Source organism: Filomicrobium sp. (assembly GCF_025698805.1).
In the GTDB taxonomy this organism is placed as follows: domain Bacteria; phylum Pseudomonadota; class Alphaproteobacteria; order Rhizobiales; family Hyphomicrobiaceae; genus Filomicrobium; species Filomicrobium insigne.
On sequence record NZ_JAILWT010000007.1, the window covers coordinates 55441 to 167459 of the forward strand.

General features: G+C 58.6%; 123 protein-coding genes, 2 tRNA genes, 1 other RNA gene and 1 pseudogene (1 of these 127 running past the window's edge). 41 read left to right on the top strand and 86 right to left on the bottom strand.

What is annotated here, in order from left to right; genetic code table 11:
* Positions 1 to 1389 carry the 5' portion of an HWE histidine kinase domain-containing protein gene (locus K5845_RS16625; protein ID WP_287959514.1) on the bottom strand. 489 nt of this gene lie to the left of the window's left edge, so 1389 of the gene's 1878 nt are visible here — the first part of the coding sequence; it begins with the start codon at positions 1387 to 1389; its stop codon lies beyond the left edge, outside the window.
* Positions 1390 to 1655: 266 nt separating this feature from the next.
* Here K5845_RS16625 and K5845_RS16630 point away from each other — a divergent pair, with 266 nt between their 5' ends.
* Together K5845_RS16630 and K5845_RS16635 are read left to right on the top strand one after the other, a co-directional pair.
* A complete protein-coding gene (locus K5845_RS16630) occupies positions 1656 to 2249 on the top strand; it encodes a hypothetical protein (protein ID WP_287959515.1) in 594 nt (197 codons plus the stop codon).
* A 654-nt stretch (positions 2250 to 2903) separates the two neighbouring features.
* Positions 2904 to 5555: a beta strand repeat-containing protein gene (locus tag K5845_RS16635; protein ID WP_287959516.1), complete on the top strand. Its 2652-nt coding sequence runs from the start codon at positions 2904 to 2906 to the stop codon at positions 5553 to 5555.
* A gap of 84 nt (positions 5556 to 5639) precedes the next feature.
* Here the strand turns inward: K5845_RS16635 and K5845_RS16640 are convergent, their stop codons facing one another.
* A complete protein-coding gene (locus tag K5845_RS16640) occupies positions 5640 to 5948 on the bottom strand; it encodes a DUF3175 domain-containing protein (protein ID WP_046476376.1) in 309 nt (102 codons plus the stop codon).
* 125 nt (positions 5949 to 6073) lie between these two features.
* On the opposite strand from K5845_RS16640, the gene K5845_RS16645 reads away from it, so the two are divergent.
* Positions 6074 to 6988, top strand: a complete 915-nt coding sequence (locus K5845_RS16645) for a hypothetical protein (RefSeq protein ID WP_287959517.1) — start codon at positions 6074 to 6076, stop codon at positions 6986 to 6988.
* A gap of 45 nt (positions 6989 to 7033) precedes the next feature.
* Here K5845_RS16645 and K5845_RS16650 read toward each other — a convergent pair whose 3' ends face one another.
* The 7 genes from K5845_RS16650 to K5845_RS16675 form a co-directional block, all read right to left on the bottom strand.
* On the bottom strand, positions 7034 to 7603 hold the full coding sequence (locus K5845_RS16650; protein ID WP_052743629.1) for a DUF421 domain-containing protein: 570 nt from the start codon (positions 7601 to 7603) through the stop codon (positions 7034 to 7036).
* A gap of 112 nt (positions 7604 to 7715) precedes the next feature.
* On the bottom strand, positions 7716 to 8156 hold the full coding sequence (locus K5845_RS16655) for a cyclic nucleotide-binding domain-containing protein (RefSeq protein ID WP_046476373.1): 441 nt from the start codon (positions 8154 to 8156) through the stop codon (positions 7716 to 7718).
* A 296-nt stretch (positions 8157 to 8452) separates the two neighbouring features.
* Positions 8453 to 10354 (bottom strand): potassium transporter Kup, encoded by a 1902-nt coding sequence (locus K5845_RS16660; protein WP_287959518.1) that lies wholly within the window; start codon positions 10352 to 10354, stop codon positions 8453 to 8455.
* Positions 10355 to 10423: 69 nt separating this feature from the next.
* Entirely contained in the window at positions 10424 to 10615 is a 192-nt protein-coding gene (locus K5845_RS16665; protein WP_287959519.1) for a DUF1345 domain-containing protein, read from the bottom strand.
* Positions 10542 to 10910, bottom strand: coding sequence for a DUF1345 domain-containing protein (locus K5845_RS21235; protein ID WP_353736556.1), 369 nt, complete (start codon positions 10908 to 10910; stop codon positions 10542 to 10544). The genes K5845_RS16665 and K5845_RS21235 overlap by 74 nt, the downstream gene beginning before the upstream one ends.
* Before the next feature lie 407 nt (positions 10911 to 11317).
* Positions 11318 to 11866, bottom strand: a complete 549-nt coding sequence (locus K5845_RS16670) for a hypothetical protein (protein ID WP_046476367.1) — start codon at positions 11864 to 11866, stop codon at positions 11318 to 11320.
* An 84-nt stretch (positions 11867 to 11950) separates the two neighbouring features.
* Complete coding sequence (locus K5845_RS16675; protein WP_287959520.1) at positions 11951 to 13711, bottom strand: DEAD/DEAH box helicase; 1761 nt, start codon at positions 13709 to 13711, stop codon at positions 11951 to 11953.
* A gap of 417 nt (positions 13712 to 14128) precedes the next feature.
* Between K5845_RS16675 and K5845_RS16680 the strand changes: the two genes are divergently transcribed.
* Positions 14129 to 15481, top strand: a complete 1353-nt coding sequence (locus tag K5845_RS16680; RefSeq protein WP_046476363.1) for an MFS transporter — start codon at positions 14129 to 14131, stop codon at positions 15479 to 15481.
* Between the two features lie 233 nt (positions 15482 to 15714).
* On the opposite strand, the gene K5845_RS16685 is transcribed toward K5845_RS16680, so the two are convergent.
* From K5845_RS16685 to K5845_RS16695, 3 genes are all read right to left on the bottom strand, one after another.
* Complete coding sequence (locus K5845_RS16685; RefSeq protein ID WP_046476360.1) at positions 15715 to 16572, bottom strand: universal stress protein; 858 nt, start codon at positions 16570 to 16572, stop codon at positions 15715 to 15717.
* Between the two features lie 11 nt (positions 16573 to 16583).
* Entirely contained in the window at positions 16584 to 18074 is a 1491-nt protein-coding gene (locus tag K5845_RS16690) for a SulP family inorganic anion transporter (RefSeq protein WP_287959521.1), read from the bottom strand.
* Between the two features lie 459 nt (positions 18075 to 18533).
* Positions 18534 to 19229, bottom strand: a complete 696-nt coding sequence (locus K5845_RS16695; protein WP_046476354.1) for a TetR/AcrR family transcriptional regulator — start codon at positions 19227 to 19229, stop codon at positions 18534 to 18536.
* 695 nt (positions 19230 to 19924) lie between these two features.
* On the opposite strand from K5845_RS16695, the gene ftcD reads away from it, so the two are divergent.
* The 3 genes from ftcD to K5845_RS16710 all read left to right on the top strand — a co-directional run bounded on the left by ftcD (position 19925) and on the right by K5845_RS16710 (position 23412).
* Entirely contained in the window at positions 19925 to 20866 is a 942-nt protein-coding gene (gene ftcD / locus K5845_RS16700; RefSeq protein ID WP_046479837.1) for a glutamate formimidoyltransferase, read from the top strand.
* A 189-nt stretch (positions 20867 to 21055) separates the two neighbouring features.
* Entirely contained in the window at positions 21056 to 22606 is a 1551-nt protein-coding gene (locus tag K5845_RS16705; protein WP_287959522.1) for a trimethylamine N-oxide permease, read from the top strand.
* Between the two features lie 182 nt (positions 22607 to 22788).
* Positions 22789 to 23412: a cyclodeaminase/cyclohydrolase family protein gene (locus K5845_RS16710; RefSeq protein WP_046476349.1), complete on the top strand. Its 624-nt coding sequence runs from the start codon at positions 22789 to 22791 to the stop codon at positions 23410 to 23412.
* A gap of 161 nt (positions 23413 to 23573) precedes the next feature.
* On the opposite strand, the gene K5845_RS16715 is transcribed toward K5845_RS16710, so the two are convergent.
* From K5845_RS16715 to K5845_RS16725, 3 genes are all read right to left on the bottom strand, one after another.
* A complete protein-coding gene (locus tag K5845_RS16715; RefSeq protein WP_287959523.1) occupies positions 23574 to 23846 on the bottom strand; it encodes a hypothetical protein in 273 nt (90 codons plus the stop codon).
* Positions 23847 to 24145: 299 nt separating this feature from the next.
* The gene (locus K5845_RS16720; protein ID WP_287959524.1) at positions 24146 to 24532 is read right to left on the bottom strand and encodes a response regulator; all 387 of its coding nucleotides are present in this window, start codon (positions 24530 to 24532) and stop codon (positions 24146 to 24148) included.
* On the bottom strand, positions 24525 to 25565 hold the full coding sequence (locus tag K5845_RS16725; RefSeq protein ID WP_244512442.1) for an HWE histidine kinase domain-containing protein: 1041 nt from the start codon (positions 25563 to 25565) through the stop codon (positions 24525 to 24527). The genes K5845_RS16720 and K5845_RS16725 overlap by 8 nt, the downstream gene beginning before the upstream one ends.
* A 361-nt stretch (positions 25566 to 25926) precedes the next feature.
* On the opposite strand from K5845_RS16725, the gene K5845_RS16730 reads away from it, so the two are divergent.
* The gene (locus tag K5845_RS16730; RefSeq protein WP_090229735.1) at positions 25927 to 26370 is read left to right on the top strand and encodes a hypothetical protein; all 444 of its coding nucleotides are present in this window, start codon (positions 25927 to 25929) and stop codon (positions 26368 to 26370) included.
* 179 nt (positions 26371 to 26549) lie between these two features.
* On the opposite strand, the gene K5845_RS16735 is transcribed toward K5845_RS16730, so the two are convergent.
* From K5845_RS16735 to K5845_RS16745, 3 genes are all read right to left on the bottom strand, one after another.
* Complete coding sequence (locus K5845_RS16735) at positions 26550 to 26852, bottom strand: hypothetical protein (RefSeq protein WP_287959525.1); 303 nt, start codon at positions 26850 to 26852, stop codon at positions 26550 to 26552.
* Positions 26853 to 26893: 41 nt separating this feature from the next.
* On the bottom strand, positions 26894 to 27469 hold the full coding sequence (locus K5845_RS16740) for a lysozyme (protein WP_287959526.1): 576 nt from the start codon (positions 27467 to 27469) through the stop codon (positions 26894 to 26896).
* A gap of 131 nt (positions 27470 to 27600) precedes the next feature.
* A complete protein-coding gene (locus tag K5845_RS16745) occupies positions 27601 to 28071 on the bottom strand; it encodes a hypothetical protein (protein ID WP_287959527.1) in 471 nt (156 codons plus the stop codon).
* A gap of 121 nt (positions 28072 to 28192) precedes the next feature.
* Here K5845_RS16745 and K5845_RS16750 point away from each other — a divergent pair, with 121 nt between their 5' ends.
* Positions 28193 to 28423 carry a hypothetical protein gene (locus K5845_RS16750; RefSeq protein ID WP_287959528.1) on the top strand — a complete coding sequence of 77 codons (231 nt, stop codon included), beginning with the start codon at positions 28193 to 28195 and terminating at the stop codon, positions 28421 to 28423.
* A gap of 135 nt (positions 28424 to 28558) precedes the next feature.
* Here K5845_RS16750 and K5845_RS16755 read toward each other — a convergent pair whose 3' ends face one another.
* The 23 genes from K5845_RS16755 to K5845_RS16865 form a co-directional block, all read right to left on the bottom strand.
* Positions 28559 to 29290 carry a sulfotransferase family protein gene (locus K5845_RS16755; protein ID WP_287959529.1) on the bottom strand — a complete coding sequence of 244 codons (732 nt, stop codon included), beginning with the start codon at positions 29288 to 29290 and terminating at the stop codon, positions 28559 to 28561.
* Positions 29291 to 29327: 37 nt separating this feature from the next.
* Complete coding sequence (locus tag K5845_RS16760; protein ID WP_287959530.1) at positions 29328 to 29741, bottom strand: hypothetical protein; 414 nt, start codon at positions 29739 to 29741, stop codon at positions 29328 to 29330.
* A 224-nt stretch (positions 29742 to 29965) separates the two neighbouring features.
* Positions 29966 to 30676, bottom strand: coding sequence for a hypothetical protein (locus K5845_RS16765; protein WP_287959531.1), 711 nt, complete (start codon positions 30674 to 30676; stop codon positions 29966 to 29968).
* Between the two features lie 11 nt (positions 30677 to 30687).
* Positions 30688 to 33492 carry a hypothetical protein gene (locus K5845_RS16770; protein ID WP_287959532.1) on the bottom strand — a complete coding sequence of 935 codons (2805 nt, stop codon included), beginning with the start codon at positions 33490 to 33492 and terminating at the stop codon, positions 30688 to 30690.
* Complete coding sequence (locus K5845_RS16775; protein WP_287959533.1) at positions 33489 to 34328, bottom strand: hypothetical protein; 840 nt, start codon at positions 34326 to 34328, stop codon at positions 33489 to 33491. Before K5845_RS16775 ends, K5845_RS16770 begins: the two co-directional genes overlap by 4 nt.
* The gene (locus tag K5845_RS16780; RefSeq protein WP_287959534.1) at positions 34325 to 36073 is read right to left on the bottom strand and encodes a hypothetical protein; all 1749 of its coding nucleotides are present in this window, start codon (positions 36071 to 36073) and stop codon (positions 34325 to 34327) included. The genes K5845_RS16775 and K5845_RS16780 overlap by 4 nt, the downstream gene beginning before the upstream one ends.
* A gap of 138 nt (positions 36074 to 36211) precedes the next feature.
* Positions 36212 to 36637, bottom strand: a complete 426-nt coding sequence (locus tag K5845_RS16785) for a hypothetical protein (protein WP_287959535.1) — start codon at positions 36635 to 36637, stop codon at positions 36212 to 36214.
* 2 nt (positions 36638 to 36639) lie between these two features.
* Positions 36640 to 37038 (bottom strand): phage tail tube protein, encoded by a 399-nt coding sequence (locus K5845_RS16790; RefSeq protein ID WP_287959536.1) that lies wholly within the window; start codon positions 37036 to 37038, stop codon positions 36640 to 36642.
* A 21-nt stretch (positions 37039 to 37059) separates the two neighbouring features.
* A complete protein-coding gene (locus tag K5845_RS16795) occupies positions 37060 to 37455 on the bottom strand; it encodes a DUF3168 domain-containing protein (protein WP_287959537.1) in 396 nt (131 codons plus the stop codon).
* A 3-nt stretch (positions 37456 to 37458) separates the two neighbouring features.
* Positions 37459 to 37917 carry an HK97-gp10 family putative phage morphogenesis protein gene (locus K5845_RS16800; protein WP_287959538.1) on the bottom strand — a complete coding sequence of 153 codons (459 nt, stop codon included), beginning with the start codon at positions 37915 to 37917 and terminating at the stop codon, positions 37459 to 37461.
* On the bottom strand, positions 37914 to 38252 hold the full coding sequence (locus K5845_RS16805) for a phage head closure protein (protein WP_287959539.1): 339 nt from the start codon (positions 38250 to 38252) through the stop codon (positions 37914 to 37916). The genes K5845_RS16800 and K5845_RS16805 overlap by 4 nt, the downstream gene beginning before the upstream one ends.
* A gap of 31 nt (positions 38253 to 38283) precedes the next feature.
* The gene (locus K5845_RS16810; protein WP_287959540.1) at positions 38284 to 38787 is read right to left on the bottom strand and encodes a hypothetical protein; all 504 of its coding nucleotides are present in this window, start codon (positions 38785 to 38787) and stop codon (positions 38284 to 38286) included.
* A gap of 20 nt (positions 38788 to 38807) precedes the next feature.
* Positions 38808 to 39395, bottom strand: a complete 588-nt coding sequence (locus K5845_RS16815; protein ID WP_287959541.1) for a head-tail connector protein — start codon at positions 39393 to 39395, stop codon at positions 38808 to 38810.
* Positions 39396 to 39400: 5 nt separating this feature from the next.
* Positions 39401 to 39658: a hypothetical protein gene (locus K5845_RS16820; RefSeq protein WP_287959542.1), complete on the bottom strand. Its 258-nt coding sequence runs from the start codon at positions 39656 to 39658 to the stop codon at positions 39401 to 39403.
* Positions 39659 to 39716: 58 nt separating this feature from the next.
* On the bottom strand, positions 39717 to 40106 hold the full coding sequence (locus tag K5845_RS16825; RefSeq protein WP_287959543.1) for a hypothetical protein: 390 nt from the start codon (positions 40104 to 40106) through the stop codon (positions 39717 to 39719).
* A 79-nt stretch (positions 40107 to 40185) separates the two neighbouring features.
* On the bottom strand, positions 40186 to 41454 hold the full coding sequence (locus K5845_RS16830) for a phage major capsid protein (RefSeq protein WP_287959544.1): 1269 nt from the start codon (positions 41452 to 41454) through the stop codon (positions 40186 to 40188).
* An 11-nt stretch (positions 41455 to 41465) separates the two neighbouring features.
* Positions 41466 to 42308, bottom strand: a complete 843-nt coding sequence (locus K5845_RS16835; protein ID WP_287959545.1) for a head maturation protease, ClpP-related — start codon at positions 42306 to 42308, stop codon at positions 41466 to 41468.
* Positions 42286 to 43557, bottom strand: coding sequence for a phage portal protein (locus K5845_RS16840; protein WP_287959546.1), 1272 nt, complete (start codon positions 43555 to 43557; stop codon positions 42286 to 42288). The genes K5845_RS16835 and K5845_RS16840 overlap by 23 nt, the downstream gene beginning before the upstream one ends.
* Before the next feature lie 13 nt (positions 43558 to 43570).
* Positions 43571 to 45439 carry a terminase large subunit gene (locus K5845_RS16845; RefSeq protein ID WP_287959547.1) on the bottom strand — a complete coding sequence of 623 codons (1869 nt, stop codon included), beginning with the start codon at positions 45437 to 45439 and terminating at the stop codon, positions 43571 to 43573.
* Positions 45393 to 45791, bottom strand: a complete 399-nt coding sequence (locus K5845_RS16850; RefSeq protein ID WP_287959548.1) for a hypothetical protein — start codon at positions 45789 to 45791, stop codon at positions 45393 to 45395. The genes K5845_RS16845 and K5845_RS16850 overlap by 47 nt, the downstream gene beginning before the upstream one ends.
* A 24-nt stretch (positions 45792 to 45815) precedes the next feature.
* On the bottom strand, positions 45816 to 46244 hold the full coding sequence (locus tag K5845_RS16855) for an HNH endonuclease signature motif containing protein (protein ID WP_287959549.1): 429 nt from the start codon (positions 46242 to 46244) through the stop codon (positions 45816 to 45818).
* A gap of 449 nt (positions 46245 to 46693) precedes the next feature.
* Entirely contained in the window at positions 46694 to 46984 is a 291-nt protein-coding gene (locus tag K5845_RS16860; RefSeq protein WP_139165358.1) for a hypothetical protein, read from the bottom strand.
* 145 nt (positions 46985 to 47129) lie between these two features.
* Entirely contained in the window at positions 47130 to 47330 is a 201-nt protein-coding gene (locus K5845_RS16865; protein ID WP_139165357.1) for a helix-turn-helix domain-containing protein, read from the bottom strand.
* A gap of 288 nt (positions 47331 to 47618) precedes the next feature.
* Here K5845_RS16865 and K5845_RS16870 point away from each other — a divergent pair.
* The 3 genes from K5845_RS16870 (at position 47619) to K5845_RS16880 (ending at position 49014) form a co-directional block, all read left to right on the top strand.
* Positions 47619 to 47678: hammerhead ribozyme type II (locus tag K5845_RS16870), an RNA gene on the top strand.
* 29 nt (positions 47679 to 47707) lie between these two features.
* Positions 47708 to 47977, top strand: coding sequence for a hypothetical protein (locus K5845_RS16875; protein ID WP_287959550.1), 270 nt, complete (start codon positions 47708 to 47710; stop codon positions 47975 to 47977).
* 77 nt (positions 47978 to 48054) lie between these two features.
* Complete coding sequence (locus K5845_RS16880) at positions 48055 to 49014, top strand: helix-turn-helix domain-containing protein (RefSeq protein ID WP_287959551.1); 960 nt, start codon at positions 48055 to 48057, stop codon at positions 49012 to 49014.
* 365 nt (positions 49015 to 49379) lie between these two features.
* On the opposite strand, the gene K5845_RS16885 is transcribed toward K5845_RS16880, so the two are convergent.
* Positions 49380 to 49598, bottom strand: a complete 219-nt coding sequence (locus tag K5845_RS16885) for a hypothetical protein (protein ID WP_287959552.1) — start codon at positions 49596 to 49598, stop codon at positions 49380 to 49382.
* Positions 49599 to 49766: 168 nt separating this feature from the next.
* Between K5845_RS16885 and K5845_RS16890 the strand changes: the two genes are divergently transcribed.
* Both K5845_RS16890 and K5845_RS16895 read left to right on the top strand, forming a co-directional pair.
* Positions 49767 to 50258 carry a YciE/YciF ferroxidase family protein gene (locus K5845_RS16890; protein WP_287959553.1) on the top strand — a complete coding sequence of 164 codons (492 nt, stop codon included), beginning with the start codon at positions 49767 to 49769 and terminating at the stop codon, positions 50256 to 50258.
* Positions 50255 to 50779 (top strand): CinA family protein, encoded by a 525-nt coding sequence (locus K5845_RS16895; protein ID WP_287959554.1) that lies wholly within the window; start codon positions 50255 to 50257, stop codon positions 50777 to 50779. The genes K5845_RS16890 and K5845_RS16895 overlap by 4 nt, the downstream gene beginning before the upstream one ends.
* A gap of 240 nt (positions 50780 to 51019) precedes the next feature.
* Here the strand turns inward: K5845_RS16895 and K5845_RS16900 are convergent, their stop codons facing one another.
* Positions 51020 to 51331 carry a hypothetical protein gene (locus tag K5845_RS16900; protein WP_090229649.1) on the bottom strand — a complete coding sequence of 104 codons (312 nt, stop codon included), beginning with the start codon at positions 51329 to 51331 and terminating at the stop codon, positions 51020 to 51022.
* 89 nt (positions 51332 to 51420) lie between these two features.
* On the opposite strand from K5845_RS16900, the gene K5845_RS16905 reads away from it, so the two are divergent.
* Complete coding sequence (locus K5845_RS16905; protein ID WP_287959555.1) at positions 51421 to 52080, top strand: SOS response-associated peptidase; 660 nt, start codon at positions 51421 to 51423, stop codon at positions 52078 to 52080.
* 40 nt (positions 52081 to 52120) lie between these two features.
* Positions 52121 to 52864, top strand: a complete 744-nt coding sequence (locus K5845_RS16910) for a hypothetical protein (protein ID WP_287959556.1) — start codon at positions 52121 to 52123, stop codon at positions 52862 to 52864.
* Between the two features lies 1 nt (position 52865).
* On the opposite strand, the gene K5845_RS16915 is transcribed toward K5845_RS16910, so the two are convergent.
* The 15 genes and pseudogenes from K5845_RS16915 to K5845_RS16985 all read right to left on the bottom strand — a co-directional run bounded on the left by K5845_RS16915 (position 52866) and on the right by K5845_RS16985 (position 62477).
* Positions 52866 to 53357, bottom strand: a complete 492-nt coding sequence (locus K5845_RS16915) for a hypothetical protein (protein ID WP_287959557.1) — start codon at positions 53355 to 53357, stop codon at positions 52866 to 52868.
* A complete protein-coding gene (locus K5845_RS16920; protein WP_287959558.1) occupies positions 53354 to 53683 on the bottom strand; it encodes a hypothetical protein in 330 nt (109 codons plus the stop codon). Before K5845_RS16920 ends, K5845_RS16915 begins: the two co-directional genes overlap by 4 nt.
* The gene (locus tag K5845_RS16925) at positions 53680 to 54297 is read right to left on the bottom strand and encodes a hypothetical protein (RefSeq protein ID WP_287959559.1); all 618 of its coding nucleotides are present in this window, start codon (positions 54295 to 54297) and stop codon (positions 53680 to 53682) included. Before K5845_RS16925 ends, K5845_RS16920 begins: the two co-directional genes overlap by 4 nt.
* Positions 54294 to 55334 carry a hypothetical protein gene (locus K5845_RS16930; protein WP_287959560.1) on the bottom strand — a complete coding sequence of 347 codons (1041 nt, stop codon included), beginning with the start codon at positions 55332 to 55334 and terminating at the stop codon, positions 54294 to 54296. The genes K5845_RS16925 and K5845_RS16930 overlap by 4 nt, the downstream gene beginning before the upstream one ends.
* The gene (locus tag K5845_RS16935; RefSeq protein WP_287959561.1) at positions 55331 to 56062 is read right to left on the bottom strand and encodes a hypothetical protein; all 732 of its coding nucleotides are present in this window, start codon (positions 56060 to 56062) and stop codon (positions 55331 to 55333) included. Before K5845_RS16935 ends, K5845_RS16930 begins: the two co-directional genes overlap by 4 nt.
* Before the next feature lie 188 nt (positions 56063 to 56250).
* Positions 56251 to 56502: pseudogene (locus K5845_RS16940) on the bottom strand (DUF2312 domain-containing protein); the annotation flags it as partial.
* Positions 56499 to 57104: an MT-A70 family methyltransferase gene (locus K5845_RS16945; RefSeq protein WP_287959562.1), complete on the bottom strand. Its 606-nt coding sequence runs from the start codon at positions 57102 to 57104 to the stop codon at positions 56499 to 56501. The gene K5845_RS16945 and the pseudogene K5845_RS16940, both read right to left, overlap by 4 nt.
* 161 nt (positions 57105 to 57265) lie before the next feature.
* Positions 57266 to 57556, bottom strand: a complete 291-nt coding sequence (locus K5845_RS16950; protein ID WP_287959563.1) for a hypothetical protein — start codon at positions 57554 to 57556, stop codon at positions 57266 to 57268.
* Complete coding sequence (locus tag K5845_RS16955) at positions 57553 to 57954, bottom strand: hypothetical protein (RefSeq protein WP_287959564.1); 402 nt, start codon at positions 57952 to 57954, stop codon at positions 57553 to 57555. The genes K5845_RS16950 and K5845_RS16955 overlap by 4 nt, the downstream gene beginning before the upstream one ends.
* Before the next feature lie 14 nt (positions 57955 to 57968).
* Positions 57969 to 58154 (bottom strand): hypothetical protein, encoded by a 186-nt coding sequence (locus tag K5845_RS16960; RefSeq protein ID WP_287959565.1) that lies wholly within the window; start codon positions 58152 to 58154, stop codon positions 57969 to 57971.
* Between the two features lie 128 nt (positions 58155 to 58282).
* Positions 58283 to 59425 (bottom strand): helix-turn-helix domain-containing protein, encoded by a 1143-nt coding sequence (locus tag K5845_RS16965; protein WP_287959566.1) that lies wholly within the window; start codon positions 59423 to 59425, stop codon positions 58283 to 58285.
* A 230-nt stretch (positions 59426 to 59655) separates the two neighbouring features.
* The gene (locus tag K5845_RS16970; RefSeq protein WP_287959567.1) at positions 59656 to 60549 is read right to left on the bottom strand and encodes a hypothetical protein; all 894 of its coding nucleotides are present in this window, start codon (positions 60547 to 60549) and stop codon (positions 59656 to 59658) included.
* Complete coding sequence (locus K5845_RS16975; protein WP_287959568.1) at positions 60546 to 60977, bottom strand: hypothetical protein; 432 nt, start codon at positions 60975 to 60977, stop codon at positions 60546 to 60548. The genes K5845_RS16970 and K5845_RS16975 overlap by 4 nt, the downstream gene beginning before the upstream one ends.
* Positions 60974 to 61531 (bottom strand): hypothetical protein, encoded by a 558-nt coding sequence (locus K5845_RS16980; RefSeq protein WP_287959569.1) that lies wholly within the window; start codon positions 61529 to 61531, stop codon positions 60974 to 60976. The genes K5845_RS16975 and K5845_RS16980 overlap by 4 nt, the downstream gene beginning before the upstream one ends.
* Positions 61532 to 62255: 724 nt before the next feature.
* Positions 62256 to 62477, bottom strand: a complete 222-nt coding sequence (locus K5845_RS16985) for a carph-isopro domain-containing protein (RefSeq protein WP_287959570.1) — start codon at positions 62475 to 62477, stop codon at positions 62256 to 62258.
* 107 nt (positions 62478 to 62584) lie between these two features.
* On the opposite strand from K5845_RS16985, the gene K5845_RS16990 reads away from it, so the two are divergent.
* A complete protein-coding gene (locus tag K5845_RS16990; RefSeq protein WP_287959571.1) occupies positions 62585 to 63304 on the top strand; it encodes a LexA family protein in 720 nt (239 codons plus the stop codon).
* A gap of 3 nt (positions 63305 to 63307) precedes the next feature.
* Here K5845_RS16990 and K5845_RS16995 read toward each other — a convergent pair whose 3' ends face one another.
* Positions 63308 to 63625, bottom strand: a complete 318-nt coding sequence (locus K5845_RS16995; RefSeq protein WP_287959572.1) for a hypothetical protein — start codon at positions 63623 to 63625, stop codon at positions 63308 to 63310.
* Positions 63626 to 63792: 167 nt separating this feature from the next.
* On the opposite strand from K5845_RS16995, the gene K5845_RS17000 reads away from it, so the two are divergent.
* From K5845_RS17000 to K5845_RS17035, 8 genes are all read left to right on the top strand, one after another.
* Positions 63793 to 64029 (top strand): hypothetical protein, encoded by a 237-nt coding sequence (locus K5845_RS17000; protein WP_287959573.1) that lies wholly within the window; start codon positions 63793 to 63795, stop codon positions 64027 to 64029.
* A 96-nt stretch (positions 64030 to 64125) separates the two neighbouring features.
* Complete coding sequence (locus K5845_RS17005) at positions 64126 to 64524, top strand: hypothetical protein (protein ID WP_287959574.1); 399 nt, start codon at positions 64126 to 64128, stop codon at positions 64522 to 64524.
* Positions 64525 to 64557: 33 nt separating this feature from the next.
* Positions 64558 to 65229, top strand: coding sequence for an outer membrane protein (locus K5845_RS17010; protein WP_287959575.1), 672 nt, complete (start codon positions 64558 to 64560; stop codon positions 65227 to 65229).
* A gap of 89 nt (positions 65230 to 65318) precedes the next feature.
* Positions 65319 to 65885, top strand: coding sequence for a phiTE_072 family protein (locus tag K5845_RS17015; protein WP_287959576.1), 567 nt, complete (start codon positions 65319 to 65321; stop codon positions 65883 to 65885).
* Complete coding sequence (locus tag K5845_RS17020; RefSeq protein WP_287959577.1) at positions 65882 to 66031, top strand: hypothetical protein; 150 nt, start codon at positions 65882 to 65884, stop codon at positions 66029 to 66031. Before K5845_RS17015 ends, K5845_RS17020 begins: the two co-directional genes overlap by 4 nt.
* The gene (locus tag K5845_RS17025) at positions 66028 to 66441 is read left to right on the top strand and encodes a hypothetical protein (protein ID WP_287959578.1); all 414 of its coding nucleotides are present in this window, start codon (positions 66028 to 66030) and stop codon (positions 66439 to 66441) included. Before K5845_RS17020 ends, K5845_RS17025 begins: the two co-directional genes overlap by 4 nt.
* Entirely contained in the window at positions 66434 to 66697 is a 264-nt protein-coding gene (locus K5845_RS17030; RefSeq protein WP_287959579.1) for a helix-turn-helix transcriptional regulator, read from the top strand. The genes K5845_RS17025 and K5845_RS17030 overlap by 8 nt, the downstream gene beginning before the upstream one ends.
* Before the next feature lie 11 nt (positions 66698 to 66708).
* Positions 66709 to 67788 carry a tyrosine-type recombinase/integrase gene (locus tag K5845_RS17035; protein WP_287959580.1) on the top strand — a complete coding sequence of 360 codons (1080 nt, stop codon included), beginning with the start codon at positions 66709 to 66711 and terminating at the stop codon, positions 67786 to 67788.
* Between the two features lie 81 nt (positions 67789 to 67869).
* Here the strand turns inward: K5845_RS17035 and K5845_RS17040 are convergent.
* From K5845_RS17040 to K5845_RS17065, 6 genes are all read right to left on the bottom strand, one after another.
* Positions 67870 to 67944: transfer RNA gene (locus K5845_RS17040), tRNA-Glu, on the bottom strand.
* A gap of 69 nt (positions 67945 to 68013) precedes the next feature.
* Positions 68014 to 69870: a single-stranded-DNA-specific exonuclease RecJ gene (gene recJ, locus K5845_RS17045; protein WP_287959581.1), complete on the bottom strand. Its 1857-nt coding sequence runs from the start codon at positions 69868 to 69870 to the stop codon at positions 68014 to 68016.
* Between the two features lie 104 nt (positions 69871 to 69974).
* A complete protein-coding gene (gene glpX, locus K5845_RS17050) occupies positions 69975 to 70946 on the bottom strand; it encodes a class II fructose-bisphosphatase (protein WP_046476341.1) in 972 nt (323 codons plus the stop codon).
* A 48-nt stretch (positions 70947 to 70994) separates the two neighbouring features.
* Positions 70995 to 72320, bottom strand: a complete 1326-nt coding sequence (locus tag K5845_RS17055; protein ID WP_046476339.1) for a homoserine dehydrogenase — start codon at positions 72318 to 72320, stop codon at positions 70995 to 70997.
* A 16-nt stretch (positions 72321 to 72336) separates the two neighbouring features.
* Positions 72337 to 73563 carry an LL-diaminopimelate aminotransferase gene (locus K5845_RS17060; protein ID WP_170832480.1) on the bottom strand — a complete coding sequence of 409 codons (1227 nt, stop codon included), beginning with the start codon at positions 73561 to 73563 and terminating at the stop codon, positions 72337 to 72339.
* Between the two features lie 172 nt (positions 73564 to 73735).
* Positions 73736 to 74029 (bottom strand): hypothetical protein, encoded by a 294-nt coding sequence (locus K5845_RS17065; RefSeq protein ID WP_046500612.1) that lies wholly within the window; start codon positions 74027 to 74029, stop codon positions 73736 to 73738.
* A gap of 128 nt (positions 74030 to 74157) precedes the next feature.
* Here K5845_RS17065 and K5845_RS17070 point away from each other — a divergent pair, with 128 nt between their 5' ends.
* A complete protein-coding gene (locus tag K5845_RS17070) occupies positions 74158 to 75975 on the top strand; it encodes a PHA/PHB synthase family protein (RefSeq protein ID WP_046476335.1) in 1818 nt (605 codons plus the stop codon).
* Between the two features lie 39 nt (positions 75976 to 76014).
* Positions 76015 to 76695: a glutathione S-transferase family protein gene (locus tag K5845_RS17075; protein WP_287959582.1), complete on the top strand. Its 681-nt coding sequence runs from the start codon at positions 76015 to 76017 to the stop codon at positions 76693 to 76695.
* A gap of 102 nt (positions 76696 to 76797) precedes the next feature.
* Here K5845_RS17075 and K5845_RS17080 read toward each other — a convergent pair whose 3' ends face one another.
* The 3 genes from K5845_RS17080 to coaD all read right to left on the bottom strand — a co-directional run bounded on the left by K5845_RS17080 (position 76798) and on the right by coaD (position 78589).
* Positions 76798 to 77274 (bottom strand): peptidylprolyl isomerase, encoded by a 477-nt coding sequence (locus K5845_RS17080; RefSeq protein ID WP_170832479.1) that lies wholly within the window; start codon positions 77272 to 77274, stop codon positions 76798 to 76800.
* 140 nt (positions 77275 to 77414) lie between these two features.
* Complete coding sequence (locus K5845_RS17085) at positions 77415 to 77951, bottom strand: peptidylprolyl isomerase (protein ID WP_425284173.1); 537 nt, start codon at positions 77949 to 77951, stop codon at positions 77415 to 77417.
* A 137-nt stretch (positions 77952 to 78088) separates the two neighbouring features.
* Positions 78089 to 78589, bottom strand: a complete 501-nt coding sequence (gene coaD / locus K5845_RS17090) for a pantetheine-phosphate adenylyltransferase (RefSeq protein WP_090229572.1) — start codon at positions 78587 to 78589, stop codon at positions 78089 to 78091.
* Positions 78590 to 78748: 159 nt separating this feature from the next.
* Between coaD and K5845_RS17095 the strand changes: the two genes are divergently transcribed.
* Positions 78749 to 79375, top strand: a complete 627-nt coding sequence (locus tag K5845_RS17095) for a thioredoxin family protein (protein WP_090229569.1) — start codon at positions 78749 to 78751, stop codon at positions 79373 to 79375.
* 26 nt (positions 79376 to 79401) lie between these two features.
* Here the strand turns inward: K5845_RS17095 and gyrA are convergent, their stop codons facing one another.
* Positions 79402 to 82269 (bottom strand): DNA gyrase subunit A, encoded by a 2868-nt coding sequence (gene gyrA, locus K5845_RS17100; RefSeq protein ID WP_502814145.1) that lies wholly within the window; start codon positions 82267 to 82269, stop codon positions 79402 to 79404.
* 520 nt (positions 82270 to 82789) lie between these two features.
* On the opposite strand from gyrA, the gene K5845_RS17105 reads away from it, so the two are divergent.
* Positions 82790 to 83491 (top strand): PRC-barrel domain-containing protein, encoded by a 702-nt coding sequence (locus K5845_RS17105; RefSeq protein ID WP_052743625.1) that lies wholly within the window; start codon positions 82790 to 82792, stop codon positions 83489 to 83491.
* A gap of 107 nt (positions 83492 to 83598) precedes the next feature.
* On the opposite strand, the gene K5845_RS17110 is transcribed toward K5845_RS17105, so the two are convergent.
* Together K5845_RS17110 and K5845_RS17115 are read right to left on the bottom strand one after the other, a co-directional pair.
* Positions 83599 to 84105, bottom strand: a complete 507-nt coding sequence (locus tag K5845_RS17110) for a single-stranded DNA-binding protein (RefSeq protein ID WP_046476322.1) — start codon at positions 84103 to 84105, stop codon at positions 83599 to 83601.
* A 333-nt stretch (positions 84106 to 84438) separates the two neighbouring features.
* Positions 84439 to 86550, bottom strand: coding sequence for a pentapeptide repeat-containing protein (locus K5845_RS17115; protein ID WP_287959583.1), 2112 nt, complete (start codon positions 86548 to 86550; stop codon positions 84439 to 84441).
* A gap of 410 nt (positions 86551 to 86960) precedes the next feature.
* On the opposite strand from K5845_RS17115, the gene K5845_RS17120 reads away from it, so the two are divergent.
* The gene (locus K5845_RS17120; protein WP_046476317.1) at positions 86961 to 87329 is read left to right on the top strand and encodes a YkgJ family cysteine cluster protein; all 369 of its coding nucleotides are present in this window, start codon (positions 86961 to 86963) and stop codon (positions 87327 to 87329) included.
* On the opposite strand, the gene K5845_RS17125 is transcribed toward K5845_RS17120, so the two are convergent.
* Positions 87326 to 88984: a bifunctional GNAT family N-acetyltransferase/carbon-nitrogen hydrolase family protein gene (locus tag K5845_RS17125; protein ID WP_244466788.1), complete on the bottom strand. Its 1659-nt coding sequence runs from the start codon at positions 88982 to 88984 to the stop codon at positions 87326 to 87328. The two genes, K5845_RS17120 and K5845_RS17125, sit on opposite strands and share 4 nt — an antisense overlap.
* A gap of 115 nt (positions 88985 to 89099) precedes the next feature.
* On the opposite strand from K5845_RS17125, the gene K5845_RS17130 reads away from it, so the two are divergent.
* Positions 89100 to 89945, top strand: coding sequence for a DUF4846 domain-containing protein (locus K5845_RS17130; RefSeq protein ID WP_090230237.1), 846 nt, complete (start codon positions 89100 to 89102; stop codon positions 89943 to 89945).
* 6 nt (positions 89946 to 89951) lie between these two features.
* Here K5845_RS17130 and K5845_RS17135 read toward each other — a convergent pair whose 3' ends face one another.
* From K5845_RS17135 to K5845_RS17145, 3 genes are read right to left on the bottom strand one after another with little or no spacing between them, the layout of a single operon-like run.
* A complete protein-coding gene (locus tag K5845_RS17135) occupies positions 89952 to 91061 on the bottom strand; it encodes a pyridoxal phosphate-dependent aminotransferase (protein ID WP_287959584.1) in 1110 nt (369 codons plus the stop codon).
* A 51-nt stretch (positions 91062 to 91112) separates the two neighbouring features.
* The gene (locus K5845_RS17140; RefSeq protein WP_090229567.1) at positions 91113 to 91553 is read right to left on the bottom strand and encodes a DUF1489 family protein; all 441 of its coding nucleotides are present in this window, start codon (positions 91551 to 91553) and stop codon (positions 91113 to 91115) included.
* A gap of 39 nt (positions 91554 to 91592) precedes the next feature.
* On the bottom strand, positions 91593 to 92039 hold the full coding sequence (locus K5845_RS17145; protein ID WP_244512440.1) for a hypothetical protein: 447 nt from the start codon (positions 92037 to 92039) through the stop codon (positions 91593 to 91595).
* Positions 92040 to 92187: 148 nt separating this feature from the next.
* Between K5845_RS17145 and K5845_RS17150 the strand changes: the two genes are divergently transcribed.
* Positions 92188 to 92616, top strand: a complete 429-nt coding sequence (locus K5845_RS17150; protein ID WP_287959585.1) for a hypothetical protein — start codon at positions 92188 to 92190, stop codon at positions 92614 to 92616.
* A gap of 29 nt (positions 92617 to 92645) precedes the next feature.
* Here K5845_RS17150 and K5845_RS17155 read toward each other — a convergent pair whose 3' ends face one another.
* Positions 92646 to 93449 carry a YdcF family protein gene (locus K5845_RS17155; RefSeq protein WP_046476303.1) on the bottom strand — a complete coding sequence of 268 codons (804 nt, stop codon included), beginning with the start codon at positions 93447 to 93449 and terminating at the stop codon, positions 92646 to 92648.
* A 46-nt stretch (positions 93450 to 93495) separates the two neighbouring features.
* A complete protein-coding gene (locus K5845_RS17160; protein ID WP_287959586.1) occupies positions 93496 to 93813 on the bottom strand; it encodes an SH3 domain-containing protein in 318 nt (105 codons plus the stop codon).
* Between the two features lie 141 nt (positions 93814 to 93954).
* Here K5845_RS17160 and K5845_RS17165 point away from each other — a divergent pair, with 141 nt between their 5' ends.
* From K5845_RS17165 to K5845_RS17175, 3 genes are all read left to right on the top strand, one after another.
* Entirely contained in the window at positions 93955 to 94440 is a 486-nt protein-coding gene (locus K5845_RS17165; RefSeq protein ID WP_046476297.1) for a methyltransferase family protein, read from the top strand.
* Positions 94441 to 94458: 18 nt separating this feature from the next.
* Positions 94459 to 95313, top strand: a complete 855-nt coding sequence (locus tag K5845_RS17170; protein ID WP_287959587.1) for a DUF5655 domain-containing protein — start codon at positions 94459 to 94461, stop codon at positions 95311 to 95313.
* A 146-nt stretch (positions 95314 to 95459) separates the two neighbouring features.
* Positions 95460 to 96794 carry a hypothetical protein gene (locus K5845_RS17175; protein WP_287959588.1) on the top strand — a complete coding sequence of 445 codons (1335 nt, stop codon included), beginning with the start codon at positions 95460 to 95462 and terminating at the stop codon, positions 96792 to 96794.
* A gap of 18 nt (positions 96795 to 96812) precedes the next feature.
* Here the strand turns inward: K5845_RS17175 and mgtE are convergent, their stop codons facing one another.
* The gene (gene mgtE, locus K5845_RS17180; RefSeq protein WP_046476293.1) at positions 96813 to 98186 is read right to left on the bottom strand and encodes a magnesium transporter; all 1374 of its coding nucleotides are present in this window, start codon (positions 98184 to 98186) and stop codon (positions 96813 to 96815) included.
* A 334-nt stretch (positions 98187 to 98520) separates the two neighbouring features.
* Between mgtE and K5845_RS17185 the strand changes: the two genes are divergently transcribed.
* From K5845_RS17185 to K5845_RS17195, 3 genes are all read left to right on the top strand, one after another.
* Positions 98521 to 99645 carry a polysaccharide deacetylase family protein gene (locus K5845_RS17185; protein WP_052743623.1) on the top strand — a complete coding sequence of 375 codons (1125 nt, stop codon included), beginning with the start codon at positions 98521 to 98523 and terminating at the stop codon, positions 99643 to 99645.
* A gap of 219 nt (positions 99646 to 99864) precedes the next feature.
* On the top strand, positions 99865 to 100965 hold the full coding sequence (locus K5845_RS17190) for a polysaccharide deacetylase family protein (RefSeq protein WP_287959589.1): 1101 nt from the start codon (positions 99865 to 99867) through the stop codon (positions 100963 to 100965).
* 57 nt (positions 100966 to 101022) lie between these two features.
* The gene (locus tag K5845_RS17195; protein WP_046476290.1) at positions 101023 to 101751 is read left to right on the top strand and encodes a 4'-phosphopantetheinyl transferase family protein; all 729 of its coding nucleotides are present in this window, start codon (positions 101023 to 101025) and stop codon (positions 101749 to 101751) included.
* Between the two features lie 283 nt (positions 101752 to 102034).
* On the opposite strand, the gene ycaC is transcribed toward K5845_RS17195, so the two are convergent.
* Positions 102035 to 102661 carry an isochorismate family cysteine hydrolase YcaC gene (gene ycaC, locus K5845_RS17200; protein ID WP_046476288.1) on the bottom strand — a complete coding sequence of 209 codons (627 nt, stop codon included), beginning with the start codon at positions 102659 to 102661 and terminating at the stop codon, positions 102035 to 102037.
* A 101-nt stretch (positions 102662 to 102762) separates the two neighbouring features.
* A complete protein-coding gene (locus K5845_RS17205) occupies positions 102763 to 103641 on the bottom strand; it encodes a pirin family protein (protein ID WP_287959590.1) in 879 nt (292 codons plus the stop codon).
* 122 nt (positions 103642 to 103763) lie between these two features.
* On the opposite strand from K5845_RS17205, the gene K5845_RS17210 reads away from it, so the two are divergent.
* The gene (locus K5845_RS17210) at positions 103764 to 104684 is read left to right on the top strand and encodes a LysR substrate-binding domain-containing protein (protein ID WP_090229552.1); all 921 of its coding nucleotides are present in this window, start codon (positions 103764 to 103766) and stop codon (positions 104682 to 104684) included.
* 249 nt (positions 104685 to 104933) lie between these two features.
* Here the strand turns inward: K5845_RS17210 and K5845_RS17215 are convergent.
* Positions 104934 to 105018: transfer RNA gene (locus tag K5845_RS17215), tRNA-Leu, on the bottom strand.
* Positions 105019 to 105274: 256 nt separating this feature from the next.
* Between K5845_RS17215 and lipB the strand changes: the two genes are divergently transcribed.
* Positions 105275 to 106018 (top strand): lipoyl(octanoyl) transferase LipB, encoded by a 744-nt coding sequence (gene lipB, locus K5845_RS17220; protein ID WP_287959591.1) that lies wholly within the window; start codon positions 105275 to 105277, stop codon positions 106016 to 106018.
* Positions 106019 to 106238: 220 nt separating this feature from the next.
* On the opposite strand, the gene K5845_RS17225 is transcribed toward lipB, so the two are convergent.
* A complete protein-coding gene (locus tag K5845_RS17225; RefSeq protein ID WP_287959592.1) occupies positions 106239 to 106580 on the bottom strand; it encodes a hypothetical protein in 342 nt (113 codons plus the stop codon).
* A 15-nt stretch (positions 106581 to 106595) separates the two neighbouring features.
* A complete protein-coding gene (locus tag K5845_RS17230; protein ID WP_046479828.1) occupies positions 106596 to 106883 on the bottom strand; it encodes a hypothetical protein in 288 nt (95 codons plus the stop codon).
* Positions 106884 to 107066: 183 nt separating this feature from the next.
* Between K5845_RS17230 and K5845_RS17235 the strand changes: the two genes are divergently transcribed.
* The gene (locus K5845_RS17235; RefSeq protein ID WP_046476276.1) at positions 107067 to 107915 is read left to right on the top strand and encodes a LysR family transcriptional regulator; all 849 of its coding nucleotides are present in this window, start codon (positions 107067 to 107069) and stop codon (positions 107913 to 107915) included.
* Positions 107916 to 107938: 23 nt separating this feature from the next.
* Here the strand turns inward: K5845_RS17235 and K5845_RS17240 are convergent, their stop codons facing one another.
* From K5845_RS17240 to K5845_RS17250, 3 genes are all read right to left on the bottom strand, one after another.
* The gene (locus tag K5845_RS17240) at positions 107939 to 108448 is read right to left on the bottom strand and encodes a gamma-glutamylcyclotransferase family protein (RefSeq protein WP_052744686.1); all 510 of its coding nucleotides are present in this window, start codon (positions 108446 to 108448) and stop codon (positions 107939 to 107941) included.
* A gap of 67 nt (positions 108449 to 108515) precedes the next feature.
* The gene (locus K5845_RS17245; protein ID WP_090230786.1) at positions 108516 to 110531 is read right to left on the bottom strand and encodes an acetyl-CoA carboxylase biotin carboxylase subunit; all 2016 of its coding nucleotides are present in this window, start codon (positions 110529 to 110531) and stop codon (positions 108516 to 108518) included.
* A gap of 120 nt (positions 110532 to 110651) precedes the next feature.
* On the bottom strand, positions 110652 to 112007 hold the full coding sequence (locus K5845_RS17250) for a TAXI family TRAP transporter solute-binding subunit (protein WP_046476272.1): 1356 nt from the start codon (positions 112005 to 112007) through the stop codon (positions 110652 to 110654).
* Between the last annotated feature and the right edge of the window lie 12 nt (positions 112008 to 112019).

Sequence of the window (112019 nt, forward strand, 5' to 3'; positions counted from 1 at the left end):
GCTTATCCTGCAACCGAAGCCTTCGGCTTCGAACCGCAATTCGGCCATGCCGCCATAAGCAGCCAGACCACTTTCAATAAGTGTGGATCCAAATCCCCGAGTAGCCGGCGTAACGACTGGCGGGCCACCGGACTCCTGCCAATCTAGAATGAGTATCGGACTAGCGTCGCCGTCAACACGCCATGTCAGATCCAGACGGCCTTCTGACACCGATAATGCACCGTATCTGCGCGCATTAGCAGCTAATTCATGGAGAAGAAGAGCCAGATGCAAAGCCGGCTGCGCCGCCAGCGTCACGCTTGGACCGGAGGTGTCCACGCGCGCTCTGTCGGCTTCATGCAGGATCACCTGACCACCTATCAGCCGACCCAACTCCGCTCCCCGCCACGTTTCCTGCGTTAGAATCGTATGCGTGTTCGCGAGCGACTGAACTCTACCGCTGAATTTTTCCACGAAATCCGCAGGAGACGTCGCGCTTTTAAATGATTGCCCCGCAATCGATTGCACCGTGGCCAAAGTGTTCTTCACGCGGTGATTGAGCTCATCGATTAGAAAACTCTGAGCTTCTTGAGCCTTTTTTCTCTCAGTAATATCGACGAGCACGTTCACGCCACCCGTCAAACGTCCGACAGCATCAAAAATCGGCGTCGTATACGCGAGAATAGGCACCTGCTCGCCATCAGGCCTCTCGATAATCACCTCAGCCTCCGTCAATGGCCGCTTCTCATGAAGCGCCACAGCCATTGGGTATTCGTCATGCGACATGGCGGAGCCGTCGGGACTAAAAAGCTTCGATGAGCAGCACCATTGATCTTCGCCCAATCGCGGCTCACGTCCGACCATCTCAACGGAAGCCTTATTATAAAATGTCAGCTTGCCATCTGTGTCGGTCGTATAAACTGCCGCCGGAAGCGCATCGAACACAGCGTGTAATTTCTTCTCGCTAAGCTCAACTCGCTCCAAGGCACGCTTAAGTTCGCTAATATCCTGAAAGCTGTTGATCGCGCCTTCGAGATTGCCGTCATCGTCAAACACGGGCTCGATATTGGCGAGAACCGTAATCCTCGTACCGTCCGGCCGCTCTATCTCGACGGTCTTATCTCTGACGCCGACCCCCGTACGCAGAACCTCCGCCATCGGCGTATCCTCAGGCGTCATACGGCTACCATCCTCGGTACGGAAGAGCCGGTAGGAGCCGGAGAACCGTTCAGAAGGATCTTTTAATGCGGGCTTGCGCCCCCACAACCGAGCCGCGTGAGCGTTAAACTGCAGAACGCAGCCATCTTTGTCACAGACATAAATACCGATAGGTAGCAGATCCAGCCAAGAACCTGCCGCGAACATTTCCAACACGGAAGTTCGCCATCTCGTCCGGTCCGCCGTCTTCATCGATTTTGCAGATCCCGAGCCCATTACCTAGCGCACACCCCCAATTCGACATGGCATAATGCACACGATGCACCAATGGTTCCACCAGGGGCAAAAATAACTGGTCAGGTTGTCTCGGAAATTGAACAAACCCTTTAACTACGCCCCAAAAAAGTCAAACCGCCTCCGTTTGACACACGATTAGGCCGCGTATCAATTTCGAAAGGTCAGAGACGAGGCTTGGAGCACATGCATCAGCATGGGCAGCAGAAACGAGAAGGTAATTCATGAGGTGTGAACGAGCAGCAGCACGGGTCCTCGCACCTCTTATCCTTATTGTGTGCGCTGTGTCCGGCGGTGGTTTCGCAAACGCTGAAAGGAAATCGGTTCCGCCGGAGGCGACGGCCACCGGCCAAGACTCGATGCCGAATGCCTATTTGCTCAATCTGCTGATCCGAACAACGCTCATTGCGCTCAATCAAGCGAATCAAACCGGCAATTACTCGGTCCTACGGGACCTCGCGGCACCCTCATTCCAGCGCGCAAATACCTCAGCCCAGCTTGCCGAAATTTTTGCGGCATTGCGCAAACGCAATCTCGACCTGTCACCAATCCTATTCTTGGAACCCAAGCTAATCCGGCAGCCCAAAATCGACGAAGCTGGAATGCTGCGGCTCTCGGGATTTATGCCCTCCGAACCAGAACGTGTGCTCTTTGATATGCTTTTTCAGCGGCTCGACAACCGTTGGCAGCTCTTCGGGATATCCGTAGACGTTCGGCCACCGGACGCACCCAAGGCTGCAGATGCCGTAGCCGCACCGCCGCAAGGCAAGACATCGCCGCCCCCCCAAAACATCAAGAATCCCAAAGAGAAAAAATAGCTCGCAGTTGATTGGCAATCCCCTGAACCACCGCTGGACTGGCTCCAACAACGCGTTCATTCTCGCATCAAAACTTTACATCATTGCGTTGCCCGCAAAACACACATCAACATCAGACATGACAACACTCCCACTTTCCTCTTGCTGGAAATAGGGGTTTTGGCTGTAGTGCGCACATGTCTGCGGAGGGTAATCGCGTGTTTAAAATCGACAGACGTTATTTATTTTCGACGCTGAAGAATAATTCGGAAAAACGGGCTTTAAAGACTTCCCGAAAGAAGGCGTCAGACAAGTGAAGCAACATTGCTTCCTTCTTCTTATTTTCAGATGTAACGAGCAAATGCTCGGTATTGTCTAGGTACGTTCCCATTTTGAACGGCCGCGACAAATAAATTCAATGCGGGGGCACTTGAGGGAAATTCGGTACGTGGCTGATGCTGCGTCCGATTACTCTCGATTGCGGTAAATTTTAACGTGCTTTGTGCGCGCGGTTAGTGCTGGCGTTTTACCGGGTGTCGAACCATGACAATTGACAAAAATCAGACATTTAATTCTGCGCTTTTTAACGGCGCACATTTTCAAAGCAAATCCAAACACAAGCCCTGGCGGGGGCGCCTACTTTCCTCGGCAAGCATCTTGGTCCTGGGATTGACCATGATCGCAGCCTCAAGCACGGCCAAGGCTGCGGACTGTTCAGGCGTGACTAATACGATTAATAGCGTTCTATCAGGCGTAGGTAACGGCTCTAACGCCGCCTCCCTGAACTGCCAAGGCAACACCATAACTGGCGACGGATCTGGCGCTGGCAACGGATTCGGCGTGCTTGGTGGCCAAGCAACAATCCTCAATAACTTCTTTCTCGGTGACGGCTCCGGCAGCCTCAATGGCAGCGTCTTCCTTGGCTCCGGCTTCGCCGACATTCAGAATAACTTCGTTGTCGGCAATGGCTCGCTGAGCGGAAACGGGACGGGCAACGCCACGCTACACAACAACGTAATCTTTGGCGACGGCTCCGGCAGCCTTAACGGTGTCGGGGGGACCGTCGTTGTCAGCGATAACTTTATCGTTGGCACTGGATCCGGAAGCGGCAACGCCGGCGATGTCACCAACAATACGATATTTGGTGATCTGTCGGGTTCTGCCAACGGCAACAACTTCGCCAACAACACCATTATCGGGAACGCGTCGGGGAGCGGAAACGGAGCCGACTTCGACAACAATACAATCATCGGCAACGGATCCGGCAACCTTGGCGGGGACGGCGTCAACAACAACACCGTCATCGGCGATTTGTCGGGCAACGGCTACGGCGATGGCGCAAGCTACAACAACGTTGTCGGCAACCTGTCGGGGAATGGCGTCAGCGGTTCGAGCAACAACGCTTTCGGCAATGCTTCCGGCAACCTCGTCGAAGGAAACTTCAATTCCGCGCTTGGAACGCTCTCCGGGAATGACGTTTCCGGCGATGGGAATACCGCGATCGGCTTCGGCTCAGGAAATTTCGTCGGAAGCAGCAACAACATCGCAATGGGCGTGCTGTCCGGCAACGTAATTAGTGGGGACAACAATATAGCCTTCGGCACTCTTTCCGGAAACTTTGTGACCGGAAACAACAATCAGGCGGCGGGCCTGATTGTCGGGAATTTTGTCGAGGGCGAAAATAACCAGGCGAGCGGAACCGCCTCGGGCAACGGCGTGACGGGCAATAACAACCAAGCCAACGGAACCTTGTCGGGCAACGACGTAGCCGGCAATAGCAATCTGGCTTCGGGCACAGGAACGGGGAACGTCGTCGAAGGCCTTGGCAACCAAGCTGCCGGCATAGCGTCTGGCAACTTTGTTGCCGGCGTAGGCAACCAAGCCGCAGGAATCCTGTCAGGAAATGGTGTCGAGGGTGTTGGCAATCAGGCCAGCGGCATTGCCGCTGGAAACATTGTCCAGGGCGATAACAACCAGACGAGCGGTACGCTGACAGGCAACGGCGTCTTTGGTAACGACAATCAGTCGAGCGGCTTTGCGTCAGGCAACGTCGTGATCGGCAGCAACAACCAGGCCAGCGGCCAGGGCGTTGGAAATCTTGTCTTCGGCGAAGGCAACCAAGCAAGCGGAACCGGATCCGGCAACCTTGTCGTCGGCGATGATAACCAGGCTAGTGGCGCACTGTCCGGCAATGCGGTCTTCGGAGACGCCAACCAAGCAAGCGGTTTCGGATCTGGAAACCTCATCGCCGGAATCGGCAACCAAGCGCGAGGAATTCTCTCTGGAAACGCCGTTTTCGGTGACGGCAACCAAGCCAGTGGAACCGACACAGGCAATCTGGTCATCGGCAATGACAACCAAGCCAGCGGCGCCTTTTCAGGTAATGGCGTACTTGGCATCGCCAATCAGGCCGACGGCCTCGCTGTCGGCAATCTCGTTGCCGGTGTAGGTCACCAAGCAAGCGGCGTGCTCTCAGGCAACGGCGTCGTTGGCGTCAATCATCAAGCCAGTGGACTTGCAGTCGGCAACGGAGTGAGCGGCTTCAACAATCAGTCGAGCGGGTTTGCATCCGGCAATTTCGTCTCCGGAGCAAACAATCAGGCCAGTGGTGCTCTGTCCGGCAACAACGTCACGGGTGACAACAACATCGCCTTTGGCACGAATTCCGGAAACAACATTGCCGCCTCCAATACAATTGCCATGGGGACCAACGCTCAGGCCGAAGGAAACTCCTCGATTGCTATTGGTAATGGTGCGTTCGCGGCCGGACCGGGCGACACAGCCGTCGGCCAAAACGCCAATGTCCAAGCGAATAACTCCAACGCGTTTGGCAATGGAGCAACGGTCAACGCCGGCCACGTCAACTCTACGGCTGTCGGCACGGGTGCGAGCACGACGAATAACAACCAGATGATGTTTGGTACGTCGAGCCAAACCTACACGACGCCAGGCATCACCTCGAACCTGAGCAAAAACCGGCAGTCCGGCCCGCTCGAAGTCGTGACGTCTGACGCGGCCGGTAATCTCGCGACCGATGGTGGCAGCATCTTCAAACGCCTCGATGAGACGGAAGCCGGTATCGCGATGGCAATTGCGATGGAAAATCCTGATCTCGTGTCCGGCGAAAACATTGGCGTCGCGATGAGCGCGGGCTTCTATGAGGGTGCAGAAGCGTTGGCTTTAAGCGCAATGGGCGTGGTTGGGTACGGTGTGTTCACCCCTGATGATCGCGTTGCTATCTTCGGTGGCGTCGGTGTCGGCTTTGAAAACGGACGCGGCGACCACGTCGTCGGTGGTCGCGTCGGCGCGCAGGTCACATGGAAGTAACAGCACGGATCAACGAACAATTAGCGCCCTGATACAATAAGCGTGGCTCGCCTCGGCGAGCCACTTTTCTCATAAAACGGCAACTCAAGCGCGGCCGAAAACCTTGCGCAATTCGCCTTTAGCGGCTTCAAGGGTCTGCCTACGCTCAGCACTCAGCGATTTCCCTGCGCGATTAATCTCAAACGTGAGCATCGACATAGCCGACTGATATGCAGTGCCCTTGCGGCGCGTGCTATTTTCAGCCGAACGCATGAGTGATAGCGCGATCTCGTGCGGATCACGTTTGGTAAACACGCCTTCTTCCAGATCGAGCGCATTGCTTGAGTGTGTGACCTCGGCAGACCATCGCTTCGCCGAACCAGCTGAACTGCCGCTCTTGTGGGTTCGCGGCATGGCTTCTCTCTCCTTGCCTCGCCCGTCTCAGCCACTTTGGATTGACTAATCCACCTAGGAGCAAAGCGTTCCTCACAAAACGCCCGCCGCATTCTGCCCTTTAGTCGCGTGATAAGCTTGGTCAGATGCGCAATACCCTACGAGCCATGGGCTACCACGGCCGCTTCCTAGGCCAGAAGGCGCTCGGGCAAACCAATTGCGCTGAAGAACTTGCGCAAGGGGTGTTTGAGACCAAGTCGTTGATCTTTTGCCTCACGAACGGGCGCACCGGAACGCGGTCACTTACGTCACTGTTTGACTGCGTCCCCCACGTGCATGCCGCTCACGAAGAAAAGCCCTCATTTCACCTGCTGATGCGATGGGTTCAAAGGAACCCCGCACTTGCGCGCGATTTCTGGTTATTTGCCAAAATACCGGCGATTAGCGACCACCCGCAGCCCGTCCACGTGGACACAAGTCACGTTTTCGGAAAAGGCTTCCTGGAACCGTTGCTCGACCTCGGGGCGAGGCCCAAGCTGATCATCCTAACGCGCAACACGCGCCTCATCGCCAAATCCATGCTGGCGCTCAACGATATTCCCGGCCGCACCAAGCGCGCGCTCAAGTGGTACCTTTCACCAAGCGACCCTGTCTTTCACAGGCTGCCCGAACCCGACAGCTTTTCCGACTACCAGCTTTGCTATTGGCACGCCCTAGAGACCGAAGCGCGGCAAGCTCATTATCGGCGTCTCTGCCAATCTCACGGCCTTACATGTGTGGATGCCGACACAGCGACACTTAACAATCTAGATTGCTTCGAACGTCTGTGCGCGAACCTCGGTATCGAACTCGATGAGCAAGCACGCGAGAACCTCAAAAGCCACGTCGGCCGCACTCTCAATTCCCGAACCAATGAGAAGAAACAACGCCCCATCCTGCTCCCCTCTAACTTCGACGAAGCCGAAGAGGAAGTCCGGCAGAACATCCTGACCGAGCAACCGCTAATGATGCGGAAATCGACATCAGGCAGCTATCTCGCAACCGCCTTGAAAAACCTATGAGGTCTGGACCCAAACGCCCTGCCAGCAACCATACACGGCCACCGACTACGCCTGCTTCGGAATAGGAACAATATACTCGCCTTCGTATCCTGCTCCTTCGGAGTACAGAAAGACACTAAGCTTGCCGGACGGCTCAAAGTAGGCGCATTCGACGGCACCAATGTTTCGCACGCCCTTCGTGCGAAGCATGGAGGTTAGCTCGCGCCTCGTTAGGCTCCCTGAACCCAGCGCTTCCTCGACGACGCGACCGCCGGAAACAACGAGAAGGGGCGTCCCCTCAAGATAAGCTTCGGCGCACGCATGACGCGCCAAAATCCACTGGGTAGCGCGGTGCAATACGATCACGACAGAGATGACCAAAAGCCCGTGAAGAAGCGGAACGTTTGGATAAAACATCGGGTCGCCCGCCGCCGACCCTACGGCAATCACCAAGACGAATTCGAAAGGACCGATCTGTCCGACACTTCCTTGCCCGACGAGCCGTGTCAAAACGATCGTATAGGCATACATCACCATGGTCCTGAGAATGATTTCGATCAGGAAGAGTGCGCTGCCGAGATCACCCTCTCCCAAAAACATCCGAAAAAAATCTAGCGGCGTAAATGGCTCAGACATGCGGATCTCCGAGTTTCACAGCAACCGGCAACGATCATAGTGAGCAATGAACGTCGATGACCAAGTTCTGGATGCACGAAGACTGTCTGAGCCACTCCCGTTTGCGACTATCTCAACGCGTCTCGATAAAACTGTTCGCGATCATCGAGCACAACCGGGTCATGATCATGAACCCGGATTTTGGATCTTCATCGCGCAAGAGTTCCATCACTTGGTCACCGTTGATAGACAGAAGCGTCGAAGGTTCGAGACACTTGGCAGTCCCAAGCCGCTTGGGGTGCTCTGGGATCAATGCAGCCCACCCGAAAATCATGTGCCGCTTCATGACGCTTTCGACGTTGGCATGGCCCACGTTCGCGCCCATCGCAAAGCTCACAAGCCCACGAACTAAAACAAACATATCAAGAGCCTGTCCGCCGGAATCATAGACGACGTCCCCCGCCTTACATTCCTTTAGGATCGCAATCTCGCCAATACGCGCGAGCGTCGCCGGAGCCGTTCCGGCAAACAGGTTAGTCTCATTGAGAATTCGGCTGATTTCTTCTGTCTTCATTGCTTATCTCCTCCAGCGTGATCTCCGTCACGCTAGAGCAAGCCTCGCAGCATTAGGTCGCGCCTTCCAATAAAGTGTATCTATGCAAACGCCGCACTCTCAGGTTGACCTTAAAGGTGAGGCGCTGCCGAAGCTTTACGCGAACGTCTCGTCCAGCCGATCATAGACCACGCCGTTTGAGAGCGGCAGATCGCTGAGCTGACAATACATGTCTCCCCACTCCCCCGACCCGGGAGAGCCGTGCCGTAACCAACCGGAAAACGGAATGCGGAAGGGCGTCGAACTAGCGCAATCATTCAGATCTCAAGTTGTATGCCGAGCTCGATAACCTGATCGGGAGGCAGATTATAAAAATCCGCGGCCGTCTGCGCATTGTGGCTCATCAGTGAGAACAACTTCTTCATCCACATCGGCATGCCCGCCACCTTCTCCGCTGGCACAAGAGTGACCCGGCCAAGGAAAAAGACGGCATCTTCAACATCGATATTGTAGCCAGCCTCTTGAGCCAGACGGAGCGCGACGGGCACATGCGGCGTTTGCATGAATCCGTAGTGCACGAGGACGCGATAAAAACCGGGCGCTATTTCTCGCATCGTGAGCCGCTGAGCTGCGGGGACACGCGGCAAATCCGTGGTCAACACCGTAACGATCAATACGTTTTCCCGAAGCACTCCGGTTCGGTCAGCAAGCCGCCGCAAGAGATAGGGTGTATCGACCTGCAACGGGCTCAAGAAAACAGCGGTGCCGGGTATCCGGTGCAGCCTCTGCTTATCCGCTCGCGCAACAAAATCCTTGATGGGCTCTTCATCTACACCGAGGCGCGTGAAGAGATGTTGTCGCCCCCTGCGCCAGGACACCATCACAACAAACAATGCTGCCGCGATCGCCAAAGGCAACCAGCCGCCCTGCTCAACTTTCAAAAGGTTCGCACCAAAGAAGACGAGATCGACCACCATAAAAAATGCTGTCACGGCAAACGCAACCGGTGCCTGAATCCGCCAGCAGTCGCGCATGACGAAGAACAGCAGGATGGTCGTAATGACCATGGTGGTCGACACCGCGATCCCGTAAGCAGCAGCGAGGTGCGAAGAGGAGCCGAAACCTATGGCGAGCAGCACCGTAGCAACTCCCAACACTCCGTTGACCAACGGAACATAGATCTGCCCGGACTCGCTGGATGAGGTGTGCACGATGCGGATGCGCGGCATGAATCCCAATTGCACGGCCTGACTGGTGAGAGAAAACACTCCCGAAATCATTGCTTGCGAGGCGACGATCGTGGCCAATGTGGCCAGTCCGATAAGTGGATAGAGCCCCCAAGTAGGGGCTAGAGCATAGAATGGATCGGGGGCACGCCCCGGGTCGGCAAGAACGGCAGCACCCTGCCCGAAGTAGTTCAGCAGCAAGCAAGGCCCTGCAATCGCAAACCATGCCAAGCGGATGGGACGGGCCCCGAAATGCCCCATATCTGCGTAAAGAGCTTCGGCCCCAGTCACGACCAGAAAAACCGCTCCTAAGACGATAAAACCAATGACGCCGTTGGTGAAGAGAAACGCAAGTGCGTAGCGTGGATCAAGCGCTGCAAGAACATGCGGGGTCTGCACGATACTGGTCACGCCCAGGATCGCGATCATGACAAACCACACGAACATGATCGGGGCGAACCAGGACGCGAGCCGATATGTTCCGCGCTTTTGAAGGGCAAACAGCAAAACGAGAATGACCACCGAGGTGGGCAGCACCATGAACTCAAGACCATGGCCAGTCGTCGCCAATCCTTCCACGGCACTTAAGACAGAGATGGCCGGTGTGATCGCGCCGTCGCCGTATAAGAGTGCGGCGCCAAGAATGCCCAGCGCGACAATAAGCAATCCGATACGATCTTTCTCCGGCCTGGAATGCATTAGCAGCGCGACCAATGCGAGGATCCCACCTTCGCCATGGTTATCGGCCCTGAGAATAATGATCAGGTATTTAAGAGAAACGATAAGGGTCAACGCCCAGAAAATCAGTGAAAGCAATCCAAGAATGGTCGCTTCTCCGGGTGGCGATTCCTTCAATGCCTCGCGAAAAGCGTAGAGTGGGCTCGTGCCGATATCACCGTAAACGATACCAATCGCCCCAAAGCCCAACTGCCACGACCGAAGGTCTCGATCCGTACGCTGCGAGGCAGAAATCCGTGCCGATAAACTCGTCACCTAATCACCTTCGTATCCGCCTCCCGGACCAGAGGGATATAGGAACTCTCGTTGACCCTGCGAGCCCCCTTACAAAAAACTCCCAGCGATGTTCACGCCAAGAGCGATAAGAATGGCATTGAAGAAGAAAGAAATAACCCCATGGATAAAAACCACGCGGCGTATTTCACGGTTTGTCGTGGCGACATCAGCGACTTGGCACGTCATTCCAATAACAAAGGAAAAAATAAGCAAAATCAGCATAGAGTGGGGGATCGTCATGGGGAAATCCCAATCCAGCTTTGCCACCTTTCCCGTGTGCGCTGTAATACATATGGGCATAGTGCACCGCATATACGGTCTGCACCAACAGCCACGAGAGACAAATCGTTAAGGCCGCTAGTCCCAAGTAGAGCCTGCGCATTAGGGGCTCCAACGATGCCGCAGTACCAATTACAATCACAATGGCGAGGAGGCTGGCGCACGCCGCTGCGACGAGTAACATCGTTACTCCCCAGAAACTCTCATCTTCCATCCCCGCCCGGGCACGAATATCCTGCTCGGTGGCGGTTGCCATCTTCCCCCAGACGAGTCCCAATTAAACAACAAAACCCGCATCCCAGCCGATAACGACTCGAGCCGCGAAATTCGTTTGTGCCGAAACAAGAGAACCTGTTGCGACTGCGACCAGAACCAAAATCAGGAGCGCGCCCAATGTCGGGAGGGGCGCGTCAAACCGAGCCGCATGTCCTTAACCTTCACGCGAACGCCGCAACAAGGTTCAGAATGACATACCAAACGACCGGCAGCCCATGAAAATCACCGTCACCGATAACCTGGCGGCAATACGAGCTCAGCGTTGCCGGAGATACTGACTGTAAGGCACCCTCATCATTAGAAAATACCCGGCAGGTACCGTACAGGCTTGTCGAGGGCGACGAGCCAAGCGGCAGCGCCTTAGCGCAACCCTGCATAAGCTACTCTTCAAGCGTCAAAAGCCTTTACCTCTACACACGCCTGCCCCAGGCGACGATAGAGATCCCTACGGCGCCCCAAAGGCCACCATTCATAAAGAAAAATTTCCATTGGCTTCCAGTTTGCCACCCACCCCAGAATGACAAGCCCTTCGCCAAAAAAACGGCTGATACTTCCCGGCCCAACAATTTCCGGAATTGCTTGCGCGGCCACAGTACATGTGGCCAACACAGCCATTCCGATAAGGAGAGACTTACGGCCGACTTTAAAAAGTTCTTTAAGTTCGCCCTCAACGACATCCGCGCGATAATTGAAGTAGCTGCGCAATGCCGCCTCTAGTTGTTGGGCGTATTTATTCCCGAGCTCATGCTTCGGTGCATGCACGATGATCGTAAAAGCTCGCCGCCGGGGAAATTCTCGTGCCCAGCCAACAATGTACTCTTCCGCGTGTGGATCAAGGTCACGGTCGCGGAAGGGTAGAGGGTCAAGCGTGTCAAAAAGCTGCGAAATCTCGTTGACCCGCACCTCGATCACACCCACTGGATGTACATGGGCCATTTACAGACCTCACCGAAATAACGCATCACGCCAATAGGCGTTCTGAGGTCCTAACGCCTAAGAAGATCGGTAAGCACAACACACTTAAGCCTTCGCGCCAGAAGCAGCGCCACGGTGTTTTTTCTTCGCGCCGCGATCTGCCGGTTTAGATGAGCGAGGACGTGCTCCAAAACCTTCCCGCTCGACACGAGTAATAGCGCCTTTCTTCGACTTATTGACACGCACCGTATCGGCGAACTTGTCTGCAATCCGAGCAGTAATCTCAAAACGCGTATCACGATCAAAAATTTTGATCGATCCAATCTCGGACTTACTGATGCCGCCAGCTTCACAAATCAATGGAATAAGCCATTTCGGATCGGCATTCCGCTCGCGTCCGATGTTTAGCCGGAACCAAATCATATCGCGCGATCCTGAATTGGGGCCACGTGATGGTCGCTTGCCATTATCAGGCGCGGCCGTGGCATCACCATTTGACCAACCCGCTCTCCGTCCATCCCCATTGCTCCGGCGATCCGATCGGGGAGGTGGACCTGCATCTGGCAGCAAATCTTCCGGCGCAGGCAAGCGGGCTTGATGGAGCCGTATAAGAGCAAGAGCAATCTCGTCCGCGGAACGCGACGCCTGTAGATTGCGTACGATCGCGACTTCATCCTCACGCACTACGTCCGCAAAAATTGGATCCGCGAGGAACCTCTCCTGGTCACGTGCTCTGATCTCGTCAGGTGTAGGCGCGGGCAACCACGCAACGTCCAGCTTCGCCCCGCTAAGCAACACCTGCGCTTTGCGTCGTCGATTAAATGGCACGAGCAAAATGCAGAGCCCCTTCCGCCCGGCACGCCCCGTACGTCCTGAACGGTGTAGCAAGGTCTCTGCGTCATGCGGAAGCTCAGCATGAATCACGAGGGAAAGGTCCGGGAGATCGAGCCCGCGAGCGGCAACATCGGTCGCAACGAGAACCCGCGCCCGGCCATCGCGTAACGCTTGCAGCGCTTGGCTGCGCTCGCCCTGGCTCAGCTCACCCGACAAGGCAACAGCAGAAAAGCCGCGCTCCAAAAGTCGCGCATGCAGCCGCTTCACAGCTTCACGAGTTGCACAAAAGACAATTGCGGCGCGCACTTCATGCAAGCGCAAGACATTGACCACGGCATTTTCAACATCCGTCGGCGCCACGCGGATAGCCTGGTAGGCGATATCGGCATGCTGTACGTCGCGCCGCTGCGTTTCGATCCTGACGGCATCCTTCTGATAACGCCGCGCCAACGCTGCGATCTCGCGCGGCATCGTTGCAGAGAAGAGCAGTGTGCGACGGCTCTCAGGCGTTGCGTCCAGAATGAACTCCAGATCTTCACGGAAGCCAAGATCGAGCATCTCATCAGCTTCATCGAGCACAGCCACCTTGAGCTGTCCGAGATCAAGGCGGCCGCGCTCCAAATGATCGCGCAAGCGCCCAGGCGTACCGACGACGATATGAGAACCCCCAGCAAGCTGACGCGCTTCAGAACGTGCGTCCATACCTCCGACGCACGCTAGCACGCGTGCACCCGTCTCAGCGTACAGCCAGCTCAGCTCTCTCTGCACTTGCAAAGCCAGTTCCCGCGTCGGGGCAATGATCAATGCCGAGGGCTGGCTTGCACGTCCGAACCGCTCCTGTGATCCCAGCAACGTCGAAGCCATCGCCAGCCCGAAGGCGACGGTCTTGCCCGATCCGGTCTGCGCGGACACCAGCAAGTCTCGCTCCGACGCATTTGCGTCCAAAACCGCGAGTTGCACATCAGTTGGAACAGAATAGCCACGGGTGGCGAGCGCTCCTGAGAGCGCCGTATGGGTCGACGGAAATGTCATGATCTAAGTTGTATCTCGTGAGGCGCAGCACTTCGATCCTCTGTAGGAACAGGAGGGTATATAAGCTGCGGAGGGTTTAGCCTGGATGCATAGCCACTTTTCTTCGGATCCGCTAGCATCAACTGGCCATGTTGCCCATCACAGGCAGGCGTCAGTAAACTTTTCTCTACCCCCGTGGAATATAAGCAACCATCTTGGCGGTCCGCCGCAATGTCGCATCAGCATCGGTTTCAGTGACAATACAGCACATTGAGCCGCTCATATGCCCAATATGGCGATCGAATAACGAACCCTCGGCCACCCCACCGTCAACGATGTTCGAATTCCGCGAATTCGTTGTGGCGCGAGAATCTAGCTTGGTGTAGCTACGCCTAATTCTTGCCGCGCCCCGTCATTCGCTTCGGAGCTCTTTCCTTAATGACCGTAACAACTCCCGCCGCCCTTTCTGGCGTCGCTCCAGCAAACCCGCGCTCTCGCGTCATCGTCGCCAGCCTGGTCGGCACGACCATTGAATTTTACGATTTCTACGTCTATGCGACGGCGGCCGTTCTAGTTTTCCCGCACCTGTTCTTCCCGCCAGGGAATGAAACAACCGCTCTGTTGGCATCCTTCGCCATCTTCGGAGCAGCGATGATCGCCCGGCCGCTCGGCGCCATTTTCTTCGGCCATCTCGGCGATAAGCGCGGACGCAAGAACACGCTCGTTGGTGCACTCCTTACGATGGGCATCGCAACGTTTCTGATCGGGCTGCTGCCAACATATGAAACGGCCGGTTGGCTCGCCCCAGCTCTGCTGGTCGTAATGCGTCTTGCTCAAGGTTTTGCCCTTGGCGGTGAATGGAGCGGCGCGGCGCTCGTCGCAACGGAAAACGCACCACCAAAGAAACGCGCAATATACGGAACGTTCCCGCAACTCGGAGCCCCGATCGGTTTCATTATCGCCAACGGGCTGTTCCTCCTCATTGCTGCGGCGCTGCCATCCGACGACCCATCGAAGCCTTCCGCCGCGTTTCTCGAATGGGGCTGGCGCATTCCCTTCCTCTTCTCTGCGGTAATGGTCATAGTTGGCCTTTGGGTTCGTCTAAGCCTCGTTGAGAGCACCGCTTTCGAGAAAACTGTACGCACCGGCAACGTTCAAAAAATCCCTCTCGCTACGGTCTTCCGCACCCACTGGAAGGAACTCGTCCTCGGCACATTCTACATGCTCGCGACCTACGTCCTCTTCTATCTTATGACGACGTTTTCGCTGAGCTACGGGCGCGCTGCGACGAACGCCCCACTTCCGGGTCTCGGCTACGACTACACAACCTTTGTTCTGATGATGATCATTGGCGTGGTGTTCTTCGGCATCTTCACGCTCATCTCTGGTCCGTTCGCCGATAAATTGGGTCGCCGCAAAACGCTTATATGGGTCACACTCGCCATCATCGTGTTTGGTCTCGTCTGGACGCCGATGCTCGCTGCCGGCACTGTCGGCGTCATGGCCTGGCTCATCCTCGGCTTCACGTTGATGGGTATGACATTCGGACCGATGGGCGCTCTTTTACCAGAGCTCTTTCCTGCAAACATTCGCTACACAGGCTCTGGCATTTCCTACAATGTCTCATCGATTTTAGGAGCGGCCGTGGCCCCGTTCATCGCGGTTGCCCTTTGGAGCACAGGAGGCGGGAGCCCGTTCTGGGTCGGCATCTATCTGTCCGCGATGGCAGGGCTGACCTTGATCTCTTTGCTGCTCGGGAAAGAGACAAAAGATATCGACATCGAAAAATAAGCGACGTTTTTGGGGGAGTGGCAAAGGTAGCCCTCCCGACCATGCCGAAGCGCAGCCTTTAGCCAACCGGTTAAAGCTTCCGGTGTGGTAGACAAGTGGATCGCGATCCGCCGTGTCGGCCGCCACGACGCGGGCGAAAAACAAGGTATGCGTCCCCACGACGGTCCATTGCCGAGATTCAACGAGATCCCTCGCCGGCGCGGCTCCAGCAAATGGGTTCGGCCATTCGGACCCTATCGAAACAGCACCACGGGAATGGCACAGGAACGGATCATTTCTGTCGTCGTACTGCCAATGATGAAGCTCCGTATGCGCGAATGACCGTAAGCGCCCATCACGAGTAGATCGATCTGACGGTTCTGAACCGACGCAGCGATTGTCGTTTCAGGCTGTCCAGGTTCGATACTTGCTTCCACTGAGTACCCGGAGTTGCCCAACAGGGTCGCAGCCTGATCCAGCCGCTTTGCACCTTCATCCGTAGGAAGCCCCGCGAATAATAAGTGCATCTCCAGGCCTTGGAACTGCGAGCGAGCACGCGCGAGATAATCGATAGCCTTACTCACGCTTGGGCCACCGTCGAACGCGATGAGGATGCGCTGGATCGGCCTGAATTCCCGCGAAGCAACGAGCACCGGACGGTGGCTCGTGCGAACGACGCGCTCAAGATTTGAGCCCAGGTGCAGCTTGGCAAAGTCCGCTGCTTCCCCCCGCTTTCCGATCACAACCAGATCGGCACTTTCCTCGAACTCTTGTACCGTCTCGACCAGATCACCAATACGAAGCTTCGTTGAAACATCAGAAAGACCGTCCGCTTCCAAACGCCGTTTGGCTTGTTCGAGGATCAGTCGCCCTTTCTTTTGCGCGAGTTTAGCTCTCTGTTCGTCGAGGCTCGAAAGCTCTGCAAGAAGTAGGTCCCGTGCGTCTGGATCGAGCGCGCCCGTAAGATCTCCGTTGTGACTGGAAACTTCGCGGCGTCCTAGGACGTGGATAACATCGACAGATGCCGACATGCGTTCCGCCAACCATACCGCATGGTCGCAGACACTCTGCGCATAGATCGATGCGTCGACAAAGGCGACAATCTTGGCCATCGAGCGTTCTCCTAATGCCCCATGAGGCGCTCGAAGGCGCCGGGCTTATCGTGGATTGCAAGCTTATCGACAATCGTCTCGCTAGCTTCGTTAAGCCCGACAATGTCAACCGTCGCCCCCTCTCGGCGAAGCTTCAAGACCACCATGTCGAGCGCCATGACGCTGGAAATATCCCAGATGTGCGCGCGGCTGACATCGATCGTAACTCTCTCCAAGGCTTCCTTGAAATCGAAGGCGGCCATGAAATCCTCGCCGGACGCAAAAAACAGCTGTCCTTCGACAAAGTAGGTTCTGTGTGTCTCATCCGTCGAGAGCTTGGAGGTAACCCGAAAAATCTGCGCAACCTTCCAGGCAAAGAAAAGCCCTGAAAGCAACACGCCAGCAAGCACCCCAATCGCAAGATTATGAGTGAGCACGACACCCACCACAGTCGCGAGCATGACAATGCTGGAACTGCGTGGATGATCTTTGAGATTTTTGATCGACGTCCAGCTGAAAGTCCCGATGGAAACCATGATCATAATCGCCACGAGCGCGGCCATCGGGATTTGCTTCACCCAATCTCCAAGCACGACAATTAGGAACAATAAAAAGACTCCAGCCAGAAACGACGATAGGCGCCCCCGGCCACCCGACTTCACGTTGATGACGGACTGCCCAATCATCGCGCACCCCGCCATGCCCCCGATGAAGCCCGTCGCCATATTTGCCAGGCCCTGTCCCACGCACTCACGGTTCTTGTCGCTGGGCGTGTCGGTTAGCTCATCGACAATCTGTGCCGTCATCAAGGATTCCAAAAGGCCGACGATTGCGACAGCCAGGGAATATGGGAAAATTATTGAAAGCGTCGTGAAGTTCAGCGGAACGTCAGGAAGCAGGAAGACGGGAAGGGTTGATGGCAGCTCGCCCATATCGCCGACCGTTCTGACGTCTAGCCCCATTGCAATGGCGAGTGTCGTCAACACGATGATGCAGATTAGCGGGGACGGCACCGCCTTGGTGAGCCGCGGGACAAGATAGATGATGGCAAGCCCGCCAGCGACCAGAACATAGGTCAGCCAAGGCACGCCGATCAGTTCGGGCAGCTGGGCCATGAAAATGAGAATCGCCAAGGCGTTCACAAAGCCCGTCATTACGGAACGCGAGACGAACCGCATGACGTAACCCAGTTTGAGGAAACCGGCCGCAATCTGCAGAAGCCCGGCGAGAACAGTCGCCGCCAGCAGATATTGGAGCCCATGCTCCTTAACGAGCGTCACCATCAGCACGGCCGTGGCAGCCGTGGCAGCTGAAATCATGCCGGGGCGTCCACCCGCAATTGCGGTGATCACGGCAATCGAGAACGATGCATACAGACCGATCTTGGGATCGACGCCCGCGATTATCGAGAACGCAATGGCTTCCGGTATCAACGCAAGGGCTACAACGAGCCCTGCGAGCGTATCCCCGCGGATGTTTCCAAACCAGTCGAGCTTCAAATTGGATAGTAGATTGGCCTTCAAGACGCGCTCCTGTGTCCGCTCACCTTGCGAAAGGGGCAGCATCAGATCGAATTGTTGAGGAGGGGCGTGAAAAAATGCGGGCCCAGACAATCTTAAATCCCGCGCCACCGTCAGGGCGGATTGATCCGTGGGGAGTGCGCTGAGTTTCCGATCAGTAACACGTCACTTCCAAGCTTTGCTGCGCCGCAGCATTATCGCTTACACAGTCCATCCGGGTGAGGCAAGAGTTTGCACGCTGAGTGCGACATCCCTGCAGCTACCCTGTCGCGCCGGTGAACTCACCCAGCCCCAGCCAAGCAGAGGTGCCACCCACCCAGCGCTCGCCAAATAACTGTTAGTTCCAGAGACCCTTTCCGAAGCCGTACGAGATACTTTCAGGGCATCTCGCGTAAGGCACAGTCCCTGACGCGATACCCACCTCCAACAACCGCAGGGCGCTCACCTCTAGAAAGCCCCTCCTCAGTTCGTCCCACTGTTCGCAGTATGAGCGATGCTAGCCTTTCGCTTGGCCGGAGGCTTCGCAGTCCGGCAACCCAAATGCAGCCAGAGGGCGCGCTTAAACTCTTCCACCGTTTTCAACATATCGAAATCCCGGAGAATCAAAGAACGCGCCAACACACCATCGAGAAAGGCTGAAATCATCGTTGCGATAACGAAGGGCTCAACATCGCGGAAAACACCAGACTCGATTCCGTCGCGAATGATTTCCTGAAGTATCTCGTTTTCGTGGCGGTAGAAGCGCTTTATGGAGCGTCGCGCTTCAGCAAACTCAGGACCGCTGCAGTCCAAGCTGATCTTCACCATATTGCGGAGACGGCGATTGAGCGTGACATGCACGTCGAACCAAGCATTGATCGCAGAGACAGCGTTGTCGTGCTTTTCATTGTCCACGTGATCGCCAAATAGCCGAAACGCTTCATCGATCGCACTATCGATAGCTGCGTTGAACAGGGCCATTTTATCCTTGTAGTGGTAGTAGATCATCGCGCTATTCAGGTCTGCTGCGTTGCCGATATCCTTGATGGTCACCGACGAGAAATGCCTCTCTGCGAACAGATCAAGCGCTATGCGAGCCAGGTCGTCAGCTCCGGGGCCAGCTGTACTTGCTTTGCGCCGGCCGAGTTTCGGATCTTTGGCCTTCTTGGTTCGCGACATGCTCAATAATTCCGATGATGGATTAATTAATTAGCGCAGCAGCATAACTTCCGCGCGTCAGGTCTGTTTTCGGAATGAAGGCCAGCTGTGCAACGGAGACAAGATGCGGAGGTTCTCGTTCGCCGCGAGCATTCCTTCTCCACACCGCACAAGCGGGCGTTCTCTGCTCAAAGGTATATCGACTTCTTACCCGTCAGGCCAGCCGCTTCGATGGCCAGAACTCAGCAACATTCGCCGCAGATCAAGGGCTGGCACTGCGAACCACTCCTTTCATCCGGGCAGCCACGACCGGTTTTTTACTCAATGCCGTTTGCCGACATTCGCGTGTTGGAAGGATACAGGCATGCTCCAACACGCTCATTAGTTTTTGGATCAATCCAACGATCAAGAAAAGCTTCACCGCGCCGAGAATAGGGCGGTGGCATGCCAAGCGTCGCAACATTGCTGCGCACACTATTATTGCTGCAGCACAATATAACTAATCGCTTGATTAATTTACGCACAGAGTTACCGTTGACCTGGGACGCGATGATTATCCAATCGGAAGGACCGGCTTTTCCGCTGGTTGGTCGGACCGGCCGATAAGGAGGTGGGGAGCTTCAAGACGGGAGCATTTCACAAATAAGAACATCGAGAATGCATGCGATCCCAGAACCGTGTGTCCGCAGCCGAGGATGCCAGCTCAAGAGGTAATTATGGCGAAATACATCTTATCGGATCCAAACTTTAGCGACGGAACGCGAAAGGAAGTGATCGAGCAGATCGTCAATCCATTCCGCGACCGAAAAGGGCTCAAGCTAATCGGATATGAACCCGATCCTGATTTCGACCGTCTGCCCGTCGAAATCCTGGGGCGACCCGAGGCAGTCCGAGAAGCACTTCTGGAATCAGCTGCAAAGGCCTACGAGCTGATCGATATGGAAAAGCAGCATGGTCGCCATCCGCGCATTGGCGCCGTGGATACCATAGAAATCTATCCGGCCAAGGACATCAGCATCGAGGAATGCATCGAGTTCGCAGAGGATCTTGGGAAAGAACTGTTCCAACGCCACGGCGTACCAATCTTTTTTACAGGTAGAAACGCGCGACGCCCCGACCGTGAAGGGCTGACAGCAATCCGCAAAGGAAATTACGAGGGACTAAGAGACGTAATCGAGAAGGACCCTGAGCGCGCACCCGACCTTGGGCCGGCAAAAATGCATCCAACGGCAGGTGCTACAATCGTCGGCGCACTCGACGAGCACGACGCGTATTTCAACGTCGTCCTCGATACGACCGACCTAGCCATCGCCAAAAAGCTGGCGAGCTACGTACGCGGTAAAACCGGCGGCTTTACAAACATCCAGGGCGTGATTGGCCTGCCAAACACGCATAGACGCACCGGAAAACCGGTCACGATCGTTTCCTGTGAGGTGAGCAACCCCCGAAAAACACCGCTACATCGCATTTATAACTTACTCAAGGCAGAGGCCGCACGCTACGGCGTCAATGTCCTTGGGGGGCAAGTCTGCGGAACAATCGCTGCCGAAGTTTTGGTCCAGACAGCCGAATGGTACCTGCAGCTAGAGGGAATCAACGGACCTTGGGATTATCAAAGTCAGATTCTCGAGAACCACCTGCTCGAGCTCGAAGGCTAAATCATGATTTCATAATATCAATCGATCTGGATAATTAGGACCGGATTGCACAATTCAATAATCCCGAAAAGGGGAAACGCAATCCGGCCTTAATTCCATTTATCGGGTTCTCGGGAGGAACCGACAATGGAGTATAGCAAGGCACAGTCAATTAATGCACCACCAACTGCTCATGTAGGCAGCTCCTGCATGGTAAGGGCCGTCAACTGGTGGCAGGTCGTTTTCATCGCGGCAGGTTCACCGGCACTGGTAATGTTCAGCCTAGGAGGTATTTCGGCCGTAACCGGCACGGTATCTCCCCTGGTGTGGTTCGTCTCAGTCATGATCGGTTTCGTCGCAATCTTCAGCTACGCTGAAATTGCGGGCATGCATCCCAATAAATCTGGAGGCACAGCCGTATATGGCGCCACGGCGTGGGTTCGACACTCTCGCATAATCGCCCCAATGTCCGTTTGGTCGAACTGGCTCGCCTGGAGCCCCATCCTTGCGATCGGCTCAGGACTGGGTTCTGGGTACCTGTTATCAATATTCCTGCCACCAGATCATGCGCTCAATACCTGGCAGGTCACACTGTTGGATCTCGGCTTTCTAAAACAAGGCCTCACAATTCGAATAAACACGCAATTCATCGTCGGAACAATTTTGATGGTGACAGTGTGGAGCATCCAACACAGTGGAATTGCGAGAACGGCTCGAGTTCAAATCATACTGACGCTTGGCGGGATTATCCCCCTTCTTTTCGTAACATTAATCCCCTTCTTTACCGGCCGTATTGAAATGGCGAATTTTTCGCCCTTCGTACCCTTCAATGGTGAGTGGAATCTCGAAGGGTGGCGCCTCTTCATAGGCGGTCTCTTCCTCGCTGCATGGGCCGCATACGCAGCCGAAAATGCAGTCTGCTACATGAGCGAAATGACCGATCCGGCCCGTGATGGCGCAAAGGCAATCATTTGGTCAGGAGTCGTAGGGGTCATTCTATACACTCTGGTTCCATTTGTTTTCCAAGGTGTGCTCGGTACGGAGTACATGAGGTCTCCGGGGATTGAATCCGGTGAGGGCGTCGGTGTCGCTCTAGCAAGCATGGTTGGCGCGGGTGATTTCTTCGCCAAGCTCTTAGTGGTGATGCTCACCTTCACACTATTCCTCGCGATTATGACAGCCATGGCCGGATCATCGCGGACCCTGTACCAGGGTGCGCATGATGGATGGATGCCGAAATTTCTCGATCAGCTAAATGAGAACGGCGTACCCACCCGGGCCATGTGGACAGACTTAGCGTTCAACGCACTGCTTCTACTGATGTCAGACTACATGTTCGTTATGGCAGTCTCAGCAGTGAACTATGTGCTGTTTCATTACCTGAACCTGAATGCGGGCTGGATTCATCGGCTTGATAATCCAAACGCTAAACGCCCCTACAGGGCACCAAACTGGCTACTTACGTTTGGAACAATTTTGGCATACGTCAATGCGTTCCTCATCGGCGTAGGTGCCAACCTATGGGGCAATCACATCCTGTTCCTCGGATTGGCCGCAGCGTTTATTTCTACCCCGCTATTTTGGTACCGACACTATGTTGTCGATAAAGGTCAGTTTCCACCGGGCATGCTGAATGATCTTATTCCCGAGGGTGAGACAGAACTGCCGCCAACGAGAGCCGGAATACTTCCCTACCTCGCATTGGCTGGGGGACTCGTCTCGATGCTCGCTGGCTACATCATCTTCTGGGTGATGTTCTAAGAGAAGCAGGGCGCGGTTTCATACGGCATTCCCTTGTGTTGCAAGTCACAAAGGCCGCGCCCTGAAACACAACCATCAACACGTAATTATACGATCAATTACTGATCTGAACCGAGATGGTACAGGGCAGCAAGGTCAGCGTCGCACCAAGAATTATCCAACTACGAAAGTGAGAGATTTCAATGCTTACAACGATGTCGCTCGAAGAGTTCGGCGCAGTTCTCGCATCTGATGCACCAGCTCCAGGCGGTGGGAGTGTCGCCGCCCTTTCGGGAGCTGTTGGAGCAGGGCTCATAGCGATGGTGTGCAGGCTCAGTATCGGAAAAAAGGGGTGTGAAGCTTTTACAGAGGAACTGACCAAAACAGTACCGAAAGCCGATGCACTCGCCGCAGGACTTTTACGACGCGTCGATCTCGATACAGAAGCATTCAATTCGGTTATGGCTGCCTTCAAGCTTCCTAAGCAAACCGACGAAGAGAAAGCCAAAAGAACAGCTGCGATCCAGGACGGGTACAAAGAAGCGGTTCAGTCACCAATAGCCATCGCCAGCGAATGCGTCGCGGTCCTGGAACTCAGCCGAAATCTCCTCGGAAAGTCCAACCCCAACGCACTAAGCGATCTCGGAGTGGCCTCTCAACAAGCCTATGCCGGTCTGGAGGGCGCCATAATGAACGTCAAAATCAACCTGCCATCAATCAAGGACGAGAACTTCAAATCAGAGATTTCGACCGAACTGGTCCAGCTACTCAAGCAAGGCCGGGAAGCCAAAGAACAAGTCTACCAATTTGTATCCGACAACCTCTAATCTTTGGCCCGTGGCGCTCTCGACTTCACGTTAGGGGACTTGAGCGCCACCGAGACTCATATGCAGTCGACGGCCTTCACCCACGCTTGTTCATCCAGCAAGCTCTGAGCAACCATCGCAGCAGCAGCGTTCTGTTCAACGATCGCGCGGGTCTCTTTGACCTACAGCTTGAGAGCTTCTGTGCTAGTCCTCAGCTCCTCGCCCCGAACGCTAAGCTGCTGGCGTTGGAGAAAGACCGCGATGACCAACCAAAGGAACGCGAAAGGCGCAGCAATGCCCGCCAAGAAGCCGCCCATCTCGTTGGCTGTAAGCCCGGAGAGCTTTGAACTGACGTCAGCGTAGTAAAGGAGCCAAGCTAACCAGTGCAGTGTCAGCGCGAATGCCAACTTGAGCGGTGTCAACAGCCACACCAGGACCTTGCGGAACCGTCGCATGCCCCTCAAAAAATCTTTGGGTCGAGGCGGGTGTCAATAGGGGTGTTTTAGGCCAGAACCGGAGAAAAAATCAATAAAATCAACAGAACTGGCGCTCCCTACGGGACCTACTCAATTGAGGTTTATCAATAAGTTAGACCGGAGTGGGGAACCGTTTTTTACCAGTGTGTTCCAGGGCTTCCCGCCGAAAAGTTCCCCACCACAAACAAAAAAGAGCGCCCCCGCCACCGGGAGCGCACCGGTGGCGGGGGCTTTCGATCAGGCGTGAGGGCGCCGGGAGACGCGGCCGCGCTTAACAGTTATTGGATACTGGACTGCCGCTCGGTTCGGAGCAGGCGAGCTAGTACGTCGGACAAGTCGTCACTCCCAAATGGCTTCCGTAGGACGGCGCGGTCGCGAAAATCGCCCCACATTTCGTCGACGCTGTTTCCGGTAGCGATAGCGAACGGAATCCCCCGCGCAGCGAGCGCCTCGACCACCGGCCGGCTACTTGTGCCATTCAGGTTCATATCCACCAGAGCGGCGTCAAACGCTTGCCGACTTACCAGACCGACCGCAGCGTTCGCGGTGGCGGCGCTCGTCACAGCCCCACATCCGAGTTCCACTAGCATGTCCTCAATCATTAGGCTGATGAGCGTTTCATCCTCGACGAGGAGAATACGACGGCCCGTTAAGATGCTATTCATGGGGGGCCCCTTCGGGAACTGGAATACTCATTGTACATAGCAAGCCGGCTGGTCGGAAATCGAGTTCCACAGTGGCGCCGAATGCGTCCAAACCATGCTCAATCACACGCGAGCCAAACCCCTTGCGTAAGGAGGGGCTCACCGGCGGTCCACACTTTTCCCGCCATTGCAGAACTAGCCGGCGGCCCTGACCGGTGGATTCCAATTTCCATCCCACATGGATGGATCCTGTAGAGTTCGACAGCGCTCCGTACTTTACTGCGTTGGTTGCAAGCTCATTGAAAGAAATTCCAAGCGCTAGCGCTGATTCTGGCGGGAAGCGAATGTTCTCGCCCTCGATCGCGATACGATCGGCTCTGCCGTCAACCCTAAACGGCTCCAATGCGTCGTGTAGCAGATCGACGAGCCCTGCACCCTCCCAATTCGCTCTTGTCAGCAGATCATGCGACCGTGAAAGTGCCATTAATCGGGACTCGATTGCTTCTCGGATAACACTTGGATCGGTCGCCGTCCGCGTTGCCTGCCAGACGATCGACTGCACCATGGCGAGGGTATTCTTCACGCGATGGTTCAACTCGTCGATGAGAGCCCTCGAATGCGCTTGCTCGACTTTGAGTGCCGTGAGGTCGACGAACGATGCAAAGTATTGAACAATTTCTCCGTCCTCTAACCGGACCGGACTAACGAAGAGAGCCGCCCAGAACTCACTGCCATCCTTGCGGCGGTATCGAATCTCGGCACCAGCGTCGGATGCGGCCAGGAATTGATGGTCGATTTTCTGCAACGCCTCCGCGTCAGCAGCATGCGCCAAAATAAAATTGAAGCTTTGACCAAGTACCTCTGCGCGCGCATAGCCGGTCAAGGAGAGAAAGCTATCGTTGGCGAAAGTTATGGGATTGTCGGGGTGCTTCGCATCGGCAAAAACCATGGCCATGCGTGTCGTCTCAGCGGCAACTACGAAGGGACCAAGCTCGTTCTTGAAGCCTTGCACATCGGCTTCGGCGTCAATCTGCTGTTTTGATTTCTTTGGCATCTTCGGCATTCCTCCGATGCATCGATCGATGCTGAGACATGACCTGACCGCTGCCGATCACTGTACTCAAGGCGTGGACAAGTGTGGGATCATCTGCCCACCGGGTTAATGCTAGCACCTTCCGTATTGCGTACCTCGGAAAAGCCTGCACTGCACCGTGAAAGAACGCAAGGTCGAGAATGCCTGAGACGAATGTCGCAGTCGCGGGTTCGCACTTGAGGTGCCATAGCCCAGTTTCGAAACTCCTGAAGTTCGGACGAATTGACCCGCAGCCCTTCATAAAAGATACGCTGGAACTAACCGATAGCTCGGAGTGTTTACTTCGAGATGGGAATGCATCGTATTCCCGAGGAGAAAAAATATGTTCAAAGCTATAATTGTGGGCGCTTCGATATTGGCCGTCGGTGCGGTTGGCCTAACATCAGTATTAGCGGAAACGCGCGGACTGCTGGCTCAGAACTCAGGCGAAGACAAAACGTCGGATCGCACACCGGGCAATAAGACGCCTGACCGAAGTCAGGGCGCGAGCCGCAGCGGTGCAGCTGGAACAGACGCCGGCCAGACTGAAGAAGGCACCTCTGACCGGACACCCTCCAATCATCCTGCAACGACTGACGCGAAGGGAGCGGAGCGCGGCAATCTGTTCACGGAAAAGCAAGCCCGCACACATCTCGCTCAGCAGGGATACACTAATATTTCCGAGTTGATGAAGGACGAGAGTGGAATCTGGCGTGGCACGGCTATGAAAGACGGCAACACGATAATGGTCGGCGTCGATATTCGAGGAAACGTCTCGACTAATTGAACAGCCGCAAAAAAGAGCGCCCCCGCCACCGGGAGCGCACCGGTGACGGGGGCTTTCGATCAGGCGTGAGGGCGCCGGGAGAGGCGGCCGCGCTGACCGAACTCAGATGATGATAACGATCAGCGTCACGACGAGACAGGCGGCGAGGATCTCATCGCCGAGATCCCATGAGGCGACGTTTAAAACCCGAGCACACCACGAAGGATGGGCAGCGCCTCGCTCCAGGTGATCTTTCCGGCGACGGCGAGGGCGAGGATGAGCATGCCCAGAGCCGCCTTGAGCCACTGACTGATGCGAATCCGGCGGCGTTGTTTCGGGAGCTGCGCCGCAATGCGGGCGGGCAGATCGCGCAGGTCCGCACGGAGCGCGCGCGTCTCCTCGTAGGACGCGAGGAGAATCTCCGTTTGACGGCTGCTCTCGGCGTCCAGGCGACCCAGCAGAACGCCCAGCGCCATCGGGTCGTGGGTGTAACCATTCAGCATGCGCGGCCCTCATCATCGTGAGCTCCCGTCTCGGGTTTCAATTAGCCTGTGATCCACGTCCAGAACCGCCCCCACCAGGTGGGCGACGTGCCGGGCGGGCGTGTCGGCAGGGGTGGTGCAGCGGCCTGCGGGCCTAACCTGACGCCGGTCATGAACATCTCCGCTTCCGCCGCGCGGCGACGCACCAGGCCGCGAAGAACAACGCCGCCGCCCATGCGCCATTTACTGAATTCGCGCGGCACGTCATCCCAGCGCCCAGCATTGACCCGCTTAAGCAACGTCGATGACTTCAGCGCCCCCGTGCCGCAGTTGAACGCGAAGGACACCAACGCCCCACGCGCCAGCGGGTGGAGGGGGACACGGACGTAGCGGTCGACGGCGGGTTCGCAGATCTGCCCGACTTCAAAGGCGAGCAACGCCTCCGCGCGTGTCCGTGCGATCGGCGCATCGCTGAGTTGCACCTTGCGGCGGTCCTCATAAAACGTACTGCCGTAGCCGATCGTCGCCACGCGGGCGGGGCAGAGGTACGGTTTCACGCGTCCGGACCCGTCGCCAAGCTGCCTGAGATACCCCTCAAACTGTTTGATGAGGTCAAGCGCCTCGCGCGGGATAGCCATGCGTTTAACTCTTTATAGTCAGGAGGGATATCGTCGCCCGCGGCTATCTCCTGTCCGGGAGCGACTGCGACCCGGACGAAGTCCGCCCCGCGGAGCTGCCGCGCGACAACGCGAATAGCAGTGTGAGCGCGCTAGCGCGCCGCCGGCGTCGGACACTTCCGCGACGAGCGGTAGCCGAACAAGAAGCCCAACACCGCCTGCACAGCTTCAATGAACAGGGCGGAGAACGCGGCGTGGTCGATCACGCTGGAAAAGCCCAGCGCCACGAACACAAGAAGCACGATCAAGACGCCAGCCGTCAGGGGGCGGAGCACGGCGTTGAGGCCGTCAACCCACGCAATGCCGGTCGGCCGCCCCTGGGTCTCGACGATCGCCGTCAGGCTTTCGCGAAACGCGCGGATTTCCTCCGCGACGATACCAGTCTCGGCCGCCTCGAGTTTCGACCCGGCTTCCGCCTGAAGGCGCGCCATCTGCAGATCGTGCTGCAGGCGGATCAAATCCATTTCCCGCACATGGTCGCGGGAGTCACGGACCTCTTTGAGGACGTCGGGAACGATGCCGGACACGAGTCCGGTCAACGCCGAAATCAGCGCTGTCAGCATGATAGGTCTCCGAATTGTTTGGAAGAACGCTGGCGTAATCGCCTTTGCACGGAATATTCGCTGCGCGTGATTGATTGCGCACCCGGCTAGTAGTTAGCTTCTAGAAAAAGGATGTGAGATCATGATTCAGGACGAGCTAGACCCGATTTTTGCAATCGTCGCCGGCGCAATTGTTGCCCTGGCCGCGATAGTTCTTGTCGGAGGAATTATGTTTGTCGCTGCCGGATTGCCCTTGACGGTAACTGATCTCGCCTTGGTTGCAGCCGTTGGCGTTGCCTCAGGCGCAACTACAGCGCTTGCGACGTCCGTCAGCGCGTGGCGGTATTGGCGATCGACTGAGAGTCGCGACTAGACACTAAACTGCGCATGGTGAACCTGCCGCCCGTCTATCGCGAGACGGTCGTTTAGGATGTGCAATGACATTGATGTGCCTCAAATAAAAAACCCGCCGATGAGGCGGGTTGATCATTACCTATTCCGGATCAGGTTAGACCTCATACCCAAACGCTTCAAAGTCAGTACGGTAAAGCCGCGCGACTATCTCTCGGCACTCGTCGGTGTAGTGCTCCCGCATCATTTCCGCAGCCTTCGTCGCCGGTGGCCCAGCTCTGCTGAATTTATCTGGCAAAGGAAAATCAAGAGCAGCAAACACTGTTGCTAAATCGGCATTCAGCGCCTCAACTCGCCCAATAAAATCAAATCTATCAATCGGCAGCAGTAGAATTGACGATTGAGGTGCCCAATGGGCGTTATTCAGTAATCCGCCGTTGTCGAGGAACCGACAAAATTCTGGAAATGACGACATCCCCTTCGTTTTTCTTCCGGTTCGCACCTTATCAAGGTACGCAGAAAGGATGCGGTGGTATGGATTGCGGACAAACGTAAACTTAAATGTGCTATCAAAATCCGACACTTCTGATCGGCTCAATGCCGATGGCATCTTGAATGCAAACTTGGCCCAATTTCCGTCTGAATCCTCGCTGATCGAGGCGACCCCACAGGCTCTAGCCAACGCAACGGCGACGGTCGAATTAGCAGATTTTGGAACTCTATTGAAGAAGAACCCATGATCGAGCGCAATCATGCCGCGCTTGTCTACCGCGCGGATCCAGACGCTGCCACTATATGGATATTTCCGAAAGAATGGAGATGATACCCTTCTCCTCTCGTCCAAATGCTCGCTGACCAGCAGTGAAATATTTCGCAGAGACGTGATCATCAGCACACGCTACATGCAACGTCCGTACAGAGCAACCTTATCTCCATGAAGCCGCGCCGATGGTACGCACAGAACTACCGCAACCAATTACGTAGCTGGACAGAAGGGTATCCGTCATGTGAGACGCGCACGAGCTTTCATCAAGCTGAAAGTCCTCTGTGGCATTCGTCCAAGACCCACTGCCTCCATCATAAGCGACGGCAATAGCACCGCCACCGGCGGGTATGTCCAACGTAGCAGATCGGCTACCCCCCCCACCACCCGCTGGGAAATGGGCGTCATACGGCGTGTCGTTTTTTGCCCCCTCAATAGTGTACACGTGTATCTCTGAGCGCGCGACAGATGCGCCGAAGTTGAGCGTAATGTCCACTTCTGTCAACGACCCAGAGATGCGCCTATAAGCCATCGCAGATCCACTGTTCTGACCGTCATTCTGGCCGATGATTGTCATGGCGTTACCATCTAGCGTGATCAAGCTGTAGTCAGTATTACCCGAGACTGCATAGATTGATGCAACGACAATCAGCTTTTCAGACGCAGCTGGACCAACTGAAATGCTCGTGAACGGATGAGAAATGCCGGCAGAGGTGCGGCGAGAGCTCGTGGTGTAACTTTGGCTAAAAGGTTTTCTTCCGGTGGTCCTGATAAGAAGATTGGGTGAAAACGGGAGCACCATTATGGAGCCCCCCACAATCCGCCAGCCGCCACGACAAGAACTTCCGTCGCCGTCGTTCCGCTCACGGCGGTCACCTCGCAGTGCACTCGCGTTCGCTCCCCAGCGCCCGTGTTGATCGTCGGGAGTTCCTCGTCAGAACCCACATACCCTGCCGCAAAGCCTGCGGTGACCCCCGATCCCGATCCCTCTGTGAAATGGACGACAAATTCGTCACCGACCGCACAGTGTGTGGGCAGCTGCAAGACGAAGGACTCGTCGAAAGTCAGGCGAAACTTGCGTCCAAGGGCCAAATCAATTCCGGGTGTGGCACTGCTTGTCACCGTCGCCGGAACAAGGGGGCTGAACAGAACGTCCGGGGTCACCACACGCTCCGGCGCTTTCTCGTTGACCTCAGTGTCCGATGCCGTGTCCAGAAGCGCACTGCTGCCCGGATCAATCTCGCTGCCGCGCCCGATGGCGACATAGTCCCAGGTCTTTGAAAACGCGCCCTTGGTCGCCGTGATGCGATACACACCGCCCGGAGCGTGAAACGCCGCAAACCCATCAGACCCGACAGAGAACGGATTCCCCTTAACTTCAGTACCAGCACGGTCGATGTGGATGAGCGCCAGCGGAAATCCGGCTTCCATACGATGCACAGAAACGGTCGCACCATCTTGGACGTTCCCAGCATCGTCGACGATCGTAGCTTGCCAGATTGCTTCCGCCATGTGTTACGTCCTCAATTAATCTGCGGCCCGCGAATGTCGCCGGGGCCAATGGATATCGTCACGAAGCTATCGCCGTCGATCGCCGCTCCGGGAGCGCCTCCAACGCCAGGGGCCCCACCAAACGGAATATTCTTCGTGCCGTTCTGTCCGGATTGTCCGGGATCGCCGCCATCGCCACCATCACCGTACGGCGTGTTGCGTCCGGCCCCGCCACTCTCTGTCGTTCCATCCGCGGCCTTGCCTGTCCCCTTGCTGTTCCCTCCAATACCAGGGAGCGTTCCAGCGCCGCCGCCGCCGCCGCCAGCGGTAAACGCCCCATCGTTGGCCGTGCGGCCGCCGCCACCACCACCGCCGCCACCAAAAACCTGACCGGCATCACCAAATTCGATGGCGATGGGAACGCGTGTAAACAGACCTGGCCCACCGGCTTGCCCGTTCACGCCCCCCTGCGTTTCACCCCTGCCGATACCGCCATTCCCGCCTTTGCCCTGTGCGCGTCCGTTAATCTCAACGGTAATCGGCAACCCGGCGGGCCAATCCGCCGCCGTCCCCACATCAAGAGCGGCCGCGGATGTCGATGCCGAGCCGACGATGACATTCGCCGCGATAACGACGGTGAGATTGACGCCGTCGATGACATCCTGATCGGTCAACGGCGGGTATATGGAATTATGCAGGGAGGGCAGATGCACGTTCGTGATGTTGGAATCGATCGTGATGACGCGGTTCGTGAGGTCGCCTGCGTCGAAACTCTGGAACAGCATTTCCTCGCACTCGACAGAGAGCCGGTCTGAGGAGGTCAGCCGTCGGATGACTTGGACCGGAGCGCCTGCGGAAACGACGTTCCCGGCCTCATCCTGATTGCTGTCCCAGCGCACGCGATACCCGCGCAGCAGCTGCACGTCGCGCGCTCCAGGCCGCCAGAGATCAAAGTTGATCTTACGCGGCGGACGCACAAACCGGCCAAGATGCAGGTCGCCGATCCGCTCCGCCGTCTGCGCAGCAAAACTCGGCACCCACGGCGCATAAATCTTCTTGATGCGGCTCGCGCCATAATTGGCTTCGGCTTCGCCGTCGACGGTTGCGCGGGTTGACCGGTAGTTGTTGGGATCGTCGAGCGGCTCTAGCGGGTTGAGCACACCGTACGACACCCACACCTGGCTGATGCGGCTGTCGGGTTGTTCCTTGGTTTTGAGCGTGCCTTGAAGGATTTCGCCCTCGTCTATGGTTTCCGCATCGAGGGTGATGCCGCGCAGCACCTGAAACAGGATTTGCTGTTGCTCGTCATCCCACGCAATCGACAGTCCCGCCTGCTGAATGAGTTGGTTGATCAGCGTATCGAGCCGCGTCGGCTCGGCGATGACACGCGTATAAAGCAGCTGCAGGAAGTTATCGTCCTCCACCTCCCACGCCGCGCTCGGAATGAAGCTTGAGGGAACGCCGGCATAGGTCGTCAGCAGATCCGCGAGAATCGCGCTGGCCTTGGCCGCGTTGTAGTAGGTGCATTGCTGCACGCGGTCGTCGGCACTGTGGTCCTGAGCTGACGTGCCAAACTGCCCGCGCGTCAGCGTGAGGGCATCCCCGGCCCGCGTGAAGGCACAGATCTCCTTGCCGCCCAGCGCCACATACCCCGACGCCGCATACTCGGCATCGCCGATGCCGGCCGGCGCTAGCGTTGCCGACGTCGTCGAGCTGTTAATCCCAGAAACCAGGAATCCGTTGGACAACATCGGGCATTGCGCCCGGTCTCCATCGGCGAGTTTGAGCGGGTCCTGCGCCGTGACCGCAAAAGCGCCTCCTGGTGTCGGCCCGTCGAAGCTTTGCACGATGTAGTGCTTTGTTTCCCAGTCCGCGAAGGCCTGACTGAGGAGCCCGCGCTTCAACCGGATGGCGCTGTTCTCAAGATGCGGATACCGCGCCCGAAATTTTCCCCAATAGGTGCCGCGTCGAAAACCCTCGCCGTCGTCCGCCGATGGGTGATCCTTGAATTGCACTGTGAGGCGCCCGCGCGTGCCCATCGACTCGCCGATCGCGACCGTGCCCGGCGACAGAGAGACGGACTGAATGTCGGCCTGTGCGTTGAGGTCCGCCGGCAGGTAGTCCGTCGGCATGGCGTAGCGCAGCGTCTCCACCTGTGTTTTAAACAGGCTGCGCGCCATGAAATGCCCGACGTGGACCAGCTCCCCCGCCACGCCGATCGTCGGCCCGCACCAGCCCGCCGTGGTGATCGCGGATGCCGTGTCATCGTAGGAAAAGGAAAATAGCGACGGCGCGGCGGCAAGTTCACCCTTCCACGCTTTCACCCGGATCGACGCGCCGCCGGCGATGTCGACGATATTGACGAGCAGCCAGAGGCTTTGCTCGACGTCCCATGCGAAGTCGGCGGTCGCGAGTTCGGTCGGCGTTCCGCCCACAATCTTATAGATCCCGATCTCGGTGCCATCGCCGATAAACGCGACCAGGTAGCCGCCTTCGGTGCTCTCAGCGCCCGAGCCGCGCACGACGATGCCCGGCGTGCCGAAGACTTCCGGTGAGCCCTGACTCGGGACGCGGAACAACGCCCGCACCTCGGCCTGGCTCATTGCGGGCGGGCGTGTCCATTGCCAGGCGATGAGGTCCTGCGCGCCGGTGTTCTCGAGCGCGAGGGCCTTGCCGGTGGGCATGGCGTCGTCGGTGACGATATCGACGGTCGCGTTTGGGCCCCACTGGCTGGTGAAGCGCGACGGGGCCACGCCGACGCGTTCGGTTTCGAATTGCGTGAGTCGGTAGATGTCGACGTCGAGCTCGACGACGGTCAGGGCTTTCCCGGTCGTCACTCGAATATCCCCTCGACGTCGATCGAGACGCCCATCATGCCATTCGGCTGTTCATTGGCTGGCGAGATATCCCCGGCCGTCCACACAAACCCCACTTCGCGCGGGTAGGATCCCGGCCGCCAGGCCCAGAAAAAGGGATTCTGGTCTGCGAATTTCGCGAACGGTTCGAAGGTCTCCCGATACCACTCCGGCGTGAGATTGCGTTGTTCAATCGCCGTGGCCGTCGACTGGCTGCGGATCACGCGGCCGAGGAAATTGCCCTTCTCGGACACGCCGACGGATCGGTCGGTTTTCCGATTGAGCGGGCCCGGCTGATGACCGACATAGATGCGCCGCTGCAGCACGAGGAGCGCGCCGGCATACATCACCGCTATGCGTGGCACGGTGAGCCCCGCAGAGACGACCAGGCGCAGGCCTGAGAGCGACTGCGGTACGAACCGGAACAGCATGGGCTCGTTCGAGATGAGCATGGTCTCCTGCACCAGCTCGAACCACTCTTGCTCCGGCGGACTGCCGACCTCGTCGCCGATCGTCCCCTCGACAGTGACCGTCCGGCCCGCCAGGTTGTGCCCGGCCAGCGCGACGTAATCGAGAAGGTCCGTGGTCTCGATCGTCAGCTCGATTGTGAAGGTGTCGAGATCGACGCCGCGCCAGGACTGACGCGGGGCCGTGCTCGGGGTCGCCAGATTGGCGACGGGAAAGTCCGGGTCCTCCTGAGTCGCGGACACCGTGTCCACGCTGACGATATTCTGCCACCCGATGAGCGGATTATCTGCATTGACGTCCGCGGGCGTCGCCGGCGGCGCGAGCACCAGGTCGCGGCTGATGACGATCATGCCGTCGCCCTCGCACGCGTCTCGGTGGAGATCAGCACCGCACCGTCCGCGACAGCGGAGTTGATCTCATCGATGATGCCCTTGACCGCCGATCCCGAATACAGCGCCGACGGATCGAACCCCTGAATGGTCAGTGAGCGACCCTGTGCGGGCGTCGGGGCAGACGCCGCCGCCCGACCGGCCCCACCACCGCCCGAGCTTCCGCCACTTCCGCCACCTGAGCCGGATTTGCTCGTTGAGCGGATGTTCTGAACCTGGGCAAATCCGTTCGCGAGTGCAGCCGCGGCCTGCGCATAAGAAAACGGCGGTCCCGGCGGGTTGGCAAGCGCGCGCGTGAACGCTTCATAAGTATTGATCAACGCCGACGCGATAGCCACGCCCTTCGATTGGTTGAACACATTCGTTAGCGCGGTGCCGATCCCAGAAGCCGCAGATGCGTAGGCGTTTTGCATCGCCCAAGCCGCTTGAGCGCCAGCCTTCCCAAGCGTCGCGGCGTCAATGGCTCCGCGTCGGAAAAGTTCGTTGAGCCGGGATTGTTCTGCAGCGAGAATTTCATAGGGCTGCCTGAAGCTCTCGGTGATCGCCTGTCCTTCGCGCATAGCCATATTCAGGTCACGCTGCGCCGCGGCCACGTCCTGGGTTGATTGAATGATCGGCGCCGCGACTTTCGCCGGCATGTTGACCGCGGTTTGCTCCATAATCTGGCCCGTTTCCAGCCAGAGATCACGGAGCGTAACCAATGAACCTCGCGTCGTTTCTAGGACATCGACGACGCCATCCTTGAGGATCGCGTAGGCCTGGCTGAATTCGCCCTCGGCACTCGCCATGACCGCCTTTGCGACCGAGACGACAACAGTCGCGAGATTTTTGAACGCAGCGCCGATAAGGATACCGACAGAGACCAGAGATTTGAGCGTGAAGGCGAGAGCGTCTGCGGCAAAATCGAGCGTCTTTGTATCCTTCGCGAGGGTCAGCAGGTGGCTTGCTAACGTCTGAAGCGTGGGAAGCATACGTGCCGAGACCGTCGTCACAATGCCATCCTTGACGCGCTTCAGACGATGCAATGTGTCCTGGAATTGAGCGGCGGCAGCGGCCGTCTTGGTATCGAAAACGATGCCAAGCTCATCGGCCTCGCGCATCATGGCGCGGAGCCCTTCAGAACCGGCATTCAGCATCGGAATGAGATCGGCCCCGCTCTTGCCGAACAAGGCCATGGCCAATGCTGTCTTTCCGGCGCCGTCTTCGATACCCTGAAAACGGCCTGCCACCTCGGTCAAGATGGCCGTCGCCGACTTCAGAGCGCCGCTCGAGTCCGTTGCTGAGATCCCGAGCGCTTTCAATGATCGCGCGGCAGCACTGGAAACCTCGCCGGCGGCGATCTCCTGCATGTTGGCGCTGAGGCGTTTAACGCCCGTCGCGAGCCCCTCTAAACTCGTGCCTGACAGTTCTGCGGCATGCTTCAGCCGTGACAATTCATCGACCGCGATCCCGACGGATTGGGCCATCTTTCCGATGCGGTCGATCTCCGCGATGTTGCCGCGCACGGCGGCCGCCACGGCGACACCGGCAGCGGTGACGGCCGCCGCGATCGCCGCGCCCGCCTTGGCGGCGACAGCGGCCGCCGACGCCAGGCCGCGGCCGAGACGTCCAATGGCCGTCTGGGCGTTCTTCGTGCCGCGGGTGAATTCACCGGCATCCATCGTCAGGCGCACGCGGAGCGCGCCGACTTCTGCGCTTTTGGCCATGGGCTCTCAGATCCTGAATGATGGAATCGAACTCGTCGGCTGTGGTCTTGTGCTTCTTTCCGAAGGTCGGGGGCGGCGTGTGGGCCTCAAACAACCACCAGAACTCGCGGGGATGCAGAGCCCAGAACTCAGCGGGCTTTAACCAACCCGCCCCGACCGCCGCTTTGAACGCCGCCGCGACGAACGCCGCCCGCGCCCCGGCCGAGCCGGGGCGGACCCATTTCCCTCAGGGGGCGCCTTCGTTTTCCCCGAGCGCAGGCTCGGCGGAATCATCATCGTCAACAGACCATTGATGGAATTGACCATGGCCTGCTGCGTCGCGCCCGAACCGAACATCCCCACATAGACCTGTTCGTCCAAGACCGGGCAGCCAGCGTAACGAAGGACCGCCGCGTAAGCCGCCGCCACCTTCGCCTGCGGAGCGACACCGCGTTCCCCGTAGGCGAGCAGTTCCTGCAGCGTCACAACGTCTTCGATACGCTGGATCGCCCCCATAACGCGGTCGGACGGCACCTCATATTCCCGGTCTTCCCAGGCCAGTTGAATGGGCTCAAAGATGCTCATGCTCAAGCCGCCGGTGTATAGATGACCACGCCGGTCGACTGGAATGTCGCCTCGAACGTAATCTCCCCTTCATGCTCGCCGGTCTCCTCGTATTCAGCGAGGCCGAATTTCCCAGTGAGCGTACCACCGTCGGGGAACTCAAAGGTGAGGTCCTGAATGCGATTGCCAGCGAACCAATCGGTGCGCAAACGGAGGGACGTTAACACGCCGCTAACGGGAATATCGACACTACGGACCCCCGCCACATTGAGCATCTGCCGCCACCCGGCCGAGTCGTCATTGGTGACGTCGACAAGCTCGCCATTGAGCGTGATCCCCTTCTCCCGAACCCCGGCGACGAGCACCTGGGGGCTGTCGTCTCCCCAGTAGACGAACTGAGTTCGGCCGACATTTGCAGTCATCATGGCCTCCTTTATTCGGCGCTAGGTGCGCCACCAGACATTGAAATCGAGTGAGACGCGGAACAAATATTCGACCTGGTTGCCGCCGGCCTCGCGGAAGTCGCGTGCGTCGTTCAGCAGGATCGTTTGAAAGTCGATCCCGCCAGCGATGCCGTGGAACGCTGACAGCGATGCGGTGACGGCGCGGGATAGTGTTTTGGCGACTTCGTAGGTGGCTGCCCACGTGTCGATTTGCACGCGCGCATTGCCGAGTCCGGTCTCGCCATCGTCGGAATACGTCGGGCCACCGTCGATCCGTTGGAGGGTGACGGCGGGGAGCTGATCTCCTTGCGGACGAGACACTGGATATATGCGCGTGCTGGCGTATGCCGCCACGCCGGGATCGGCGAGCAGCCGGGCAATCATCGCCTCTTCCATCGGCTACCCCTTTGCCGCCTTCGCAGCCTTGCGCGCCAAGCGGGCGGAAGCCTTTTCTATCTCCGCCCACATATCCTCGCCGATCCCCTCGAGCAGCGTGCTTTCGTGCGCATCCCATGCGGGCCGCATGAACGGCTGCGCGGGGTGTTTTGATGAGCCGAATTCCTGGAGATGCCCCGCCGGATCGGAGCCGGGACCAACGAACACGTCCACTTCGTCGCGATGCATTTTTTTATGCTGTCGCCGCTGCCGTTTGGTCAGCTTTGTGCTGACCGTAATCGACTTTTTGAGATCACCGGTTTTAACCGCGACCTGCGCTTCGGCTGTGGCCGCGATCGGTTTGGCACGCTTCTTCAGAACCCGCAGCATGACATTCTTCGACGTCGCCGCGGGCAGCTGCGTATGCAGTGCGTTCGCGATCTCGCGCAGCCCGTCGACCTTCACGCGGATCGGTCGCGTCATGCTGCGTCGCTCCGCGCCACCGCGTCGATTTCAATCCATTCGCGACGCGTTCCCTCGGGCTCGCGCACGGCCGTGATGTTGTAGACACGCCCGTCGTAGCTGATGCGATCTTTGGGGTTCACGTCAGACACCGTTGACGAATAGCGGATCGTGAACCGCGTCGTGAGTTGGGCCCCGACTTCCTGCGCGCGGTAGGCCTCGCCGGCGCTTGCATCGCGGCGGTGCGCCCAAACGGTCGCGAGAGGTAACCAGGTCGGAACGCGCTCGTTAAATCCGTTGGTCGTCATCACAGCCCGCTCGATTGTGATGCGGCGGTCGAGGGTGCCGGCTGCCATGGCGCGAGATCCTTAGCGTCGACGCACAGAGTTAAGCAGAGGTGCCGACGATGATGACGTCGTAGGTAACCGGCGAGCCAGCGCCGGAGTTGGCGACGTTGAGAAGGTCCCCGGTGCCGGCGGTGACGTCCCATCCCGCATTGGGCGCCGCAGCGAGAAACGCACCGCCCGGCGGGATCTCAATGCGATCGGAATCGTCACCGAATGGACCGGTGAACCCGTTCGCCGCTGCCGGGCCGACAACGACGTCATTGGTGTTGCCGCTTGCCGCTCGGATCAGAAGGGCCTTGACCGTAGCGAAATTGGCCGCTTCCCCGAGCGCATTTTCCAACACGCCGGTGAGATCGAGGTCCTCGTTGCCACTGGCGTTGAGCGTGCGTTGGTCGGCAAAAATGACATCGGCCTCGTCCGTGCCGGTACCGTTCGCCAGTTTAATAGCGGCATGCGCAGGGATCGACTGTTTGACGGCGGCAAAATCAGCCGTCTTACTGACCTCCGCCCCGATGGCAGCTTGGATCGTCGTTCGCAAAGTCATGGCAGTCTCCTGGTTGCGCGTTAAACGCCAATTCGCCGGTAAGGCGCGATCAGAGCCATTGCCCCGAACGGCAGTTCGGCGAGCGAACTCTCGGCCACCGACTCTCGGTGTTCGTAGAGGTGGCCCACGATCAACAGCATGGCAGCGCGGATCGCGGCCGGAACATCGCCGGCGGCCGCGCCGTAACCCACCGTCATCGTCACCTGGACGGCATCGGCGCGATCATTGTTGACTGCCGGACAGGGAAAACCGTCCTTGACCCGAATGACGGACGACCGCGCATCTTCGATCAGCTCATAGAGCGCAGTGTCGACGGTCTGCCCGACGTTGTCGGGATCGAAATAAGTGAGGGCTGCACTTGAAACATTGGGGAACGGCAGGCGCAGAAACCCACTGGCAGGCCAATCGATATAGTCCTGTCGCCAATCCTGATTGATCATCGGCCGCCCGAGGACACCGGTCCAGCCGTCCAAATGCGCCACGGCGGCATCGATCAGGGCGGCTATCAGCGTGTCGTCGTCATCGAAGTCGACGCGCAAATGGACCTTGGCTTCCGCGAGCGAGACAGGCGCCACGACCGGCGGCGTGACCAGGACGGGGCGCAGCATGGTTCTTATTTCCCGCGCTGACGCGCGTTCTTGCGACGCGGCAACGATCCGCCCTTCCGGCCATCGCCGTCATGGTCTAGTGGATCGCGTTCGGCGGATGTCTCCTCCGCGGCTGCGTTCTCCCCTTTCTGTGGTTTCGCCCAGCCTTCCCGAACGGCAACGACGGCTAGGTCGCCCTCGACGATCTCCCCTTCGCCGATCGTCCGCGTCATGATTTCGTCATCGGGCCGGCCGGGAAAGGCCAATGTTACTTTCGCGCGCATCGCATCCTCCGTTGAACGCCGGCGCACCGACTGCGCGCCGGCCGTTTTGCTTCAGCCGTTACCCAACGGGAGCATCGCTCGAATGGCTACGAACGATGCTCATGCCGTAGATGGCGCCGGTCGTGGCACCAGCGACCGTCATGACGCCGCGGACATAGCGCTTGTTGCCCTTGTAGCCGACCTTATACTCCTGGTTCTGTTCGCCCGCCGAGCCGATGGCCGTGAACGAACCGAGCAGATCTGCCGCCTCCACGTCGTCCCACGTTGCGTTGTCGTCGGACTCCTGGAGCTTCGGTGTGTGCGTGCCATCCGTCCAGGCACCAACATTAACGACGGCCAGAGCGGAGTTGTAGCCACGCAGGTCTACGCCAGTGCCGTTGGCAGAAGCGTTCTGTGCCGCCGGCGCGAGCGTCTGCGCGAAGTTCAAGGCACTCTTGGTGTCCTTCATGGACCATTCCTTTCGCGATCAGGGTATTGGGGGAGCGGGCGGCCCGCCGCCCGCTTTTGTTTTGGCGTTCAAGTTCCGCTTACGCTTCGCACTTCAGAAGCTTGATCGCTTCGAAGTTCTGCACCCCACCGCCGACCCGCTTCGTGGTGTAAAAGTTGACATACGGCTTGTTGGTGTAGGGATCGCGTAGGACACGGACACCCGTGCGGTCGACGATCAAGTAGCCGCGCTGGAAATTACCGAATGCGAGCGGCAATGCGTTCGCGCCGACAGCTGGCATGTTGTCGTCGTTGTAAACCGGCTTCTGCAGGATGGTTGCGACTTCGCCGGCCGCCGTCGGCGGTGCCCAGAGATAATTGCCGTCTCCATCCTTGAACTTGCGAACGGTACCCATCACAGCGTCGGACATCAGCCACGCTGCCCCATTACGATACCCTGACTTCAGGGCGTAGTAGAGGTCAATCATGGCATCGGCGCCGTTGTGCGTTTCGTCCGTCAGCGCGGCTGCGACGCCAGTTGCGACGTAGCCCAACTTGCCCCAGGCATAGGAGGCGTTCGCGACGGTTTCGTATGCCAGAAAACCGCGCGGTTTGTTCACGCCGTTGCCCGAGACAAAGGCGGCGCCTTCCTGCTCGGCGAACTCGATCGACACCTCGTCGGCAAGCCACTGAGCGAGGTCGATGCGGGAATCATCGAGCGATTTTTGCGTGGCAGCAGGATTAGCGTAGATCTCCCCTGTGTTGAAGGCGAGCTCACGCAGCGTTGGCGTATCCGTCTCAGGGCGCGCCTGCTCCTCGCCGACCCAACCCGACGACGCCCCACCCATGTTGACTAACTTCTTGTAGGTGTCGGTCGAGATCTGAATCACGCGCGAGATCGAACGTACCGCCGATACGGTGCCAAGCACGCTGTCGATTGTCGTCTCCATCTCCTCGGGCACCAGATAGCCGCCGTCGGGATCGCTCTGAGTCGTCAGCTTCGCCTTGACTTCAAGGTCCGACAAGCCGTTGTCAACGCCCTTGCGGAACCAGCGATTGAATGCTTGAGCGTGTTCTGCAGCGGCCGGATCAACATCGCTACCAGCGCCCCCGACCTTGAGGGCACCGATCGCCGCGTTGATTTCGTCGAGCGACCTCTGAAGATTTGTGATCTCGGTGTTAATGCGGTCGACTTTCTCGGTCTTGACCACATCTTCCTGACCCTTCCTGAGCGCGGAGATTTCCTCGTCGCGCTCGGCCTTGAACTGCTCAAACGTCCTCTGCAGCTCATTAAGCACCGCTGCGGCAGTGCTCGCGTCTGCGCGCACGCCGACCATCCCGCGAATGCGGGGATTTACCTGCATGGTCATGTTGCTGTGTCCTATGACCGGATTGTTGCGATCAGCCGCTGAACTGCGGCCACGTCCAGGTCAGCGTCGTGCTTGACCGTCGGGGCAGCGTCGTGCATGCCCCCCGTTGCTTCCCGGAGCATTCGGCGCCGCTCGGAACGCGGGACACCGGTTTGCGCCAGAAGCGCATCCAACCGCCGTTTGGCGTGGATAGACTGATGCGATGCGGCTGCGGCGTCCTTTGCCTCCAGTCCATCATCAACGATATCGGCGAAGCCCTTCGCGACCGCTTCCGAAGGTCCCATAAACGTCTCCGCGTCCATCAACTTTTCGATCTCGCTGCGCTTAAGCGCGGTGCGCGCTTCATAGATGTCCGCGATTGCAGCGTCGAATCCGTCGAACAGATCGGCCGCTTCGCGCATATCGTGACGGTTACCGATCACGAGGCCCCACGCGTTGTGCACCATCATGAAGGTGCCGAGGCCCATGCGGATCTCATCTCCAGCCATGGCGATAATCGAGGCTGCCGACGCCGCCCAGCCCATCACTTGCACAGTGACTTTGGCAGGGTGCTCGCGCAGCAGGTTGTAAATGGCGATGCCCTCGAACATGTCGCCGCCTGGCGAGTTGATCTTGACCGTCACATCCTTCTTGCCGATAGCGCGCAGCGCTGCAGAAATACGCTTGGCCGTCACGCCGCCGCCGGTCCAGAAGTCCTCGCCGATCACATCGAACATGCTAATCGAATTGTCGGAGTCCTCGTCTGCAGCAAGAGGACGTTCGGCCCACCGCGCCAGCACGTCGGAGGGGGCATCAAAATGCCAGTTCTTCGGGCGCTGAATCACCTTCGCCTCAGGCAGCTTGCGCAAGCTCATCGCGTTCTCCGTTTTCCTTGTCCGGCGTGCCGGCGGTATTCGGCGGCGGATAAAAGACGTCGCCCCCGTCGCGCGGATTTTTATCCTCAAGCGCGCGCACTTCATTGGGACTGTAGACACCCCACTGCAGTGCTTTGACGTGCGCGTCCCAGCGGGCCTTGATATCGCCTTTGACGAGGGCCGCCCGATTGAAACGGGCATAGAGGTCGCTGTTGTCGGGGATAAGATCGCGATTAATCGACTCCTCCCACGTCGTCAGGTGATCCTCGAGCGTATAGGAGACAAATCCAATCGACTGCTGCTCGATGCCGGAGCCCCAGCTCGTAGATTTCTCGGTGTCACCGATCATGTGTGGCGGAACGCCAAAAAACATAGCGATGTCGTTGCGCGAGAATTTACGGCCTTCTAGCCATTGGGCATCCTCCGCCGTCATCGCCAAAGGTGCGGTCTCCATACCTTCTTCGAGAACGAGCGCCTTGCCCTCGCTATCGCCGCCAGAGCGGTATTCGTCGAGGCTAGCGCGGAGGAACTCTAGTCCCTCCTTGCCGAGCTTACCGGGATGTTTCAGGACGACGCTCACCCGCGCGCCGTTTTTGAACACTGTGGCGCCATGGTTTTCCATAGCCAGCGACAGGCCGATGGTTTCCCTGGCGTATGAGATGACTGAGACGCCGGTGACACCATCGAGTGTCAGGCCGACCAGGTGGAACACCTCACTTTGCTTGAAACTGACCTTGTCGCCTCGCTTGCGCTCATAAATATAGCGGATCGACAGATCGTCGCTCTGCTCCATCGTCACGCGATCAGGGTGCAGCGGCAGAAGTTCCTGGACCCTGCCGCGCGAGCGCACAATCAGCGCATAGGCATTACCGCGCAGCAACAAGTGTGTCTGCATCATGCGCCGGAACTGGGACGGCGTCTGCCAACGGTTAGGCTTACGGCGCAACAATTGCCATAATGGATCCTCGGAGGCATCTTGGCGGGTGCGCTCGTCAACGCGCCGTTTCACGTCGAGTGGCAGCGTCGCGACGGCACCGGATATGATCCGCACGCAGGCATAGACGGCCGCGACGCGCATCGCTGAATCCGGCGTCACCGACTGACCGGACGCGGTACCGTTGCCAGCCCTGAGCAGCTGCTCGAGTTGCCGCGCCGTATTGATAATGATGCCGCCGCCGCTGCTCTGGTAAGACGCACGTGGCAAGCCAGCCGCCGAGGTGCCATTGAACCAGCGATGCCAAAACGACATTCGAAATCCTCGATTATACGACCATAAGGCCGCGGTTGCGGTAGACGGAATCTCCGGCGCCAGCCTCATATGCATGCGCGGCACCGATCGCCATTGCGAGCGCGACGGCGCAGTCGATCTTGTTGACGGCTCGTTCCTTCGCGAGCCAGTAGTTGCCCCAACGATCCTCGTCGGTGACCGCACTGACCATCGCGGAAATCAGAACCGGGTTTGCGTGAATACGAATCCGTCCCTCAGTGATGAGGTCCTCAAGCTGACGCACGCTCATCGGCATCCAAAGCCCTTCAGGATCACGACCGGCCATTTTCGCCGCGTCGATCATTGCCTCGTTGGGCTTGCCCTTCTTGGTGCCGCCCTGCGGGTGCTCGACGTACTCAAGGCTTAGGCCGAGTTCGTCGCACTCGGGCTCGAGACCGCGCTTGAACGCATAACGGTCATAGGCGACACACTGAACGGTGTAGTCATGAGCAACCTCCGCCAACGCTTGCGCAACGTGGCGGTAACTGATGCTCGAGCCCTTCGGAGCGTTGAGGAATCCCTCTCTGACCCAATGGCTATAAGGCGCCTTGTCCCGAAGTTCGCGCGCTTGAACGGTGTCGCCTGGTGTGAAGGCCTGCACCCACGCATCGAACATGGGTTTACCCGCGTGAATACCCTCTGACACCGTCCCAGTCTGCACGGCGAAGGCGAGTGCCGTGATGTCCTTGTTCTGCGAAAGGTCGACACCGACGGATATGTCTTTGCCATAGTGATCCGCTGGATCGAAGTCGGCGATCACCGGCTCGAGTGCCGCGCGCGTCATCCAAGCCGTTTGCGCGTCGGTCCATACGCAGAAATGAAGCCGAAGAATTCCGTTGAGCTTCGCCGGGATATCCTTCGCTTGGGCAACGACGCCGGCGAGATACTCCTCGGTGATGGTAACGCCCAACAGCGGATTGGCTTTTGGCCAACACGTCGGATCGTTCAGCGGGTCATCACCAGCATCCAGCGAACACACGAAAGAAAACGTCGTATCGTCGATGACTTCACCCAGATAGTGGGCGTCGTCATCCTTGGCATCGCGGTTCCCGGCTGCGACGCGGACGGCATGTTCGTGTTCGACCCAGCACGCGGAGTTCCGGTCGCTGCCGCTGTTGGTGATCATCAGCAGCAATGGTTGCCGACGGAATTTGAAGCCGCGCTCGAGGATCTCGATGATGCCCGCGTCGGCGTGTTCGTGCAGTTCGTCGACGAGTGCAGCGTGGGGACGCGGCCCCGAACCCGTGCGCTTGGTTTCCCGCGAGACGGGGCGAAAAAAGGAACCCTTCGCCAAATAACTGATGTTGTACTCTTTGCCTTCAGGCCCGGCGATCTTGAGCCTCTTGTCGAGGTCCGGCGACTTCCGCACCATCTTCGCGGCGTCGCGGAAAAGGATTCCCGCCTGGTCCTTGGTCGCACCGGCTGAGTAGATCTCCGCTCCGGCTTCGCCGTCGGCAGTCAGGCAGTAGAGCCCGATCCCACCGGCGAGGGGCGACTTACCATTGCCCTTGCCCTGCTCGATGTACGCGCGGCGAAAGCGACGTGTCCCGTCACGCTTTTTCCAACCGAAGAGCGAACCGATAATGAAGGCCTGGCTTGGATGCGCCTGGAATGGCCGGCCTTCGAATTGCCCCTCGCTCAGCCGCAGTTTTGTCTCGAAAAACCGTAAACCGCGATCGGCGGACGCACGGTCGAATTGGACGTCCTTGCGTTTCAAATCGTCAAGGTGCCGGCGGCATGCATTGCGGACATGCGGGCCGGCAATTACCTTTCCCGAGAGGACCGCCTTGGCATAGGCCGTGACACGATCCGCGGGCTTAGTCGTCGAAGAACTCGTCCGCTTCGTCTGCGTCTTTTTCCGCACTGCGGTTCCGTTCGTCGGTGAGGCCCAGCTCGCTCATGTAGGCGCGCAATTGGCCATGCTTCGCAGCGGCAAAGGCGCGAGGCGCATCGCGGAACTCTTGCCACAATTCACAGAAAGCGATCGCGGCCGGCTCGCGGGAACCGTCAAGCCAACTCGCTGGTTCAATGAAGCGCTTCCACGCCTTTGCGGCTTCGCCCTTCATCCCTTTCGGTCGAACAAGCTTTCCGAAGGACTCGGTTGCAACCTCAACGGTTGTCGCGGCTTTCGCCTTCGCGCCGTGCCGTGTGTTGCGGTGCGTGCCATCGATCAGCCGAAGGTGCGCCGGCTTCGGCTTTGCCCCCCGCGTTGCCATGACCAGATTGAGCCTTTTCGAATGTTAATTTGGTTTTTTGCTTTTTTTGGTCCCGGCGCCGGTCCCAGCGGAAGCCGCTTTGACTTTTCGACCACCCCCCGCCCTTGGCGCAGTGGCCATGGCCGGGTGTCGTGCATCGATGGGCCAACCATCAGGACCGATCGTCGACGAAAAGCCGCGTCGTTCCTCGCTCTGTTTGGCGCAATCGTGGCAGGGGCTGCAAAGCGATTGTGTGTTGTCGTAGTCAAAGAACAGCAGGGGATCGCCCTTGTGCTCCTTGAGGTGATCGACCACTGTTGCCGGTGTCAGGTGGCCGCGTTTCCGGCATTCCCTGCACAGCGGCTCCTCGGCCAATCGACGATCACGAATGCCGCCCTTGCCACGCCATCGCTTGTCTTTGTACATCCGACGGTAGGCAACAGCCTCGGGTGATCGGCGATCGGTACGCACCATCCTCAGCACTCAACCCGACGCCAGGTGCGTTCGCACATAGGGCAGTAGCACTGCACGATGGGCAGGCCACCCCTGAACGTCACGCGCCGCCCGAACCATCTCAAGGGCAATTCGAATTTGCAGAACAGACACGGGATCTCGCCCACGCCAAGCGTCGGATGCTGCACGTCTTCGACGGTGCGCACACACATGGACAAGGATCTCGATTGTTTCTGGAATTCATCTCAGCGGCGGGCGGAAGCGGGACCAACAGCAAACTCGGCTGCTGCTCCCTGCCGTCACCAACACCCTGTTTCCGCACCATAAAACGCAAAACGCCCGGTGCGATTGTTTCGAACCGGGCGCGCGTCTCGCGAGCGTGGTGATTCATGAGCCTGAATTTGCGATTCGTCAAGAATGAAAATTAACGAACATCGGCAGAACGCAGATATACCGACTTAAATCTTGCCTCACGCCTCCATTTCAATGAGTTCACGGCGGCCGCGAGTGAAATAAGCCAGTAAACCGAAAACCACACCGCCTAACGCCCACACCATTAGGATGATGACGAACGCGACCCCGATGCCGGCTGCGGTGCCATCGCGTTCCGCCTGCGTCGCTAAAGTGTCGTATTCCGCAATAGGTGCCCGCAAACTCGCGACCAGCCACGCCACCATAAGCGCGTTCCAGATCCAGAAAATCGCTAAGAAGAACCAGCCCACTATCCCGCGGCGGCGCTTCTCTACCAGACGCTTGGACATATCGTTCTCCTTGTGACTGAATCTCAAGCGGTCGGAAGTTGCCGCCGAACAGTGCTGCGCGATTCGCATGCGCCACCTCCGTGCACGGATTGAGGGCGCCTAAGCACTGCAAGTCAATTCCAACGGGCGCTTTACCGGTGGATTGTCACTCCTGCGTTTTGCGCAGCGTCTCGATGAAATCCGGCCGCTCTCGCACGATACGCAGGATCGCCGCCGCAGGCCCGCTCGGCTTGCCGCCACTCGCCCATTTCTGCACGCCCATGGGCGACATGCCGATTAGGCGCGCAAACTCCGCTTGCGACACGCCGCTATTGCGCACGATGCGTATGGCTTCATCTCCTGTCATGCCGTCGCTTATATGCAATCCCGCACAAAAATGCAACTTAGTTATATTTTCCTGTGGATAGCCCCTTGCCTGGAATATATAACTTAGTTATATTATAAGCATCAAGACGATGAGGTGGCCCGGACGAACGGCGAGACGACACGAACAAGACAGAAGGCAGACAACAGCCCGCTCGAAGCGCCGACCGACAAGGACCTCCACCCATCCGAGACCAGCCCCAAGCGAGGGAATGGCGAAGCTATGCCACCCAGCGCCGGGCTGTGAGCACCACGACCAACATCACCACCAAGGCGAAACGCTCCCAGCGCGGAGCGTCTGCCGGTCTCGCCGGCACTGACGAGCCTCGGCTCAAATCTCAACCCAGAAAGGAAAAACCGATGACAACCATCAACCTGGCCGTCGTCGCACGGCACCTCAACCAGCTCGAAGCCGCGTTCGGCAACGAGAACGCGTTCGTCAAAGCGTTCACCACCATGAAGGCCGACGCCGACATGAAGGCCCCCGAAGCAAAACGCCTCGCCCGCGAGTTCGCGAAACATACGGCGCGGTCAAAGACAAAGGCGTTCGACGCCATCTGGGGCCGTCATCACAGTTTGATGCGCGCCCGCGCCAAAAACGCTGCCTTGTTCGGTCGCACGGCCGCCTGAACGAAGCGGGCCGGAAAGCTGCTGTCACAGCCTCCGGCCCCTTGGCGATCCCAACCCTTTGGAGAAGGTTTAGAACCATGAAATGTATTACCATCTTCGCCGGGGGCCTGGCAATTGCCATCGGCCTCGGTGCCACGACGGTCGACGTCTGGTCGAACGTCGAATTCATCGCCGGTGACACCGTGCGCAATCCCGCCGACCTGGCGGACGTCACAAACTGGAATTCGCTGATGGCGGCCACGGTCGCCATTGCGGTCGCATCCTTCGGAGCCTTGGGCGGCGCTGCGGCCGCCTGGCGCCTCCAAGCCCGGCTCATCTCCTGCGGACTGCTGTTCGCCTGGATCTGTGCCGCCGCGTTTTCGCTCTCGGCAACCCTCGATCGGGCAGGCTCCCAGCGCGACAACGCCATCCACGCCCAGCGCAGCCACAACGTACAGATTGATCGCGTCGCGGCTGCGATCACCACCCAGCGCGCCCGTCTAAAGGCCGCGACACAAGCGGAAGCTGACGAGTGCAAGGGGTACAAGGCCGGTGTCTCCAAAGACGAGGGCTGGCCGAAGTGCATAACCGCAAAAGGCGAGATCAAATCGGCCACCAACGAGATCGGAGAGCTGGAAGCCAAGCTCGCGGGCCTCGGCGCCGAGAAGGTCGAGGACAGCATGGGCAGCCGTGTGGCGGCCCTATTTCCGTTTCTGACACCTGGGCAGGTGGCCACCTACCAGCCCATCACACTGCCCGTGTCGCTGTTCTTCTTCGGGCAGTTCTTCCCGGCGCTCGGCTTCCTGTTGTGGTCGAGCGTGTTGACGGTCCCAGCGCCTCAGTCGCAACAGACGGCTCAGGTGATGCGAGACATCACTCCAGTGCATCCCGTGATCGCGGCTCTCCCTGCAGGGAAGGCCATTTCCAACAAGGCGCTTGCCGCGGCGTTGGGATATTCCGAAGCCACTGCCAGCCGTCACGTGAAGCAGTTGCGGCGTGAGGGACTCCTCACCGTGGAACGCCGCGGACGTGAACTGGCCATTCGTCGACTGAGCTAAGTCCACTTATCTAGCCCCGGTGCCGGATCTCGGTATCGGGGCTTTTTACTACGGCCTATGTTGTATCAGCGCCGACCCGTTGCCGAGCAAAATTTCCATCTTTCCGTAATCGGGAAATCGCGCCGTTTCAGACGCTTCCGATCCGTCTCTCCCCCTTCCTCGCCCTTGCACCCAGCGCACGCTGCCTTGCACCCACATTTGCAGTTTTGCGACCATTTCACAACGATTTCACCCGTGCAAACGAGCCGCATTTCTTGGGGTTATAGCGCTTGTCTCAAATTTCGCATTAAGACGTTGCAGCCACCACGCTTTCACCGCGTTGCCGGTGGCACGCAAGGGTGTGCAAGCGTAGGTAGTTCTGGCAGCTAAGACAGCCCTTCGCACTTGAGACCCGCGTCTCGTTTGCGACGGAACAGTCCACCGTCATCCCATGGCAGGTCGTCGAACTCAGGTGTATGGCCACACGTGCGATACCGGGACTCTGGAATGGGCATTTCGTAGTTCTCGTATTGCACTATCGCCCAGTTTTCTGGTTCGGCACGCACTCGATAGACACCAAACACGCGAACGGATTGCTTCATCATCGCTTTCACGCCTCCGACCGAATGCCAATGAACTTTTCGAGATATAGCCTTCCGCCTCGGGATTTGAAGAACTGAAGGCTTTTTTTGTCAGTGAGCACTTAAAACCGGAACTCTCAGCTAATCCGTGGCGTTGGACATCCCGCCTAACCTGCTGAGGAGTAAAAGCAGATGTCTGTTAAAACAATGGAAGACCTTTTTGTCGACACGCTGAAGGACATCTATTACGCCGAAAAACAAATCCTGAAGGCGCTGCCGGGAATGGTGAAAAAGGCCAACGCAAGTAAACTTCAAGACGCTCTCGAAACTCACAGAAAAGAAACTGAGGAACAAATCGAGAGACTGGAAAAAGTATTCAAAATCTTCGATGTCTCACCCCGAGGCAAGAAGTGCGAGGCTATTGAAGGCATCCTCGCGGAAGCTAAAGAGCATATGGACGAAATCAAAGATTCTGACGTGCTCGACGCGGGTATGATCGGTTCAGCTCAAGCGGTTGAGCATTACGAAATCACACGATACGGCACACTGATAGCATGGGCGCAGCAGCTCGGCCGAACTGACGCCGCCAAATTGCTAGAGGATAATCTGGAAGAAGAAAAGAACGCAGACAGTTTACTCTCCAAAATTGCGAGAGGTTCGATCAACAAAGAGGCCGCTGAATGAAACGCGCCGTATCGGATGTTCCGGTACTTGCCTCAAATTTACTCGCCGCTGCCAAGAAGCATGGCCTAACAATTGCGACTGCTGAGTCCTGCACGGCAGGAGCCTTGGCCACGGCATTGGCCGACGCGCCCGGCGGCGGCGAGCAATTCCACTGCGGGTTCGTCACTTACACAAAGCAAAGCAAGACCATCATTTTGGGGGTGCCCCCTAGGCTGATCCGAACGTTTACGGCGGTAAGCCAGCCTGTCGCGGAAGCGATGGCTAGAGGATGCTTAGCGCGATCACCAGCGGATTTTGGCATCGCCGTCACCGGCGTAGCCGGGCCAGAGCCAGACGAAGATAATAATCCTATCGGCAAGATTCTCGTTGCAATTGCCCTTTGCGACGGCGGCATTTGGCATAGAGATTATGATTTCAGAAAGCGCGCCCGGCCAGCAATGCGAGAGGCGATTTTAAAGGCCACCCTCATTTTCGCGCTGCAGTGCTGCGAAGTTGCGAAAGTAGCAAAGCAAGCGTCATGACGAAACTCCGGCTCCTCAACCATTGCTTTCAAACCCCTCAGCCCCTATTCCGCTCGCGCACCTGACGCCGCATCCGGACCCATCCCTCCAGGCATGGCATCGAGCAAAAGTAGACTTCAGAGCCAAGTGAAGGCGATGTCGGCATCCGCCCATCGGAATGCGGCACGGCCTCGCACGTGAGCACCAGGCGCCAAGAGCGGCCGGTGGTGAGATCCGACCCGCAGGTTTCACACACTGCCGTCATTCCGCAGCCGTGAGCGCATCCGACGGCCAGCGCGGGATCGTACGCGGCGGCAGCGGCGTGCCCTGAAACTCTTGCGCGAAGGCGGCAGCCTCCGCCGCATCCGCAAAGCAATAAACCATCCGTTCCGTCCGCGCGTCGGTATCAAAATAATGGAACGTGCGCTTGCAGACGTTCCGCTCCCGGCAATAGGCCTCAACCCGAACGAAGCCACCACCGCGCACCTGGTCCGAGCGGATCGCCACGCGATAGGGCCATTGCTGGTTCACCGTCCATTTGTTGATCTTGATCGTGTCTTGCCGTCGCCGCATCTTTGCCTCACGCTACGCTTGAACTCCGGTTGTATGTTCCTATTTTGTTCCTGATGCCGATCGCGGTCAAGAGGAGAGGAGAAAGCCCTGTGTGCAACTGCTTTTCGCAATCCCGCTCGCGCGACGAGGTAGCCCGATGGTTTCGGGTCTCACACAACCGCGCTCCGGATTTCGATCCGCAATCCTCGTTCTGGCCGAAAAGCAAAATCCCCGTCGTACGCCAAGCGGACGACGGTGCGCGCGAGATCGCCATCATGATGTGGGGGTTTGTGTTCCCGCAGAAGGATAAGGCCCCGCGCTTCGTGACCAACGTGCGCGACGACAAGATCCGGACGAGCCCGTTCTGGCGCGCGTCATTCGAATCCCGGCGCTGCCTGGTGCCGGCGACGTCCTACGCGGATCCCAATGGCGAAAAACCGGCCAAGTGGGTGTGGTTTGCGCTCAAGGGCGACGAACAGCGCCCGCTCTTCGCCTTCCCCGGCATCTGGCGGCGCTGGAACGGCCCGATCAAGAAGGACGGCGAGCCCGTCGAGATTGAAACGGTGTCGTTCATGACCACCGATCCCAACGCCCTGACGCGTGAGATCAATCACGACCGCATGCCGGTGTTGCTGACGTCAGAAGACGAGTTCGAGACGTGGCTCACGGGCAGCGTTGAAGACGCCTATAGCTTGGTGCACAGCCACGACCCAGCGCACATGCGCATTGTGCAGGCGGGTAAGGATAAGCAAGATTTGCTGGCGGCATAGGAAATCCCTCAACACCGCGCGGTCGCAATTCGAGAACATCATGTTAATCAAACTCATTTTATGGGCCGTCCTCGGTCTTGTTCTGTTTGGTCTCTTTGTTTTCGGTGCAGCTCTATCGGGCATATCGATTTCGCAGCAAGCGCGAGATTTTTTATCCCAAGCTGCGCCAAGTTGGCTTCAGGGTCTAAGCACGGCGGTTGCCGCCGCACTGGCGTTCGCGGCATACGTTGAATGGCGGCGACCGGATGATGCGCGACGCAGGGCTAATACTGCCCAGCTAATATTGCGGCAGAGCCAAAAGCTGGAGAACGCCGCGGCATCGGCTAGGTACGGCACGATAGCCGTAATGTTCACACAGGATAAAGAGCTTCTCTCGGAGAAGATGAACTTGGCTGAAAGCCTCGCAAGAAAACCAATGCCTAAGAAGGTGGCTCAGCTGGAAAGCGAACTCCACAATTTGCGGACTTTCAGGGCGGAAGCGACAATGCTCTATATAGACCGGCCGGTTGCCGCGCTGATGGACGCAGTTTCGGTCTCTTGCGAAAGTATCCTGCGAGGGCATTCGCGGATCAAAATGATGAATGACAGCCTTCGGTCACTGTTGAAGGATGATGAGCGCTTCGAGAAAGTGCTCAGCGGCTCTCTGGAAGCCCTGGGGGCGAGCATTTTGTTTGTTTGGGAACTTGATGGACCAGAGGTCGACGACCCATTTTGGGAGAAGGTGCAAGATCAGTTCGACACCTTAAGAAACGAGTTGCTGACATATTTGGTCGATCAACGCTGAATCATCGCCCTTTCCCTCCTGCCTTGTGATCCGTCGTCACGATCTGCGTACGCCACGTGATCTCGATCTGGCGGCCGTCCCCCAGCGCGACGCGGCACAGCTCCCCATGCGCCAAAAACGCATCGACGGCCTTGATCAGGCCGAGCACATCGCTGTCCGAATAGGCCCCGTCGTCGCGGCCAAGGCGCCGCAACCGCAGCCGCATGGCCCGAATATTTTCTGTGTTGGTTTGAAATGGCTCACGGGGCTGATCTTCGCTTCGCTCAGGCCCCTGCGCGTGCGCGGCGCTATGCGCCGGGTCGCCTTGCTCCCGGACAGGAGATTTACGGGCACCATAGTAACCCTTCAAAAACCCGTCCCACAGTTCACTGCGTGCTCCGGTCGCCATCGACAGAATTATCACCGCAAGCCAGATCACGCAGGCCTCATCGATCTGGCCGATTGCGGCGTTCGCAAGAGCAAGGCAGGCCGCAAGGATGACAAATCCCGTCATCGCATCCCCCGCCAGTCCGGCTCGATATCATCGAGCAATCGCTCCAACAGGAACCGCGCCCCAACGACGTCACGCGCCGCCAGCCGGTCGTCGATCAGCGCCAGGTCGCGCACCTCGTCGCTGTAAAGCGCCACGCTCAGGTTCTCGTCGGCGCACACACGGCAAACCGGTTTCGCCTGCTGCCGATCGAGCCGCTCAAGGACGATCCCAAACCAGTACATCGCCAAGCCGTACCCCGTGAACGTCAACAGCGGCGAGGTGACGGCGATCCCCGCCACCATCAGCATCGGCCCCATGAGCAGACAGTGCCAGGTTCGCAACCTCATCCCCCCACCCCTTCCAGCAAATCTTCCTCGCGTCGGATCTTCTCCAGCCACGCCACCAGTTCGCGGTCGTTGCGCACGCCATAGCCCTCCTGCGCCGCGCGGCTGAGGATCTCGCCCTCGAGGATCTCAAACCGGAACTGCGGACCGACGTCGACGAACCCATTGAGCAACGGCGTGCCCATCGCTTCCTCGGCGTAGTGCTCAATGAGCGCAAGCACCTTGCGTTCAAGCCGCTTGGCGTGCTCCTCGGTGCGCAGCCACAGCCGGATCTGCACGCCCGTGCGCCGGTCCGGGGCCTTGTCGTAGTTGGCCGTCACCGTGTCCTTGTGGCTGCCCGTCGTGGCCGTGCGCATTTGCCAGTACCCGCTGTTGTGGCCGCCGATGCGCTTCTTGATCCGCCCCTCCGGCGTCAACAGGTTGGTGGACACAGGCCCGTCGGTCCCCACGATGCACAGCGCATGCGGCTTGAATTTCTTGAACAGCTTGAGCTGGCCGGGCGTGAGTTTGAGCGGCGGCAGCACCGTGCCCCAGGCCTCCTCGCCCGACGGCAACGGCGGCAGCGTGTCCGCCGTCGCCAGCCCGTAATGCGCCGCAAGCTCCTGTGCCGTGGTCACGCCGCCCTCCGTCGGATTTGCTTGTCTCGATCTGCCAGCGCGGCCCGTTCCGCATGCACCGAAACCGTCCCCGTCGCCGGCCGGCCGTTGGCGACGCGATGCACACGCACCAGGCCTTCGGCGAAGTTCCGATGCGTCGTGTCATCGCTCACACACAAGTCGCCTGCGATCGACCGCCAGCTCCGCCCCCGCGCCCGCCACACCAATGCGAGCTGCGCGGTGGTGAAATCACCGAACACGTAGCCATAGCTGCAGTTGGTCACGCACAGCTGCGCGAACCAGCCCATGGCGGTCAGGTAATCCTCGATGTCCTGCGGCAGCGGATCGAAGCGCGCCACGCGATCGGCGATCTCATCGTCATCGCCCAACCCGTCCGCCGTTATGTCGGCCAGCGCCCGCGACGTCCGGACGCCTTGCGGGTTACGCTGCCCCGTCAGCCCGTCCGTCAGGATCGCCCGCGACACCCGTGCCTCCGATTCCGCAATCGAAACCTGTCCCGGCGGCGAATAGGTGACGCGGGTCGGGTCGAGCCACCAGCGCGTCCCGGTTTCCCCATCTGCTCCATGCAGCGCGCCTTGCGCCCGCGCCGTCTCCCGCTCGGCTTCCATCTCGCGGGCCAGTTCGGCGGCCTCGGCCTCGTCGACCGCGCTGAACCCGCCGCGCGCCGACCACATGCGCCCGGCTTGAATGCCGTGGATCGGTACGGGAAGCGGCATTTTCCAGGCCGCAGGGTTCTCCGGCCGCCAGGCGTCGGGGTCCAGACCCAGCGCGTCCTCGCCATGGCGCGGCACGCCGGGCAGACCGTCATCGGGCAGCATCACCGGCACGGGGCTCGAACGCCGGTCGTGTTTCCGCCGGGGCGCACCGTCGACCCAGTCCGTCCACGCGACCCATTCCGTCGTCGTCATCCAGACGTGACCGCGACCGCCCTTCCTTGCGATCCTCGCAGCCTTGAATGTCCGCCCGCGCCACAACACCTCGACGCGCACACCGAGCGGCGGCAAGCCATCGGCAGGGGAGTACCAGAGTTCGGTCATGGCGCTGTCTCCTCGGCTGTCGCCTCGGGCGCCTGCGCGGGCGCGGTGCTCGCGCCGGGTCGCTTTGCTCCCGGACAGGTGGTTGCCTCTGCCGCGTCGTCCTTCCGCTTTTGGATTGCGTCATCTGTTGCGAACTGGCGGGTCCGAAGCTGCGCCAGAACCGCTTGTTCAAGTTCCGGCGCGCGGCACAGTCGCATGAGATCGTCAATCATCGCCCCGCGAGTTGGGCGCTTTGTCGTCGCCACCCGGAGCACATAACAAACCCGCTGCAATTCAGAGTTCCACAGCAGATTGAGCATGCGGGCAGTCCATGGCCACGAGCACCCCGCATGTGGCGCATTGCCCTTACACTTCCCCTCCGAATACTCCCACACCGTCGCACCAGCAGACGGCCTGAATATTGGGGCTTGCGGAAGGAATGGCTGCCCCTCGTTGTTCGTTTGCCATCCTGGAGAGTCGCACCACTTGCGATGGGCAACGACGATCACGTGATGCGCCACCTTGGTGAATTGTTCGATTTGGTTTGGGAGTCGATCGAGCGTGTCACGCTCAGATTTCAGCTCCATGAGGATCAACCGATCGGCCGTAATCACAGCAATGTCGGCACGGCTAATCCCGTTCTCCACGTTGAGTTCATGAACGATGCGCGCCGACGGCCAATACCGCCGTGCGAGCTGTTCCGCTGCTGTCCGAATCTCCTGCTCTGCTGTCCCCGTTGGAAGGCTCATCCCTCGGCACCCTCCGGCAGTTCGACACGCTGGCCGCGCAGGCGGCCTTTGGCGCGTTTCTCGGCTTTCACAACGGTGAGGGCCTCCTTGACGACGGACATCGGTACTGCGGGTCCGCCGTTGAGGCTGATGGTGCTTTCCGTGTCGTTGGCCGTCGGCGTCTCCTGCTCGTTCGCCCAATCGTCGAGCGGCGTCCCGGCCATGCCCATGGCGTGCAGGTAGACGTTCAGGATCGCGTCTTCCTCGTCGCGCTCGACCTTCGATTTCTTGCGCAGCGCGATCACCTTGCGCATGGCTTTCACATCGAAGCCCTGGCACTTGGCTTCCATGAACTTGTCTTTGATGTCGCCGCCGATCGCCTTCTTTTCTTCCTCGAGTCGCTCGATCTGCTCGATGTACTGGCGCAGCTGCGCTTGGGTGGAGGCCTGCAACACGGTCATAGCCCGTCATCTCCCTCGTTGAATTTTCCGGCTTCATCGCCAAAGGCCTCCCAGCCCGGCCGGTCGGTGCGGGAATAGACATCGGCACGGCGCGCCGTCGGCATCATCTTTTCGGCAAGCTCATAGGCGCGTTCCGGTTTGCGCGAGTGCTCGCGCCGGGACTCCGTGATGAGGTTCGGCACCGAACGGCCATCGATCTTCGGATTGCCGCGCTTGGCGATCAGAAACGGTTCGCACAGCGAGCGCAGCACGTAGCCGGTGCCCCAGCGCCGCTTGTTCCAGGCCCCCGCCGTCACGAACTCGAAGCCCCACACGTCGAGTACGCGGATTGCGAAATCGAGGCGGGGCGATGTCGCCCACATCCACAGAGCGCAGTTTTCTCGCGCCAGGTCCGCCACGGGCAACGCCAAAATCTCCGCGTCCGACATCGTGCGGTAGTGCGGCTCCGGCCCTTTGCTTTCTCCCAACTGGGAATAGTTCTTAAACCGCCAAGCAACATCGATCATCACGAGATCGTACGCCTGCGGGACCAGGTCGCCGAACGGCCACGCGGCGGGGCCACCCTCGAACAGATCGGGCGCGATAAAGCTCTGCCCTGGCATAGGGTGCCTGTCCGGGAGACACTTTGCTTGCCTGCCTCCGGCAGGACGCAACCCGGCCGAAGGCCGCCCCCGCGTCGTGTCGGAGACGCGCGCCAATGATGCCGCCCGGCGCTCTTGCGCCGGATCAGCGCCGTGAGCGAAATCAGCGTGAGCGAAACAACTCATCCCACCCGCTCCCGCGCATCCCGCTTCCGGCGGACCGCTTCGATCGCCCGCGTCAGCGAAAACTCCTCCGTGCTCTGCGGCTGCGGCGGCGCCGGAGACGGCTCTGGCGCTTCATTGATCGGATCATGTGCCGGTCCACCAGACGGCCACGGATCGGGATAGGGCGTCGCCGGCCCGCCTGAGACTTCCGCAAACCGGCCGATGGCCTTGTCGACGTCGTCGAGCGCGGCGCTCATCAGGCGTGTGCGCTGCCAGAGGGCGGTGAGGTCTTGAGCAAACGATCTCATGGGTGGGCTCCTGGTGGAACGGAAGAAGCAAGGCGCGGGACAGCGACGCGGGCGGAAACACCGAACCGGGCGTCGAGCGCGCGACGCGAAGACAGATCCCCACGGCGCAGCCGGTCGATCGCCGCCAGTACGCGGGCCTTGAAGCCAGCGTCGTGGTCGAGCCAGCAACCGGCTGTGATGTAGTTCGTGCGCACGGTAGAGGGATCGCGATCGAGAACGCGCCCGATCGGTGTCGGGCCGCGCCCGCCCCTTACAGCAATCCAGATCACCGCCTGGCGTGCCCGGTCGATTTGCGCACCCCGCACGTGATCGACGATCCGCGACGGCGCGACCGCGAATTCTTCGGCCACCGCCCGCAAGATATCGGCCGTCAGCCAGCGCGGCAGATCCGTGGGCATGTCGCGCGACGCGCTCACGACCGCACTTCCTGCGCTGCAGCCACACGGGCTGCGGCCCGGGCCTCGCGCTGTGCCTTTTTGCGGGCGAGCTGCCGAACGCGGTCATGCTCGTCGGCGCACGTGTTGCAGCGTTTGCGTTTTCCGCCGCGCGCGAGAAACGGACCTCCGCAGTCGATGCACGTGCCGCTCCGTTCAGCCATGGCTTAGGTCTCCTTGTTGTTTGCGCTCACGGCGCATTCGGGAACCATGTCCGGGAGCGACTGCGACCCGGCCGATAGGCCGCCCCAGCGGAGCTGCCGCGCGACAGCGCGATTAGCAGCGTGAGCGCTCATAGCCCCTCTCCGATTGCGATCAATTCGGCCCCAGCGCGGGGCAGTTTCGCCGTCACGACGATGGCGCCGGCGGCATGGGCCCGTTGCGCGGCGTCGGCGAGTCCGCGGGCGTTCAGCTCGTCGATCCAGGGGGCCCACTGCACGGTGTCGCGGCGGATCACGTGACGCACAGGCGTCGCAGCCGCCGCGGCGACCTGGTCGCGCGCCGCGAGCGCCTCCTGCCGGCGTGCTTCGACGGTGGCCAGCTCGACGAGCTTCGCCGTCGCCGGCATGTCGCGGTGTTGGGTTTCGATCAGCTTGTCGGCGATGGCGCGCAGCACGGCCGGCGCAAACGGCTGCAGCCGGTTCTTGACCTGCCGCACGTAGGCCACCGCATCGACATGCGCCGGTGGACACAGCACGCCGACGAGCCGCGCCAGGAAATCGCCCGCAACGTGTGCGGCGATGGGGTTGTCGAACAGCAGCCCGATTTCGGATTGCGCGGCGGCCGTCCATCGGCCCGCCCACCCGTCGATGGGATGCGGATCCGGTTTCCCCGATCGGTCGGCCGTCTGATCCGAAAACAAAGTCCTATCGTCCCCCTCTCTCTCGGCCCCTTGGGGGGTCGGGGGGGAAGTGGAAGGTTCTAGTGGATAGTTATGGTAAACGTCGTTTACCTGGTGCGGCCTCTGAGATTGACCTGGACCGGGTAAAGCTCCTTGACCTGGACTGTCCGGGTTAACGGCGTTGACCTGGGCGGTCGCGTCCTCAGGCGATCCAGGTAAAGCTCCTTGACCCGGCTTATCCGGGTTAACGGCGTTGACCTCGTTAGCCCCCGACGCTGACGCCGGCGCGCTCGGCAACACGGCATATTCCGGGAACTGCGGATGGTAGACGGTTCGCTGGATGCGGCCATCCTGGCCACGGCGCGGCGTCGCGGTCAGCAGCCCGTGCGCGATGGCCGACTGCACGTGTTTGATCACGGACGGCTTGGACAGCCCCGTGTCGGCGACCAGCGTTTCGATCGACGGAAAGCAGCCCTCACCGACGTCCGCGAGATAGTTGGAAATCGCCCAGCACACGAGCTTCGTCAAAGGCGGGATCGCCGCCTTGCGAACAGCGTCGCGCCAGGTCCAAACTGGAACGCGGTGAACGCTCATCAGATCCCCCTTCGTCCACAGCGCGCACCCAGCGCGCCACTTGACCGTGTCATCGAACAGTGGGACCGTCGGGCGGTTGCTGGCATGAGTTCGCCCGCACCGCGCGAACGGCTTCCACGCCGGCGGTCCTCCAGTCCCCCTGGTCGACCGGATATCCCGGCCCCGTTCTCACTGACTTACTCACACCATCGAGCCTCTGAGGGTGCCGCCTCAGGGGCTCTTTGTTTGGTTCACGGCGCTTGTCCGGCTTCGCCGAGCGCCTGCACAGGCGCGGCGCCCAGCGCCGGGTCGCTTTGCTCCCCGGACCTTCGGTCCGATAGATCGACGCCGTCTTCGCAGGCGTATTTCGTGAGTTTTTCGAGAAGGGCGTCGATGTTGACGCGGTGCACTTTGAACGTCACCGCGACGACCCAGGGATTCACATCCCAGCCGAAGCCGCGCGCCTCGTTGAGGGAGTCCCAGAGCGATAGGAAACTCCGGCGCGGATCGCCGAAACCAACCCCGCCCGAATAGTCTTGCCAGCCGGCACCCCCGACCGTGGCAATGCGACTGACGCCCTCCGCAATCGCGTCCTCTTCGCTGATGTCCTGCAGGCGCTCGACCCGAACGTCTGTGACTTCAAGCGTCAGGCGGGACGCGCGACGAGGCATATGGATTGAAGGACGCCAAGGCGACTTGAGGGACCCGTCGGCGTTGAGCACGGAAAACCCGTCGCCGTCGTCTATCCCCATCACGTCGTGGTCCGTCGCGCGGTAAAAATACTCCCGCCAATCTTCCACGACACCGTCGCGACCGATGGGCCCCTCGCACCACGTCTCCCTCACCCAAAGCAGATCGCCGGGGGCATATTTTAGGTTTGCCATGACGTAGCCAGCGCCGGGGCAATCCCATGTCAGCACGTGCTCGATCAGCCGCATATTCCGAGCGCCTTCCAGCGCTTCGGCCAGCATTTCTTTCGTCGGCGTGCACTTAACGATCGGCTCATTGATCCCGCCACGCATGAAGCGAATGTTGTCTGGGGATAGAACTCGCCGCGTCTGCGTCTTGCCGGTGCCAGGCTTCTCGATCTCGCGCAGGAGCGCACAGACCATCGGACCTGAAAACAGGATCGGGGTTACCTTCATTTGGCGATCTCCTCTGACAGAGCCGCCTCAACAAGACCTAGCTTGTGATTGATGTGAGAGCTGTCGCGTCCAAGACGTGAAAGCCGATCTTTCTCGGCGAGCATGAGAGCGCCTGAGCGAACTAGGTCTCGCTTCTTATTCCGAGGCTTCCACCACCTACGTTCCCAGGGCCAGCTAATCGGAACAGGGACGGTCACCGTCTCGTATGCGCGACGCGTGCGGATGCGTCGGTCCTGCTGTTGCCCCACGACAACGTCTCTATAGCTCGCCGTTATGATCGCGTGCAGGTAGTAGCACATGGCGGCGCGCATCAGCTCGCCGTCCTCATGCTGATCGTCATGGTCTGGCGTCCAGCCTTCTTCGTCGATTTGGCGCTGGCGTTCGGCTTCGATCAGCAGCATTGCTGAGCTTATAACGACGTCAGTCATGCCGCCCTCCGCATCGGTTCGGAGGTGCCCGGCGCGACCGGTTTGTCGGCTTCTTTGCGACGCGCCGGGATTCGGTAGATCCGTTCCCGCGCCTCACGCAGACCGCTGCGCGGATCGACGGCGGACCGGTAGGCTTTACCGCCGGTCATACCGGTGAAGTGGCGCGCCACGGCCACCCAGCCGATCGGTGCAATCCACTCCTCCATGCAGAACTCGAAATAGGCGTTGTGGACCTCGGCAAACGTGAGCGTCTGCGCGCGCGGCTCCTGCAACCAAATCAAGAGTCGCTTGGCGTGCTCTATCGGTGGCAGCCAGCGCAAGCCTTGCTCGCCCTCCCAGCTTTCCGCCCGCGCATAGAGCGGCGTCTCGGAGTCGCTGTCGGCCGGTTTCACCGGTGGACGAGGATCGGTGCGCACCGGGCTTACCGGTGGCGCGAACCGGTTCGCAACCGGCGGCGGCGGAAGCGTCCTGATCGGCACCGGAGTCGACAGGACGGAAACCGGTGCTAAGAACCGGCGCACCCAGCGCTTGAGTCGGTTCGGCGTCGCGAGCATAAAACCCCCGTTATTAAATCGCTCACGGGGCGCTTCCTCGGCCGTTGGCCTCGGGCCCCTGCGCGAGCGCGCAGCTCAGCTGCGGGTCGCAGTCGCTCCCGGACAATGGTGTCCAAAGGACCGCGTGAGCGGTCCAGGGAGCAAGGCGACCCGGACGAAGTCCGCCCCCGCGGAGCGCGCCCGGCGCAAGCCGGAACAGCGCGCGTGAGCGAACTGAACCAACGCAATACTCGGACCGGCAACGCGACGCTTTAACGGGACCGGTCCGCCTGCTGTTCCGCCATGGCAAGCCACCACATGGCCGGGGCAGATGCGCGTCATGCGCAAACCCTCGCAGGACTCCCCTCGGGATACGCGACTGAAACTGGCAGGCCGGACGCCATCCCGGCTCCTCGGTCAACTCACTCCCCTGCGCGTAGGGGCGGACAATGTCCCATGCATCCCGAGCCATAAACGCGCTAGCGGGTCTGCTTTCCCCGCCTCTGCCAGAACTCGAAAACGCAATCTTCTCGTCTCTCCGTCACGCACCTGTTCGCGAGCAAGGCGACCCGCCGCTTAGCGGCGCCCCCGCGGAGCTGCCGCGCGCAAGCGCGATCAGCAGCGTGAGCGAAATAACTCTTCCCTAAAGAGGGCCCGCTGCTAAACCAGCGGGCCAGGTCTAGGGAGGAAACGCCCGAAGCGGGCACTCAGGCACCAACGCAGAACGCCACGGAAACTCACGCGCTCAGACTGCTGCCGCTTCGCCATCCGGCACCGCGATCCAGGTCACATGCACAACGAAATCCAGAGGGCTCAAACCGATCCCCGCCGCGCGTGCCTTGAGATAGACCTCGGGCTGCCGGGGGGCAGGAATGTAGCCACGCCGCTTCCATCCTTGTACGGTGGAAGCATTCCGATGACCGAGGAGTCGCGCGGCGGCATTCACGCCACCGAGCTTACTCAACACGTGCTCTGCTTGGGAAAGGGCCTCTCCAGTCATGCCGAATCTATACGTCAAAAACGTACGTCGGTCAAACGTGGAAAGCGTATACGCGAAGCGCGAATGTCCGCCACATGAAAAATGATACGCCGACACCGTTGAAATTGAAATCAATCCGTGAACGGACGGGCATGTCCATGGCGAACGTCGCCAAGGCGCTCGGGCTGAAGGGAAGCTCGAGCTATCAGCGCTACGAAGATCCGGACCTGTTTAAAAAACCATATCTGCCCTTGCACATGGTTCGCAGGTTGGCCGATGTTCTCTCTGGGAAGGGGTCTCCTCCGGTAAGCCGGGAGGAGATTTTGATGTTAGCGGGCATAGACGACCTAAGTCCCACGCAAATGGTTTCTCTCGACCAGCACCAGATCATCTGGTGCATCGGGGAAGTTGCGGCCGGGGTTTGGCGTGAAGCGGTCGAATGGCCGCGCAGCGAATGGCTGCCGTTCCTGATCTCGTTCGTCGATGAGCGTCACCCCGGCGCCCAGCGCTACGCTTTGCGTGTCGCCGGCGACAGCATGGACGAAGTCTATCCCGACGGGTCCTATGTCGTGATCGTCAAGCTCGCCGACATCGGCGCACGCCCGAAACCCGGCGATCGCGTCGTTGTTTTGCGCCATCGGCAGGGGCAAACGGAAGCCACGGTGAAGGAATACCGGCGGGACGCGGAAAAACGCGTGTGGCTGGTGCCACGGTCCAGCAACCCCGCGCACGACTCCATTCTCGTCGACAAGTCTAGCGATGCCGACACCGTCGAAATCATGGGCCTCGTCGTCGGCTCGCAGCGGATCGAGTAGCCGCTATTTCTTGAACTGAAACCGATCAGCCTCCTGGGCGGCCTTGATCTCCTGGCGCACGCACGCATTGAGCATGAAGTAAGTCGGCACGACCGTGCGGGCCATCTCGATGCAGTGCGACTTGATGCTGGGGGCGAGGGTCGCCCAGTCCGCTTTGAGCGAATCATAGGAGCGCTGCTCCTGCTGCAAACACGCGTTCCGCATGAAATTGCCGCCGGAAACGAGGGCTGCCTGTTCGGCGCACTGCTTCTCCACATCGAAATCTGGAATTTGTTGCGCCGACGCACCGACGCTGGAAGCCGCCAGAAAAATCAACGTCATCGCATACGTTTTTTGCATTTAACCCTCCCTCAGATCGCCGCCCCTGATTAACGCAGAACACGGACGAACGCGACAATGTACGTTTTTTGCGTTTGACATTACGCTTTTCGCGTACGTACCGTTTGCCCCGGTCGATTCCGATCGACGACCATCTAAAGGGGGCACACATGGACATCACCGGCATTCCGGCCGACCCGGCCAAATTCCTCGAAACGACAGCCAGCAACGTCGAACTCGCAACGCTGGCGCACACGGCGCTGTCGATCCTCGCCAAGCGCGGCGTCAGCCTGCCGCCCACCCTTGTCGACGAAGTCGAGGAGGTGCAGATCGAAGCGCTCGCCCGCGAACCCGGCGGCCTCAAAAAGCTTCTGAAGCCGAAGCTCAAATTCGTTTCCGCAACCTAATCCGACCTCCGCCAAGGCGGTCTCCTGTCCGGGAGCAAAGCGACCCGGCGCGAGCGCCGCCCCCGCGGAGGGCCCGAGCGCAGCGAGGATCAGCCCGTGAGCGACCGAGATAATTCAGACGACGCCGAACTCTGCATGAACGGGCAGCACGCCTTTTGGGCGGGCAAACCGTTCGATCCGGAACACCCCACGCTCTGGCGCCACGGCTGGCTCTCCGCCGCCGCGATGGCGCGCACCACGCTCGACGAGCACCGCGCCGTGCTCGAGGCGATCCCGCAGATCCGCGACGCCTTGTGCGAAGCCAACGCCGCCGTGCGCGCGCTGCTTCCAGCCAAGGCGACTCCGCGCCAGCGGCAGCTCGCATCGAGCGCCGCCCATCTGATCGACGAAACCCTACCGCGCCTTGAGTGCCCGGCAGCGGGGGCGCCCCTGCCCGGCCCGGCTCCCATATCCCACAGCCGGCCGGGCAGGGCACGCGCAAAGCGCAGAACCTGAGTGCCAACGCGTACCAACCGAAAGGACCTTTTTATGAAAAGTTTTCTCTACGGCGCGTGTGCGCTGCTCATTTCCACTGCCGCCCTCCTGGGCCCAGCGCACGCGGCGACGTCGTGCTACGGCGGCGTCACGCTCGGCCAGTCGATCGCGCAGTCCGATCTCTCCCTCGACGCTGTGGGCGGCCCCGCCGGCCTGGTCACCGTCGACAGCATCGGCGCCGACGGCATGTCCGGCGGCATCACCGGCGGGTGCGACTGGCGCACCGGCGCATGGGTGGTCGGGGCCTGGGGTGATTATTCCTGGCATTCGGCGGATTTCGAGGTGGGCGCGTTCGGCGCACCGGGCAACCTGATCGAGTGGGACCTCGAGGACCAGTGGTCCGTCGGCGGGCGTCTCGGTTTCATGGCGACCGAGCGGACGCTCGTCTATGGCCTGATCGGCTGGACCCGTGCGCGGTATGGCGACATCTCGAGCCCAGCGCTCGGCGCGTCCTTCGATATCGATGACCGCGACGGCGTCGTTTACGGCGGCGGCATCGAAGTGGAGGTCGTCGAGAACATCGTGGTGGGGGCGGAGTATCGCTATTCCGATCTCGAAGATGTTGACGTCGCGATCCTGCCCGGTGCGGCCAATCTCAAATTCGACAGCGGCCTGCACACGGCCCGCGCCGTCCTGAAATACCGGTTCGACGTCGCCGCCCCCTAAGCCCCGTCGTACCGGACGGGCGGGCGTGCGTTTCTTGACCGTCGCGCACCCCGCCCCACCTTTTCCATCTGACACTCGGGGGAAGCGCTATGTTGAAGCCTCACTACGCCGTCACGACTGACATCGCTCGCGTCTACAAAGTGCGCGAGCGAGGCCGACAGGGTTGGGGCTGGGCAATCGCTACAATCCGCGAATGGCGCGGAGGCGGTCAGATCGATGTGCAGTCAGATTTCGGAAGCTACGCTTACACCTGGACGGCGATTGGCGATAGATCGCTCCGCGAGTTTCTGTGCGATTTAAGTTTCGACTACTTCATGAACAAAGCCATGGGCGGAAGCTACGAGCTGTTCGACGAAGGAAAAACGATCAACTCTATCAAGGCTGAAATCTTTCGCCTTCGCGAAAGTGGAGTGATCGACCGACGCATAGCGCATGAGTGGCGCGATGACGTCGACGACTGTGGCGATGCAGGTTCGGAACACTTGTTCGCAGAACGCCTCATGCGCTGTGATTGGTTCAACAAGGTGTTCGACGTCTACCCACCGATCGAGACCGTAGACAACCCGCAAGCCCGCGCATTTTGGGATGGCCCATGGCAAGCGCTGTGTACCCACTGGCGGCAAGAACTAGACCTCCAGAAACGGGTGGCAGCATGACCGACACCTATACCGATGGCCTGGAAGCAGCTGCTAAGCTGGCAGAGCGCTTTATGGGCCCACCCAATGATTGTGATCAGCTGGGTTCCATGGACATGGAGACTGGTGTCATCGACCTCCAACATGACCTCGAGGAAGTGCTATGAGCCGCGACGAACGGACTGAGCCCACCCACATCCACGTCGAAGCGGATGTCCGTTACTGGGAGGATGCCACAGTCAACGGCGTTGAAGATGTTGACGGAAGCCACATTCCTGGGCGCAACGGGAAGACATGGATCATCGCGATTGAATTGGCCAGCGGCAACGTAAAGAATTGGCCAGAAGGCACCGTCGCCAACATTCACTACAAGGTATGCGATGCAGGCGAATACTGGCTGACCGACGCCGATGGAAATAGGCTGGCGAAGTGGCGCGGCCACTACGTCCCGAACGACTTCCTCTGCCACGGCGACAGGGGTTTCGGCGACTACATAATTATGAGCATTGGCCCTGATGGGCAGATTGCTGACTACACGCAACCTACTATCGACTGGGAGGATTGGGACGATGTCTAACCGTCGCCACGCTCTTCCACCCAGCCTGCCGCCGCGCGGGCTTTCCCGAGCAGAGGCGGCGGCCTATATCGGCATTTCGCCGACGACGTTCGATGCCATGGTCAAGGACGGCCGCATGCCGCCCGCGAAGCAAATCGGAGCGCGCACAGTTTGGGACCGCCTACAGCTTGACAGGTTCTTTGCCGAGTTGCCTGATGCAGTGGTCGACGGCCGCCCCGCCGAAGCCGATGACGTTTGGGGTCAGGCCGCAGTCTGAGGGTGACTGCGATGGTTACGCTGAAGCTCAAATACGTGCACGAGGATGTCGACCGCCACGGCAACGTGCGGATCTACTTCCGTCGCCGCAAGGGCGCCCCGAAAATTCGCATCCAGGAATGTCCGGGAACTGAGGCGTTCTCGAAACGATACCACGAACTTCTTGCTGCATCGGAGGCCCCGCCGGTCCCCCCTACGAGCCTCAACCGCACACCGACACCGGGCACGTACCGTTGGCTGTGTGTGTCCTATTTCGGCTCCCCTGCTTTCAGGCTCCTCGATCCGAGCACCCAGCGCACACGCCGGCGCGTGCTCGAATCCACGTTTCAAGAGCCGGTCTTCCCCGGTGCCAAAGAGGCATTCGCGGACTTTCCCCTGGCGCGCATCACCACCCGCGTGCTGAAGGTCCTGCGCGATCGCAAGGCCGATCTGCCCGGAGCCGCCAGCGACCGCGTCAAAGCAATTCGAGCGGCCTTCAAATGGGCTCTTGAGGACGAGCTGATCGCGAACAATCCAGCACGGGATCTCACCAAGTTGCCCCTCGCCGGCACGGGGTGGCACACGTGGACATTGGAGGAGGTCGCGCAATTCGAAAAGCGGCACCCCATAGGCACCAAGGCCCGGCTTGCCCTGGCACTTTTTATGTGGACCGGCGTTCGCCGTTCCGACGTCGTCCTGTTGGGGAAACAGCACGCGCGGGATGGCTGGCACCGATTCACGCAATACAAGAACCGCAATCGCAAGCCCATCATTCACGAGACCCCGATCCTTGACGTGCTGCAAGAGGTCATCGACGCCAGTCCGACCGGCGATCTGACGTACCTCGTTACCGCGTACGATCGCCCATTTACGGCTGCAGGATTCGGCAACTGGTTTCGTGAGCGCTGCGATGAGGCGGGTCTCACCGGCTGCTCAGCGCACGGACTGCGCAAAGCGGCTGCCGCCAGCGCCGCGGAAAACGGCGCGACCAGTTCACAGTTAATGGCAATATTCGGCTGGATGACGCTCGCAGAGGCGGAGCGCTACACCAAAGCAGCCCGCCGCAAGAAGATGGCGGGCGAGGCGATGGGCAAGCTGATCAGGACGAAGTGAGAACAAAAGTTCCCCACCCGGCGCCTCGGTGGGGATTTTCCGCCAAAAACATTTAGGAATATCATATAGTTAAAAAGTAAATGGCGCTCCCTACGGGAGTCGAACCCGTCTTTCCAGATTGAAAATCTGGCGTCCTAACCGATAGACGAAGGGAGCGCGTCCGCGAACGTATATTGACGTTTGCCTCGGCATGCAAGTCGGAGTTTACAGCCTGCGACGCTTCGTTCAGCTTTGTTTGCGCGGGTCCGCCGCATCTTCAATCATCAACTCAATCCGATTGCGCCCGCCCCACGTATCACGCCGCAAATGCCCGCTGACGTGAATAGGAAACCCGCCATTAGCTTCGAGCAATAAATCGCCCAGCGGCTGCCCAACGGCGCGAAAAGCGATGCAATCGAGCCTAGATCCATCTCCCGCTTCGATGATCGCACGAACATGTGCATCACCAACCACCTTGGCAAACTTCACGCGATGCGCAGGAAAGGCAAAGCGGGGTTGCGGATTCCCCTGACCATACGGCCCAGCGCGCTCGATCAACGCCAAAATCTGATCGTTGGCCGATTGCGGCGTCAACGCCCCATCATGGTCGAGACCTGCCGTTTCACGCGCCTGCTTGGCACCTTTCGCCAACTCATCCATGAAAAAGGTACGGAGAGCTTCAAGATTATCCTGTGCGACGGTTAATCCTGCCGCCATGGCATGGCCGCCGCCTTTCAGCAGTAAACCGGAAGCCGTTGCAGCACGCACCGCCCGGCCAATGTCAACACCAGCGACGGAACGCAGCGACCCTGTGCCCGTCACCGCTCCGTCCCCGCCATCGCGCGTCCAGGAGATGACACACGATGGCCGATGGAAGCGCTCAGTCAACCGGCTCGCAACCAATCCAACGATACCTTTATGCCAATTTTCCGCTCCCAGAACGATCACTGGCAGATCGGGCTGCTCTTCAACACAGCGCTCAGCCTCAGCCATAGCCTCCTGAAGTGTTTCGGTCTCAATGGCCTTCCGCTCGCGATTAAGACGGTCAAGCGTTTCCGCGATACGCTGCGCCTCAGCACCATCGTCCAGGCTCAACAACCGCGCGCCCAGAGCCGAGTCGCCGATGCGGCCCCCCGCATTAATGCGGGGACCGAGAATATAACCCAGATGATACGGCGTCGGAGCCTGATCGAGCCCGGCAGCATCGAATAACGCCCGAAGCCCAAGGTTCCGCCGCTGGCGCATGACCTGCAAACCTTTGGTCACATAAGCGCGGTTAAGCCCAACCAACGGGACCACGTCACACACCGTGGCCAACGCCACCAGATCTAGAAGTTCCAGCAAAGCTGGCTCAGCAGTGCCCTGCGCATAATGACCGCGACGACGGAGCTCGCGCGTGACCGCCACCAGAACAAGAAACACAACGCCAGCGGCACACAAGTGCCCCTGACCGCAAACATCATCTTGACGGTTAGGGTTCACGACAGCGACGACATCCGGGAGCGTCTCGTCAGACTGGTGGTGATCGATCACCAACACATCCGCGCCGAGCTTTGTCGCGTGCGCCAGAGGCTCAAAACTGGTCGTTCCGCAATCGACCGTCACGATCAATTGCGCGCCGTCCTTGATCAGCCCTTCAATGGCTTGAACGTTGGGCCCGTATCCCTCAAACAGCCGATCGGGAATATAAATCCGAGCCGATAGACCATGGCTCTTGAAATATCGGGCCATGAGCGCCGACGAGCAGGCCCCATCGACGTCGTAGTCGCCAAAGATTGCAACGCGCTCGCCTTTGACGATCGCCTCCGCAATCCGGGCCGCGGTGCGATCCATATCGCGCAGAACGCTCGGATCGGGCATCAATGCTTTTAAAGACGGATCCAGAAAGGTCTCGACGTCATCGAGGGCAACGCCCCGGGCCGCGAGGACACGCCCCAGTAGGTCGGGTAATCCGTGACGCTGGCTGATCGCAGCAGCCAACGCATGCCCCTGTCCCGTTAACCGCTCACGCCACGTAAACCCACGCGCCGAAGCCGTCACACCCAGGAAAGCTTCTGATTCCCCCGCATCCGCAAGGATCGCCCGCTTGCTCGCAATACCCATGGCTCTTACCCCTCAATTTCGGCTCTACGCCGATTCGAGCATATCCCGCGAGCCCGGGGACTATCTTGCCTGGGGGAAACTACAACTAAGCGGAAAAGACGCGGCTACGCCAAAGGGATCGTGGCTCGGATGCGTCGCGTCACACGCGAGCCAGAGTGCATGATCAGCGTATGTGTATGCGCGACTCCGTTTGAAAACCGCACGCCGTCAAGCAGCGAGCCGCCCGTCACACCTGTCGCGGCAAAGATCACGTCCTTAGACGCCAGTTCGGACAACGAAAACTTGTGATTGATGTCCTTGATGCCCATCGATTCCGCACGGGCACGCTCAGCATCGTCAGCCGGCAAAAGGCGGCCCTGGATCTGACCACCGCTGGAGCGTAGCGCCGCTGCCGCGAGCACACCCTCAGGAGCCCCTCCGGAGCCGAGGTAGATATCGATGCCGGTTTCTCCTGGCTCTGTCGCCCAGATCACGCCGGCGATGTCTCCGTCGGGGATGAGTTGTACACTCGCTCCAGCTGCACGAACCGCAGCGATCAGATCCCGATGGCGATCACGATCCAGAATGCAGGCCGTAATTTCGGTGATGGGAACCCCCTTGGCCTTAGCAAGGTTTGAGAGGTTCTCCGCCGGGGTTGCGTCAAGATCCACGACCCCTTCCGGATACCCTGGACCGATCGCGATCTTGTCCATGTACATGTCCGGAGCATGCAGGAGGCCACCTGCCTCCGAGATCGCCAGAACCGCCAGAGCATTCGGCATTGCCTTCGCGCAGATTGTCGTGCCTTCGAGCGGATCGACGGCGATATCGACCGCCGGTCCATTCCCGGTACCGACCTTCTCGCCGATGTACAGCATCGGCGCCTCATCCATCTCGCCTTCGCCGATCACTACCGTGCCGGCAATATCGATATCCGCCAAGGCCTGACGCATCGCATCGACAGCGACACCGTCGGCCCCCTTTTTGTCGCCGCGCCCACGCAAACGTGCCGCGGCAATTGCCGCCTGCTCCGTCACGTGTGCAACGTCGATGATAAGACCCCGGCTTAATCCCTTGCCGGCCGCTGTCCCTGCCATGGTATTCCTCGATTTCAGCGCGATCGGGCGTTTTGCAACGGCCCCAGCTCAAAGCTTCTCAATGCGGATCATCTGCGGCGGTTCCGTCGCCTTGCCATCTTTCTCAATGGCTTCAAGCGCGGCGCGCATCGCATTTTCCGTGGTGTCGTGCGTAATCAATGTTACCTGAGCCGGTCGTCCGGGCACGCCTGCTTTCCCGCTACCGGGCAGGACATGCCGCTCCCTCCGCTGCACCACGCTTTCCAGGGAAACATTCTCATCGCCCATACGCTTTGCGATAACGGCCATCGTTCCCGGCGCGTCGACGACCGTCAGGCGCACGTAGTAGGCACCCTGATGTTCACCAAGACGCGCACGTTGATGCGGTTTCAGATCACGCGTAGACACGATGAACGGAGCAATCACCAGCCCGCGCGCGATGTCTATGATATCACTCGCGACCGCTGCCGCCGTCGGGTGCGCACCGGCACCAGCGCCAACAAGCAGCATGCTTCCAGTGAAATCACCATCGATCGCAACACAGTTGGTAACCCCGGATACCTCTGCGATCGCCGAATGCTTCGGCACCATCGTGGGATGCACCCGTGCCTCGATGCCACTGGCCGTACGCATCGCGACACCCAGGAGCTTGATGCGATAGCCAAGATCGTCGGCGGACTCGATATCGGCCTGCGTGATCTTCTCGATCCCTTCGACGTGGATCTGATCAAAGGCGACCTCAGTTCCGAACGCGAGGCTCGTCAGCAATGACAGCTTGTGTGCCGTATCAAACCCGCCGATGTCGAACGTCGGGTCCGCTTCCGCATACCCCTTTTCCTGGGCTTCCTTCAGCACGTCGGCAAACGACCGCCCCTCTTCCTCCATCGTGGTGAGGATATAGTTGCACGTGCCGTTTAGAATGCCATAGATGCGCTCGATGCTGTTAGGCAGCAGAGACTCGCGCAGCGATTTGATGACGGGGATCCCCCCCGCAACAGCCGCCTCAAAGTTGAGCGCAACGCCGTTGGATTCGGCGAGAGCAGCCAAAGCCACGCCATGCTTCGCTAAGAGCGCCTTGTTGGCGGTAACAACATGCTTGCCGGCCTTAAGCGCAGCCTCAACCGCCTCCTTAGGTACGCCCTCGTCACCGCCCATCAGCTCGACGAAAACGTCGATGTCAGGATCGGTCGCCAGCGCCACTGGATCATCAAACCAGCGGAACTCATGGATATCGCAGCCACGCCCCTTGCCGCGTGACCGTGCACTGACAGCCACAATGCGGATAGGACGCGACAAGGCCGCGGCAAGGCGAGCCCCGTGGGCTTCAAGGAGCCGCACGAGGCCTGCACCGACGGTGCCAAGCCCGGCGATGCCCAGTTTCAAAGGCTCTGTCATGATGGTGGATTGAAACCTAACGCGTCGCTTTCTGTGGAATAGGAATGACGTTATGCATCGTTTCCTGCGCTTGGGCGAAGAACTTTTTCAAGCTGCGTGCCGCCTGCCGGATGCGATGTTCGTTCTCGACCAGCGCAATACGTACATAACCTTCGCCGTATTCGCCAAATCCGAGCCCCGGCGAAACGGCCACGTCAGCCTTTTCGATCAGCAGCTTGGAGAAATCCACGGAACTCAGCTGCTGGAACGGCTCAGGGATAGGAGCCCAGCAAAACATGGTCGCGGGCGGCGGCGGCACGTCCCAGCCGGCCCGAGCGAAGCTCTCGACCAGACAATCGCGGCGTCGCTTGTATGTCTCGCGAATTTCGGAGACGCACTCCTGCGGTCCATTCAATGCAGCCGCAGCCGCCACTTGGATCGGCGTGAACGCACCGTAGTCGAGATAGGATTTGACCCGGGCGAGAGCACCGATGAGCCGCTCGTTGCCAACGGCAAAGCCCATACGCCAACCGGGCATATTGTAGGTCTTTGAGAGCGACGTGAATTCGACAGCGATATCCTTGGCGCCGGGCACCTGCAAAACAGACGGCGGGGGGTTATCGTCAAAATAGACTTCCGAATAAGCCAGGTCCGACAAAATGATAAGATCGAGCTTACGGGCAAGAGCCACAGCTTCCTTATAGAAATCCAAGTCGGCCACCATTGCCGTTGGATTCGAAGGGAAGCAAAGGACCAACGCGAGCGGACGCGGCACGGAATGCTTGCAGGCACGCTCGACAGCGCGCAGGAAATCCTCACCCGTGCCAGCGGGCACATGGCGGATTGCGGCGCCAGAAATGATGAATCCGAATTCGTGGATCGGATAGGTCGGGTTTGGAACGAGGATGACGTCACCCGGGGCCGTGATAGCTTGCGCCATGTTGGCGAAGCCTTCCTTCGATCCGAGCGTTGCGACGATTTCCGTTTCCGGATCAAGCTTCACCCCGAAGCGGCGCGCATAATAAGCCGCCTGAGCCCGCCGCAATCCTGGAATACCTTTTGACGCTGAATAGCGGTTGGTCCGCGGTTTGCTCACCGTTTCGACCAGCTTGTCGACAATGTGCTGCGGCGTCGGCAAATCCGGATTGCCCATGCCCAGATCGACGATATCGGCACCGGCGGCCCGCGCGTTGGCCTTCAGACGATTGACTTCAGCAAACACGTAGGGCGGCAAGCGCTTGATGCGATGAAATTCCTCGATCACCGGTTATGTCTTTCGTTTTGGCGCTCCCTTTCGGGCAGAGCGCTCGGGTCGCGTGATAAATTTGCAGCAAGTCTATACGTAGCACACCTTTATGCGCCACTGTCGTCTGCAATGGACGCACTTTTTTGACGATGCACCAGCGGCACGACAGGACAAAAATCAGAAAAGCGGCTTAGCGTGCCTTTTCGATGGCATCGATCGCCTGAGTCTCGTGCTTAACACTCAGCTCGGTCATCTCCTTGATGGCCGCTTTTTGTTGTTCTGTGCTGAGCATATCTGAAGGCAGCCTGGCAAGGTCAGGAAGCGGCGTCAAAGACGCATGGCCACAACCGCCCGCAGCCGCAGCCACCATAATAATGGCAGCAGCACCCAGCCACTTTGGCGCAAGACCAATTCTGGCAAGAACGTGAGCCAATTGTCCCCCGATATCCCCCAGACTCGACACAGGCAACGCGTTGCGATTCAAGCCTATTCAACTATATGATGTTCACAACTTGTACGCAAATGCCGCATACGCTCCGGCAACCTAAAAAATCCCAAGAGCATCCTCAAAAACACACCTAACAAAGAAGTCTTCGAAAGCAATCGGAAGCCATGAAAAAACCGCCTGCCGCGCCGAACGGTGACGTTTCCGCCTACACCATCGAAGACCCTGAGGAATTCGCCCGCAACATGCTCCAGATGCTGGAGCAGGGCGGACGCGTGCTCTCACAATACCTTGATCGCGCGGACTCAAAGCCCGGCCCATACTCCACAGCGTCAGAAATCGTCGAGGCCGGTAAGACGGTTAACGAGGTTTTTGCCCTGTGGGCGTCGGACCCAGCCAAACTCGCCGAGGCCCAGACTGAGCTGTTCCGATCCTATGCCGTGATCTGGAACAACGCTCTCCGTCGTATGCTGGGTGACAACGAGGTTGAGCCTTACGTCGAGCCCGAGAAGGGCGACAACCGCTTCGCGGACCCCGATTGGTCTGAAAACCCATACTTCGATTTCTGGAAGCAATCCTACCTCATCACTTCAAAATGGGCGGAAGACCTTCTTGCGGGCACACAGGGTTTGGATGAACGAGAACGCCAGAGAGCAGAGTATCATTTCCGCCAGCTGATCAGCGCGATGTCACCGTCGAACTTCCCAATGACCAATCCGGAGGTCGTCCGGGAAACCTTTTCCAGCAATGCCAAAAACCTCGTCCGTGGCATGGACAATCTGTTCCATGACATGGAGCGATCGGGAGACCTGCTGAAAATAAGCCAGACGGACCTTGCCGCCTTCGAAGTCGGACGCAATTTGGCAACGACACCCGGCAAGGTCGTTTTCCAGAACGACATCATGCAGCTCCTGCAATACGCTCCGTCCACGCCGCAGGTGCGCCAGATCCCTCTGCTCGTCGTTCCACCCTGGATCAACAAATTTTATATTCTCGACCTCACGCCCGCGAAAAGCTTCATAAAATTCGCAGTTGACCAGGGCTTCACCGTCTTCGTTATCTCCTGGGTCAATCCCGACCGCAGCCTCGCTGAAAAAGACTTCCAGGACTATATGCACGAAGGTGTGCTGACGGCCGCGGATGTCATTCGCCGAGAAACGGGCGAAGAACGCATCAACGGTCTCGGTTACTGCGTCGGCGGCACGTTGCTCGCAACAACGCTCGCCTACTTGAGCACCCGCGGAGAAGACATTTTCGCGTCCGCGACATTCCTCACAACGCAGGTCGATTTTACAAAAGCTGGCGACCTCTTGTTGTTTATCGACGACGCACAGCTCAAGAGCCTTGAAGAGATGATGGCTGAGCGCGGCTATCTCGATGGTTCGCGCATGGCCAACGTCTTCAACATGATGCGTCCCAAAGACCTCGTATGGCCTTACGTCGTAAACAACTACCTGCTCGGTAAGCAGCCGTTCCCCTTTGACCTCCTGTACTGGAACCAGGATTCCACGCGGATGCCAGCAGCGAACCATCGCTTCTATCTGCGCGAGTTCTACCATCAAAACCGCTTGGCCCGCGGCGAGATGGAAATCTCCGGCACACAGGTCTGCCTCAGCGATATACGCATTCCGGTTTTCGATCTGGGTACGAAGGAGGACCACATCGCTCCGGCCCAGTCCGTCTTTATCGGCGCGAAGCTTCTTGGTGGCCCGGTAGAGTTCGTCCTTGCCGGGTCCGGTCACATTGCCGGCGTGGTCAACCCACCCGAGAAGGTTAAATACCAATATTGGACCTCAAAACGGCCAACGGATGAGACGTTGGATGAATGGGTCTCCTCCGCCACGGAACACACCGGTTCTTGGTGGCCGTACTGGACTGAGTGGCTGACGCGTCATTCCGGTGAAGAAGTCCCAGCGCGGGAACCCGGTGCGAACCTCGGCGCAATAGAAGATGCGCCCGGCTCATACGTTAAAGTACGCGCCTAACCGGCTGCATCGCTTCTGATCCGGCCGGAAAGGGTTTTCATGACGGAGGTTGATCCGCCCATCGAGATATACTGGGTCAGCGGCAGTCCATTCGGCTGGCGCGTCCTGCTTATGGCGGAATTCAAAAGCGTCCCCTACCTCTCCCATCGGATCGATACGGCAAGCGGAAAGCAGAAGTCCGCAGCGTACCTAGCGCTCAACCCGCGCGGAAAGGTGCCAGCCCTCGTACACGGGAACGTCATCATTGGGGAATCCCTAGCGATGATGACGTACCTGGAGCGGCTCTTCCCCGAACCGCCGATGTTCGGAGCGACAGCAGTGGAAGCCGCTCACATCATGCAAATCTGTTCCGAATTCGTGTGCTACCTCGAACCGGTCATCAATCGCCTGAGCACAGCCATAAGCCGCAATAAGTCCCTGTCAGCAGCCGCCCTCACCGCGCGCCACGGAACGCTGCACACAGAGTTCAAGCGGTTGAATGAACTGCTGCAGAAGAGCCAATGGCTAACGGGCAACTCCCTTTCAGCGGCCGACCTAACCGTTTACCCGCATTGCAAATTTCTTCTTCGCCTCGCAGCGCGTCCGGCAGCCGTGCCACTCAATCTAGGCCTAAGCGATTTTGCCGATCTCTATCCCGATCTCACCACCTGGATGCAGCGCTTCGAGGCCCTGCCCGGATATGACAAGGCATATCCTCCGCATTGGCGAGAAACAGGCTAAGAGCCCCGTGCTCCCTCAAACGGCAATGGCACCGCTTCACCTCAAAACGAAGCGAAGCAAGTGCCATTGAAATACGTATCAAACGTAGTGTGACCGACGCTCTTAAGCGACGTCAGCCGCAACGCGGACGGAAACCATGCGATCGGGATCACGGACCGGCTCACCACGCTTGATCTGATCGACGTTCTCCATGCCCTCGATCACCTTGCCCCAAACGGTGTACTGGCCGTCGAGGAAACGAGCATCGTCGAAGCAGATGAAGAACTGCGAGTTTGCCGAGTTCGGTGGCGTTGCACGTGCCATAGAGCAGATTCCGCGCACGTGCGGCTCCGAGTTAAACTCCGCCGGCAGGTTGCCATAGCTCGACCCACCGGTTCCGGTCCCGTTCGGGCAGCCCGTCTGTGCCATGAAGCCTTCGATGACGCGGTGGAAAGCAATGCCGTCATAAAATCCTTCGCGCGCGAGAGTCTTGATGCGCTCAACATGCTGAGGCGCCAGATCAGGACGCAATTCGATAACGACCTTACCCTTCGTGGTCTCGATGATAAGCGTATTCTCAGGATCTTTGATTTCGGCCATGGAGCCTCTCCTTGTTATGTTTTTTCGCGGCATTCTTTATGTGCGCGCGTGTTACGCGCAGAATGCCGCCGCGTCATGCCTCTATGGCTCAGAATCGCGAACGTGGGCGCCAATGCCGCACGCGCCACACGGGTTGACCGCTATTTTTGATCAGCGGCCACGTACACTTTCACCATCTTGTCGGGGTTGTCGACGGAACCGGAGCTGCCTGCTCCCTTCTTGATCGCATCAACGTGCGTCATACCGTCAACCACTTTGCCCCAAACCGTGTACTGGCCGTTTAGATGCGGCGTCCGCGTGAAGGTAATGAAGAACTGGCTATTGGCCGAATTCGGATCGGACGTGCGCGCCGCCCCAACCGTGCCGCGCTCAAACGGCGTATTTGTGAATTCGGCCGGCAGGTCAGGATACTTCGAGCCACCAGAGCCGGTACCAGTCGGATCGCCTGTCTGCGCCATAAAGCCTGGGATCACACGGTGCCAAACGATCCCATTGTAAAAACCTTCACGCGCAAGCTGCTTAACGCGGGCCACATGCTCCGGTGCCAAATCCGGCCGCATGGCGATGACGACTTTGCCCGAAGCAAGTTCGATCACCAGCGTATTTTCAGGATCTGCTGCGGGCGCTTGGGCGAAAGCAGGGAGAGCCGCCACGAAAGCGACCACGATAAAACTCAGCAAACTGCGCAACACGAGGAGCTCCTATGATTTCTTCATCTCTGGCGATGCTTCGGCACGTGGGACACGAGCCGCGGCGGCGCAGAGAACCTGCGCGTTATGGCCGTAATCAGGCATACAGGCAACTGCGCCTACAATCACGAACCGGCGAACCGTGCCTGGAGACGCCGTTCAACCTCCGGCGAAACGAAGGAACTTACGTCTCCACCCATCGTCGCGACCTGCCGCACGAGATTGGCTGCGATATGCCGTACAGCTGGGGAAGCAGCAACGAACACGGTTTGAATATCCGGAGCCATAGCCCCATTCATACCCGCCATCTGCATTTCGTAATCGAAGTCTGTCCCGTCTCGAAGACCTCGAAAGAAAACTGTCGCCCCCTCGGCGCGTGCCGCTTCAACCGCCAGATTGTCGAAGGTAATGATGTCGATAGCCGCGCCCGTCTTATCGGCGATGATGAGCGTTTCCTCACGGAGCATTTCGACACGTTCCGCCGTAGAAAACATTGGCGTCTTGCTCGCATGCACGCCAATGCCAATAACGAGCCTATCAACAAGTTCCGCCGCGCGTGCCACCACGTCCGTATGGCCGAGGGTGACGGGATCGAAGCTTCCGGAGTAAAAACCTATACGGGTCATAGCTACCTTGCCGTTTGTGCGGATACCTCTTCATTACCCGTGGTAACCCCGGTTCAACAACCGCTTTCAAGCTATAGGAACCTCTCCATAGACGAAATAATGGGTATCCCGAACAGCGGCCAAGGGGCCGCCCAAGATCCGAATTAAGGAGAACACGCCATGGCGATTACCCGCCGCCACGCCCTGCTCGCGCCCGTTGGCTTGATCACCTTGGCAGCATCGAACACGCATGCACACGCGGAAAATTCCGAGGCCCCCATCAATGAGGACGGCTTGCACGTGCAGCCGTGGTTCCATCAGTCTTTCCTGGATCTCAAGGAAGACGCGGCAGAAGCCGCAGCAGCTGGCAAAAACCTCGTGATCTTCTGGGAACAGAGAGGCTGCCCATACTGCGCCGAGATGCACCGCGTAAATCTCTCGAAACCGGAGATAGCCGACTACATTCAGAAGAACTTCCTGGCGCTGCAGCTCAATCTCTACGGTTCTCGTACCGTCACAGATTTCGACGGCACTGAGCTGGAGGAGCGCCAACTCGCGCAACACTGGCGCATCAACTTCACGCCTGCGTTGAACTTCTTTCCCGCAGATGTCGCCGCGCTGAACGGCAAGGTCGGAAGCGACGCGGAAGCATGGCGGCTTCTAGGGTACTGGAAGCCCTTCCATTTCCACGCCACCTTCGTCTACGTCAAATCTGGCGCCTACCGTACAGAACCAAATTTTCAACGCTGGCTTGCCGACTACCGCGCGAAACTGCGCGCAGAAGGCAAGAACGTAGATCTCTGGTAACACGGCCACGGAATACGGAGAGCAGGTCAGCTCTCCGTTTCACCACCGGCACCATCGCCATCACTGGCGACATCAGTGGGCCCAGCCTCTTCGATGGGACCAGCCTCTCCGACAACTACATCATCAGACGGAGTTACATCTTCGTCCCCATCCCCGTTGTCACCATTGGCGACCTCCGGGATGCGCTCGACAGAAACCACTTTCTCATCAGCATCCGTGCGGAAAATGCGAACGCCTTGTGTGTTTCGTCCAGCAATCCGAACCTGATCAACGAGCGTCCGGATCAATTGCCCGGCGTCCGTCACAAGAATGATCTGATCGGAATTCTCAACGGGGAATGATGCACAGAGCGGCCCGTTGCGCTCATTGACGACCATGGCCACGATGCCTTTGCCACCACGACCCGACGTCCGATACTCATAGGACGAGGAACGCTTGCCGTACCCACGTTCGGATAGCGTAAGAACAAACTGTTCTGTGGCCGCCATCTCTTCAAACCGCTGAGCCGATAGCTCCTCAGTTTCCAACGTCTCCGCGCCCTCTTCCGCTGCAACATTCGCCGCCTGCTCTTCAGCTTCTTCGGCGTCGGCATCTCCGGCACGGCGATGCGCGGCAGCGAGCTTAAGATAGGCCGCGCGCTCCGCAGGCGTGGCATCCATCGGGGCTAAAATCGCCATCGAAATCACCCGGTCCTCTGCATCGAGCCGGATACCGCGAACGCCCACCGCATCCCGGCCTTTGAAGACGCGCACGTCTTCAACGGGGAAACGGATGCACTGCCCGCCCGCTGTCGTCAGCAGCACGTTGTCCGTTGGCGAACAAATCCCGACGTGGACGATCTGGTCGCCCTCCTCAAGCTTCATCGCGATCTTGCCGTTACGATTGATGTTCTCGAAATCGGCGAGTTCGTTACGCCGCACGTTGCCGCTGCGCGTCGCAAACATCAGCTGCAGCGATCCCCACGTTTCAGGATCCTCCGGCAACGGCAAAATTGACGTAATCCATTCGCCCTGCTCCAGAGGCAGAAGATTTACGAGCGCTTTGCCGATGGACTGCGGCGTACCAACAGGCAACCGCCAGACTTTCATTCGGTAGCACATGCCGCGCGAAGAGAAGAACAGCACCGGCGTATGTGTTGACGCCATAAAGAGCTGCGTAACGAAATCCTCGTCCTTCGTCGAAAGCCCCGAGCGCCCTTTGCCCCCACGGCGCTGCGCACGATACGTCGTGAGCGGCACACGCTTGATGTAGCCTTTGTGCGTAACGGTAACGACGACGTCTTCGCGCTGAATGAGGTCTTCATCGTCGACCTCACCCTCAATGTCGACGATCTCGGTTCGGCGCGGAACCGCAAACTGATCCCGGATGTCTGAGAGTTCACCCTTGATGATCTCAACAATACGCACGCGCGACGACAGGATCTCAAGATACTCCTTGATTTCCTCGCCGATCTTTTTGAGTTCGTCGCCAATCTCATCGCGACCGAGAGCCGTCAAGCGCGCAAGCCGCAATTCGAGAATCGCCTTCGCCTGTTCTTCTGACAGCTTGTAGGTGCCATCGGCTTGAACACGGTGGCGAGGATCAGCGATCAATTCAACCAGCGGCGCCACATCCCGCGCCGGCCAATCGCGCGTCATAAGTTCTTCTTTAGCGACGGCCGGTGAGGCCGCGCGCCGGATCAGATTGATGACCTCATCAATATTGGCCACAGCGATAGCCAAACCGACAAGAACGTGCGCACGATCACGCGCCTTGTTGAGCAAGAACTTCGTGCGCCGCGTAACGACTTCCTCGCGGAACGCCGTGAACGCCTCGATCATGTCCTTGAGGTTAAGCTGCTCGGGGCGACCGCCGTTGATCGCCAGCATGTTGGCACCGAACGACGTCTGCAAATCCGAATAGCGCCAGAGCTGATTGAGCACGACATCGGCCACCGCGTCGCGCTTCAGTTCAATGACGATCCGCATGCCTTCGCGGTTGGTTTCGTCCCAGATATCAGAGATACCCTCGACGCGCTTCTCGCGAACCGCGTCTGCGATCTTCTCGATCAGAACGCGTTTGTTGACCTGATAGGGAATGGCCGTAACGATCAAGGCTTGGCGATCTTTGCGGATCTCCTCGACCTCAACACGCGCGCGCATGATGATCGAACCGCGGCCCTTGTGATAGGCAGACGTGATACCTCCACGGCCAAGGATCAGACCGCCCGTCGGAAAATCCGGGCCTTTCACGATCTGGCACAGCTCATCGATCGTTATGGCCGGCGTATCGAGATGGGCGAGGCAAGCCTCGATGACTTCTCCGAGATTGTGGGGTGGGATATTCGTCGCCATACCGACAGCAATGCCGCCGGCGCCATTGACGAGCAGGTTCGGGAACTTCGCGGGAAGCACCGTCGGTTCGTCTTCAGAACCGTCGTAGTTCTCCTGGAATTCGACCGTGTCCTTATCGAGGTCGTCGAGAAGGAATTGGGCGACCTTCTCGAGACGGCACTCCGTATAGCGCATCGCAGCCGGCGGATCACCGTCGATCGAGCCGAAGTTACCTTGGCCGTCGATGAGCGGCAGGCTCATCGAAAAGTCCTGCGCCAAACGCACAAGCGCGTCATAAATCGCGATGTCGCCATGTGGGTGATAATTACCCATCACTTCGCCGACGACCTTCGCCGACTTACGATAGGACTTGTTCCATTCAAGGCCCATCTCGTGCATGCCGTAAAGGATACGGCGATGAACGGGCTTGAGCCCATCGCGCACGTCCGGCAGCGCGCGGGAGACGATAACGCTCATCGCGTACTCAAGGTACGAGCGCTTCATTTCCTCTACGATAGTAATCGGCCGAATATCGCGCGGACCGTCAGGCCCTTGATTCGGGATGTCGCTGTTGTCCGCCACTTAGGGATCCGTTGAGTGAACAGTTGAGTTTTGTTCAGAGAACACGCGGTGCTCGTTAGCAACGACTCGCGCGTCATAAAATTTGCGTATCGCTTAGATACCCTACTCTACCACAATAGAGCAATGTGGCCTGCAAGCACATGCCCACACGCTGTTTTTTTCCACATCCACAGAGGTTTAGGTTGTCTCTCGATTATCGGGAAGCGAACGGTATTGATGTGTACTCAGATGACTTGGTGCCGTCACAGTGTCCTTTTAGAGCATTTCGCCGACAAGCGGTCATCTGATCGTCTTTAACTCGCACAGCTAAGAGCAAGAATTCCCGATAGATCCTGCTTCCAAGCCCGCGCGGAACCGATTAACCTGAGCATGAAACAGATGTTATTCACAGCACTTCAGTGCAATTCTGTAGCTGGACCGACAAGCCGTACTTTCGGCGTGCTGGTCTAGTAGCATTTGTCGTTCACTACCATATCGCGAAACGATGTCCGTGCCTCCGTTTGACAAGGAAAATCCCCGTATGAATGCCCTGAAGACGACCGTTGCCGCTCTCGCCATCTTTGCATTCGTCATACCCGCGTTGGCTCAGGACAAACCTGCAGTCGCGCTTCCGCCAAATACGTTTATTGAAGCTCAGCCGGAAGCCCACTATTTGGCCAAGGATGTTTTGATCGGCGCAGTCGTCCAGAACACCGAAGGCAAGATCATCGGCGATATCGAAGACATTATCCTGAACGACTGGAATCGCGTGCACGGCGTTGTCATTGGCACCGGCGGCTTCCTCGGCATCGCCGGCAAACGCATCGGTGTACGTCTAAGCGCCTTAGAGTTCCGTGAGACCGATGGAAAGCGCGTTATCGTGCTTCCCAACGTATCCAAGGAAATGCTTACCGCCGTCGCACCATTTGTACGTGCTGAGCCGCAGAAATCTCTTCTTCAGCGCGCAATGGAGAAAGCCCGCGAGCTGACGGATAAGAGCACAGAAGCCGCGAAGGAAGCTTACGAAAAGGCTAAAGAAGAAGCGGGACCCGCTTACGAAAAGGCCAAAGAGACAGCAACTAAGGCCTATGACAAGGCTAAAGAAGCCGCAGCCGAAGTCTATGAGAAGGCTAAAGAAGCCGCAGAGACCAACAAGCAGTCTCCTGAAAAACCAGCAGGAGAAGCCCCGGCCGCGGCTCCCCCTGCTCAACCACCGGCAGAAAAAGCCCCCGAGACGAAGTAGTTCGGACGGCAGGCCTAACGGCATTCCCCTTCAAGCAAAGAGCGCACTCCTTACCGAAGGAGTGCGCTCTAAATATATGTTCCGTCAGAGGAAGGACAGAGTATCTTCTAGAACGGAATCTCATCGTCGAGCGTCTTATCGAAGCCGCCAGATGATCCACCGCCGCTGCCACCGCGCGGCTCGTCATATCCCCCACGGCCGCCACCTGGATCACCGTAGTCGGACTGGCCACCTTCCTGCATGCCGCTGCTGGCACCGCCACTCCGCCCGTCCAGCATTGTGAGATTGCCGTTAAAGCCCTGAAGCACGACTTCGGTCGAATAGCGATCGGCTCCGGACTGATCCTGCCACTTTCGTGTCTGCAGCTGACCCTCGATATAAACCTTCGTCCCTTTTCGCAGGTACTGCTCGGCGATCCGGCACAGGCCTTCGTTGAATATAACAACCGAATGCCATTCGGTTTTCTCACGCCGCTCGCCGGAATTCTTATCGCGCCAGGTTTCAGTCGTCGCAACGCGCAGGTTAGCGATAGGTCTGCCATCCTGCGTCCGGCGGATTTCCGGATCGCGCCCGAGATTTCCGACGAGGATCACCTTGTTCACTGAACCAGCCATAATAGGCTCCTTATGCTTTTCAACTCTGCCGCTCAGCAGCGCTTACGTAGGCCGCAATAGCCGGTCGACGCCAACTGCCACGCGAACAGAGCCTGTGTAGATCGCTCCCCTCAGTATTCTGGGAGAACGACAAAATTGGCGAGTCATCGAGGCCACCCTAGCGCCCATTCCAACACTCGCATCACCGGTCGACAGCCTTTTCAACAACAAGCTGCGCGCGGCTCCATCAGAATCTGAATCGTTCGTTCTCTTTATGTTCCAATATAGTGTGGAGCGGTTAAGCGCGCAACCGCCACCACTCGGCATCGCGCGTCCCACCAGATAGCCCGCGTTTCATCGTCCCATGGCCCGATCCGCAGCCACGGTGAGGTCGCGGAATACATCCTCAGGAACACCTTTCGACGCTGCACAATCTCCACGATTCAGCCGGTCATAAATAGCGACCATGTCCCCTCGAAACTGCGGGGCAATGGCACGAATCACGACGCCAGTCGCCACGGAACCGTTGGACCAGCGTGTTCGACAAACAATGCTATTGAGATGTGATGTAACCTGCGACTTGTAGTTATCAGCCGCGAGCGTGGGCTCCACGCCGATAGATGCGGTTGACACCGGCCGAGGTTGCGGGACGGAGCCGACTGCTGTGGACCGAACCAAGCTATCCCATTGCCGGCGTTCCGATGAATTTGCCCAAGCCTTCGTCGCGGTCTCGTCCATCAAGGGCGCGACCAATCCTTGCACCTGCTCGCGAAGCCGACGGCTATCGATATCCTCGACCGCTCTGTGAAGGGCTTGCTGATCCTCCTCGGCAAGCGGACGCACGGCTACGTCGCTTAAATCCACGAGTTGGCTCTTGTTAGCCTCGGGAGGCTTCGCCATCCAAACAGTGCTACCGTTGAAATCCGCAGCCGCAACGTTTGCGCGCGAGAAGTCGGCACCCTCCAGCTTAACCTTGTAGAGGCTGGCCGCTTCGAGATCCGCACCTTGCAGCATAGCCCCCTGCATATTCGCGAAATCGAGGATCGCGGCCTGCATCGACGCACTACGGAAATCCGCGCCGATCAGACGCGCACCTTTCAGGTTAGCCCCTTGGAGTGAGGCCAATCCGAAGTTAGCGCCATCAGCCATCACCTCACCAACCATAGAAGCCTTCTCGAGCCGCGCCTGCGCAAAGTCCGCGCCTGTGAGTACCGCTTCCACCAGTTCAGCGCTAACGAGCGTTGTTTCTTCAAATTTTGCCCCACGCCCATCGATGCCCTGCATCAAGGCGCCGCTCATATTAGCTTGCGTAAAGTCCGTGTTGATGGCCTTCACGCATTTGGCTTGCCCGCGATTGCCTCTCAAACGCAGTTCATTGATTTCGGCGCACTGGAGCCAAGCGTTACGCAAATCCGCACCGTAAAAACTGGCGTGAGAAAGATCCGCTCCGGTAAAATCGGCCTGATGCAGATCGGACCGGTCAAAACGCGCGTAACGAAGGTCACGGCCACGAAGCGTGATCGTCCGTTCACCCGGCGTGACGTCCTTGTCGCTTACCAGGTCGGAATCCGTGACAACAAGATTACGGCGAAAGACACCGAATAGCGCCCCGTCCTGATCGACGCTGAGGAATGGCGCCATGAACCCGCTGTAGTACCTTGGGTGTCGCCCATCACGATCCGGCGCCATCTTATAAAAGAGCGGGCGGCTCACTCGATCAAGAAACTCCCCCGGGATCGTTGCAACCAGGAAAGAAAATAGCGTCACACCGCTGATCACCACCGCCGTAACGACAAAAGTCATTGGATGCGCCACGGTATTGCGCCAGAACGCACGGAAGAATGACGTTTCCGCCCGCATCAGAAAGACGCCGATGAGTACGAGCATAGTCACATCAACAACCAACGCGATCCGGTGTGTCCATGTGATGAGCTCGCTGTGATAGGGCAGGAACACGACCTGAACGTAGATGATGAGCACGACGGGAAGGATGCACAGCGTCAACCAGCTCATGCCATGCAGGAAGGCGCTCATCACGATGCTACGGTGGGGTCCGGCGATCGCCTGAACGAAGAAGAAGTTGTGCAATTCCAAGCGCAACGGATGTGTCCGCCGGTCGCTGGTCTCCAGAAGTCGAATGGCGTGGTCAAACTCCAACGTCTTCCGCGCTAGTAGGGAGAGCTGCGAGACAACGCCAAGGTGAAAGAGAACCAGTATGACTGGCGCGAACTGAAAGAACTGCGCAATCGGAATATCGACACTGAAGATCGGTAGCGATACCGGCGTCTCAAGCAGCAAATTCGTGTGCGTGACCCCTGCAACGGCAATCGTGAGGTAGGTCATGATGCCAAGAAATATCAACCACGCCACATGCGCCGTATCGCTGGACCGATTAACAGCATCAAGAAGACTATAGGGATTAACTGGCGTCTCGCCGTCAGGCGTCGCGCTACTCAAATCTGACATCAAGCAAAAACCCCCAATGGCCGTCGCAGCCGCTAAACAGGCTGAAAATCACGTCCACCCTACAGACGCGTCTAGCCGCCGCCACCTCAGGTGTAACCAGACGCTAGCGGAGCCAGACCTTAACGGAGAAAGTGTGACGGGTGGAACACGTCGCTGCGGAAATTCCAAATGCGACACTCCCAGTGTTGCACTGCGAACGCAGTGCACAACCTTAAGCCACTGCGACGGCGGCGCTGCCCAATTGGCCGCACCATTCCCGGCACGAAGGACCAAAACCTCCGCTTTAACGTCACCCCTACATAAGTTATGCCAATACCTTAGAACTCGGCGCGCCCCCGGCACCGCTGTTGAGGACCGGAAACACCCGTCGAGCTACCCAAAGCGTTCAAGATTTTGGTCCGATACCCCGCATGTCCAATCAATACGATTGCCGCAAATGTCCTGGCTATTGTTGCTCGTACCCCCTCATCGCACTTGAAAAACGTGACGTCGTACGCCTCGGCAAGCACCATGGCTTGACCTTTGAGGAAGCGCGCAAGGCGTTCACGGAGGAGGCATACGGCCGCAAGTACGCGATGCGCCGCAAGAAGGACGTCCATTACGGCAAGATCTGCCAGTTCTTCGACACCAAGGCGCGGTGTTGCACCGTCTACAAAGCACGCCCCAAGGTATGCCGGGACTACCCCAATACCAAGCGCTGCGGCTACTACGACTTCTTGCAGTTCGAACGTCGCGCTCAGGACGACCCGGAATTCGTCGCCCTAACCGATCACAGCTAGGGCTTTGGAGGAGTAACGGGAGGCCCTGATACCTTCTCCTGCCGGCCCCTCTTTGGCGCACGCCGCCGATCGCCGTCTGTCCACGCGACGCGATAAAGATCGAACCGCCGGTTTTGCAAATTTCGCACCGTGCCGGCGCTTCGGGCCGCGCGCAGATCCGAAATCGACAGATCCGCAAATGCAATCGTTTCCGTGTTGGCAGCGGTATCGGCTGCAATGCCATCGCGGGCAAACGCAAAATCACACGGCGTTAGGATGCAGCTTTCGGCGTAATGAATGTCCATGTTCTCGACATTCGGCAGATTGCCGACCACGCCCGACATCACCACGTAGCATTGGTTCTCGATCGCGCGGGCATGGCAACAATAGCGGACCCTGAGATAGGCGCGCCGCTCATCAGTACAGAACGGCACGAACAGGATCATCGCACCCTGATCGGCAAGATGCCGGGCAACCTCGGGAAATTCACTGTCATAACAAATCATGATCCCGATCGGCCCACAGTCGCTGTTGATGACCTCCGCCCGGTTTCCGCCGCGGATATTCCACCAGTAGCTTTCACTTGGCGTCGGATGAATCTTGTCGCGTTGATGAACCGAACCATCTCGCAGAAACACATAACAAACGTTGCGGATCTCGCCGTCGCTGTCGACGATCGGGTGCGTTCCACCAATGATATTGACGTTGTAACTGACCGCAAACGCGCTCATGAACTCAAGAAACCAATCGGTGTAGTCGGCAATGCGCTCAACACCTTCTTTGGGCTGTAACGGCTTAGGCTCTAACGACAGTAGCTGCAGCGTCACATTTTCGGGAAACACGACAAAATCAGCTCGATAATCCGCGGCGACGTCCACGAAATACTCGATCTGCTTTTTAAATTCCTCGCGATCAATCAACCCGCGCATCTGCAATTGCACTGTCGCAACCCGCACAGTTTCGCTGGGCGCCAGCCGGTCACTTTGCCCCTTGCCCTCTGGCTCATCCGGATACCGCGGATTGCGCCAAACCATGTGCGTTGCATAGCCCGCCGACTGCACGTCCTCAGGATCGTAGTCTTCCAGCACACCAATCACTTCAAAGCCGTTGGCGATCTGGAAGCCTATGGTCGTGTCACGGATCTCCCGGTTGCGCACCGCCTCCACATAGTCGTGTGGATCGGGGTATTGGCGGCGGCGACGCCCATAGCCAGGCATTCTGCCACCGAAAATGATGCCCTTTAGACGCCATTCCTCGCACAAATTCTGACGAGCGGCGTAGAGCCTCCGGCCAATCCGCAACCGGCGAAATTCCGGATCGACACTGATCTCCATCCCATAAAGATAGTCACCATCGGCATCGTGGCGTGACGCGTAGCCATTGCCCGTTATCTCGCGCCAGGTATGTGGCTTGAGCCCGACATCCGCTGAGATGATGAACGTCGCACAGTGACCGACAATCCGCCCATCATACTCGGCAACGAACTGCCCCTCGGGGAAGTTGTTGATCTGCCCCTTGACCATCCGTGCCGTCAGTGACGGGTCCGGCGCATAAACACGGCGCCCCAATTCGACGATCTGAGGCACATCGTCAGTTTTTGCCCGCCGCACGATCAATTTCGGCTTTGCAGCGACGGCACGCTCAACGTCATCCGATGTAGGTGCTTTTCTCGCCAAACTATGTTCTCCACCTTCAGCAAATACATAAAGTTCACTGCGCGAGCCGCGGAACCCAAGAGTCACGTGTGCCCCCGCCATTATCATGCCGGTTTGTTCGCGTCTTCCTCACGGAATGAACCGCATACCGCGCATTTCGTTCACTCTTGCCGGTCTTCTCTTTGCCGTTATGGCAAATGGGCTGGCACAGGCTCATGCTGACACGGCGCACCCCTGGCCAACCAACGAGGTCACGGAGACGCTTCAGCAGCGCATTGCTCCACCGCCGGGTTTTCGCCGCGTCCCGCTTCCTGAAAACTCCTTCGGAGATTGGTTGCGCAATCTCCCCCTCAAACCGTCCGGAAGCCCTGTGCTGCTCTATACGGGCGCACACAAATGGCGCCAGGACGTGCACGCGGCCGTTATCGACATCGATGTCGGAAAGCGCGACCTTCAGCAATGCGCGGATGCGATTATGCGTCTGCGTGCCGAATGGCTTTGGGCCACCGGACAAAAGGGGGACATTGCATTTAACTACACAGGTGGCGGTCGTGTTCCCTTTAGTCGCTGGGCCAAAGGCGAACGGCCATCTGAAAGCGGCAAGTCCTGGCGGCGCAAAGCAAAGGCGGACTCGAGCTACGCATCCTTTCGGCGCTACATGATTCAAGTCTTCGCCTACGCAGGAACCTATTCGCTTGAGCGCGAACTCAAAGCCGTGCCGCGCTCTGAGATCGACGTCGGCGACGTCTTCATCAAAGGCGGCTTTCCCGGCCATGCCGTCCTTGTCGCGGACATGGTCGAGAACGAAGCAACCGGAGAGAAGCGTTTCCTGCTGATCCAAAGCTATATGCCGGCCCAGGATATGCATGTGCTGGTTAATCCAGCGGATACCTCATCCCCTTGGTACACAGCGAACGTCAAAGGCCCACTCAAAACCCCGGAGTGGACCTTCCCGGAAGGGAGCTTGCACCGTTGGCCCTGAGCCAGTTCACCCCTGGGCCGCGCGCAGAGCCTCCGGCAAGACCTCCGCAAACACGTCGAGATCGTCAGGTGTGCCCACCGTCACGCGAATGCACCTATTGAGCGGCGCCACGCCGGGCATCCGCACAAAAACATCGCGGGCTATGATTTCGTCGAGAACGCGCGTGGCATAGGTCCCATCGCGACCACAGTCCATCGTCACGAAATTCGTTGCAGAAGGCAAAGGCGCGAGCCCATTCTCCCTGGCAATCTGCGCGAGCCGGTCGCGGCCCGCTGCAATCCGCCCAACGGTCTCGGCCAGGTAATCCTGGTCCGCAAGAGCTGCCAGCGCACCAATCTGCCCCGAACGCGACATGCCGTAGTGATTGCGGATCTTGTCGAATATGGAAATCAAACCGGCCTCACCCAGCGCATAACCGACACGGGCCCCGGCGAGCCCATAGGCCTTTGAAAATGTGCGGAAACGCAGAACCCGTGGGTTCGAAATATCAATGTCTGGCACGGCAGCAGGCGGCGCGGTATCGCAATACGCTTCGTCAAGACAGAAGAGTACGGTCGGAGGCAGAGCCGAAATCATGCCCTCAATCTCAGACGCCGACCACCAGGAGCCCATCGGATTGTTGGGATTTGAAACGTAAAGGATCTTGGCGTTCTCAGCTCGTCCGGCATCCAGCACCGCGCCAAGATCTTCCTTGTCGTCTCGAAACGGCACCTTCACCAAGCGCCCACCGCCAACCGCAACATGATAGTTGAAGGTTGGGTAGGCGCCATCCGAAGTGACGACCACCTCACCCGGCGCAACCGCCACCTTCACGGCAAGCCCCAAGAGCCCGTCGATCCCTTCGCCGACCGCGACATTCTCTATGCTCACGCCGTGATGCTTGGCGATCGCCGCCCGCAATTCAAAGTTCTCCGGGTCGCCATACATGAAGGCACTCGCGGCAGCAGCTTCCATCGCCGCTATCGACTTTGGCGAGGGGCCGAACACGCTTTCATTGGCCCCAAGGCGCGCTCGGAATGGACGGCCGCGCATCCGTTGCAAGGCCTCCGGCCCGACAAAGGGGACAGTCGCGGGGAGCGCACGCACAAGATCAGTGAGGAAAGGATAGGTCGGCATACGTTGTAGGCTCGCGTTGTCTGAATATGACGCCGCTACGTATCACTTAAGCTAGATGAGACATAGTTCCGCAAGTTCACGCCGCATTTTGGCAGACATCTCCGCTGCTCCAGCGCCTTCGGCACCCGACAAATCGACTGGTGCATCAGCCGCCGACAAATACCTCCAGCCCTGAAAAGCCCGGCGCGGAACCGGGCGCACGGGTACGATCTGCTGATCCAGAATGAGATGACAGCATCTGGAGCCGTCAGCCTTCGCACCCTCTTCCAGAGCAATCAGTTTTTGCCGCGCCTGTATAAGCCCCTTGATCACCCAATAGAGCGAACCACCGTCGAGCAGTTCGTCTCCCCGCTTGGGCGTCTGGAATGTTGTATGAAATATCCGAGGCGTTTCACCCGCAGCGGCCATCTCTGCCATCCGCCCGCTCTGCCAAGCTGCCAAATCCTCAATCGAGGCGGCACCGACACAGAGTTTTACGAGATGAAGCGCCATTCCCTGAACCTTGATAGTATTGAGCCTTTTGCGGCCCCCTCAATCCTTTGCGCGACAGATTCCTGTATACTGCGAGAACAAAGGCTGACCGAGAACCCCCAAGTGACGGGAATGCACAGCCGGGTGCTCTCCATCATGGTTCTTGTCATCGTAGATGGTTGTCAGGTTGAGAAAGCCCTCCGGAACCACCTCTAGAAAATGATTTGCATTGATAGCCCGCACGATCCTTAGGGTTCCAGATGCTTCGCTGCCTGAAGTGCGCAAATGCGCATTCTGGGCATCAAGATCAACATCTGTGATCTCGAATGAAAGCGGCGATGCCGTAGCCGACGTAAACTTGCCCGCCTCAAAGCTTCCACGTGTGCCGGCATCGAACTTACAAGTAAAATTCTTCGGCCACACATCATCAGACTGCGCCGCCACCACCGCACCAAAAAACATCAAGCCGACCACGAAGGCCGACAAAAACTGCGCTACCTTGCTCATGAAGTGCCCTTTCAGCATTTCCCACGCCAACTCTACAATACCCCACAAGCGCGCGACACGCCCGGCGATCACAAATTTGCAGGTTGCCTCACAACTGGCCGTTTATTGTGGCTTGTATAGAATGACCGCAACAAATCAGAGCAGAAAAATGCTGCGCACTCGTATCTTCCGTCAACTGGCTCTCATCTTTTCGCCTGTTCTCATATGCGGCACACAGCTGTCTCCCGCCACTGCCGACCCCGCCAGCGAAAACATCTTGACGAAGGAAGAGGCGGCCTACGGCTGCCGGAAAATAAATGGCCGGATGCAGCTGCTCATTCTGCAGATCCGCGATTATCCCGACCGCGCCCAGGGCTCGCAAATCGCACGGGGAATTCAGGGGATAACTGTGCCGCTCTTCGGCGGAACCCAAAGAGGGCTCGATCCCGACGCACAGTATCAACGCGACGTCCGCAAACTGGAGGCGTTCAACGCCCGCCTCGCCAAATTGAAATGCCCGACATTCGATCTTCAAGCCGAACTGAGCGCACGCGACGTCAAGCACACGCCCAAGCCACAACAGCCAAAAGCTAAGTAACGCGTGGCAGCAGCAAGGCAGGTGTGCCCCTACGGTGCGGGCAGAAGCGCGCTTGAGCGGCCGCTCAGCCAATAAGCAACAAGCCCGATCCACTCACGCGTCGCCAGATCGAGCCGCTGCAATCCTGCGGGAATGGTTTCGAAGAGACGCCAAAGGTCACGCCGATCACGCGTTCTGAAATCCACGGGTGCAGCGATCACATCAAAGCCTGCCTGACGAAAAACGCCAATGCTGCGCGGCATATGGTACGCCGACGTCACAAGCACCCACGTCTCACTCTGAGAAGGTCTGACTAATTCCCGCGTGTTGAGGGCATTCTGCCACGTGTTCCGCGCATCCGGTTCCAGAACAATTCGCTGATCTTCAATTCCGACGTCCTTCAGGAATGTTCCTACAGGGCCGGCCGCCCCTTCTCCGCCAGCAAGAAGGCCTGCAACTCCTCCGCTAAAAACAACGCGCGCCGTTGGCCATCTTTTGGCAAGGCGCACGCCTTCCGTCAGGCGCTCCGCCGCCTCGTTGAGCGCAAGCCCGCCGCGACCAGCGCTTACCCAACCGTCCTCGAAACCGCCAAGAATGATGATCCCCGCAACCTCTGCGCCGGGAGACGGCAGACTCTGGCCGGCAAAGCGCTCTTCAAGCGGCAGGACAAGATAGTTCCCGACAGGGAGAAAGCCTGCCGCAACAAGGGCTGCGAGCCCGAGGCCCGCGAGCCACAAACCAAGCCGTCGCCGCCAAGTGAAAGCAATCAGACAAAGCCCGACCGCGATAAGGATAACAAACAAGGATGAGGGCTGCGCGAAGAGCCAGAACACCTTGGAGGCGTAGTAGAACATGCCGCGACCGAGCTAACGGGGCCAGAGTAGATAGCCCAGTGGCAACCTACTGTGACAACCGTGCAGGACAAGGGGTCATCTCAATGAACTTCTTATCGACGTAGCCTTCCAGGCCATCTTCCGTCGTCACACCGCACCAGAAACCGCGCCATGTGCACCAGCGTTTCCGCTTAACAAGGATATCGTCACGGTGAGCGACCCCGATAACCTCACCAGTTGAGAATGCTGTGCGGCGCAGATTCAGAGAATCCGCGAGCACCTTGAAACACCCATGCTTCGGACGCGCATGCGTCTCTGCTGTCGCAGTCCCGGCAAACCCGCACAGCGCTAATGCCGCGACGCTCAACCGCAAACTTAAAAACATGAGACCACCTCTCTCGCCTATGCTTTGTCAGCTATCGGGGTTATCGCGCTAAACCCGGCGAAACGATGTCGTCTGATGGCACACACCTCGCCACTAGCGTAGTGTCGTCACCACATACGACCTTGAAAGGGCATTCGCACAATGTCAGACAACGCGCAGCCATCAGCCGATAGGCCATCGTCGATCCCTTGGCCGCCGATCCTGTTGATCGGCGCATTGCTTGGCGGATACCTCATGGAAAAATTCGTCCCGTTGGGTTGGCCGGGACTGGATGACTGGCCTGCACGTGCCGTCGGCCTATCCATCGGCGCGGTAGGCATGGCTTTGACCATTTGGGCAGCCCACACCCTGCACAAGCACGGGACAACCGTTCTGCCACACAAACAGACCTCGGCACTCGTGACGGACGGACCATTCGCGTACTTTCGCAATCCAATCTATCTGGGCGAAGTCATGATCCTGTTTGGATTGGCGGAGCTAACCAAGAACATCTGGTTCGTGGTAGTTGCTCTGGTCTTTGCCGTGCTCATAACGTGGCTGGCCATTTTACCCGAAGAACGTCATCTCCTGGCTCGCTTTGGGCCAGCGTATCGTGAGTACATGGCAAAAGCCCGCCGCTGGATTTGAAACACTCGAGCCGCATGCATGAGTACTGACTACGAAGATAAGGAACGCGAGTTCCTCGAATATCTCAAAGCCGACACCGGGCGTGACTTGGCCGAATGGATGCACGCCATTCGCGAAGCCGACCTGGCCCATCGCAACGAGATCATCGACTGGCTCCGGCAGCAGGGCTTCATCTTTTCCTGGGCGTCTTGGCTTGAGCGCATCCATCACAACGGAGGGCGCCCTATCTATCTCGATGCAACCCCGCCGAGCCTGACTGCACCGCCAAGGTCAACTTCAGACGCCCCTGCCACGACCGCACCGCCGCCGCCCAAAGCGGACAAGCCAAAGACGCCTGCGCCGAAAGCCCCATTCCGTCCGGTGCTCGTCTACACGGCGGCATCAAAACCGGCCCAAACCGAGATGGCACCAACGCCAACCGAACCACCGGTGCCGACACCCAGCGCACCTCGCCCCACACCACCGCGGACCCCACCGCCGCAAGCCCCCGCTCCCGCAGGTTCGCTGAACCCGATTGCCGACATAACGGCACTGATTGGAAAGGCGAAGGCCTACGCGCCACTTGCCAGTTTCGTCTTACGCACCCTGAGGGAGGCGTTACCGGACGCATCCATTCAAGTTACCGGCAACCACATTTCCTGCAGCGCACCAGAAACGTTCGCAATCTTGGTTCCCAGCGCCAAGGACATAAAACTTGGATTAGCACTCGCCGAAGCGCCTTTTGAGCGCAATGTCGTCAGGGCGAAATTTTCAAATCTCTCTCCTGCTCCGCCGAAATCCATTACGCACATGCTTGTCCTCACAGATGCGCGCCAAATAGATTCAGGATTGTTGGATCTGCTACGCTCAGCAAACGCTAGCGTAAATCGTTAAATTCCATTGCGATCAACATCACAGCCAACCGCCGCCTCGCTATTTTTTCTTTCGTTTCACCCCGGTGATTGTGATCCGTCTGCGCAATAACCATCTAATTGCCAGAATTTTTGGGGCCTTGTGTTTGCTAGGTTGGAGGTCACACCATGGCACGAAGCATCCGCGCACCAAGGCCCACTTTTGCAACGCCCATCCTGGCGCTGCTGGCGGTCGCACTATTCCCATGCCCGAACACCGCCATGGCACAAGCAGCATCGCGCGACGGCATCGCCGAACTGATCGCGCGCGATAATCCCCCTAAAGGGAAAAAGGACGCCGAACTCGCTCAGAACAGCGCCAGCCAGAATCCGGAACCGGTCCCAGATCCAAGAGAGAACGACAAAAGCTTCCAGCAGGCGCGCGATCTCATGCGCGCCATCGATTCCATCCTGCGCGACACGGCCGAACAACGCTCCGACGCCCGCAAGCTTCCGGGAAAAGACGAATTTATTGTCCCTCCGCTTTGGACAGAAACACGCGAGGACCGCGAACGGCAAATTCGCAACCTTATGGATTCAGCGCTCGCGATCGTAACGGATGTCCCGGTGGTCGACGTGCAAAAACGCGTCGAGCAGCTTCGGCGGAACATCGCCGAACTGGAGGACCGGATCGTTTCCCTCAAGGAAAGGCAGCTGACCGCACCTAAGGATGGCGTCCTGCCCGGCGTCTTGAGCGAAACCGTGGACAGCCTGGCCGATGAAATAAAAACCACCGAAGCCCGCATCGAAAAGAACAAAGCCGAGATCACTGCGGCAAAAGTAGAGATCCACCAAGCCCTGAAGGCTTCCGGCATCGAACTCGGTGAGGATCAGATTGACCTGCTGCTCGACAGCGTCCTCTCGGGCGACCTCGTGCGTCTCGTGGCAATCTTCAACGCGGCCAAGATCATCGACGGCCAATTGGCGAAAATGCTCACCGCCTCCGGCGACAACATGAACGCCGCGCGCAAATATTTCGCAATGCACGCCGCATTGTTCGCCATGCTCGTTCACGCACAGGATTCAACGATCGACCGCATCGACAACACTTATATGCCGAAGCTAGACGCCATCATTAAAGACATCGCAGCGGCCAAGCGAAAAACGCGCGAACTTATGAAGGCCGACAATCGGCCCGACCAGGAACGCGCGCTGCGCGCAAACAGGGAAAGCCAACGTATCGCTGAGGAGGCAGCAACCGCTTACAGAAGCTACCTCCAACAGCAGCGCGAACAGATCGCGCGCGCCCGAAGTCGGGCAACACACGACCTCAGGATCGCGGACAATACCTTCGAGACCGTCGAAGCAAGCTTCCAATTGCGCTCATTGATGCGCGACTCGGCGGCATCCTTCGAAGCCATCCAGAAGCTGGAAGCCCCCACATTCGACCAGATCTTCAAGAACGAGGAACTCCGCCGCGAATTTGAAAACCTGACGCGTAAGCTGGATTCACCGACGAGCTGAGCGAAGAAGGAACCTTCTTCAGGATAGCCACAACGAGGCAAGCCCGAGAAACGCGAAAAAGCCGACGACGTCGGTCAAGGTCGTCACGAAAACGCCCGAAGACGGTGCGGGATCGAATTTCAGCCAGCTCAAAGTAAGCGGGATAAGTATGCCCGCAAGAGCCGCAACCAACAGATTTACGATCATTGCCGCTGCGATCACTCCGCCCAAAAGGCCGGACCCAAACCAAAGAAACGCAACCAACGCCATAATCGAAGACAGCACGAGACCGTTAACCACCCCGACCAAAGCTTCACGGGTGATAACTCTGGGCGCATTAACACGCCCAAGTTTGTTGGTCGCCAATGCCCGAACTGTAACCGTCATCGTTTGGGTGCCAGCGTTGCCGCCCATTGCTGAGACGACCGGCATCATCACCGCCAGCGCCACCATCTGCTCAATCGTGGCGTCGAAATTCTGAATGACCAAAGGCGACAACATCGCGGTACCAAGATTGACCATCAGCCAGGGTATCCGCGAACGCACGGTAGATAGCACACTGTCCGCGATCGATTCATCGCCGACGCCACCCAGCGCGTGCATGTCGTCTTCAGCCTCTTCCTGGATAACGTCAACGACGTCGTCGATGGTCACAACACCGACTAGCCGCTCATTCTCGTCAATGACAGGAGCCGACATAAGGTCGTAGCGGGCGAACTGGCGCGCAACCTCCTCCTGATCTTCTGTAGCCAGCACGACATGCCGGTCGGGATTCATGATTTCTTCGACCAACACCTGGCGCTTCGTTCGCAACAGGCGGGAGAGCTCCACGGACCCAAGAACGCGAAATGCCGGATCGACGACGAAGATCTCCGAAAATGTGTCGGGCAGATCGTCGGTTTCACGCATATAGTCGATGACCCGACCTACACTCCAGAACGGGGCGACCGCCACGAAATCGGACTGCATCAAGCGCCCGGCGGTCTCTTCCTCATATTCGAAGTTGCGTTCAAGAGCGGATCGGTCGTCAAAGGACAGCTGATCGAAAATTTCCTGCCGATCGCTCTCCTCAAGCGATTCAATCAGATAGGCTGCGTCGTCTGTATCGAGTTCTGTAACGGCCTTAGCCAACAGCGTGTTCGGAAGCGCTTCGGAAAGTTGGTCACGCACGGCCTCGTCGAGCTGTGAGAAAACCTCATAATCAAGGTCGTTGCCCAGGGTCTCGATAAGTTGCACACGCTCATCGTCAGCGAGCAACTCAATGACGTCGGCCAAGTCGGGAGTCCGAAGGCCCGATGCCAAGACTTTGACTTGTTCTGTATCTCCCGCATCGAGGGCTGCCGATAATTTATCGACAAAATCCGCGATGGGATCCGCCTTCGGTGCGGCGGCAACAGTTTCGCTCTCGTCCATGATCCGCTCCGCTTTACCGCCTGAGGCATGCACGTGTGTTACGTCAGAAGTTTTATGGTGAGATCGAGAAGTGTGGCTGGCGCATAACACAACCGCACGCTGAGGGCACCATGATGCCGCACTGCAACACTCACAATCTCTCTGCGCTCTACCGAGTTTCCTGGATTCAGTAAATTACCGTTTCAGATCATCATCTCACGCTATGCATGAGTTGGAACTGCGACGCTGACGCCCTGTGGCGACTCGGCGGCAGGAGTTTTATGGTGGCGGCGGCACCTGCAATCGCCTGTCATCGACGATGAGAGACGAGCAGGGGGATGGAGGACGAATATCCATGCGTTCGATCATGATCGCCACGTTGTGCCTGTTCGCAGCGGCGGTGTCGGCACCCAGTGCAATAGCGGAGCTGAGCAAAGCTGAACGAGCCCCCGCTTGCGCCGACCGGCCCCATGCCCTCGGTGTTTCTCGGATTGTCGAGATCGATACCAGCACCGCAGGCCGTTTCGGCAACATGCAGTACAAGGATATCGACTTCCTAAAGCCCGGAGAGGTCGTCTTGACCTTCGACGATGGCCCCCTGCGTCGATATACTTTGAAGGTTTTGAACGCGCTTGAAGCACACTGCACCAAAGCGACGTTCTTCATGGTCGGCCGTATGGCTGTCCATGACCCAGCCATGGTCAAGGAGATAGATCGGCGCGGACATACGGTTGGGACGCATACGTGGTCCCATCGGAACCTTGGCGCTCTAAGTCTCTCCAGCGGAGAAAAGGAAGTCGAACTCGGCGTCAGTGCTGTCTCAGCGGCTCTTGGCAAGCCGGTCGCACCATTCTTCCGTTTCCCGTACCTGAGCGACCCACGCCGCATGATTGATCATCTGCAATCACGCCATCAGGGAATTTTCTCGATCGACGTTGATTCGCATGATTACCGAACACGCTCGGGTCAGACGGTTGTCAGCCGGATAATGGCAGGGCTTGAAAAGCAGGGGAAAGGCATCCTGCTCTTCCACGACATTCAACGTTCAACCGGTGGTGGCATCTCAGACCTTCTCGACCAACTGAAAGAGCGTGGCTACAAAGTCGTCCACATCGTGCCGAAAGCTCCGATTGAAACCCTTCCCAAATACGATGAACTGGCAGCCAAAGAGCTAGGCAAATACGCGAAATCGGCAGCTTCGCGTCCTCTCTCACAGCGTTCAGTCGTCTGGCCGATCTCCACAGGTGACGATATGCCGGCCGTTGAACCTCTGGTGATAACGCCGCGACATCCGTTGAACGCACCTCTTCCCGAGCAACGAGGGGACGTTCCGCCAGGATTCAAGATCAAGGATGAGCCGGAAGCCACCCAAACGATCTATGAAGAACCATCATCACAAACAAACGAACGTAAAACCTCTCGTAACATCGACTCATCCACCCCCGAGCCATCATGGCAAGACCGCGTGTTTGCTCAATAATTTCTCTATTTGAGGCCCTGTAACACAGGCGTGAATATTGGATTTAAACAAGTCTCTAACGTTTCATTGTAAACTGGTTCGGTCCGTCCAATCGATCTAAAGGGCTGTGCCCATTAGCTTGAACGGCCACGGCTTTGTCGCAATCATCGAGCTTGTGAACGCGAAGCCAATCGGCCAGCGTGGCATGAGCGCCATAGCATTCCGACGACCGAGACTTTCATGCGTTTGCTAAGATGCCATTTGTACGCACTATATGCCGGCCTGGCGGTGCTCCCCGCACTGACTTCACAGGCGCGCGCGAATACCTGCGAGAACAATCCAGACGCTATCGGTGTGGAGCGTATCGTCGAGATCGACACAAGCACCGGCCCGCTATTTGGGGCGATCTCTAAGCAACCTAAAGAAGCGAAGTTCCTCAAACCTAAGGAAGTCGTCCTGACGTTTGACGATGGCCCAAGCCCATGGGTCACCCCTTCGATATTGAAGACGTTGGCCGACCACTGCACGCTCGCGACATTTTTCTCGGTCGGCAAGATGGCCGTCGCCTATCCTGACATTGTTCGGGACGTGCAGGAGCAGGGACACACGGTCGGTGCCCACACGTGGTCCCATCCCTTCAATCTGCCGCGTTTGAAGGCGGAAAAGGCGCACGCCGAGATCGAAGATGGGTTTGCCGCGATCGCCACAGCAGCCGGACGCGACATTGCCCCCTTCTTCCGCTTTACCGGACTGCGCGATTCCAAACCGCTGCTCGAATATCTGCAAAAACGCGGCATAGCGAGCTTTACCGTCGATGTTGTTTCCGACGATAGCTTCATCAAAAACTGGAAGGAGCTAGTCGAGGTTACGCTACGTCGCGTGGAACATTCCAATGGCGGTATTATCCTCTTCCACGACATCAAGGCGTCAACTGCCAAGGCACTTCCGGATATCATGGCCGGACTAAAAAAGCGCGGCTTTAAGGTCGTTCACATGCGGCCCCGGCATCCACTCGAAATGGCCTCCCTGAACACCTCGAAGTTCGCGGCAAAAGTATCCGGCAATTTATCCGAAACAAACCGCCACCCGCGCCTTATGTCGTTTTATGGAGCCGTCGCTGCGCTCCGTGAAACAAACGGAGACGAACCACTGCCTGAACCGCCTTACCAAGGGCCTCCCATCACGGTCATCACACCAGGAACGGTCCCGCAAAGCACGCCCGTGCGTGCGCTATCCACCGAACGCCCCAAGCCCGCGAAGAATGCCACAACTCAATCCACAACGCCGGGGCTCGTAAACCGACCGGATCGCAATCCGCTTTATCGGAACGTCGCGCCATGACGGAACCACGGCACCGCCGGGTTACTCTCCGTACGGCATGAGACAGAGCCACACAAAATGCCCAGCGCTCACCAAGCGGACGATAGCTTCATTGATCTTTGGCTGTTCTCCCGCGACATCCCTGATCAAAACGAGCATTCACAACTCGCAGCCCACCTTTCGACCGAAGAGCTTGAGCGAAGCGCGCGGTTCCTCGATCCGCAGGATCGCCATCGCTATGTCGTCAGCCGTGGCCGCCTACGCGAAATCCTAAGCGGCTACGCGTCAATCTCGCCCCAGCAAATCCAATTTCGCTACGGAGAGCATGGCAAGCCGTACTTGAGGGATCCCGCATCAATCTCGTTCAATCTTAGCCACTCCAGACACCTCGCAGCTATCGCTGTCTCAACGCAGTTCGACGTTGGTGTCGATATCGAGCGCGTGCGCGCGGTCCGTCCCAACTTACCTGAACGCTATTTCTCAGCGCCTGAGATCGCAGGATTAGCCGAGTTGGAAGAAGATGCTTGGCAGGATGCTTTTTTTCGCTGCTGGACGCGAAAGGAAGCGTTTATCAAGGCGCTCGGCGAAGGAATGCGTCAGCCCTTGAAAAGCTTCAGTGTAACATTCCGGGAAAACGAACCCGCTGGCCTGACCTGGATGGCTGATGACGCAGAGGCTCCGGATAAATGGGCTTTCATCGACTTAGCCCCGGCTCCTGGCTTTGCCGGCGCCATCGCCCTAAAAACAAACGGCGCCCCCGCCCCACGTCTGCGGATCATAACTGAACAACAAGCTGTCAGCCGCTAGCGAACAATAAGGACGACAACCTGTCTGATGTGACCGACCACTGCTCTGAAACGATCAACGCCAAGCTCTAGCGCGATGGTAGTGCAGGCCGATGGGTGTTCGCCGTTCACGCAACCATGTCTCGCCGACGTTCGGCAACGCGCCGGTGACCGCCGCCTCACCGAATTGGCTCCACGAAGACCGCAGGATCGTCTGCGACGGCCTACAAGCAGACATACTGCTTGTAGGCCGATGACACTCGATAGTGCCGTTACCCAGAGTTTAGCAGCGGTGCTCTCCCGGTCTATTTACTCTCTTTCACCGCGGTATAGGTCGTGATGAGGTTACGGTAATCAGGAATGTGGTTCGAGAACAACGTGCCAAGCCCCTCGACATCGTTGCGCCAGTCGCGATGCAACTCGCAGGCGACGCCGAACCAAGTCATGAGCTGCGCACCGGCCGCTGACATGCGGTCCCAAGCCGAGTGGCGTGTGATCTCGTTGAAGGTGCCCGAGGCGTCGGTGACGACGAACACCTCGTAGCCTTCCTCAAGCGCCGACAAGGCCGGAAACGCAACGCACACTTCCGTCACCACGCCGGCGATGATCAGCTGGTTCTTGCCCGTCGCCTTCACCTCCTTAACGAAGTCCTCGTTGTCCCAGGCATTGATCTGGCCGGGACGTGGGATGAACGGGGCCTTCGGAAACTTCTCCTTGAGCTCCGGCACTAACGCGCCGTTAGGGCCGTCCTCGAAGCTTGTCGTCAGGATAGTCGGCAGCTTGAAGTAGGCGGCGACGTCAGCGAGCGCCAGCACATTGTTCTTGAACTTGTCAGGCTCGATGTCACGCACGAGCGAGAGCAGCCCGGCCTGATGATCGACCATCAGTACGGCGGCGTTGCTCTTGTCGAGGCGAATATAGGGCTTGGTCATGATGGGCGTTTCCTTGGACTTAGGGGGGGATGGTTGGCGTTCGGGGCCGCGACCGGCGCCGTAAAATAGCGGCTCCGGCCATCAAGCCGGAGCCGCCTCGGTCATGCCGTCTCGGCGTTGCGGATCTCGCCGAACTTGCCGCTCTGGAAATCGAGCATAGCTTGCTTGATCTCGCCGACCGTGTTCATGACGAACGGGCCCTGTGCGACCACGGGCTCTTTGATCGGCTCGCCGATGAGTACCAACAGCTTGGCGTCACCGTTTGCTTCGATAGTAATGCCGCCACCATCGCGACCAAGGATCACCGTCTGCGCTTCGCGCACGATTTCGCGGCCATCGACCTCCACAATGCCGGAAAGCACGAGGACGGAAAGCGTGTGACCCTCGGGGACATCGAGCGTCACCGTCTTGTCGCGGGCGAGACGCACATCCCAGATGTTGATTGGTGTGAACGTGCGTGCCGGACCCTTCGCTTTAGCGAAGTTGCCCGCGATGACTCGCAGCTTGCCGGCGTCGTTCGGCAGATCGACCACCGGAATGTCGGCATCGAGGAGATTCTGGTATCCAGGCTTTGCCGTCTTGTTCTTGGCTGGCAGGTTTACCCAGAGCTGTACCATCTCGAAGTTGCCGCCCTTCTTCGCAAAGGCCGGCGAATGGTACTCCTCGTGTAGGATGCCCGAAGCTGCCGTCATCCACTGCACGTCGCCGGGACCGATGACCCCGCCCGCACCTGTGGAGTCGCGGTGCTCGACTTCGCCCTCATAGACGATTGTGACCGTCTCAAAGCCCTTATGCGGGTGCTGGCCGACGCCGCGCCGCTCGGTGGTTGGCGCAAACGTCGTTGGCCCTGCGTAGTCGAGCAGGATGAATGGGCTGATGTGGGTGCCTTGCGCACCATGCGAGAGCATGGACCGGACGGGGAAGCCGTCGCCGACCCAATGCTGGCGCGGGGCGCTGTAAATTCCGAGGATCTGCCGCATGGTCTGCCTCCTTTCAGGGGTAAGCAAAGGTTTGACCTGTTTGAAAGGAAGATACTTGGGAACAGTCAGAAGAGAAGTCGTCGGATCTTGACCGGTCTGTCCTAAATTTAGGACAGTGACTTATGCAGGACCTCAACGACCTCTATTACTTCGTCCAGGTGGTGGACCATAGCGGCTACGCCAGCGCAGCCCGTGCGCTCGGAATACCCAGGTCCAAGCTCAGCCGCCGCATCATGGAGCTCGAGCAACGTCTCGGCGTACGTCTTCTGCAACGCTCCACCCGCAAGCTCACCGTCACCGAGATCGGCCAGGAGTATTACCGGCATTGCGTCGCCATGCTGGTCGAGGCGGAAGCCGCCCAGGAGGCGATCGAGCGCTCGCGTTCAGGGCCACAAGGGCTGATCCGCGTCAGCGCGCCTCCTGCCCTCGTCTGCTTCGAAGTTGGCCCGATGATCGCCCGCTACATGGCGGCAAACCCGCGCGTTGCCATCGAGCTGGAATCTACATCGCGCCGCGTGGATGTGATCGGTGAGGGCATCGATATCGCATTGCGTGTGCGCTTTCCTCCGCTCGAGCCCTCCGATCTCGTCATGCGAAACCTCGGCGAGAGCCCGCAACGCATAGTGGCCAGTCCTGAGCTGATGAGAGGATTTTCGCTGCCGCTGGTACCGACTGATCTTAGCGCCCAGCCGAGCCTCGACCTTGGGCCGATGCTGCCAAAGCACGTTTGGGAGCTACATGGCGCCGACGGCGCATCGGTGCGCGTCACGCATAAGCCACGTCTCGTCACCGACGACATGGCGCAGCTGCTTCATGCTGCCCTGGAAGGTGTTGGCGTCGTCAAGCTGCCGACCATGGTGGTCGACACGCACATTGCATCGGACAAGCTCGTCGATGTCATGCCGGGATGGATGCCGCGAGGTGGCATTGTGCACGCCGTATTCCCGTCGCGGCGTGGCCTGCTGCCCTCCGTGCGCAGCTTCATCGACTTCCTGGCGGCCGAGTACGAACGTGTCTGCAAGGCTCAGCAAAAAAACAGCTAGGGGTCATTCGTTGCCGTTAGCGGTTGCCCGAGGCGGTGCTTGGCTTCGAAAAGCATGCCACATACCGCCTAGCTTATCCGACCCCTGTCATAACCTGATGTCGGCCGTTGGAACTTTCATCGCAGAGAACTGGGGGAGGCGCATGCACCCGTACCCCTCGATAGAAAGCACATGGGTAGCAAGCGCAAAGACGCTCTTCCAGGCCACCGTTCAGGGCTTTGCAGGCGATGTAATATGGCAAGTAAGAAATGGTGCGGTCGAGAGGACTCGAACCTCCACGGAGTTACCCACTACCACCTCAAGGTAGCGCGTCTACCAATTCCGCCACGACCGCATCAGGATGCCCAACAACGCCAAAACTTTGCGTTGTAGCGCACATCCACCGACGGCCCACAAACGTGACCATCGAGGCTGATGCTGCTAACAGATACCCTGCATTAGCGCAAGTCCTTGCGATACAGAGAAGGGCGTTCGACGCCAAAATTGCTGGTGCGGCAGACAGCCGCTCACCACATCTACCGCAAACAAACGCAGTTGTGCCTGATGGAGAGGACACTCCGAAGCCCCACCACTCCCAGAAAGTCTAACGCATGCCCATTACCCAAATCTCCGACAAGGAACCAATCCCAGCTATCGAATGGGCCGTAAGCAGTGCTCCAATCGACTACCCACGCGCGGTCGCTTTCATGGAACAACGCGCAGCAGAGATCCGTGCTGGCACGGCCCGCGAGCTTATCTGGCTCTGCGAGCACCCGCCCCTCTATACCGCAGGCACAAGCGCCCAGCCGCAGGACTTGCTGGAACCTGCGAGGTTTCCCGTCCACACAACAGGCCGTGGCGGCCAGTACACCTATCACGGACCTGGTCAGCGGGTCGTCTATGTCATGCTCGATGTGCGACGGCATTTTGGGGACGTCAGGTCGTTCGTAACCTTCCTTGAGACATGGACCATCGACACTCTCGATAGCTTCGGTGTGAAGGGAGAAACCCGAAAAGATCGCGTCGGTGTGTGGGTCAAACGGCCGGACAAGGGAGACAACGTAGAAGACAAGATCGCCGCGATAGGCGTCCGCCTTCGCCGCTGGGTCAGCTTCCACGGCCTCGCGATCAACGTGAACCCCGACCTCACGCACTTCTCTGGCATCGTCCCCTGTGGCATCCGCGAGCACGGCGTCACGAGCATCTCGGACTTGAACGTTAACGCGAGCATGGCCGACGTGGATGCCGCATTGCGCACGAAATTCCAGGCACGCTTTCACAGCGTGCGCGAAACCGCCGATCCGTTTGCCAGTTCAGTATCTAGGGAAACCGGTGCCGCCCTCGCTGCGACTTAAGCTGCAAGCGAAGGCGGTACCAGAATGATATGTTCAGCAAGTAGGCCCGGAGGTCTACTCGGATAACAAATGAGCTGCACGGCGTTCAAATGCAGGGAACGTCGCGCAATACGGACAGAGAACGTCCACCCTAGTGGAGCGAACGAGAGAAGGGCCTGTCCGCCGCAAACCGCCATGACGCATCATCTATCGACGACGAAAGCCTAGCGGATACAAAACGTCATTTGGTTGGGGGTTCACTTTCCCCATCTTCATTACGGCGCTTCTCAGCACCGTCGTAAAACAAAACCGAATCTTCAATCGACACGATCTCGGTGCCCTCGACCAGAATGTACTGACCGTCTTCCACACCTTCGAGCTGAAGAATACACCCCTTCAAACAGACCCCATCGATCCGTTCCCCGGGCTTCAGCGAGATTTGGTTTTGTTGGTTGTCCTCGATAATGGTGATCTGGCGATCTTCGGCATCATTGTTTGTAACGCTGGAAGCAAGAGCCCCAACGCTTGGCAAACCAGCCATCATCAATGCGATGGCTCCAGCAAAACGCGCCATCCACACCATAATGCGAGACCCCGTTTACGCTGCCGACTTCTTCGCAGCAGCCTTCTTAGCGGCCGGCTTCTTCGCCGCAGGCTTCTTCGCAGCGGCCTTCTTCTTCACAGCGACCTTCTTCACAGCAACCTTTTTAGCAGCCGGCTTCTTGGCCGCCGTCTTCTTGGCTGCAGGCTTCTTAGCAGCAACGGCCTTCTTAGCAGCAGCGGCCTTCTTCTTAACGGGCACCTTCTTCGCAACTGCCTTCTTGACGGCAGTCTTCTTGGCTGCGGGCTTCTTCGCAGCAGCCTTCTTGACGGTCTTTGTTTTCATCTCTCAGGTTCCTTAGACTTGAGGGGAGCGACTCGAATAGGCTCCAACCACTCCCGTTTTCGCCACAACGGTTTTCACTGTGGTTACAAACGTCCGTACCCTCAAACGGAAAATTCCGGTTGCGGCTATCGGAAATTCCGATAGGTATGCCTGAGGAGAAGTTACTGCGTATCAATATTTACCATGGACGTCACACTCGCACGCACCTTTCTCACCGTCGCTGAGACCGGCAGTTTCATCGATGCTGCGCGCAATATGAACGTCACTCAGTCCACGGTTTCCGCTCGCATCAAAAGCCTGGAAGACCTTCTAGGACAACCACTTTTTTCCCGCTCACATACAGGCGCCGATCTCACAGTCGCTGGAGAACAGTTTCGCAAACACGCGCTCGCGCTCGTTCGAGTTTGGCAACATGCGCAGCTTGAAATCGGCATGTCGTCGCAACATCGAGACCATCTCGCATTCGGCGCGCCAATGAGTTTCTGGGATAGTTTTCTGTTGAAATGGGTATCTTGGTTACGCCAATCGATGCCCGATATTGCGGTTTCAGCAAGCGCTGGACGTGCTCAACTCCTCACGCAGCGACTCGTTGAAGGCACGTTGGACCTCGCGATCATGTATCGTCCGATCCAACCACCCGGCCTTCTGATCGAACATCTGTTCGACGAAGAGATCGTACTTGTGACCTCCACGCCGGTACGTACTCGGCGCAGCTCAAGCGATTATCTCTTCATCGATTGGGGAAGCGATTTCCAACAGGATCATGCCGCGGCATACCCCGAGCTCACCACCGCTGGCCTTCACCTTGACATCGGATCGGCCGGGATCAACTACATCCTCACCAATCCGGCAACCGGCTACTTCCCGCGACGGCTTGTGGCACGGCACCTCTCGAGTGGCCGTCTCAGACAACCGAGCCGCGCACGCAAATTCGTTTACCCTGTCTACATGGTATATCCGGAAGCACGAGATGAGGAAGCTTACGAGCCCATCCTCGCTGGCCTGCGTAAAGCGGCAGCGCGCCTCTCCTAACGTCTTGTAACGTTGGCTTTTGCCTAAGTTTTGCGCAGTCCGCGTCGCCGGATACGTCGGCCGACATAGATGCGACGCGCCGCACCAATGCTCCTTAGGGAGCGCCACGATTCAAGTTCGGCAATCACCTCATCAGGAAATCCGAACGCACGTGCGCCGACAAGAATGGCACTTTCCATGTAGGCTGGCTTCGGGACACCATCTGCTCGGTGTGTGCTGGCGTAGGTGAACGAGGAACGCTCAACCCCGCTGGCGAGCCGCACGCGCACACGCTTGCGGAGGTAGTGTCCGTGCGCAACGCCCTCCCATTGGTCGAGCAAATGGAGATGCCAAGGTTCAACACGCCACAACACGCCGTAAACGCGGTTGTCGTGAGCGGGCATGATGTTCGCCGCCCCACGGGTCGTAATCTGAAACCGCCAGTTATCCAGCGTCGCCATACCGACCGGACGTGCACCAGGGCAACGTCGCGCCATCTGCCGCGGGGACATGTTTGACCCGTAAGCGAAGTAGAGCGGCCCGAGGAGACTCATTTATCCGCGATCGTAATTGTGGCGCAGTCGTAGTCGGGCACCCGCTCTGCCTTTCGAAGCCCTAAGCTCAAGCGAATTCCATGATGACTTCATCGACCGCCAAGCTATCTCCGGGCTGAGCGTTGACCTTCGTCACCGTTCCATCGCGTTCGGCTCGCAAGATATTTTCCATCTTCATGGCCTCAACGATGGCGAGAGCATCACCGGCTTTGACCTCATCGCCAACCGAAACGTTAATCGCTTTCACCAACCCAGGCATTGGGCACAACAACAGCTTTGAGGTGTCAGGAGCAACCTTCTCAGGCATCAACGCCGCGAGTGCCGCCTCGCGGTGCGTGAAGACCTTTACCGGCATACGAATACCGCGATAGGCGAGATCGTAGCCATTAAGGATCGGGCGCACCTGAACGGAAACATCCGCATTCCTGACTACACCGGACCAGACGGCATCACCCGGCCACCACTTGGAGGCCAACTCGAGCGTATCGTTCTGACCGTCCTCACCCGCCATCACAACGGTGACAGGTCCACCCAGCGTCCCCTCCACCAGAAGTTCAACGCTTGTATCCCCCAACACCACAACGCGTTCATTGCTGAACCGCACGGGCGTACCGTCCATCTGATGGGTGATCTCGCGACGACGAACGTTGTTGATGTGATCAATCGCCCCGGCAACAGCAGCCAAAACCTTTAACTCCTCACCCTCAGGCGGCCGCGGCTCAAATCCGTTCGGATACTCTTCTTGGATAAACCCCGTGGAGAGCTCCCCAGAACGCCACCGTGGATGCTGCATAAGAGCACTGAGGAACGGAATGTTGTGCTGAATACCGTCGATATAGAAGGCATCGAGCGCATCAGACTGCGTGTTGATCGCAGCTTCACGCGTGGGCGCGTGGGTCACGAGCTTCGCAATCATCGGGTCGTAGAACATTGAGATTTCGCCGCCCTCGTAGACGCCCGTATCGTTGCGGATCGTGAGACCTTCAGCTGAACCCTCGTTGGGCGGACGGTACTTGACGAGGCGACCAATGGACGGAAGGAAGTTGCGGAACGGATCCTCTGCGTAAATGCGGCTCTCGACAGCCCAACCGTTGAGCTTCACATCCGCCTGCTTGCGATCGAGCTTCTCGCCCGCAGCTACACGGATCATCTGTTCAACAAGATCGATCCCCGTAACCAATTCCGTCACGGGGTGCTCAACCTGCAGCCGCGTATTCATCTCAAGGAAATAGAAGCTCTTGTCCTGACCGGCGACAAATTCAACAGTGCCGGCTGAATCGTAATTTACAGCCTTGGCGAGTGCGACAGCCTGCGCCCCCATCTCGTTCCGGGTCTTCTCATCAAGCAACGGAGACGGCGCTTCCTCGACCACCTTTTGATTGCGCCGCTGAATGGAGCATTCGCGCTCACCCAGATGGATGACATTCCCGTGCTTATCACCCAGAATCTGAATTTCGATATGCCGCGGGTTCTCGATGAACTTCTCAATGAAGACCCGGTCATCACCAAACGAAGATTTTGCTTCCGAACGCGCCAGCGCAAAGCCTTCTTCGCACTCCTTGGCATCCCATGCGATGCGCATACCCTTGCCGCCGCCGCCAGCCGACGCCTTAATCATCACCGGATAGCCGATCTCACCAGCGATCTTCACCGCATCCTTGGCATCGGCAATCTCACCCAGATAACCGGGAACGGTAGAAACCTTTGCCTTTGCAGCCGCCTTCTTCGACTCGATCTTGTCGCCCATCGCCGCAATCGCGTGAGGATTAGGACCGATAAAAACGATGCCATGCTCGGCAAGAGCCTTCGGAAACGCTTCGCGTTCGGATAAGAAGCCGTACCCTGGATGAACGGCCTCGGCGCCTGTTGCTTTACAGGCCTCGATGATCTTCTCCATGATAAGATAAGACTGCGCGGCGGGAGCTGGTCCGATATGAACGGCCTCATCGGCCATCTGTACATGCAGCGCGCTCTGGTCAGCATCCGAATAGACCGCAACCGTCGCGATGCCCATGCGCCGGGCCGTCTTGATAACCCGGCAAGCAATCTCCCCACGATTAGCGATCAGTATTTTTTTAAACATTGGCGGCCTTGTCTCAGATGATCCAGAATTTGGTTAGCCGCGTTTTAGTCGCTGCCCGCCCCGAGGTAAACTACCGTGATAGCGTCATCATTACCCAGGAAAACGGTGGTGTGCGGCGTACTAACGCTGTTTCGCCATATCTGCAGCCGCCACACGACGCGAAACAGGTGTAGCGCCGGGCGCAGAACTACGCTCAAGCATCCTCACGCGTACCAGATCAACAGCACTTCTCAGCTCATAAAGCTTGTCCGAATAGTGCAATGGTACTGGAATATTAGCCACCGCAGTCTCGATCCGCTCGATTTCATCCATAAGCTCGCTCGGAGCGGAAACTTCATTCAGCTTGGTTTCAAGTAACTTGAGTTCGCGATACCAATAAAGAATCCGCCGTCGGATACGCCATTGGTAAAGCCACGGGGCGACCTTGAACAATGGCAGTAAGATTGTCGCAATCGGAACAATCATAACGATCATGCGTTCGATGAAGTTGGCGAGCCAGAATGGCAGATAGCGCTGAAGAAACGGCGCACCACGCTTGTAAAGCCGCTCAGCATCCGCCGCCATCGGGAGTTCGGGGTCATGGGCCTTGGGAAACTCCTCAACCCGCTGGAACATACCGCCGCCGCTATGGACCTCCTGCGCCGCCTGCACCATCAGCCCGATTATCGCCGGGTGGAGATCCTTGTGGGCCACAAGAGCGGCCTGTGCGGCGATCAAAGTCACATCACCGTCGGGGATCTGCCTTGGCAAATCGATAACCCCAGAGGGCAATGTGACGCGAGACAGATAAGGCATGAGACGGGTGTAGGCGTCGGCATTAGCAAAACTCATCAGCCGAATTCCAGGCTCCCGCAGCAACTCGCGCACGAGCTTCGATTCCGCCGCGAGCACCAAAAATACCGCATCGACGTTATCTGATCTCAATGCCTCAGCTGCAGCATCCCCGCTGAGAGACGAAAATGTAGTGTTCTGCTCGTTGAGACCGTTGGCCGTTAGCAGATCGCTCACCAGTGCTCGCGTTCCGCTGCCGGGTGCTCCGATGGCGAGACGTCTTCCGGATAACTGTACGAGGCGGTCGACCTCTACACTCCCCTTATAGAAAACCCAAAGAGGCTCTAAGAAAACGCGCCCCAAAGAGACAAGCTCCGGCGCGTTTTGCTGATCAGCAATGCCACCCTGCATGAGCGCGAGATCGACATCCGATCCTGGCGCCTGAAGGCGTTGAAGATTCTCGATGGATCCTGCCGAACTGAGCACTTCGAGCGATACACCTGAGTCGGCGAGTATCCTTTTGTATTTCTGCGCAAACGCGTAATACCCGCCGCTTTCGCTGCCCGTCGTCATCTTGACGCTCGCAGGAGGCGCCGGTTCCACAAACTGGTAGGCGAACCAAAACGCGAACGCCACGAGCAATATCGCGGGGCCGGCAATCAAAAGGGATTCGCGAAACTGCGAAGTCTGCACCTTGCGTCGCATGCGCAGCAAAAC

Coding starts and splice junctions, on each gene's coding strand:
- K5845_RS16765 (WP_287959531.1), bottom strand. CDS start 30,676: ATGGCGGAAGCAATCTGGCAAGCTACGATCGTCGACGATGCTGGGAAC.
- ycaC (WP_046476288.1), bottom strand. CDS start 102,661: ATGACCAAGCCCTATATTCGCCTCGACAAGAGCAACGCCGCCGTACTG.
- coaD (WP_090229572.1), bottom strand. CDS start 78,589: ATGACCCGTATAGGTTTTTACTCCGGAAGCTTCGATCCCGTCACCCTC.
- K5845_RS16750 (WP_287959528.1), top strand. CDS start 28,193: ATGATTCAGGACGAGCTAGACCCGATTTTTGCAATCGTCGCCGGCGCA.
- K5845_RS17020 (WP_287959577.1), top strand. CDS start 65,882: ATGACCGACACCTATACCGATGGCCTGGAAGCAGCTGCTAAGCTGGCA.
- K5845_RS16755 (WP_287959529.1), bottom strand. CDS start 29,290: ATGATCACGTCTCTGCGAAATATTTCACTGCTGGTCAGCGAGCATTTG.
- K5845_RS16930 (WP_287959560.1), bottom strand. CDS start 55,334: ATGACCGAACTCTGGTACTCCCCTGCCGATGGCTTGCCGCCGCTCGGT.
- K5845_RS16645 (WP_287959517.1), top strand. CDS start 6,074: ATGCGCAATACCCTACGAGCCATGGGCTACCACGGCCGCTTCCTAGGC.
- K5845_RS16640 (WP_046476376.1), bottom strand. CDS start 5,948: ATGCCGCGAACCCACAAGAGCGGCAGTTCAGCTGGTTCGGCGAAGCGA.
- K5845_RS17145 (WP_244512440.1), bottom strand. CDS start 92,039: ATGAGCAAGGTAGCGCAGTTTTTGTCGGCCTTCGTGGTCGGCTTGATG.
- K5845_RS16895 (WP_287959554.1), top strand. CDS start 50,255: ATGAAACGCGCCGTATCGGATGTTCCGGTACTTGCCTCAAATTTACTC.
- K5845_RS16785 (WP_287959535.1), bottom strand. CDS start 36,637: ATGAGCATCTTTGAGCCCATTCAACTGGCCTGGGAAGACCGGGAATAT.
- K5845_RS16880 (WP_287959551.1), top strand. CDS start 48,055: ATGAAATGTATTACCATCTTCGCCGGGGGCCTGGCAATTGCCATCGGC.
- K5845_RS17120 (WP_046476317.1), top strand. CDS start 86,961: ATGTCCAATCAATACGATTGCCGCAAATGTCCTGGCTATTGTTGCTCG.
- K5845_RS16710 (WP_046476349.1), top strand. CDS start 22,789: ATGCTTACAACGATGTCGCTCGAAGAGTTCGGCGCAGTTCTCGCATCT.
- K5845_RS16980 (WP_287959569.1), bottom strand. CDS start 61,531: ATGCTCGCGACGCCGAACCGACTCAAGCGCTGGGTGCGCCGGTTCTTA.
- K5845_RS16900 (WP_090229649.1), bottom strand. CDS start 51,331: ATGCGGCGACGGCAAGACACGATCAAGATCAACAAATGGACGGTGAAC.
- K5845_RS16670 (WP_046476367.1), bottom strand. CDS start 11,866: ATGGCCCATGTACATCCAGTGGGTGTGATCGAGGTGCGGGTCAACGAG.
- K5845_RS16890 (WP_287959553.1), top strand. CDS start 49,767: ATGTCTGTTAAAACAATGGAAGACCTTTTTGTCGACACGCTGAAGGAC.
- K5845_RS16735 (WP_287959525.1), bottom strand. CDS start 26,852: ATGCTGAATGGTTACACCCACGACCCGATGGCGCTGGGCGTTCTGCTG.
- K5845_RS16795 (WP_287959537.1), bottom strand. CDS start 37,455: ATGGAAGAGGCGATGATTGCCCGGCTGCTCGCCGATCCCGGCGTGGCG.
- K5845_RS16875 (WP_287959550.1), top strand. CDS start 47,708: ATGACAACCATCAACCTGGCCGTCGTCGCACGGCACCTCAACCAGCTC.
- K5845_RS17235 (WP_046476276.1), top strand. CDS start 107,067: ATGGACGTCACACTCGCACGCACCTTTCTCACCGTCGCTGAGACCGGC.
- glpX (WP_046476341.1), bottom strand. CDS start 70,946: ATGGCAGGGACAGCGGCCGGCAAGGGATTAAGCCGGGGTCTTATCATC.
- K5845_RS16975 (WP_287959568.1), bottom strand. CDS start 60,977: ATGACTGACGTCGTTATAAGCTCAGCAATGCTGCTGATCGAAGCCGAA.
- K5845_RS17230 (WP_046479828.1), bottom strand. CDS start 106,883: ATGAAAACAAAGACCGTCAAGAAGGCTGCTGCGAAGAAGCCCGCAGCC.
- K5845_RS16945 (WP_287959562.1), bottom strand. CDS start 57,104: ATGCCAGGGCAGAGCTTTATCGCGCCCGATCTGTTCGAGGGTGGCCCC.
- K5845_RS16775 (WP_287959533.1), bottom strand. CDS start 34,328: ATGATCGTCATCAGCCGCGACCTGGTGCTCGCGCCGCCGGCGACGCCC.
- K5845_RS17250 (WP_046476272.1), bottom strand. CDS start 112,007: ATGCGACGCAAGGTGCAGACTTCGCAGTTTCGCGAATCCCTTTTGATT.
- K5845_RS16665 (WP_287959519.1), bottom strand. CDS start 10,615: ATGACGATCCCCCACTCTATGCTGATTTTGCTTATTTTTTCCTTTGTT.
- K5845_RS17195 (WP_046476290.1), top strand. CDS start 101,023: ATGCCCAGCGCTCACCAAGCGGACGATAGCTTCATTGATCTTTGGCTG.
- K5845_RS16780 (WP_287959534.1), bottom strand. CDS start 36,073: ATGGCCAAAAGCGCAGAAGTCGGCGCGCTCCGCGTGCGCCTGACGATG.
- K5845_RS16850 (WP_287959548.1), bottom strand. CDS start 45,791: ATGGCAACGCGGGGGGCAAAGCCGAAGCCGGCGCACCTTCGGCTGATC.
- K5845_RS16725 (WP_244512442.1), bottom strand. CDS start 25,565: ATGCCAAAGAAATCAAAACAGCAGATTGACGCCGAAGCCGATGTGCAA.
- K5845_RS16865 (WP_139165357.1), bottom strand. CDS start 47,330: ATGACAGGAGATGAAGCCATACGCATCGTGCGCAATAGCGGCGTGTCG.
- K5845_RS16950 (WP_287959563.1), bottom strand. CDS start 57,556: ATGAGATCGTTTGCTCAAGACCTCACCGCCCTCTGGCAGCGCACACGC.
- K5845_RS16840 (WP_287959546.1), bottom strand. CDS start 43,557: ATGTCGTTTTGGCATCGCTGGTTCAATGGCACCTCGGCGGCTGGCTTG.
- K5845_RS17165 (WP_046476297.1), top strand. CDS start 93,955: ATGTCAGACAACGCGCAGCCATCAGCCGATAGGCCATCGTCGATCCCT.
- K5845_RS17190 (WP_287959589.1), top strand. CDS start 99,865: ATGCGTTTGCTAAGATGCCATTTGTACGCACTATATGCCGGCCTGGCG.
- K5845_RS17160 (WP_287959586.1), bottom strand. CDS start 93,813: ATGTTTTTAAGTTTGCGGTTGAGCGTCGCGGCATTAGCGCTGTGCGGG.
- K5845_RS17140 (WP_090229567.1), bottom strand. CDS start 91,553: ATGGCGCTTCATCTCGTAAAACTCTGTGTCGGTGCCGCCTCGATTGAG.
- K5845_RS16990 (WP_287959571.1), top strand. CDS start 62,585: ATGAAAAATGATACGCCGACACCGTTGAAATTGAAATCAATCCGTGAA.
- K5845_RS17010 (WP_287959575.1), top strand. CDS start 64,558: ATGAAAAGTTTTCTCTACGGCGCGTGTGCGCTGCTCATTTCCACTGCC.
- K5845_RS16635 (WP_287959516.1), top strand. CDS start 2,904: ATGATCGCAGCCTCAAGCACGGCCAAGGCTGCGGACTGTTCAGGCGTG.
- K5845_RS16885 (WP_287959552.1), bottom strand. CDS start 49,598: ATGATGAAGCAATCCGTTCGCGTGTTTGGTGTCTATCGAGTGCGTGCC.
- K5845_RS17110 (WP_046476322.1), bottom strand. CDS start 84,105: ATGGCTGGTTCAGTGAACAAGGTGATCCTCGTCGGAAATCTCGGGCGC.
- K5845_RS17210 (WP_090229552.1), top strand. CDS start 103,764: ATGCAGGACCTCAACGACCTCTATTACTTCGTCCAGGTGGTGGACCAT.
- K5845_RS16820 (WP_287959542.1), bottom strand. CDS start 39,658: ATGCGCGCGAAAGTAACATTGGCCTTTCCCGGCCGGCCCGATGACGAA.
- K5845_RS17240 (WP_052744686.1), bottom strand. CDS start 108,448: ATGAGTCTCCTCGGGCCGCTCTACTTCGCTTACGGGTCAAACATGTCC.
- K5845_RS17055 (WP_046476339.1), bottom strand. CDS start 72,320: ATGACAGAGCCTTTGAAACTGGGCATCGCCGGGCTTGGCACCGTCGGT.
- K5845_RS16825 (WP_287959543.1), bottom strand. CDS start 40,106: ATGAAGGACACCAAGAGTGCCTTGAACTTCGCGCAGACGCTCGCGCCG.
- K5845_RS17095 (WP_090229569.1), top strand. CDS start 78,749: ATGGCGATTACCCGCCGCCACGCCCTGCTCGCGCCCGTTGGCTTGATC.
- K5845_RS17245 (WP_090230786.1), bottom strand. CDS start 110,531: ATGTTTAAAAAAATACTGATCGCTAATCGTGGGGAGATTGCTTGCCGG.
- K5845_RS17000 (WP_287959573.1), top strand. CDS start 63,793: ATGGACATCACCGGCATTCCGGCCGACCCGGCCAAATTCCTCGAAACG.
- K5845_RS17155 (WP_046476303.1), bottom strand. CDS start 93,449: ATGTTCTACTACGCCTCCAAGGTGTTCTGGCTCTTCGCGCAGCCCTCA.
- K5845_RS17185 (WP_052743623.1), top strand. CDS start 98,521: ATGCGTTCGATCATGATCGCCACGTTGTGCCTGTTCGCAGCGGCGGTG.
- K5845_RS16810 (WP_287959540.1), bottom strand. CDS start 38,787: ATGACTTTGCGAACGACGATCCAAGCTGCCATCGGGGCGGAGGTCAGT.
- K5845_RS16800 (WP_287959538.1), bottom strand. CDS start 37,917: ATGACGCGACCGATCCGCGTGAAGGTCGACGGGCTGCGCGAGATCGCG.
- K5845_RS16730 (WP_090229735.1), top strand. CDS start 25,927: ATGTTCAAAGCTATAATTGTGGGCGCTTCGATATTGGCCGTCGGTGCG.
- K5845_RS16655 (WP_046476373.1), bottom strand. CDS start 8,156: ATGAAGACAGAAGAAATCAGCCGAATTCTCAATGAGACTAACCTGTTT.
- K5845_RS16720 (WP_287959524.1), bottom strand. CDS start 24,532: ATGAATAGCATCTTAACGGGCCGTCGTATTCTCCTCGTCGAGGATGAA.
- K5845_RS16855 (WP_287959549.1), bottom strand. CDS start 46,244: ATGGTGCGTACCGATCGCCGATCACCCGAGGCTGTTGCCTACCGTCGG.
- K5845_RS17075 (WP_287959582.1), top strand. CDS start 76,015: ATGACGGAGGTTGATCCGCCCATCGAGATATACTGGGTCAGCGGCAGT.
- K5845_RS16705 (WP_287959522.1), top strand. CDS start 21,056: ATGGTAAGGGCCGTCAACTGGTGGCAGGTCGTTTTCATCGCGGCAGGT.
- K5845_RS17030 (WP_287959579.1), top strand. CDS start 66,434: ATGTCTAACCGTCGCCACGCTCTTCCACCCAGCCTGCCGCCGCGCGGG.
- K5845_RS16815 (WP_287959541.1), bottom strand. CDS start 39,395: ATGCTGCGCCCCGTCCTGGTCACGCCGCCGGTCGTGGCGCCTGTCTCG.
- K5845_RS16680 (WP_046476363.1), top strand. CDS start 14,129: ATGACCGTAACAACTCCCGCCGCCCTTTCTGGCGTCGCTCCAGCAAAC.
- K5845_RS16830 (WP_287959544.1), bottom strand. CDS start 41,454: ATGACCATGCAGGTAAATCCCCGCATTCGCGGGATGGTCGGCGTGCGC.
- K5845_RS17205 (WP_287959590.1), bottom strand. CDS start 103,641: ATGCGGCAGATCCTCGGAATTTACAGCGCCCCGCGCCAGCATTGGGTC.
- K5845_RS16760 (WP_287959530.1), bottom strand. CDS start 29,741: ATGACAATCATCGGCCAGAATGACGGTCAGAACAGTGGATCTGCGATG.
- K5845_RS16915 (WP_287959557.1), bottom strand. CDS start 53,357: ATGACGGGATTTGTCATCCTTGCGGCCTGCCTTGCTCTTGCGAACGCC.
- K5845_RS16695 (WP_046476354.1), bottom strand. CDS start 19,229: ATGTCGCGAACCAAGAAGGCCAAAGATCCGAAACTCGGCCGGCGCAAA.
- K5845_RS16955 (WP_287959564.1), bottom strand. CDS start 57,954: ATGCCCACGGATCTGCCGCGCTGGCTGACGGCCGATATCTTGCGGGCG.
- K5845_RS16685 (WP_046476360.1), bottom strand. CDS start 16,572: ATGGCCAAGATTGTCGCCTTTGTCGACGCATCGATCTATGCGCAGAGT.
- K5845_RS17170 (WP_287959587.1), top strand. CDS start 94,459: ATGAGTACTGACTACGAAGATAAGGAACGCGAGTTCCTCGAATATCTC.
- K5845_RS17130 (WP_090230237.1), top strand. CDS start 89,100: ATGAACCGCATACCGCGCATTTCGTTCACTCTTGCCGGTCTTCTCTTT.
- K5845_RS21235 (WP_353736556.1), bottom strand. CDS start 10,910: ATGGCAACCGCCACCGAGCAGGATATTCGTGCCCGGGCGGGGATGGAA.
- K5845_RS16740 (WP_287959526.1), bottom strand. CDS start 27,469: ATGGCTATCCCGCGCGAGGCGCTTGACCTCATCAAACAGTTTGAGGGG.
- K5845_RS17035 (WP_287959580.1), top strand. CDS start 66,709: ATGGTTACGCTGAAGCTCAAATACGTGCACGAGGATGTCGACCGCCAC.
- recJ (WP_287959581.1), bottom strand. CDS start 69,870: ATGGGTATTGCGAGCAAGCGGGCGATCCTTGCGGATGCGGGGGAATCA.
- K5845_RS16960 (WP_287959565.1), bottom strand. CDS start 58,154: ATGGCTGAACGGAGCGGCACGTGCATCGACTGCGGAGGTCCGTTTCTC.
- K5845_RS16715 (WP_287959523.1), bottom strand. CDS start 23,846: ATGCGACGGTTCCGCAAGGTCCTGGTGTGGCTGTTGACACCGCTCAAG.
- K5845_RS16650 (WP_052743629.1), bottom strand. CDS start 7,603: ATGTCTGAGCCATTTACGCCGCTAGATTTTTTTCGGATGTTTTTGGGA.
- K5845_RS16835 (WP_287959545.1), bottom strand. CDS start 42,308: ATGAGCTTGCGCAAGCTGCCTGAGGCGAAGGTGATTCAGCGCCCGAAG.
- K5845_RS16790 (WP_287959536.1), bottom strand. CDS start 37,038: ATGACTGCAAATGTCGGCCGAACTCAGTTCGTCTACTGGGGAGACGAC.
- K5845_RS17175 (WP_287959588.1), top strand. CDS start 95,460: ATGGCACGAAGCATCCGCGCACCAAGGCCCACTTTTGCAACGCCCATC.
- K5845_RS16805 (WP_287959539.1), bottom strand. CDS start 38,252: ATGGCAGCCGGCACCCTCGACCGCCGCATCACAATCGAGCGGGCTGTG.
- K5845_RS17015 (WP_287959576.1), top strand. CDS start 65,319: ATGTTGAAGCCTCACTACGCCGTCACGACTGACATCGCTCGCGTCTAC.
- K5845_RS17025 (WP_287959578.1), top strand. CDS start 66,028: ATGAGCCGCGACGAACGGACTGAGCCCACCCACATCCACGTCGAAGCG.
- K5845_RS16970 (WP_287959567.1), bottom strand. CDS start 60,549: ATGAAGGTAACCCCGATCCTGTTTTCAGGTCCGATGGTCTGTGCGCTC.
- K5845_RS17105 (WP_052743625.1), top strand. CDS start 82,790: ATGAATGCCCTGAAGACGACCGTTGCCGCTCTCGCCATCTTTGCATTC.
- K5845_RS16920 (WP_287959558.1), bottom strand. CDS start 53,683: ATGAGGTTGCGAACCTGGCACTGTCTGCTCATGGGGCCGATGCTGATG.
- K5845_RS17115 (WP_287959583.1), bottom strand. CDS start 86,550: ATGTCAGATTTGAGTAGCGCGACGCCTGACGGCGAGACGCCAGTTAAT.
- K5845_RS17070 (WP_046476335.1), top strand. CDS start 74,158: ATGAAAAAACCGCCTGCCGCGCCGAACGGTGACGTTTCCGCCTACACC.
- K5845_RS17225 (WP_287959592.1), bottom strand. CDS start 106,580: ATGGTGTGGATGGCGCGTTTTGCTGGAGCCATCGCATTGATGATGGCT.
- ftcD (WP_046479837.1), top strand. CDS start 19,925: ATGGCGAAATACATCTTATCGGATCCAAACTTTAGCGACGGAACGCGA.
- K5845_RS16910 (WP_287959556.1), top strand. CDS start 52,121: ATGTTAATCAAACTCATTTTATGGGCCGTCCTCGGTCTTGTTCTGTTT.
- K5845_RS16630 (WP_287959515.1), top strand. CDS start 1,656: ATGAGGTGTGAACGAGCAGCAGCACGGGTCCTCGCACCTCTTATCCTT.
- K5845_RS17135 (WP_287959584.1), bottom strand. CDS start 91,061: ATGCCGACCTATCCTTTCCTCACTGATCTTGTGCGTGCGCTCCCCGCG.
- mgtE (WP_046476293.1), bottom strand. CDS start 98,186: ATGGACGAGAGCGAAACTGTTGCCGCCGCACCGAAGGCGGATCCCATC.
- K5845_RS16965 (WP_287959566.1), bottom strand. CDS start 59,425: ATGAGCGTTCACCGCGTTCCAGTTTGGACCTGGCGCGACGCTGTTCGC.
- K5845_RS16745 (WP_287959527.1), bottom strand. CDS start 28,071: ATGCTGACAGCGCTGATTTCGGCGTTGACCGGACTCGTGTCCGGCATC.
- K5845_RS16860 (WP_139165358.1), bottom strand. CDS start 46,984: ATGTCCAAGCGTCTGGTAGAGAAGCGCCGCCGCGGGATAGTGGGCTGG.
- lipB (WP_287959591.1), top strand. CDS start 105,275: ATGCCCATTACCCAAATCTCCGACAAGGAACCAATCCCAGCTATCGAA.
- K5845_RS17150 (WP_287959585.1), top strand. CDS start 92,188: ATGCTGCGCACTCGTATCTTCCGTCAACTGGCTCTCATCTTTTCGCCT.
- K5845_RS17080 (WP_170832479.1), bottom strand. CDS start 77,274: ATGGCCGAAATCAAAGATCCTGAGAATACGCTTATCATCGAGACCACG.
- K5845_RS16675 (WP_287959520.1), bottom strand. CDS start 13,711: ATGACATTTCCGTCGACCCATACGGCGCTCTCAGGAGCGCTCGCCACC.
- K5845_RS16995 (WP_287959572.1), bottom strand. CDS start 63,625: ATGACGTTGATTTTTCTGGCGGCTTCCAGCGTCGGTGCGTCGGCGCAA.
- K5845_RS16935 (WP_287959561.1), bottom strand. CDS start 56,062: ATGAGCCTTCCAACGGGGACAGCAGAGCAGGAGATTCGGACAGCAGCG.